The organism is Ornithinimicrobium cerasi (genome assembly GCF_003702705.1).
Lineage (GTDB): Bacteria > Actinomycetota > Actinomycetes > Actinomycetales > Dermatophilaceae > Ornithinicoccus > Ornithinicoccus cerasi.
Window position 1 is genome coordinate 1 of sequence record NZ_QZMN01000003.1, and the last position, 112727, is coordinate 112727.

Sequence of the window (112727 nt, forward strand, 5' to 3'; positions counted from 1 at the left end):
ACGTGGGTCGGGAGTGTGACAGCGGGGAGCCCGGTGACCTGTCCAAGGCACACTTGTGGGAATCCCCCCCAAAGGCCGACCTCGCGTTGATTCCAACCCACGCCGAACGGCCCGCCCTCGAAACGAGAGCGAGCTGGTCGCAACCCACCGCGAGCCGTGCACTGCTGCGCGGGAGGCGGCCCGTGCCGGTTCACAGGCCTGGAGATCAATCACCGGGGCGTCGTCGTTTTGTTCACGCGGCTGAGGCCGTGTCCAGCGCCGCGTCCTGCGGTTAGTAGCTACCTCATGGCCGGCCTCCTTGCGCGCGTGCCGAGGGGCGGGGCAGGACGGGAGGTCGGTGGCACCGAAGGGAGGGGCTCTACGCCCTTCACGGGCGGAGCGATGGCGGCTAGGATAGGAGCCACGTCAGCACCCACTTTGCTGTCGTCCGACCCCCGGAGGTTGCCGCCTCGCGGGGGTCATTCATGGCCGCAGCCGACCCAGTTATGCCCCAGTTATGCCCACTCGGGACAACGAAAACCGGCCCTGACTGCGTTTCCGCAGGTCAGGGCCGGTATCCTAGTGGTCGGGGTGACAGGATTTGAACCTGCGACCTCTTCGTCCCGAACGAAGCGCGCTACCAAGCTGCGCCACACCCCGTGGCTCGCGCGCGCGACGAGACGCCGTGCGCAGCGTCCGCAAGGATAGCCCACCGCACGCCGGGATCTAAATCCGTCGGCGGTCCGCAGGGGGGCAGCCCCCACGTCCTGGGTCAGGGCCGGGGCACGAGGGTCAGCAGCGTCGCGCCCGGCCGGCACCAGAACCGGAACGGCGTGTAGGGGTTGCCGCCGAGCCCGGCCGAGACGTGCAGCCAGGCGGCACCCGGGGGAGCCTGCGACGACGGGGCGGAACCCGCGCCGGGCCACCAGCGGGAGAGCCCCGCCACCCGGCCGGTGTCGAGGTCGCAGTTGGTGACGAGCGCACCATACCCCGGGACCTGCAGCTGGCCCCCGTGCGTGTGCCCCGCCACGACCAGGCCCGCCCGGTCCTCGGTCATCGCGTCGAGGATCCGCCGGTATGGCGCGTGCGTCACCCCGATCGTCAGCGCGACGTCGTCAGCCGCGGGGCCCGCCACCGACGCGTAGTCGTCGTAGTCCAGGTGCGGGTCGTCGACCCCGACGAGCTCCAGCGCCACCCCCTGCACGTCCAGCCGCGCCCGCCGGTTGGTCAGGTCCACCCACCCCCGGGCGGTCAGCCCGCCGACGAGGTCCCCGGTCGGCAGCCTCTCCGGGTCCGTGTCGTCGTGCGGACGCTCGCCCCGACCGACCCTGACGTGGCTGTCGTCGAAGTAGCGCAGCGGGTTCTTGGCCCTCGGCGCGAAGTAGTCGTTGGACCCCAGCACGAAGGCGCCAGGCACGTCGAGGAGCCGGTCGACGGTCTCCAGCAGCGCCGGCACGGCAGCGTGGTCGGCCAGGTTGTCACCGGTGTCGACGACGAGGTCGGGCTGCAGGTCGGAGAGCGCCGCGACCCAGGTGCGCTTGACCCGCTGCCGGGGCACGAGGTGCAGGTCGGAGATGTGCAGCACCCGGAGGGGGCGGGTGCCGGGAGGCAGGCACGGCACCTCCACCCGGCGCAGGGCGAACCACCGCGGCTCGACCCAGGTCGCGTAGGCCACCCCGCCCACGGCCAGCGCCGCCCCCGCGCTCAGCACACGCCATACCCGGTCCATCCCCTGATCCTCGCAGGCCGCAGGACCGAGGGGCGTCAGCGGCTGGTGAGAGACTGGCGTCATGAGCGACCAGACCGGACTGAAGGCGACCCTCCAGCGTCATCTCACCGACGCGATGCGTGCCCAGGACAAGGTGCGCGCCGGCACGCTCCGCATGGCGCTCACCTCCATCACCAACGAGGAGGTCGCCGGCAAGGAGGCCCGGGTGCTGGGCGAGGACGAGGTCCTCAAGGTGCTCGCCAAGGAGGCGAAGAAGCGCCGCGAGGCCGCGGAGGCCTACACCGGAGCAGGGCGTCCCGAGCTTGCGGAGGCCGAGGAGGCGGAGCTTGCCGTGCTGGAGGGCTACCTGCCCGCCCAGCTCGACGACGCCGAGCTCGAGCAGATGGCCCGCGAGGCGGTGGCCGAGCTGGGGGTGAGCGGCATGGGCGGCATGGGCCAGGTGATGAAGGTCTTGACGCCCCGTGTGGCAGGTCGGGCCGAGGGCGGCCGGGTGGCGGCTGCGGTCCGGGGAGCCCTGCAGGCCTGACCCACCCCAGGTCAGGTATGCCGCCGCACGCGCCTCAGTCGTCCTGACCGGGCGGGTCGGTCCCGGGCGGCCCGTTGCCTGGACCGCCGTTGCCCGGGTCCTCGTCGCCCGGCGGGGGCGGCGGGACCGGCGCGGGGGCGCTCGGCGGCGGCTCGGGAGCGGGGGCCGGAACCGGGGCCGGCTGCGGTGCGGGAGCGGGCTGCGGTGCGGGAGCAGCCTGCTGCGGCTGGGGCTGCGGGACCGGTTGCGGTCGAGCCTGCTGCTGCACCGGGGCGAAACCGGTGGAGACGTGCAGCACGACGGGTGTGTCGGTGCGGATCGAGGAGCCGACACCCGGCGTGGTGTAGACCACGCTGCCCTCGGCCTGGCTCGAGCCCACCCGCTGGATGCTGGCTGTCAGACCCGCCTCGCGCAGCTCCTCCTGGGCGTCCTCCTCGCTCATCCCGATGACGCTGGGGATGGTGACGCGCTTGCCGTTGAGGATCTCGGTCGACGGCTTCTCCCAGTCCTCGTTCGGGAGGTCCCGGTGCGCCCAGTCCATGAAGCGCTTCCAGGTCGGGGCCGCGAGGGAGGAGCCGAACAACGGTCCGTCCACGAAGGTGTCGCCGATGGTCAGGTCGACCATGTCGCCGTCGTAGGGCTGGGAGTTGCCGATGCGCCCGCCGACGAAGATGGCGGTCGACAGCTGCGGCGTGAAGCCCGCGAACCAGGTGTGCGTGGAGTTGTCGTTGGTGCCGGTCTTGCCGCCGGCCGGCCGGCCGCCGTCGAGGATCGCCTTCCAGCCCGAGCCCTCCATGCTGACGACGCCCTTGAGCAGCTCCACCGTGCCGAGCGCCACCTCCTCGTCGACCACGCGCTCACAGGCCTGCTGCTCCAGCGGGATCTCGTTGCCGTCGGAGTCGAGCACTTTGGTCACCGGGGTCGGCGGGCAGTAGATGCCGCCGGAGGCGAACGCCGCGTAGGAGGCGGCGACGGTCAGCGGCGAGCCGTAGTCCGAGCCGAGGACGATCGAGGGCGGGAAGGGGTCCGGCTCGGCGCCGTTGCCCTGGTGCATGCCCATGGCGGTCATCGTGTCGCGGATGTCGCAGGTGCCGACCTGCGAGGCCAGGGTGGCGAAGGCGGTGTTGACCGAGAGGCTGGCCGCCTGGCGCAGCTCCATCTCCGGGTCGTGGTTCTGGTCCTGGGCGTTGCGGACGGTCCAGTAGTCCTCACCGATCGTGCAACCCTCCTGGAAGTCCTCCTTCTGGAAGACGCCCACGGGGTGGGTCTCGCCGTCGGAGGGCATCGGCTGCGGGTCCTCCGGGTTGTCCAGCCAGACGCCGGAGGAGCTGGCCAGACCGGGCTCCTCGATCTTCAGCGTCGCCTCGACGGGGATGCCCTTCTTGAGGGCCTCCACCAGGGTGTACGCCTTCGCGATCGAGCCGATCTGCATACCGCCGGGCCCGCCGTGGACGGTGTCGACGTTCCAGTTGACCGAGGTGGACTCGATCTTGTCCGAGGACTCCTCGAAGGAGTACTCGCTGGACTGGGCGAGCGCGACCACGTGGCCGGTGCCCGGCTGGACCACCGACGCGGCGGAACCGACGTGGTACTCGTTCGGCGGGGTCGCCTCGCGCAGCATCTCCCCGAGGGTGTCCGACATCTCGACGTCCAGGGTGGTCTCGACCGTCAGACCCTCGGTCGTCAGCCGCTCCAGCCGCTCGTCGGGCGTCTTGCCCAGCGCCGGCTGCTGCAGGAGCCAGGCGGTGACGTAGTCGCAGAAGTAGGGGTTGCGCGAGTTGATGCACGACCGCTGGCTGTCCCGCAGGTTCCCCTCGATCAGCTGCTGCACCGACAGGCCCTTCGCGGCCTCCATCTGGCCCTCGGTGATGAGGTCCTGCTGGTACATCTTGTCGAGCACCGTGTTGCGGCGGGCCTCAGCGAGCTCGGGGTTGGCCACCGGGTTGGTCGCCGTGGGGGAGCGGACCACACCGGCCAGGGTCGCGGCCTGGGCGATGGTCAGCTCGGAGGCCGTGGTGTTGAAGTAGTGGCGGGCCGCCGCCTCGACGCCGTAGACGTTGTCGCCGTAGAAGGCCAGGTTGAGGTAGCCGACGAGGATCTCGTCCTTGGTCAGGCGCTCCTCGAGGGTGACGGCGTACTTCAGCTCCCGCAGCTTGCGGATGTAGCCGTCCATGCCGGCGCGGGCGTCGAGCTGGCGGATGGCGTCGGCGTCGCCGTCCTTGAGCGCCTCCTCCTTGAGGGCCATCTTGATGTACTGCTGGGTCAGCGTCGACCCGCCCTGCGTGTTGTCGCTGGTGGCGTTGGAGACCACGGCGCGCGCCAGCGCCTCCACGTCCATCCCCCCGTGCTGGTAGAAGCGCTCGTCCTCGATCGCGACCTGCGCCTTCTTCATCCACTCCGAGATGTCCCCGCTCTCGACGATGATGCGGTTCTGCTTGGCGGGTGTCGCGAGCACCGAGCCGTCGGCGGCGAGGATGCGCGACTGCTGCGCCAGCGGGTTCTGGTCGAGGTCGCCGGGGAGGCGCTCGAACATGCCCACCCCCTCGCGCGCGGCGAAGCCAGCGGCGCCCACGACGGGCGCGACGAGTCCCGCGCCGATGATCCCCATCAGCACCGAGACGGCCAGGAAGACCCCCAGCAGCGAGGTCAGCTTGGCCGCGGTGAAGGCAGAACGCATCCCTCCACGGTACGGGAGGTTCCTGAGGATTCCGTGTCAGTGCGGGGCGAGCAGGCGCGCCACGTGCGCCAGCAGCACGGGATGGGCCGCGGACGCGGGGTCCACCAGGGCGAAGTGGCCGACCCCGTCGAGCACGTCCAGCCGGTCGCGGCCGGGGGTCGCGCACCGCTCCCACCACGAGCGCGACACCTCCGGCGGCACCGCCTCGTCGGCGCTCCCGTGCACCACGACCACCGGGTATGGCGACCGGCCCAGCCGGGCGGGGTCGGCGCGGTCGTAGCGGGCCGGGTGGGTGCGGGGCGTGCCACCCACGAGGTCCTGCGCGGCCCCGTCGTCCAGCCCCAGCTCGGCCACCATCGTCAGGTCGAGGCAGCCGGCCAGGCAGACCGCACCGCGCAGGCCCCGGACCGCCCGGGTCTCCGGCTGGTGCAGCAGCCACGCGGCCAGGTGGCCACCGGCGGAGTGCCCCACCAGCACGACCGGGGACTCGCCCGTCTCGAGCCCCGTCGCCGCCAGCGCTGCGGCGACGTCGCGGAACGTCCCGTCCCACCCGCCGTGCTCCATCCCGGTGCGTGCGTACTCGAGGAGCGCGACGGCATACCCCTCCGCGGCCAGCGCGGTGGCGAGCGGACGGAGGTGCGCGCGGTCCCACGCAGCGCGCCAGAACCCGCCGTGCACGAGGACCACCCAGCCGGACGCGCCCACGGGCTCCCCGACCACCTCGTAGACCTGGTGCGGCAGCGGGCCGTAGGGGACGATCCGGCCGGGCGGCACCGGCGGGTGGTGCAGGATCGCTCGGTCGGTCACGTCCTGCCTTTCTGGGTGACGTCGGGGCGGGCGAGGGACGACGAGTAGGGTCGGCGTCATGACGACGCAGCAGTGGGAGTACGCCACCGTCCCCCTCATCATCCACGCCACCAAGCAGATCCTCGACCAGTGGGGCGAGGACGGCTGGGAGCTCGTCCAGGTCGTGGCCGGTCCGGACGGGACGAACCTGGTGGCCTACCTCAAGCGTCCCAAGGCCTGACCCTCCGACGACAGGAGCACCCCGATGACCGAGCAGACCCGCAGCGCCGTCGAGCAGCGGCTGGCCGAGCTGGGGCACGACGTGCCGGACGTGGCCGCCCCCGTGGCCGCCTACGTCCCCGCGATGCAGCACGGCGACCTGGTCTTCACCTCCGGCCAGCTCCCGTTCGTCGGGGGCGTCCTGCCCGCGACCGGCAAGGTCGGGGAGGGTGAGGGCCTCGTCGACCCGGAGGAGGCCAGGCGCCTCGCCGCCCTCTGCGCCCTCAACGCCATCGCGGCCGTGCGCTCGGTCGTCGGTGACCTCGACAAGGTGGTCAGGGTCGTCAAGGTCGTGGGCTTCGTCGCGAGCGACCCGGCCTTCACCGGCCAGCCCGGGGTGATCAACGGTGCCTCCGAGCTGCTCGGGCACGCGTTCGGGGACGCCGGCGTGCACGCGCGATCGGCGGTGGGCGTGGCGGTCCTGCCGCTCGACACGCCGGTCGAGGTCGAGATCACCGTCGCCGTCTCCTCCTGAGGTCGTGGGAACCCCGCCTGCGCGCGGCTTCCGCGACTTCCGGATGCCGGAGGTCATCGCGGCGCCGTCGCGCGCGTGGCTGGCCAGGGCCGAGGCGGAGCGCCCCGTCGCCCCGCCCCGCGCCTCGTCCACCGTCATGCTGCTGCGCGAGGCCGGTGAGGGCGGGGTGGAGGTCTTCGTGCTGCGGCGGGCCTCGAGCATGGCGTTCGCCGCCGGCATGGTCGCCTTCCCCGGCGGGGGGGTGGACCCCCGTGACGCCGACCCGGGCGTGCCCTGGAGCGGACCGACGCCCCAGGAGTGGGCCGGCCGGCTGGGCGTCGAGGAGGCCGTGGCTCGCGAGCTGGTCATCGCCGCAGCCCGGGAGGTCTTCGAGGAGTGCGGCGTGCTGCTGGCGGGACCGGGCCCGCACGAGGTCGTCGCCGACCTCACCGACCCGGCCTGGGACCGGCACCGGGAGAGGCTGCTGGACCGGAGCCAGAGCTTCGGCGAGATGCTCACCGATCTCCGGCTGGTGCTGCGCACCGACCTGCTGGCCCTGCGAGCGCACTGGATCACGCCCACCTGCGAGCCGCGGCGCTACGACACCTGGTTCTTCGCCGCCAGGATGCCGCAGGGCCAGGTCGCCGACGCGCGGACCTCGGAGGCCGAGCGCGTGGCGTGGACGTCCCCCGCGGACCTCCTCGCCGAGCAGGCCGCCGGGCGCGAGGTGATGCTGCCGCCGACGCAGGTGATGGCCGAGCAGCTGTGTGACGTGGACGATCTCGACGACTGGCTCGCCCGGCCGGTGCCCGTCCACGCGGTCATGCCGTGGCCGGTGGAGCGGGACACGGTGATGTGGATGCGGGTGCCCGTCGACCCCGACGGGCACGGACTCCCGTCGCCGTCGCCGTCGCCGTTGCCGTCGCCGTCGTTCGTGTCCTCGGGAGACGACGACGCCGGTCCGTGCCCCCAGGAGCCCTGACCGGTGCGCGGCGCCCCACCGGCCGACCCCGCCTGGCAGGGCGGGGGCTGGGGCGAGCGCGCCGTCTGCGTGCTCTGCCCGAACCCCTCCCCGATGACGCTCGAGGGCACGAACACGTGGGTCCTCGCCGAGCCGGGCAGCCGCGACGTCGTCGTGGTGGACCCCGGTCCGCTCGACGAGCAGCACCTGCGCACCGTCCTTGACCACGTCGCCGGCCGGGACGCCCGGGTGGCGCTGACCCTCCTGACGCACGGGCACGCCGACCACGCCGAGTCGGCGCCCCGGTGGGCCGGGCTGACCGGAGCACCGGTCCGTGCCGTCGGTCGCGGCCACGACGACCTCGCGGCCGGCGAGACGCTGCGGGTCGGCGGGCTCGAGCTGCTCGTCGTGCCCACGCCGGGGCACACCGCGGACTCCGTGTCGTTCCTCCTTCCCGCCGAGCAGGTGCTGCTGACCGGTGACACGGTGCTCGGCCGGGGGACGACGGTGGTGGCCTACCCCGACGGTGACCTCACGTCATACCTGGACTCCTTGGCGCGCCTGGAGCGGCTCACCCGGTCCGGGGCCGCGACGAGCATCGCCCCCGGCCACGGGCCGGTGGTCCCCGACGCCGTCGGCACCGTCGAGTACTACCTCGCGCACCGGCACGAGCGGCTCGAGCAGGTCCGCGCCGCGGTCGCCGAGCTGCGCAGGGGTCCGCGCGAGCTCGCGGACGCGGTGGTGGAGCGGGTGTATGCCGACGTGCCCCGCTCGGTCTGGCCGGCGGCCCGGCTCAGCGTCCTGGCCCAGCTCGACTACCTGGGCGAGCTCTGACGCCTCCCCGCCGACCCCCATCCGCAACTCACAGGCGTCGAACGTGAGAACGGCCGGATGCATCCGGCGCCCAGAAGGGGTTCGCGCCTGTGAGTAGAGGGTGTGACCTCAGCGGGCGCGGCGGCGCAGGCGGGGCACGTCGAGCAGCGTGACCGCCTTGGCCCCGAGCATGATCCATCCGCGGTGGGCGAAGTCGGCGAGCGCCTTGTTGACCGTCTCCCGGCTCGCGCCGACCAGCTGCGCGAGCTCCTCCTGGGTGAGGTCGTGCGCGACGAGCAGGCCCACGTCGGTGCGCCGCCCGAAGCGGTCAGACAGGTCGAGCAGGGCCTTGGCCACGCGCCCCGGCACGTCGGTGAACACGAGGTCCGAGATCCCCTCGTTGGTGCGCCGCAGCCGGTGGGCGAGGCCGGCGAGCATCTGCATGGCCACCTCGGGATGGTCGGCGAGGAAGGTGCGGAGGGCGTCGTTGCCGAGGGAGATGAGCTCGCTGTTGGAGACGACGTAGGCGGTGCTCAGCCGGGGGCCGGGGTCGAAGAGGCTGAGCTCGCCGAACATCTCCCCGGGGCCCAGCACCGACAGCAGGTTCTCGCGGCCGTCGGCGGAGGTGCGGGCGAGCTTGATCTTGCCGGAGACGGTGACGTAGAGCGAGTCGCCGGGATCCCCCTCCCGGAAGACGACCTCCCCCCGGCTGAGCCGGCGGGGGGTCATGGTGCCGATGAGCCGCTCCGCCGTGGGTTCGTCCAGGGCGGAGAACAGTGGTGCCTTCATCACGACATGCTGGTCCACAGCCACATCGTCGCACGTCGCGGGCATGGAGGTGCGGATGGGTGTGTCGCGCGTCACGTCTAGGCTGGGACGGTGAGCAGCGCACCTCCCGAACCCGAACTCGACCGAGCCGCGCCTACGCCGACGGGCGAGAGCGGGCTGGCCCTGACCCGTCGGGCACGGCGGACGTACCGGCTGCTCGCCGAGCGCTATCCCGACGCCCGCTGCGAGCTCGACTTCGCCGATCCCTACCAGCTCCTCGTGGCCACGGTGCTGTCCGCCCAGACCACGGACGTGCGGGTCAACGGGGTGACGCCCACGCTGTTCGCCCGCTACCCCGACGCCCGGTCCCTGGCTGCCGCCGATCGGGCCGAGGTCGAGGCCATCGTCCAGCCCACCGGGTTCTTCCGGGCCAAGACGGACAGCCTGCTCAAGCTCGCCGCCGACCTGGTCGAGCGTTTCGACGGGACCGTCCCCGGGCGGCTGCGCGACCTCGTCACCCTGCCAGGGGTGGGGCGCAAGACCGCCAACGTCGTGCTCGGTGACGCGTTCGACGTGCCCGGGATCACCGTGGACACGCACGTGGGTCGCCTGGTCCGACGGTTCGGGTGGACCGCCGAGGAGGACCCCGTCAAGGTCGAGCACGCGGTCGGGGCGCTGTTCCCCCGGCGGGAGTGGACCCGCCTCTCGCACGTCCTGATCTTCCACGGTCGACGCACCTGCCACGCCCGCAACCCGGCCTGCGGCGCCTGCCCGGTCGCCCGGCTGTGCCCCTCCTACGGGACGGGTGAGACCGACCCGACCCGGGCCGCCGCCCTCGTGCGCACGGCGCCCCGGGGCTGAGGGGCGCCGGCGCGTGACGGCATACCTGCCCCCGGCGTGGCTCGCCGACTTCGCCCGCAGGGTCCCCGACCTGCCCGGCGAACGGTTCGCGCGTTTCCTGCCGCCGCCGCAGGGCGGCCGGCGGCACTCGGCCGTGCTCGTGCTCTTCGCCCCAGGGGTGACCGACCCTGACGACACCACGGTCGTGATCACCGAGCGCGCCCACACCATGCGCTCGCACCCCGGCCAGCCGGCCTTCCCGGGAGGGGGGACCGAGCCGGGGGACGCGGACCCCGCCGCGACCGCGCTGCGCGAGGCGGCCGAGGAGATCGACCTCGACCCCACCGGGGTGGACGTGCTGGGGGAGCTGCCGACGCTGCACATCCCGGTCAGCGGTTACGACGTGACGCCCGTCCTCGCCTGGTGGCGCGAGCCGAGGCCGTCGACGCTGTGGGCCAGGGACCCGCGTGAGGTGGCGCGCGTGCTGCAGCCCAGCGTGGCCACGCTGGTGGACCCGGCGGGGCGGTTCCAGGTCTCCCACCCCAGCGGCTTCGTCGGTCCCGCGTGGGACGTGGAGGGGCTGCTCGTGTGGGGCTTCACCGGAGGCATCCTCGACCGGGTGCTGGACCTTGCCGGGATCGCCCCGCCGTGGGACCGGGGGGTCACGCGGCCGCTTCCCCTGTGACAGGGACAGCGTCGCTGCGCCCGCGCGTCCCGCGGACCGCGGGGGTCAGGCCCGGGGGGCGGTGGTGAGCGCGGCCTGCGGAGGGGTGCCCTCCTTGAAGTGTGCCGGCGCGTTCTTCAGGGACGCCACGGTCTGCTTGCCGTTCTCGATGGCGCGCTCCGGCTTGCCCTTGACCTGGGTCACCTGCTTCTTGCCCACCAGGGCCAGCACGCCCGCCACGACGAAGAGCACCGCGGCGACGATGAGCAGTGAGGCCCACCAGGGCAGCCAGATGTTGAGCACGGCTGCCAGCCCGAGGAGGAGCAGCCCGAAGCCGTAGAGCCCGAGCACGGCCGCGCCCGCGAACATCCCGGCGCCCTTGCCCGCGTGCTGCACGTCCTGCTTGATCTCCGCCTTGGCGAGCTCGAGCTCGCCGCGCATGATCTGCGAGACGTCGGTCGAGACGTCGCTGACGAGCTGTCCGATGGTGCGCTCGCCGGCGGTGCCGGTGAGCGGCTGGGGGCCGGGGTCGACGGGTGTGCTCATGGTGCGGAGCCTAACCGGGTGAGGGGGCCGATGCAGGTCGGCCGAACCCGCGCGCCCGTCGTGACCGGGCAGACAAGTGGGTCCGCCCGGCACCCCCTGTGCGTGCCGGGCGGACCCATTCGACACCCGGTCCCGTGACAGCCGGTGGGGCTCTCCCCGAGGGGGGCCGCCTTGTCGACGCCTTCATCCTCCCACGCGTCACACCCCGTTCCTAGCCGGATTTGGTAAGGGTTTGTTAAAGAATGCCGGGTAACCCAGCGGCGGTCCGCGAGGCCGCCACGACCTACAGTGACCCGGTGAGAACCGACCTCCAGGACGCGCTCGGCCAGCTTCTGGACCTGGACGGGGTCGCCCCGGCCGTGGACGCCGCGCGGGAGTCGTGCACCGCGCTGCGCTGGCACGAGGGTTTGCGTCGGCGGGTCCCGGAGGCGGCGGCCGAGTCCAGGGTGCGGGGCGCGACGGCGAGCGCCCTGCTCGAGGGGGCCGAGCCGGCGGGCTCCGCGGGCACGGTGGGGCTCGTCCGCGACCTGGTCCGCGGGGCGGTCCCCTGGGACGCGCGCGACCTCGACCCGGTATGGCGTGTGCTCGTCGGGGTGGTCCGCGCGACCTCCGCGACCGAGCAGGTGGGCGCCGCCCAGCTCAGGTCACCGGCCCAGGTGCTCGCGTCCCTGCACGCGGCCGCCACGGGCGGGCTGCTGCCGATGGAGCAGGTCGGTCGTCCCCGGCTGGCGGGAGAGGGGTGCGCCGAGTGGTCGGAGCTCGGGGAGCCGTGCGACGTCGCCGAGGCGGAGGCGCGCCTCGGCGTGGTGCACGACCTGCTCGCCGCGGTACCCGTCGGGCGCCTGCCGGTGCTGCCGCTGGCGGCCGTCGTCCATGCCGAGATCATGGTCGTGCGTCCCTTCGTCGCCGGGAACGGTGTCGTGGCCAGGGCGGTGGAGCGGGCGGTGCTGCGCGTCGGAGGGCTGGACCCGACCGGGGTCGCCGTGCCGGAGATCGGGCACGCGGACCGGGCGGGCACCGACTACCGCGGGGCCCTGACGGCCTACGCGTCGGGAGGTCGCGAGGGGGTGCGGCTCTGGCTGCTGCACTGTGCCGACGCCGTCCGACGGGCGGCGGCCGAGGGTGTCCGGGTGGCCGACGCGGTGCGTGCGGGCCGGCTGGCCTGAGAGGCACGGACGAGTCCGGGCCGCGCCCCTGCGCGCCCGCCCGTGATGAGGGGTTCGGCACGACACGCGCACCACCGGGCGTACTTGCTTCGGGCCCCGCCCGGGTGCCATACTTGGCGAACAGCGCTCCTCGCAAGAGTCGTAGCGCGGGTACTGAGGGTCAACCCCCCCTGACCCTTGGTACCGACGGCCCCGGCATCCCCCCCGCCGGGGCCGTCCCCATGTCCCCTGGCGGTCGGTGAACCCGCCGGCGCAGCTGCCTCCTGCTCCTGCCTCAGGTCCCGGTCGGTGCCCCGTCCACACGCCCCCCTGCCGCGCTGGTGCCGTCCACAGATCCCGTCGTGCGGCTTCCGGTCCGCGGGGGCGGCGCCGACGCTGGGGGCATGACCCAGGACGAGCGCACCGACCCAGCAGGCTCGAGGCCCGAGACGTGGCCTCGAGCCTCCCTCGTGGCTGCCCTCGGTCCGCTCGCCGCGCTCGTGGACGACCCCTGCGTCACCGACGTGCTGGTCAACGGGGACACCGGCGTGTGGTCCGACCGCGGCGGTGGCCTGGAGGAGTCCGGCGTCGTCCTCAGCGACGAGCGCACCGTCCGGCGTCTGGCGGTGCGCCTCGCCGGTCTGGCGGGGCGCCGGCTCGACGACGCCAGTCCCTGGGTGGACGGGTTGCTCCCCGGCGGGGTGCGCCTGCACGCCGTGCTCCCGCCGCTCGTGGAGGGCGGGCCGCACGTCAGCCTTCGGGTGCCTCGTTCGGTCGCGCCCACCCTGCGGGCCCTGCAGGGCTGGGGGGCGCTCGACGACGAGGCTCGGCAGGTGCTCGAGGCCGTCGTGCGGGCCCGGCTCTCCTTCGTGGTCACCGGCGGGACCGGGTCGGGCAAGACCACCCTGCTGGCGGCCATGCTGGCACGGGTGGACGCCCGCGAGCGCGTCGTCGTGGTGGAGGACGTACGGGAGCTCCGCGTCGACCACCCCCACGTGGTCCACCTCCAGGGCCGGAGCAACAACGTGGAGGGACGGGGCGAGGTCACGCTCACCACGCTGGTGCGGCAGAGCCTGCGGATGCGCCCGGACCGGGTCGTCGTGGGCGAGGTGCGAGGGGCCGAGGTGCGCGAGCTCCTCGCCGCGCTGAACACCGGCCACGAAGGCGGCTGCGGCACCCTGCACGCCAACAACGCCGCCGACCTCGTGAGCCGGGTGGAGGCCCTGGGCGCCCTCGCCGCGATGACACCGTCGGCGGTGCACGCCCAGCTGGCCAGCGCCATCGAGGTGGTCCTGCACGTCACGCGCTCCGGCGCGGGCCGGCGCGAGCTGGTGGAGGTGGCCGTGCTGGAGAGGGCGGCCGACGGCAGGGTGAGCACGGTGCCCGCCCTCGTGGGTGGGCCCGGCCGGTGGCGCACCGGTGCGGGCTGGGACAGGTTCGTCTCTCGTGCCGGCCTGCCGGCCGACCTGGTGGCACCGGGGAGCGGCACCGGCCCGGAAGGGGACCCGCCCGGGCACGCACCCCACGGGTGGACGCGATGATGCGCTCCCAGCTCCTGCCGGACGTCGACGTCCTGCTCGGGGCGTGCGCGCTGCTGGTCGTCCTGGCCGTCCTCCTCTGGCCCCGGGGAGACGGGGCAGAGCCGCCGTCGCCCTCGTCGCCGTCCCCCTCGTCGCCACCCTCGTCGACCTCGGGGGAACCGGGTGGGCGCGGGCGCCGGAGGTCACCGGCGACGCGACGGGACGTCACCGGTCAGGGCAGGTTCGAGTCCCTCGTGACCCCGACCGGCCCGCCATCTCCGGTTGCGCGCGGGTCCGTCGTGGGCCGGATGCTGACGCGCCCGGCACGCCGCGACCTCGCCGAGGTCCATCTTCTCGACGCTCTGGCGGCTGCCCTGGAGGCGGGTCTGCCCACGGACCGGGCGCTGCACCTGGCGCTGGACAGCGTCGAGGACGAGGGGAGGGCGGCCGCCTGGGCGGACCTGAGGCGCTCGGCGGACCTCGGGCTGCCCCTCGCGCCGTCCTGGGACCGCGCCGCCCGGCGGACTGGCAGTCCCGCGATCGCCGCGGCGGGTCGGGCGTGGGCGGTGGCCGCGCTGTCCGGCGCCCCCCTGGCGGCCGCGGTCAGGTCCAGCGCCCACGCCGCCCGTGAGCGGCACCGTCTCCTCAGGGCGGTCGAGGTGGCGACGGCCGGGGCGCGGGCCACGGTGACCGTGCTGGGCCTGTTGCCCGTGGCCGGTGCAGGGCTGGCCGCGGTGCTGGGCATCGCGCCGACGACGCTCTACGGCAGTCCCCCCGCAGTCATCTCCGCGGCGGCGGGCCTGGCCCTCCTGCTCCTGGGCCACCTCGTCGTCCGGGCGCTGGTCGCCCGCGTCGTGGCGGGGGTGTGAGTGTGGACGGGGTGCTGGCACACCTGATCGCGACGGGTCTCGCCGGGGCAGCCGCGGTCCTGACGTGGCCGCCCCCGGCGCGGCGGTCATGGGCACCGCGCGGACGAGGACCTGCTGGTGGACGGTCCGCGTGGCGGGGCAACGCCGGGTCTGGGGTCGGCGCGGGGTGGCGGGTCAGGACCGGAGGGTACCCCGGGAGCCGTTCCCGGCGCGAGGGGCCGGACGCCCGGGCAGGCAAGCGCCTGGTCCCTGACGCCATGGAGCTGATGGCCGTCGCGCTCACCGGAGGCGCCTCCGTGGGCGCCGCGGCACGGACGGTGTCGTCCACCCTGCCGGAACCCCTGGCGGGTCAGCTCCGCGACGTCGCGGAGGACCTGCGCGGCGGGGAGGACACGGACGATGCGTGGCGGGCGGCCGGCGCCCACTGGGCACCAGCGCGGCGCTGCCTGGACCTCGCGCAGTCCTCGGGCGTCCCCCCGGCGGAGGCGCTCGTCCGTGCGGCGCAGGACGTGCGGTGCGACGCGGTGGCCGACGTCGAGGTCGCGGCGGCGCGGCTGGGGGTGCGGCTGGTCCTGCCTCTGGGTCTGGCCTACCTGCCCGCGTTCGTGCTCACCACGATCGTCCCGGTCGTGCTCGCGCTGACCGGAGAGCTGTCCTGGTGACGAGGGTCGTCACCAGGGCGCACGTGCGTCCCAACCGGGACGTACACACCCACAAGGAGGGGAACGATGAGGAAGAGCACCATCCGACACCAGGTCCGCCGCACGTTCAGGCAGCTGCGATCCGGCAGGGACGCGGGTATGTCGACCGCGGAGTACGCGGTCGGGACGATCGCCGCCTGCGCCTTCGCGGCGCTGCTGCTGATGGTCATCCGGTCCGGGGCGGTCGAGGGACTGGTCACGACGGTCATCACGACCGCGCTGTCGGTGTCCCTGTGACCGGGCGCGGGCGCCGGGATCGCGAGGGTGGCATGGCTACTGCCGAGCTGGCGCTGGCGCTGCCCGCCGTGATCCTGGTGCTCGCGCTCTGTCTCACCGGCCTGACCCTGGCTGTCGACCAGATCCGTTGCGAGGACGCCGCGCGCGTTGCTGCGCGTGCGGCGTCCCGCGGCGAACCCGGGCCCCTCGTGCGGGAGCTGGCGCTGTCCCGTGCGCCGCAGCGGTCCGCGGTGACGGTGAGCACGGGTGAGGGGACGGTCCTCGTGGTCGTCGAGGCCCCGGCCAGGAACCGGCACCTCCGGGCACTCCCGGCCGCCGTCGCGAGGGCGGAGGCCGTCCTGGAGCCCGGTGTGACGCCGTGAGCCGAGACGCCGTGAGCCGAGACGCCATGAGCCGAGACGGTGGCCCCGAGCGGGGGAGCGGGACGGTGCTGGCGGTCGGGCTGGTGGCGGTGGTCTCGACGCTCCTGCTGGCCGGGCTGCTCGTGGCCGCGGTCGCGGTCGCCGGGCAGCAGGCCCGCACCGCCGCCGACCTCGCCGCGCTCGCGGCCGCGGGACAGGTGGTGCACGGTGGTGACGAGCCCACGACCTGCGCGGTCGCCCGTCAGGTGGCCGAGCGCAACGGGGGCGGGCTGACCGGGTGCAGCGTCGTCGGCCCGGCCAAGGCGGAGCCAGGTCCGCTCGGAACGGTCGAGGTCGTGGTGACCCGACCGGTCGCGGGGACCGCCTGGGAGGTCACCGCGAGGGCGAGGGCTGGCGGGGTCCTCCCCCCGTGAGCGGACGACCCGTTCAGCGGTCCAGGTCGAGGCGGCTGCGGTCGCCGGCCGTCCCCGTGGTCCCGCTCCCGGGTCGCGGTGCGGTGGACGGCGGCGCGCCGGCCCCGGTGGACCCTGACGGCCGTGAGAGTGACGTCCGACCCGTCGTCGCGTCGTCGGCCCGCTCGGTACGACGGTCCTGCACCTTGGCCTGCTTGCGCAGCTCCCGCACCTCGCGGGCCCGACGTGCCTTGCTGCGGGCGCCCGCCCCGACCATCCAGAAGCCGAGGGCCGCGACGAGGAGGGTGAGCAGCCCGGCGAGGTAGAGCCACAGCGGCGGCAGGTCGAGGTTGAGGATGCCGTAGTCGAGCCGGACGCTCGCCATGTCCACGGTCGCGAGCACCATGTAGGCGACGACGGCCGCGGCGAGGAGGAGGAGGAGGAAGCCGAAGATCAGCATGTCAGCGCCTTTCCAGGCAGCGGGCTCGGGCTGCGGACGACGTCGTCGTCCGCGTGGTCACGCGGGGTCGAGACTAACCGAGCGGAGGGGACCGCACCACGTGGGCGGGGCCGGGTCCGGCGGCGCTCACCCGGTGGGCACGCTCACCGAGCGTTCGGAGAGCAGGTGGGAGAGCACGGCGACGGCACCCGCCTTGGCGAGAGGGTCGTTGCCGCTGCCGCACTTGGGCGACTGCACGCAGCGCGGGCAGCCTGCCTCGCAGTCGCACGCCTCGACCAGGTCGCGGGTCGCCGCGAGCCAGGTCACCGCCTCGCGGAACCCGCGCCGGGAGAACCCGGCACCGCCCGCGTGACCGTCGTAGACCATCACCGTCGGCAGGCCGGTGTCTGGGTGGAGGGGGGTCGAGACCCCGCCGACGTCCCACCTGTCGCACGTGGCGAGCAGCGGCAGCATGCCGATGGAGGCGTGCTCGGCGGCGTGCAGGGCACCCGGAACCGCGTCCTCCCCGACGCCGGCCAGGGCGAGCTCCTCCTCGGGCAGCGTCCACCACACCGCCTGGGTCACCAGGCAGCGCTCCGGCAGGTCGAGCGGGTGCTGGCCCAGCACCTCCCCAGACGGCAGCAGCCGCTGGAAGCCGGTGACCCGCGTCGTCACCTCGACCCGCCCGGTGCACAGGTGCGCGGCTCCCCACGCCGTCGCGGACTCGGTCTCGGTGATCGTGAAGGTGCTCTCGGTGCGCGCCCGGGTCGACCACCCGGGGTCGCCCACCACGACCATCGCCACACCCGCCTCGAGGTCCAGGTGGGTCACGACGTGCGCCTGCCCCTGGTGGACGTAGACCGCCCCGACGTGGACGGTCGTCAGGGCCCGCTCCTCGTCCACGGTCCCCAGCACGCGCCCGCTGCGGACGTCGACGATCTGCACGGCCTGCCCGGCGTCCCGCAGCTGCACGTGGTCGCTCGGCCGGTCCTCCCGGGCCCAGAACCAGCCGGTCGGGCGACGCCGCAGCACCCCACCGGCCACCAGCTGCTCGGCGAGGGCGGGCACGCCGGCACCGAACCAGCGCACGTCGTCCCTGGTCAGCGGGAGCTCGGCGGCGGCGGCGGCGAGGTGCGGGCCGAGGACGTAGGGGTTCTCCGGGTCGAGCACGCATGCCTCCACCGGGGCGTCGAAGATCAGCTCCGGGTGCGCCAGCAGGTAGGCGTCGAGCGGGTCGTCCGCGGCCACGAGGACCGCCAGCGACGGCGAGCCCCGACGCCCCGCCCGCCCGGCCTGCTGCCAGAACGAGGCCCGGGTGCCGGGCCAGCCGGCCATGACGACCGCGTCGAGCCCGGCGATGTCGATGCCCAGCTCCAGGGCCGTCGTCGCCGCCAGCCCCATGAGGCGGCGCTCCCGCAGGGCGCGCTCCAGCTCGCGCCGTTCCTCGGGCAGGTAGCCGCCGCGGTAGGCCGCGACGAGCGACCCCTGCGGGCAGCCGCGCGACCCGAGGTCCTCGCGGGCACGGCTCGCCACGGTCTCGACCCCGGGTCGGGAGCGTGCGAACGCGACCGTCTGGACACCTACCTCGACGAGGTCCGCGAGGAGCGACGCCGTCTCCGCGACGGTGCCCCGCCGGGTGCCGTCCTCCGCCTCCGGGGGCTCCCACAGGGCCACCACCGTCTCTCGGCGCGGCGAGGCGTCCTGGGTGACGGCCTCGACGGGCTGCCCGACGAGGGTGCTCGCCAGCACCTCCGGCTCGGCCACCGTGGCCGAGGCCAGGATCACGGTGGGGGAGGCGCCATACCTCGCCGCGACCCGCAGCAGGCGGCGCAGCACGGCCGAGACGTGGGCGCCGAAGACGCCGCGGTAGACGTGGCACTCGTCGACGACGACGTAGCGCAGCGCGCGCAGGAACCCGCGCCAGCGCTCGTGCCCCGGCAGCAGCGTGTGGTGCAGCAGGTCCGGGTTGGTCAGGACGTAGTGCGCGTGCTGGCGCACCCAGCGACGCTCCTCCGGCGGGGTGTCCCCGTCCAGCGCCGCCGTCCGCACCCCGGGAACGGCCAGGGTATGCAGCCGCGCGGCCTGGTCCGCCCCGAGCGCCTTCGTCGGGGCGAGGTAGAGCGCCGTCGCCCCCCGCCCGGTGACCGACCCGACGCCCTCGCAGAGCGCCGTGAGCACCGGCAGGAGGTAGCCGAGCGACTTGCCCGAGGCCGTCCCGGTGGCGACGACGACGTGCCGGCCGGACCGGGCCAGCTCGGCCACCCGCGACTGGTGCTCCCACAGCGAGGTGATGCCCTCCCCGTGCAGGGCGGCGGTCACCTCGGGCGCGACCCACGACGGCCACTCGACGGTCCGCCCCTCGCGCGCGGGGAGGGTGCGGGCGTGCACCAGCCGACCGGCCCGTGGCCCGCGGGTCAGGTGGGCCAGGGTCGTCAGCGGGTCGAACGGGAGCACCTCGGACATCGTGCCCACCACGGTACGTCGCGGCACCGACAACCAGCCCCGGCCCGCCGGGCGGTTCCCGGGGGAGGCACAGGGGGAGGCGGCGCGGCGGGGGCGGCGGGCACGACATACCATGACCGCGGCTGGCGTCCGGTCAGCCGGTCAGTACAGTGGCCGCATCCACAGGCGGGGAGGATCCCCGCCACGCTGCCCGCAGAGCCGCGGGCCACCCCAGGAGGTCTCCGCATGACACCAGTCCGCGCCGTGAGCGAGGTGACGCTCTCCGGCGGCGACACCTCGATCGTGATCGTGGTGCTCTGCATCGCCGTCGTCGCCCTCGTGTTCGGCTTCATGTTCCGCCGTGAAGTGCTCGCCGCCTCGCCGGGGACCGAGTCGATGCGCGAGATCGGCGCCGCCGTCCAGGAGGGGGCCTCCGCCTACCTCCGCCGCCAGTTCAAGACCCTGGGCATCTTTGCGGTCGTCGCGTTCTTCCTGCTCATGGCCCTGCCGGCCGAGGACACGAGCATCCTCGTCGGCCGGTCGGTCGCCTTCATCTTCGGCGCCGGGTTCTCCGCGTCCATCGGTTACCTCGGGATGAACCTCGCCACCGCCGCCAACATGCGCGTGGCCGAGGCCGCCCGCCACGGCAGCCGCGACGAGGGCATGCGCATCGCCTTCCGCACCGGTGGCACGGTCGGTATGGCGACGGTCGGGCTCGGTCTCTTCGGCGCGGCCCTCGTGGTGCTCGTCTACGGCGGCGACGCACCCGTGGTCCTGGAGGGGTTCGGCTTCGGCGCGGCCCTGCTGGCGATGTTCATGCGGGTCGGCGGCGGCATCTTCACCAAGGCCGCCGACGTCGGCGCCGACCTCGTCGGCAAGGTCGAGGCCGGCATCCCCGAGGACGACCCGCGCAACGCCGCCACGATCGCCGACAACGTCGGTGACAACGTGGGCGACTGCGCCGGCATGGCGGCCGACCTGTTCGAGTCCTACGCCGTCACGCTCGTCGCCGCGCTCATCCTCGGCACCGCGGCGCTCGGCAACGAGGGCGGCCTCACGTTCCCGCTCATCATCCCCGCGATCGGCGTCATCACCGCGATCCTGGGCGTCTACATCACCAAGGCCCAGCCGGGGGTCAACGCGCTGCGCTCGATCAACCGCAGCTTCTACATCTCCGCCGGCATCGCCGCGGTCGCCTCCGTCGTCGCGGCGTTTGTCTTCCTCCCGGGTGACTCCGCGGGTCTGGACGGTCTCTCCCAGGCGCAGCCCTTCGGCGGCACCGCCGACCTGACCGACGTGAACCCCGCGCTCGGGGCGGCCGTCGCCGTCGTCATCGGCATCGTGCTCGCCGCGTTCATCCTGTGGCTCACCGGTCACTTCACCGGCACCGAGTCCAAGCCGACCAACGACGTCGCCCGCACCTCGCTCACCGGCCCGGCGACCGTCGTGCTCTCCGGCATCGGCGTCGGCCTCGAGTCCGCCGTCTACACCGCGGTGACCATCGCCATCGCCATCTTCGGCCTGTTCACCCTCGGCGGTGGCTCGCTCATCCTGTCGCTGTTCTTCGTGGCGCTCGCCGGCTGCGGCCTGCTGACCACGGTCGGCGTCATCGTCGCCATGGACACCTTCGGCCCGGTCTCCGACAACGCGCAGGGCATCGCCGAGATGTCCGGCGACGTGGACGGCGACGGCGCCAAGATCCTCACCGAGCTCGACGCTGTCGGCAACACCACCAAGGCGATCACCAAGGGCATCGCCATCACGACCGCCGTCCTCGCGGCCACCGCCCTCTTCGGGTCCTACCTCAACGCCATCATCAGTGCGGTCGACGAGGCCGCGGACGGCGAGAGCGCGGCCATCTGGGACCAGTTCCTCGTCTTCGACCCGCGCGCCCTCGTCGGCATGATCCTCGGTGGCGCCGTGGTCTTCCTCTTCTCGGGCCTGGCCATCAACGCGGTCACCCGCGCGGCCGGCGCGATCGTCTTCGAGGTGCGCCGCCAGTTCCGCGAGCACCCCGGGATCATGAACTACACCGAGAAGCCCGACTACGCCCGCGTCGTGGACATCTGCACCCGCGACTCCCTGCGCGAGCTGGCCACCCCCGGTCTGCTGGCCGTCTTCGCCCCCATCGCCGTCGGCTTCGGCCTGGGCGTGGGCGCACTGGCCGGCTACCTCGCGGGCGCCATCGTCACCGGCGTGCTCATGGCGGTCTTCCTGGCCAACTCCGGCGGTGCCTGGGACAACGCCAAGAAGATCGTCGAGGACGGCCAGTACGGCGGCAAGGGCAGCCCGGCGCACGAGGCCACCGTCATCGGTGACACCGTCGGCGACCCGTTCAAGGACACCGCCGGCCCGGCCATCAACCCGCTCATCAAGGTGATGAACCTCGTGGCCCTCCTCATCGCGCCGGCGATCATCGGGCTGACCTACGGCGACGGGTCCAACGACCTCGTGCGCTGGGGCATCGCCCTCGTGTCCGTCGTCGTCATCGTCAGCGCCGTGGTCGTCTCCAAGCGGCGCGACATCGCGATCGGCGACACGCCGGACAAGGCCGGGGTGCTCACCGAGCGCTGACCCGGCGTGACTGACCCGACCGACCCCGGGCGCGCGGCCCCTGCCGTCGTGCCCGGGGTCGTCGACGCCCTGCGCGCCGACCTGACGGCCGCGGGCTACACCGTGGACCGCGTCGAGGAGGTGCTCGGCCCCCGGGCTGCCGCGGCGCTCCGCCGGGAGCAGCCCCTCCTGGCCGAGCGCGTCACCCGCGAGGTCGCGGACCCCGTCGCCACCCTCCTGCGGTGCTTCGTGCTCGGCCGGTCGGCCACCCGGGCGGCGCTCGACGCCGCGCTGCCCCGCACCACGGCCGACGGGCTGCTCGCGCTGCGGCTCGTCGCTGCGGCCGACGACGGGACGCCCGACAGCTTCGTCCCGACCAGCGACCTGCGGCCCTACGGCGACGAGGACCACACCTGGTGGGTGGTCTCGGACCTGTCCGAGCACGCCCTGGGCGGGGTGCTGCCCACCCACCACGTCCTCGGCGTCGGCGGCGCCTCGACCACGCTGGCCTCCTGGACGCCCCGCCCGCACGTCGACCGGGCACTCGACCTCGGGACGGGTTGCGGCGTGCAGGCGCTGCACCTCGCCCTGCACGCCGGCCACCCGGCACATCCCGTCGTGGCGACGGACCTCTCCGCCCGCGCGCTGGACCTCGCCCGGCTCACGGCCGCCCTCAACGGGGTCGAGCTTGACCTGCGCCGCGGCAACCTCCTCGAGCCGGTGGCGGGCGAGCGGTTCGACCTCGTCGTGAGCAACCCGCCCTTCGTCATCACGCCGCGCGTGGCCGGGGTGCCCCTCTACGAGTACCGCGACGGGGGCGCCGCCGGGGACACCCTGGTCGCCCGGCTCGTCGGCCAGGTGGGCGAGCATCTCGCACCGGGCGGGATCGCCCAGCTGCTCGCCAACTGGGAGCTGCCGGCGGGCGAGGACTGGCGCGAGCGGGTGTCCGGGTGGCTGGCGGGGACCGGTCTGGACGCGTGGGTCGTCCAGCGCGAGGAGCAGGACGTGGCCGAGTATGCCGAGACGTGGGTCCGCGACGGCGGCCACCGCCCGGGGTCGGCCGGCTTCGAGGAGCTGTATGCCGCGTGGCTGGCGGACTTCGCCGCCCGGGACGTGGAGTCGGTGGGGTTCGGGGTGGTCACGCTCCAGCGACCCGCGACGGAGCGGGATCCCTGGCGGGACCTCGACGACGTGCGCTCGCCGGTGGCCTCACCCATGGGCCCGACCGTGCTCGCCGGGCTGAGGGCCCGCACCTGGCTCGCCGAGCACGACGACGACGCGCTGCTGGACGTGTCGTGGCAGGTCGCCGACGACGTGACGGAGGAGCGCGTGGGTCGGCCCGGCGCCCCCGACCCGCAGGTGATCCAGGTCCGCCAGGGCGGGGGGCTGCGCCGGGTGGTCCGGCTGGGCACCCTGGCGGCGGGCGTGGTCGGCGCGTGCGACGGGGAGCTGACCGCCCGGCAGCTGTGTGCCGGGCTCGCCGTGCTGACCGAGGTCCCGGCCGCCGACGTGGAGGTGGAGGTCGTGCCGGTGCTGCGCGAGCTCGTCAAGGACGGGCTGCTGCGCTGAGCCGGCGCCTCAGCCGTACTGGTAGCTGCTGCGGGAGACGAAGAAGCTGCGCCCCGTCTCGCCGCTGCTGCAGCTGACCCCGGCCTCGGCGGCCGAGCACGTCACCTGGCCGATGCTGATCGACGAGCCGTAGGGCAGCACGGCCACCGTCGCGCCGCCGAGGTCCAGGGTCTCCGACCCGTTCTGCTCGGCCCACCAGCCACCGGAGGAGACCACCGTCTGGGGGCGGATGGGGTCCTCGACGCAGGTCCAGGCGCCCGGGCCGTCGTTGATCATGATCGCCGTCGCAGCCTCGGCCGTGCAGTCGCCGAGGCTGTCGTCGACGAGGTGGTCGGCGCGGGGGGTGAACGAGCGGTCGTCGACCTCGCAGACCGCGGTGACGTCGTTGAGGGTGCACGCGACGTTGCCGCTGGGCAGCACGAACGCGGCCCGGTCGCCCTCCACGACGATCGCGGTGCCTCCGCCGGCCGACCTGGAGCCGGGCTCCACGGCGATGTCGGCCGGAGCCGTCGGGGGACCGGTGGGGGCGGGGGCCGTCTGCGCTGCCCCGTCGGTGGCGGCGTCCGTGTCCGGGGCCGGCCCGGCGGTCCCGGAGGCCCCGTCCGTCACGCCGCCGTCCTCGTCGTCCCCGCCGCAGCCGCTCAGCGTCAGCGCCGCCGCGAGCGCCACGGCGGCGAGGGCGCGCGCCCTCGCGCGCCTCGTCATACCTGCTCCTGGGCGGACCGTCATAGGGGACCACCCTAGACGCTGCCGCCCCATGGGCTACGGTGACGCCCGAAGGTCCCGTGTCCGAGCCGTGACGAATCCGCGGCACGCGGAGCCTGCGAAGGAGTTTTCCCGTGGCAGCAGGACACAAGCTGGTGATCGTCGAGTCGCCGGCCAAGGCGAAGAAGATCGGCGAGTTCCTCGGCAAGGACTTCGTGGTCGACGCGAGCGTGGGGCACATCCGCGACCTGCCCAACCCCTCGGAGCTGCCTCCGGAGATGAAGAAGGGGCCCTTCGGCAAGTTCGCCATCGACGTGGACGGCGGCTTCGAGCCCTACTACGTCGTCGACGCCGACAAGAAGAAGAAGGTCAGCGAGCTGCGCCGCGCGCTCAAGGACGCCGACGAGCTCTTCCTGGCCACCGACGAGGACCGCGAGGGCGAGGCGATCGCCTGGCACCTGCTCGAGGTGCTCCAGCCCAAGGTCCCGGTCCGGCGGATGGTCTTCCACGAGATCACCAAGGAGGCGATCCAGCGCGCCGTGCACGACACCCGGGAGCTGGACACCGACCTGGTCGACGCCCAGGAGACGCGCCGCGTGCTCGACCGGCTCTACGGCTACGAGGTCTCGCCGGTGCTGTGGCGCAAGGTCAAGCAGGGCCTCTCCGCGGGGCGGGTGCAGTCGGTCGCCACCCGGATGGTCGTCGAGCGGGAGCGGGAGCGGATGGCGTTCCGCTCCGCGTCCTACTGGGACGTGGAGGGGGACTTCGCGCAGGCGGGTGCGGGTGCGTCCGCGAGCGAGTCGTTCACCGCCCGGCTCAGCGCGCTCGACGGGAGCCGGGTCGCGACCGGTCGCGACTTCGCCGACGACGGGACGCTGCGCACCGCGCAGACCGTGCACCTCGACGCATCTGGCGCCCAGGCGGTCGCCGACGGGACGCGCCAGGCGGACGTCGTCGTCAGCGAGGTCAACGAGAAGCCCTACACCCGACGCCCGTCCGCGCCGTTCACCACCTCCACGCTGCAGCAGGAGGCCTCGCGCAAGCTGCGGATGAACAGCCAGACCACGATGCGCACGGCGCAGCGGCTCTACGAGAACGGCTACATCACCTACATGCGGACCGACTCGACGACGCTGTCGAGCTCGGCGGTGAGCGCGGCGCGCTCGCAGGCCCGGGACATGTACGGCGCGGAGTACGTGCCGGACAGCCCGCGCACCTACGGCAAGAAGAGCAAGAACGCGCAGGAGGCGCACGAGGCGGTGCGCCCGGCGGGTGACCGCTTCCGGACCCCGGCCCAGGTGGCCGGGGAGCTGCGGGGCCAGGAGTATGCCCTCTACGAGCTGGTCTGGAAGCGCACCGTCGCCTCGCAGATGGCCGACGCCAAGGGCTCGACGGCCACGGTGAAGGTGAGCGCCTCGCTGCCCGAGGGGGTGCGCGGGGGGAACGGGACGTCATACCGGACCGCGGAGTTCTCCGCCTCGGGCACGGTGATCACCTTCCGCGGGTTCCTCGCGGCCTACGAGGAGGGGCGCGACGAGAGCCGGTTCGGCTCCGACGACGACGCCGAGGGCGTGGGTCGGCGGCTGCCGCGGCTGAGCACGGGCGTGGCCCTGGAGACCTTGCGGGCCGAGGCCCGGGGGCACCAGACCAGCCCGCCGGCGCGCTACACCGAGGCCACGCTGGTCAAGGCGTTGGAGGAGAAGGGGATCGGGCGGCCGTCGACGTATGCCGCGACCGTCGGCACGATCCAGGACCGCGGCTACGTGCGTACGAAGGGCTCGGCGCTGGTCCCGACGTGGCTGGCGTTCGCGGTGACGCAGCTGCTGGAGCGGCACTTCCCGACGCTGGTCGACTACGACTTCACGGCGTCGATGGAGGAGGACCTGGACCGGATCGCGAGCGGGGACCTGCAACGGGTCGCCTGGCTGCGCCGGTTCTACTTCGGCGACAGCGCGCAGTCGGTCGAGGGGCTGCGCGACCTCGTCCAGGACCTGGGCGACATCGACGCCCGGGCCGTCTCGACCATCCCGATCGGGGACGGCGTCGTGGTGCGCGTGGGTCGGTACGGTCCCTACGTCGAGGTCGAGGGCGGCGAGGACGGAGAGCCCCGGCGTGCGACGGTGAACGACGACGTGGCCCCGGACGAGATGACCCCGGAGAAGGCGCGCGAGCTGCTGGAGGCCGCGGCCGACGACGGGCGGGTCCTGGGGACCGACCCGGGCACGGGGCACGAGGTGGTCGCGCGGGCCGGTCGGTACGGGCCCTACGTGACCGAGGTGCTGCCCGAGACGGACGAGCCGCCCAAGCGGGGTGCGAAGAAGGTCAAGCCGCGAACCGGGTCGCTGTTCCAGGGCATGGACCTGGCGACGATCGACCTCGAGACGGCGCTGCGGCTGATGTCGCTGCCGCGCGTCGTCGGCGTGGACCCGGCGTCGGGCGAGGAGATCACCGCGCAGAACGGCCGCTACGGGCCGTACCTGAAGAAGGGGACCGACTCACGCTCGCTGGAGACCGAGACGCAGATCTTCGAGGTGACGCTGGAGCAGGCGCTGGCGATCTACGCGCAGCCCAAGCAGCGCGGGCGGGCGGCGGCCAAGCCCCCGCTGAAGGAGTTCGGCGACGACCCGGTGTCGGGCCGGAAGGTCGTGGTCAAGGAGGGCCGGTTCGGCCCCTACGTGACCGACGGCGAGACCAACGCCACCCTCCGCAAGGGTGACGAGCCGGAGGAGCTGAACGAGGAGCGTGCCTTCGAGCTGCTCGCCGAGAAGCGCGCGAAGGGCCCGACGACCCGCAAGCGCGCCGCGAAGAAGACGACGGCCAAGAAGACGACGGCCAAGAAGACGACGGCCAAGAAGGCCCCCGCGAGGAAGACGACGGCGAAGCAGGCCTGAGGCACGCGCGGCTGCCCGGCCCCCAGCGGACCGTCTCGCCGATCGAGAGCCCCGTGGTGCAGCCGGCACCCGACCCTGGCGGTGGTGTGTGAGTCAGGCATATCCGAACTCACACCACAGATCGCGGTCGCGAGTCACGGCTGGCCGCCATCTCGCGACCGGGTTCTGTCGTGTGAGTTCGATTGATCCGACTCACCTGACAGAATGCGGTCGCGAGAGCGCGGACAGGTGATGGGGGAGGTTCGCGAGAGGCTGGCGAACCGCGCGAGTCAGCGGGTGAGGGCCTGTCGCAGGTCGCTGATGACGTCCTCGGGCGACTCGAGGCCGACCGAGAGGCGCAGGAGGCCGGCGCCGGGCCTGGCGTCGCCGACCACCGGTCGGTGGGTCAGCGCGGCGGGGTGCTGGATGAGCGAGTCGACACCGCCCAGCGAGACCGCGTGCGTGATGAGCCCGCACGCGCCCGCCACGTGCGCGGCCCGCTCGTAGGAGCCCAGGTCGAAGGCCAGCACCGCCCCCGGGCCGCTCATCTGGGAGCCGACCAGCCCCTCCGGGTCGCGACCCTCGAGCCCCGGGTAGTAGACCTGCTCGACGTCGGCGTGGTCGGCCAGCCAGTGCGCGACGACCTGGGCCGAGTCCTGCTGCGCGCCCACGCGGACCGGCAGGGTCTGCAGGCCCCGGTGGGCGAGGTAGGCCGAGAGCGGGTGCAGGTTGCCCCCGGTGATGGCCCGCACCGGCCGGATCCGCGAGGCCAGCTCCTCGGACGTCGCCACCACCCCGCCCAGGACGTCGCCGTGCCCGGCCAGGAACTTCGTCACCGAGTGCAGGACCATGCTGGCCCCCAGCTCGAGAGGGCGCTGGAGCACCGGGGTGGCGAAGGTGTTGTCGACGAGCACCGGCACGTCCCCGGCCCGCGCGACGAGCGCCCGCAGGTCGACGAGGTCGAGGGTGGGGTTGGCCGGGGTCTCCACGAGGACCAGCCCGGTGTCCGCGGCGACCGCGTCGGCGACCCCCTCCGCGTCCGTCCAGGTGACCCTCGTGCCGAGCAACCCGGTGGCGAGGAGGTGGTCGCTGCCGCCGTAGAGCGGGCGGACCGCGACCACGTGCGGCCGTCCCGCCGCGACGCAGCTGAGCAGGGTCGCGGACAGGGCCGCCATCCCGGAGGCGAACGCGACCGCGGCCTGGGCCCCCTCGAGGCTGGCCAGCGCCTCCTCGAAGCGGGCCACCGTCGGGTTCCACAGCCGCTGGTAGACCGCGGACTGGCCCTCCTGGCGGGCCCCGCCGCCCGCCATCCACTCGTAGGCCGCCCCGCCCGCCTCGACGTCGGGCAACGGGTAGGTGCTCGACAGGTCGATCGGCGGCACGTGCACGCCCAGCGCGGTCAGATCGGCACGTCCTGCGTGCACAGCCCGGGTTTCCACGGTGAATCGCTCGACGTCCATGGTCATATCGTGCAGATATTGCGTCAGAAGATCAAGATGGCCGAAGCATTTCCAGGAACCCCCCGGGGAGTCCGGGCGGGGCACGTCATACCCTGTCCCCGTGCCGAAGAATCCTCGTGACGACAAGCCCCTCGACCCCACGGACCTGACCCTGGTCCGCCTCCTCGAGCAGGACGGGCGCATGTCCAACGCCATGCTCGCCCGCGAGGTCGGCATCGCCGAGTCGACCTGCCTGGTGCGCGTCCGGTCCCTCCGGGAGCGAGGGGTGGTCCGCGGCATCCACGCCGACATCGACCCCGTGGCGGTCGGCCGCCCTGTCGAGGCGATGATCGCGGTCCGCTTCGGAGGGCACCGGCGCAGCCACTTCGAGCAGTTCACCCAGGAGGTCCCCGAGCTGCCCGGCGTCATCGGCGCCTACCACGTCTCGGGGGCCATCGACTACTTCGTCCACGTGGCGACCGAGTCGGCCGACGCGCTGCGTGACTTCGTCCTCGACCACCTCACCAACCGTCCGGGTGTCCTGCACGCCGAGACCGCGCTGATCTTCGAGTCGCTGCGCGGCCGGGGCACCCTGACCCGCGACGCCATAGACCCCTCCCGGCCCTCGGCTTGACCCTCACGGGACGTGAGGCACCAGAGTCGGGGATGTGACCACGAGCCAGCTGATGACTGACGACCTGCTGACGGTGGGCCAGGTGGCCGACCACCTCGGCGTGACGGTGCGCACCCTGCACCACTACGACGAGATCGGCCTGGTCGTGCCCTCCGCTCGCAGCCGGGCGGGGTACCGCCTCTACACCGAGGCCGACCTGCTCCGGCTGCAGCACGTCGTCGTCTACCGCCGGCTCGGACTCCCGCTCGAGGAGATCGGGACGATCCTGGCGGACGGCGCCGACAGCGACACGGTGGTGGAGCACCTGCGCCGGCAGCGGGAGGCGGTCACGCACCGGGTCGCCGAGCTCACCGAGCTCGTGACGGCCATCGACCGAGCCCTGGAGGCAGAGATGAACGACTACGCGATCAGCCGCGAGGAGCAGCGGGAGCTGTTCGGCGACGGCTTCGACGACGGCTACGCGGCCGAGGCGGAGGAGCGCTGGGGCGACACCGACGCCTGGGCCCAGTCGCAGCAGCGCGCGAAGAGCTACCGCAAGGAACAGTGGCAGCAGATCAAGGAGGAGGGTGACGCGGTCAACGCCCGGTTCGTCGAGCTGATGGACGCCGGCGTCGACGCCGGGTCCGAGCAGGCGATGGACGCCGCCGAGGCGGCACGGCAGCAGATCTGCACGTGGTTCTACGACTGCCCCCGCCCGATGCACGCCGCCATCGCCGAGATGTACGTGACCGACCCGCGGTTCACCAAGACCTACGAGGACGTCGCCCCGGGTCTGGCGCAGTACGTCCGGGACGCGGTCGTCGCCAACGCCGGCCGCGGCTGAGCCTGGCGCGTCCACAGGAGGCACGGGAGCGTCATACCGGTCACGTAGTCTTCCTGTCGTGACTGAGCCGACCCCGCCCCAGGCCGCCGCGCGCGGCGTGGGGCGGGGTCTGTTCGTCGCCTTCGAGGGTGGTGACGGGGCCGGCAAGTCCACGCAGTCCGGGCTGCTGGGGGCCTGGTTGGAGGCGCGGGGGTATGCCGTGCGCCGCACCCGGGAGCCGGGCGGCACCGGGCTCGGCCGCCAGATCCGCGACCTGCTGCTCCACGGGGAGGACGGCTCGGTGAGCCCGCGGGCCGAGGCGCTGCTGTTCGCCGCGGACCGCGCCCACCACGTCGCCTCCCTGGTCAGGCCCGCGCTGGAGCGGGGAGAGGTCGTGCTGACCGACCGCTATCTCGACTCCTCGGTGGCCTACCAGGGGGCGGCCCGCCAGCTCGGGCACGACGAGGTCCGGCAGCTGTCCCTGTGGGCGGTCGAGGCGCTGGTGCCCGACCTGACCGTGCTGCTCGACGTGCCCGCGGGGGTGGGCCGCGAGCGCCGTGGTGACGTCCACGACCGGCTCGAGCGGGAGGCCGACGCGTTTCACGACCGGGTCCGGGCCGGGTTCCTGCACCTCGCGGACCGCGACCCGGGCCGGTACCTCGTGCTCGACGCCACCCTTCCGGCCGACCAGCTGGCCGGGGCGGTGCGCGAGCGGCTGCTGCCGCTGCTGGAGCGGCTCCTCGCGACTGCGCCGGGGGGCACCACTGGGCGGGGCGCGTCATGAGCGTCTTCGACCAGCTCGTCGGCCAGGACCGTGTCGTCCGCACGCTGCTTCAGACGCTCACCACCCCCGGGGCCATGACGCACGCCTGGCTGGTCACCGGGCCGCCCGGGTCGGGGCGCTCCGTCGCGGCCCGGGCCTTCGCCGCGGCGCTCCAGTGCGACCGCGCGGACGACCCCGGCTGCGGCAGGTGCGAGGCGTGCCGGCTCGTCCTGGCGGGCAGCCATCCCGACGTGCGCATCGTCGACACCGAGCAGACGTTCATCAAGGTGGAGGAGGCCCGCCAGCTCGTCGTGGAGGCCCAGGCCCGGCCGAGCCTCGGTCGGTGGCGCGTCGTCGTCGTCGAGGACGCGGACCGCCTCAACGACCACTCGGCCAACACCCTGCTGAAGTCGCTGGAGGAACCGACCCCGCGCACCGTCTGGATGCTGTGCGCGCCGTCCCTGGAGGACGTCCTGGTCACCATCCGCTCGCGGTGCCGGCACCTTCGTCTGGGCACCCCCTCGGTGACCGCCGTGGCTGACCTGCTCATCGAGCGGGACGGCGTCGACCCGGCGATGGCGCACTACGCCGCCCGCGCCGCGCAGAGCCACATCGGGATCGCCCGGCGGCTGGCGACCCAGGAGCACGCGCGCAACCGGCGGCGCGAGATCACCTCCATCCCGCTCCAGCTCAGCGGCGTCGGAGCGGCGCTGGGGGCCGCGCAGGACCTCGTCACCGAGGCCGGCGAGGGGGCCAGGGCGGCCTCCGACGACTACGCCGAGCAGGAGCGCCGCACCCTGCTGGGTCAGCTGGGTGCCGACCCGGCCGCCCGCGTCCAGCCCCCGTCGGTGCGGACCCACCTCAAGCGTCTCGACGACCGGTTGCGGGCCGAGTCCCGCCGCCAGCAGCACGACAGCATCGACGCCGCCCTCACCGACCTCGCGTCGGTCTACCGGGACGCCCTGCTCGTGGCCACCGGCTCCCAGGTGGAGCTGGTCAACTCCAGCGAGCCGGAGCAGATCGGCCGGCTCGCGCGTTCGTTCTCGCAGGAGGGGCTGCTCCAGGCGCTGGAGACGATCGGTCTGGCCCGCCAGCGACTCATCGCCAACGGTGCACCGTTGCTCGTCCTGGAGGCCATGATGATCGGTCTCGTCCTGCCCGGTCCGTCCCCCTCGGGGGTCGGACGCGGGCCGTCCGGGGGCGTGGGAGGCTCCCGCGGCGGCCCCTACTCCTGATCCACCAGAAGGGACCCACCCACCGTGGCCACACTGCATACCCGCCGCCGGGGAGACCGCCCCGGTGCCGACCGCCCGTCGCGGCTGGTCCCGGGCCTCGTCGCGCTCAGTCTGCTCGCGGGGTGCTCGGGCGGTCAGGGAGCCCCCGACGCGACCTCCGTGGAGCCGTCGGCCGGGGGCGGGAGCAGCCCCGACGCGACCTCAGGGTCGGCGGACGGGGCGGCCGGCGAGACGTCGGACGGGACCTCCGCGCCGGCCCCGGTGGACGCCCCCGAGGGGCTCGAGGACTTCTACGGCCAGGAGCTGGGGTGGACCTCCTGCGAGAGCCTCTTCGAGTGCGCGACCGTCACGGTCCCGATCGACTACGCCGATCCCGGGGGCGGGACGATCGAGATCGCCGTCCTCCGCGCCCCCGCCAGGGGGGAGGGCCAGGGGTCCCTCCTGGTCAACCCGGGTGGCCCGGGCGCCAGCGGGGTCGACTACGCGATGTCCGCCGGCGCGGTGTTCTCCGAGGAGGTGCGGCGGGCCTACGACGTCGTGGGTTTCGACCCGCGGGGGGTCGGGCGGTCGGCTCCGGTCAACTGCGTCAGCGACGCGGAGCTGGACGTCTACCTGGGGCACGACACGACACCTGACGACGAGGCCGAGCGGGACCGACAGGAGGAGGTCCTGCGCGGCTTCGCGGAGGGCTGCCTCGAGAACGCGCCGGACCTGGCGCCGCACCTGTCGACGGTCGAGGCGGCGCGTGACATGGACGTCCTGCGCAGCGCGCTCGGGGAGGAGACCGTGACCTACGTCGGCGCCTCCTACGGCACCTACCTCGGCACCATCTACGCCAACCTCTTCCCCGACCGCGTCGGACGGTTCGTGCTCGACGGCGCGATGGACCCGACCCTGGAGGGCGAGGAGGTCGGGAGGGGACAGGCGGCCGGCTTCGAGCGGGCGACCCGGGCGTATGTCGAGGACTGCGTCGCCCAGGGGGGCTGCCCCCTCGGCGCCGACGTCGAGTCGGCGATGGCGCGGATCCCCGCCTTCCTCGACGAGCTCGACGCGCAGCCGCTGCCGGTGCAGGGGGACACGGTCACCGAGCTGACCGAGGGGTGGGCGTTCTACGGGATCGCCGTGGCGATGTACGACCAGACGGCCTGGCCCATCCTCAGCCAGGCCTTCGAGGCGGCCTTCGCCGGCAACGGGACCCTGCTGATGTTCCTCGCCAACGCCTACGCCCGGCGCGGCAGTGACGGCAGCTACTCCTCGAACATGATGGAGGCGTTCCAGGCCATCGGCTGCCTGGTGCCGGAGAGCGCCGAGACGGAGGAGAAGCCCGTGGCGGAGCGCGTCGCGGAGTTCTCCGAGGTGGCACCGACCTGGGGCCGCTACTTCGGGGCGGTCAGCGTGTGCGAGTACTGGGAGGTCAGCGGTTCGGAGGAGCCCGAGGACTACTCCGCGCCGGGCGCGGCGCCCATCGTCGTGATCGGCACCACCCGCGACCCCGCCACGCCGTACGAGTGGGCCGAGGGGCTCGCCGAGGTCCTCGAGTCAGGGGTCCTCATCAGCTACGACGGCGACGGGCACACGGCCTACGGTCGCTCCAACGACTGCGTCGACGACGCGGTCGACGCCTACCTGCTGGAGGGGACCGTCCCGCAGGACGGGCTGCGCTGCTGACCGGCGCCCGCGTTTGGGAGCCCCCGCGGGCATCGGGTATCCTCGCGGGGGTTGTCTGCCGGGCAGGCAGCACGCCGCCTTAGCTCAGTCGGCTAGAGCGATTCACTCGTAATGAATAGGTCACCGGTTCGATTCCGGTAGGCGGCTCCGAGCGCACGAACGCCCCAGGTCCTCGCGGACCTGGGGCGTTCATCGTGCGGGCGCCGGTCGCTCAGTTGCTCACTCGTCGGCGATGAGACGCAGCGTGAACCGGCTCTCGTCGGCGCCGGTGACGACCGTCGACCACCCCACCGCGGCCAGCCGCTCCAGGGCGGTCCGGGCGTCCTCGTCCTCGATCTCGGCCAGGTAGTCCTCCTCGAAGGCGTTGGCGTCGACGAAGAGGACCTGGTCGGCCTCGTCGGCGTCGGCGACCGCACCGGTGAACCTGGCGTCGTCGCCGAGGCGACCCTCGGGGGAGGCGACGGAGTCGACATACCCCTGCGAGACACCGAGGGTCAGCACGCCCTCGTCGGTGCGCTGGCGCACGAGCAGGGACGGCACCCCGGCGTCCGTGAGCAGCGACTGGACCGCGGCGGTGTCGGTCTCGGCACGGTAGGCGACCGGGAGCTGGGGCAGGGCGAGCGTCTCGCCGCTCATCTCCTGGATCGCGTCGACGAGACCGGGACCCACGGCGATCGTCATGGAGTCGCCGAGCACGGCCTGGAGGTCGTCCGGCAGGGTGAAGCCCCGCTCCGCCGCGTCGTCCGTCACCCCCTGGACGAGGTCTGCGTCGATGCCGGAGGTGAGGTCCCAGACCGACTGCACCCAGTCCGCGCCGTTCTCCAGGGAGAGGGCCGCGGCGGTGTCCGCCGGGAGGTCCAGGACCAGCTGCGAGCTGTCCCCGGTCGGCATCGCGAACGCCTCGTTCCCGTGGGCGATGCCGTGGATCTCGATCGCGTCCGGGCTGAGGCGCAGGGCACCGGCGGTGCGGCCGGAGACGATCGCCCGATGCTCGTCGGTGAGTCCCTCGGTCATCGCCGTGCCCGGGGCGCCGAGGGCGGCGGCCCCGCGGAGCGCTGCGTCCTCGAGGCCGGCGGCCCGCTCCATGTCGACCCAGAAGGACGCGACACCGGCGTCCCCGAGGTCGGCCATGTCCTGGGCGTAGGCGTCGTGATCGTCGAGCGTGCCCTGCTCCGCCGCCGCCCGGACGAGGTCGAGCTGCTCGGTGCGGGCCAGGACGACGTAGTTCCCGTCGAGGTAGTAGTCGAACTGGTCCTCGCCCGCGCTGTCGGCCCGGACGCGGTCCAGGGTCGCCAGCGCGGCCTCACCGTCACTGACCTGCAGCGCGACGGCGACGAGGGGCTCCTCCTCGCCGTTCGGGACGATCGCGACCCCGGCCCGGTCACCCAGCCAGGGCTCGATGTCGCTCTCGTAGTCGAGGTCGCCGGGGACGTCACCGTCCTGCGCCAGCTTCTCCCAGACGTACTCGCGCCACTCGCCGGACTCCAGACGGGCCTGTGCCTCCGGGTCCAGGCCCTGGAAGAAGCGCACGGCCGCGACCTTGGTGCCGAGGGAGGGGTCGACGTCGACGCGGACGTAGGCCGCGGCGCTGGCGGGTAGCACGGAGTCCGGCTGCGCACCGTCGGTCCCGAGGAACTGGACCGCGGCGTACGCCCCGCCGCCGATGAGGACCGCGGCGCCCACACCCAGACCCACCATCAGCAGGCCCCGCCCGCCACGCCCGGGCTCCGTCACGTCTCCGCCCGGCTGCTCCACGACTGTGCTCATCGTCGCTTCCCCTGTTCTGGCGGGCACGGATCCCGCCCTCGCGGGCCGCTCGTCGCCGGCGACCCTGCTCCCGAGACTAGACGCGCAACCTGAGAATCAGGTGTGCCTGCCCGGAGCATGGACGACGCCCCGGACCGATCGGTTCCGGGGCGTCGCACCTGTCCTGTGTCCGCGGCCGGCGAGATGTTGCTGCCGGCCGACGGTCAGTGGTGACCCTGGTGCGGCATCGGCCACCGGGCGGTGGTGACGCCCGCGTCCTTGGCGCGCTGGACGGCCTCGAGATAGCACCGCTCCGACTCCTCGCGTCCGGCCCAGTGCGCCCCCTCGACCGACTTGCCGGGCTCCAGGTCCTTGTAGACCTCGAAGAAGTGCTGGATCTCGAGCCGGGTGTGCTCGCCGATGTGCTCGAGGTCGCGGATGCCGCCCTTGCGGGGGTCGTCGGCGGGGACGCAGATGATCTTGTCGTCGCCACCGGCCTCGTCCCGCATGTGGAACATGCCGATCGGGCGGACCGCGACCAGGCAGCCCGGCCAGGTCGGCTCGTCCAGGAGCACCAGCGCGTCCAGCGGGTCCCCGTCCTCGCCGAGCGTCTCCTCGATGTAGCCGTAGTCGGCCGGGTAGCGGGTGGCGGTGAACAGCATGCGGTCGAGACGGATGCGTCCGGTCGCGTGGTCGACCTCGTACTTGTTGCGGCTGCCCTGCGGGATCTCGATCGTCACGTCGAACTGCATGTGGGGGCTCTTTCTCGTCGGGGAGCGGCGTTAGGCTCTGGGGCCAGTGTCCCCCATCCCCGTCGATCCCCGGAAGGGAGGTCAGCGCAGCGTGGTGCCCGAGCCGGCCCGCCGGAGACGTCCGGGGCCCTCCAGGTATGCCGTCGCACCGGTCTGCCTGCTCATCCTCCTGCTCGCGGGGTCGCCCGGCGCCGCCGGTGCGGCCCCGGCAGGGCCGCACGACGCGGGCGCGACGTCGACGGGCGCGACCGTCCCCACCCCCGACGACGCGGCGGTGACGACGGACGCCCCCGCCGCCCCGACCACCCAGGCGGAGGCCCGGCCCAGGATCCGGGGGCTCGCGACCCCGCTGGGGCAGGTCGCCGACGGGGTGCTGCCCACCCGCGACTCGCTCAGCGCGGCGGTCTCGGACGAGCTGGCCAGCGACTGGCTCGGTCCCGAGGACCGCAGGGCGGTGACCATACGGGACGCGATGACGGGTGAGCACCTCGCCGACCGCAACGCCGACCTGCTCGTGACGCCGGCGTCGACGACGAAGATCCTGGCGGCCGCCGCGGTCGTGCAGGGCCTGCCGCCCGGTCGGACGTTCACCACGCGGGTGGTCGCCGGAACGACGCCCCAGGACGTGGTGCTGGTCGCCGGCGGCGACATGCTGCTGGCGCGCGGCGAGGGGGACCCGGAGCAGGTTGCCGGGAGGCTCGGCGCTGCCGACCTCGCGGCACGGACGGCGCGGTCCCTGCAGGACCAGGGCGTCACCGGGCCCGTCACGGTGCACCTCGACCTCGACCACGTCGCCGGTCCGGACGTCCTCGACTCGTGGACCGACTTCTGGGTCAGCGAGGGCTACACGGGCAGGGTGGTCCAGCTCGGGCTGGCCGAGGACATCGCCCTCCCGCAGGCCCCGTCCCCCGCCGACCCGCCGCAGGAGGTGGCCCGGGCCTTCCGGGACGCCCTCGTGAGAGCCGGCGTGGAGGTGAGCGGCGAGGAGGAGGCCGACGTCGAGGTGGTCAGCGCCGTCGAGGGTGCGGCGGAGCTGGCCTCCGGCGAGTCCGCACCCGTCCGCGACGTGCTGGCGCTGGCCCTGGCCACCAGCGACAACGCCATGGTGGAGCAGCTGGCCCGCCAGGCCGCCGCCGAGGAGGGGGTGGCGACGGACCGCGCCAGCGTCACCGGCTGGATCCGCGACACCGTCCAGGAGGCCTACGGGGTCGACCTCACCGGGGCCGAGATCGCCGACGCGAGCGGCCTCTCGGACGGGACGCGCATCCCGGTGAGCGCCGTCGCCGACGTGCTCGTCGCGGGGGCCGACGGTCAGCACCCCGCACTCCAGGAGGTCCTCGCGGCCGGCGGCCTGCCGATCGCCGGCTACACCGGCACCCTCGCCACCCGCTTCCACCTGCCCGTGCACGCCGCCGGCGTCGGCAACGCCCGCGCCAAGACCGGGTCGCTGCCCAACGTCACCTCGCTCGCGGGCACGGTGGTCACCGCGGAGGGGCGTCTCCTCGTGTTCGCGATGACGGCCGACCGGATCGGCGAGGACGGGGCCGTCCTCGAGGCGCGCTCGGCGCTCGACGAGGTCGTCGCCCAGCTGGCCCGCTGCGGCTGCTGACCGCCCTCGGCCGGAGGCCCCCTCCGGTCGGTCCCGTCCCGCCCCGAACCGCCGGCCGCCGGGCTCCGGGCGCCGGGCGTGCATTGCGCGCGGGGGAGGGGGACGGCATACCGTCGGGGTATGACGCAGACGCCCGCCCCGGAGGACACCGCCCCGCCCGCCCCGACCGCTGACGGTCTGCGCGGCAGCGACCTGGTCGACTGGGACTTCGCCGCCGCCGCCGCGAGCCGTCTCGTGCCGCCGGGTCCCCGGACCGTGCGAGGGGAGGTGGAGGAGCTGGTCGCCGAGCTGCGGCAGGCCGCCGGTACCGCGGTCGAGCCGGTCGCCTCCACCGCCCGGATGAGCACCCCGCCGGGCACCCCGGCAGCCCTGGTCGTCGACCGGGCGGGGTGGATCCGCGCCAACGCCGTCTCCATGGGCGCGATGCTCGGACCGGTCCTCGACGAGGTCGTCGGACGCAAGCGCGCCGCCGACGAGGCGCGCGCCCGGTCCCGGGGGAAGGAGGCGGCCCAGGTCGGCCCGACCGCCCAGCGGGTCGGGTCCACCATCACCGGCACCGAGGTCGCCGGGTTGCTCTCCTGGATGTCCACGAAGGTGCTCGGCCAGTACGACCTCGCCCCGCAGGGGACCCCCCGCCTGATGTTCGTCGCCCCCAACATCCTCACCGCGGAGCGCGAGCTGGACGTCGTGCCCCGCGACTTCCGGCTCTGGGTCGCGATGCACGAGGAGACCCACCGGGTGCAGTTCACCGCCGTCCCCTGGCTGCGCGACCACCTCATCGCCAGGGCGCGCGCCGTCGGCACCGAGGTGATGCCCGAGCCGGACCAGATGCAGCAGCGCCTCAAGGAGATCGTCACCCAGCTGCCCGGCGTGCTGCGCGGCGACACCGACATCACCCAGGTCCTGGCCACGCCGGAGCAGCGCGAGCACCTTGCCGAGATCACCGCGGTGATGTCGCTGCTCGAGGGCCACGCCGACGTGGTCATGGACGAGGTCGGCCCCAGGGTGATCCCCACGGTCCAGGAGATCCGGGCGCGGTTCACCGAGCGCCGCAAGGGTGCCGGGAACGTCGACAAGATCCTGCGCCGCCTGCTGGGCATGGAGGCCAAGATGCGGCAGTACCGCGACGGCGCCGTCTTCGTCCGGGCCGTCACCGACCAGGTCGGGGTCGACGGGTTCAACCAGGTCTGGACCTCGCCCGAGACCCTGCCCCGACCCGCCGAGATCGCCGACCCGCAGGCCTGGGTCGCCCGCGTCCACGGCTGACCCGGTGCCCGGGCCGCCGGCCGCCGTGGCCCACGTCCGCCACGCCGTGCGTCGGGCGCTGGTCGCCGCGGACCTCGCCGGTGCCCGGACCTGGCTGCCGGGCACGCCGCCCGACGCCCAGGCCCCCCTCGTGCTCGTCGCCTGCTCCGGCGGCGCCGACTCCCTCGCGCTCGCCGCGGGGACCGCCTTCGTCGCCCCCCGGCTCGGCCTCAGGGCGGGCGCCGTGGTCGTCGACCACGGGCTCCAGCGGGGCTCCGCCCAGGTCGCCGTGGACGCCGCGGTCCGGTGCCGCGACCTCGGGCTGGACCCCGTCGAGGTGGTCCCGGTGACCGTGGCTCCCTCGGACGGGGGGGTCGAGGGCGCGGCCAGGGACGCGAGGTATGCCGCGCTCACGGCCCGGGCGGCCGCGCTCGGCGCGGTCGCGGTGCTGGTCGGGCACACGCTCGACGACCAGGCCGAGCAGGTGCTGCTCGGCCTCGCCCGGGGCTCCGGCGCCCGCTCGCTGGCGGGGATGCCGGCACGGCGTCGCCTCGGTGACGAGGGTCGCGCGATGCTGCTGCGGCCCCTCCTCGGCACCCCCCGCGCCCGGACCCGGCAGGCCTGCGCCGACCTGGGGCTGCCCGCCTGGGAGGACCCGCACAACGACGACCCCCGCTTCACCCGGGTCCGCGTGCGACGCGCGCTGGCCGACCTCGAGGCCGACCTCGGGCCCGGCCTCGCGGCCGCCCTGGTCCGCAGCGCCGACCTGCTCCGCGACGACGCCGACGCGCTCGAGGCGGTGAGCGCGACGGCATACCTGGAGCTGGGGGACACGCCCTGGCAGGTGTCGGAGCTGGGCCGTCTGCCCCGCGCCGTCCGCACCCGCCTGTGGCGGCGACTGGCGCTGGCGGCCGGCAGCCCGGGCACGGACCTGACGGCCCAGCACCTGCTCGCCGTCGACGACCTCGTGATGGGGTGGCGGGGGCAGGGAGAGGTGCACCTGCCCGGCGGGCTGCGCGCCGGACGCCGGGAGGGCCGGGTGTGGCTCGGCCGGGCCGACCCGAGCACAATGGCGGGTGACCCCGCCGCGGGGCCCGACCCGACCAGCTGACACTAGGAGCGCGCGTGGACGCCGAGCACATGGGTGCCGACCTCGAGGACGTCCTCTACACGGAGGAGCAGATCCAGGAGCGGCTCGCCGAGCTGGCCGCCCAGGTCTGGGCGGACTACCGCGACAAGGACGTCCTGCTCGTCGGGGTGCTCAGGGGGGCGGTGATGGTGATGGCCGACTTCGCGCGCGCGCTGCCCGGGTCGGCGGAGATGGACTGGATGGCGGTGAGCAGCTACGGCTCGGGCACCAAGTCCAGCGGGGTGGTGCGGATCCTCAAGGACCTCGACACCGACATCTCCGACCGTCACGTGCTCATCGTCGAGGACATCATCGACTCGGGACTGACGCTGAGCTGGATCCGGACCAACCTCCAGTCCCGCGGGCCAGCGTCGGTCGAGATCTGCACCCTGCTGCGCAAGCCCGAGGCGGCCAAGGTCGAGATCGACGTGCGCTACGTGGGGTTCGAGATCCCGAACGCCTTCGTCGTGGGCTACGGCCTCGACTACGCGGAGAGGTACCGCAACCTGCGGGTCATCGGCACGCTGGCCCGGCACGTCTACAGTTGACGGACCCCGGTTCACCGCCGACCTGGGTGGAACACGACATCTTCGCCGAGCGTTGTCGGCAGGAGACCTAGCCAGACACACCGATCAGGAGGAGCGGGGCGCCACGGCGACGTGACGCCCCCGACGCGCCAGACATGAGCAATGCCAAGACGGGCCGGCCCCGCCCCAAGCCCAGTCCGTGGATGTGGATCTTCCTCTTCCTCGGCCTGGGCATCCTGTGGTTCTCGCTGCTGAACCCCAGCCCCTACAGCCGCATCGACACCGCCGACGCGCTGCGCCTGATCACCGAGGACAAGGTCGCCGAGGCGACGATCACCGACGACCGGATGGACCTCACCCTCAAGGAGGGTGAGACGTTCAGCTCCGACGACGTGCGCGAGACCAGCGAGGTCCAGGCCTACTACGTCAGCGCGCGCGGCCCGGCCGTCATCGAGACGCTCGAGGAGCACCCGCCGAGCGAGGGGTGGACCGACGACACGTCCGGCCCCAACTTCTTCGTCTCGATCCTCGCGAACTTCCTGCCGCTGCTGCTCATCCTGGCCCTGTTCCTGTGGCTGATGACCCGCATGCAGGGCGGGGGCCGCGGCGTCATGCAGTTCGGCAAGTCGAAGGCCAAGCTGGCGACCAAGGACATGCCGAAGGTGACCTTCGCCGACGTGGCCGGCGCCGACGAGGCCGTCGAGGAGCTGGAGGAGATCAAGGAGTTCCTCGCCGAGCCGCGCAAGTTCCTCGAGGTCGGCGCCAAGATCCCCAAGGGCGTGCTGCTCTACGGCCCCCCCGGCACCGGCAAGACCCTCCTCGCGCGGGCTGTCGCCGGCGAGGCGGGCGTCCCGTTCTACTCGATCTCCGGGTCCGACTTCGTGGAGATGTTCGTCGGCGTGGGCGCCTCGCGCGTCCGCGACCTGTTCGAGCAGGCCAAGGAGAACGCCCCGGCCATCATCTTCGTCGACGAGATCGACGCCGTCGGACGGCACCGCGGCGCGGGTCTGGGAGGCGGCCACGACGAGCGCGAGCAGACCCTCAACCAGCTGCTCGTCGAGATGGACGGCTTCGACGTCAAGACCAACGTCATCCTCATCGCGGCGACCAACCGCCCCGACATCCTGGACCCGGCGCTGCTGCGCCCGGGCCGCTTCGACCGGCAGATCGCCGTCGAGGCGCCGGACATGCTCGGCCGCCTGCACATCCTGCAGGTGCACGGCAAGGGCAAGCCGCTCGCGGACGTCGACCTCATGGCCATCGCCCGCCGCACCCCCGGGTTCTCCGGGGCGGACCTGGCCAACGTCCTCAACGAGGCTGCGCTGCTGGCCGCCCGCAAGAACGAGCGGGTCATCAACGACAGCGACCTCGACGAGGCGATCGACCGCGTGATGGCCGGCCCGCAGAAGCGGACCCGCGTGATGAGCGCCAAGGAGAAGAAGATCACCGCCTACCACGAGGGCGGTCACGCCCTCGTGGCGGCGGCGATGAACCACACCGACCCGGTCAGCAAGGTGACGATCCTGCCCCGCGGGCGGGCGCTGGGCTACACGATGGTGCTGCCCGCCGACGACAAGTACTCCACCACCCGCAACGAGCTGCTGGACCAGCTGGCCTACGCGCTCGGCGGCCGGGTCGCCGAGGAGCTCGTCTTCCACGACCCCACCACCGGTGCGGCCAACGACATCGAGAAGGCCACCGGCCTGGCCCGCAAGATGGTGACCCAGTTCGGGATGAGCGAGCGGGTGGGCGCGGTGAAGCTCGGCGCGGGCAGCGGCGAGGTCTTCCTCGGCCGCGACATGGGCCACGAGCGGGACTACTCCGAGAACCTCGCCGGCGTCGTCGACCAGGAGGTGCGCCGTCTCATCGAGGCCGCGCACGACGAGGCCTGGCACGCGCTGAACGACAACCGCGACGTCCTCGACGCCCTCGTCCTGGAGCTGCTCGACAAGGAGACGCTCAACGCTGACGCGATCGCCGCGATCTTCACCGACCTTCGCAAGCGTCCGGTCCGTCCGGTCTGGCTGTCCTCGGACGCCCGCACCATCCACGACTCCGGACCGGTCCTCACCGAGGCCGAGCGGCGCGCGCTGGCCAACGGGCACAACCCGCTGGCGGACGACGACGTGGAGCGGCCGGCCGCGAAGGTCATCGAGGTCCCGGATGGCGGACGTGTCGATCCCGGCCCCCTCTGACGAGGCTGCCCCGGACGAGGGTGAGGCCCCCGCCCCCGACGAGGGCGACGCCCCCGGAGGTCCGGCGCGGGTGGCGGTGGACCATGCCCGCATCGAGGCCGCCGTCCGCGAGCTGCTGCTCGCGGTCGGGGAGGACCCCGACCGGGACGGGCTGCTCGACACCCCGGCGCGGGTGGCCCGGTCCTACGCCGAGATCTTCTCCGGCCTGGGCCAGGACCCGGGCACCGTCCTCGGCACGACCTTCGACGTCGACCACGACGAGATGATCCTGGTCAAGGACATCGAGATGTTCAGCGTCTGCGAGCACCACCTCGTCCCCTTCCACGGCGTCGCCCACGTCGGATACATCCCCGGTCGGGACGGGCGGGTCGTCGGGCTGTCCAAGCTCGCCCGGCTCGTCGACGTCTTCGCCCGCCGACCCCAGGTGCAGGAGCGGCTGACCACCCAGATCGCCGACGCGCTCGAGGCGCACCTCGACCCGCGCGGCGTCATCGTCGTCGTCGAGGCGGAGCACCTGTGCATGTCGATGCGTGGCATCCGCCGGCCCGGCGCGCGCACCATCACCTCGACCGTGCGCGGCCAGCTGCGCAACCCCGCCACCCGCGCCGAGGCCATCACCCTCATGACCCGACCGAACCCCTGACCGTTGAGGCCGACGGCACCGATGCACCCGCTCACCCACGACCTGCTGGCCCCGGGCCCGACCCGCATCATGGGTGTCCTCAACGTCACCCCGGACAGCTTCAGCGACGGTGGTCGGTGGCTCGACCGCGATGCCGCCGTCGAGCACGGCCGACGCCTGGCCGGGCAGGGCGCTGACCTGGTCGACGTGGGTGGCGAGTCCACCCGCCCCGGCAGCGCCCGCACCTCGGAGCAGGAGGAGCTCGACCGGGTGGTCCCGGTCGTCGCGGAGCTCGCCGCCGACGGCATCGCCGTCTCCGTGGACACCATGCGCGCCTCCGTCGCCCGGGCGTGCCTCGAGGCGGGAGCCGCGATGGTCAACGACGTCTCGGGCGGCCTCGCGGACGACGCGATGCCGGGGGTGATGGTCGGCAGCGGCGCGCCGTTCGTCGCGATGCACTGGCGGGGCCTCCTCACCGACCCCCAGGAGCGGCCCGCCTACGACGACGTCGTCGAGGAGGTATGCCGCGAGCTCACCGAGCGCGCCGAGGCGCTGCTCCGCGCGGGGCTGGCGCGGGAGCAGGTGGTGGTGGACCCCGGCCTCGGCTTCTCCAAGGACGCGGCCCACAACTGGACCCTCCTGGCCTTCCTGGACCGGGTCGTGGCCCTCGGCCACCCCGTGCTCCTGGGTACCTCGCGCAAGCGCTTCCTCGGCCGGCTGGCCCGCCGCGGCGGGGAGCTCCCCGACGACCCCTCGACACCGACCGACCGGGACGCCGCCACCGCCGCCACCAGCCTCCTCGGGGCGCAGGCCGGGTGCTGGGCCGTACGCGTGCACGACGTCCCCTCGACCCGTGACGCCCTTGCGGTGTGGGAGATGGTGCGCCGTGCGCAGGACCGCTGAGACCGACGAGATCCGCCTGCTGGGGGTTGCCGCCCGCGGTCACCACGGCGTCCTCGAGCACGAGCGCCGGGACGGCCAGGACTTCGTCGTCGACGTCGTCCTGCAGGTCGACCTGGCGCCCGCCGGCCGCACCGACGAGCTGCGGCGGACGGTCAACTACGCCGAGGTCGCGGCCGAGGTGGTGGAGGTCGTCACCGGGCCCGCGCACGACCTCATCGAGACCGTCGCCGCGGACATCGCGGACCGGGTGCTGGCCCGCCCCCTGGTCGAGCAGGTCGAGGTGACCGTGCACAAGCCCCAGGCCCCCGTCGGCGTCCCGTTCGGCGACGTGCAGGTGGTCGTCCGCCGGACCAAGGACGTCCCCGTCGTCATCGCGCTCGGCGCCAACCTGGCCGGGACCGGGGGCACCGACCCGGACCGGACCGTCCGCGACGCGGCCCGCCGCCTGCACCGGGTGAGCGGTCTGCGCGCTGTCCGCGTGTCGCGGCTCTTCGTCACGGCACCGGTCGGCGGGGAGGCGGTCGTCGGCCAGCCCGACTACGTCAACGCCGTCGCGCTGGCCCGCACCCGGCTCGCCCCGGGCACCCTGCTCGCCCGGCTGCACCGGGTGGAGGCGGAGCACGGGCGCACCCGCGAGGTGCGCTGGGGGGCGCGCACGCTGGACCTCGACCTCGTGCAGTACGGCGACCCGCTCGCGGGTGCCGACGTCACCTCGACGGACCCCGAGCTGCTTCTCCCGCACCCCCGCGCCCACGAGCGCGCCTTCGTCCTCCGGCCGTGGCTCGACGTGGACCCCGAGGCCGCGCTGCGCGTGGGGGAGGGGGTCGCGAGGGTGCGCGACCTCATACCCTCCACGGCGGATCAACCGGTGCGCCTGCTCGACGAGGAGGTGGGCGGATGAGCTCGCTCGAGGGCGTCACCCCCGCGCGGGGGCTGCTCGTGGCCGTGCTCTCCGCGATGGCGAGCTGGCTGCTGCTGCAGCTGGTGCGCGTGCTCGGCGGGGGCTACCCCGTCATCTCCTGGCTCGGGCTCGTCCCGCTCCTCGCGGTGACCGTGCTGGTCCTGGCGATGAGCTGGCAGATCCGCCGCTACGTGCAGGGCAGCTCGCGGGTGCGCCCCAGCCCGCAGCGCGGGCGCGGCACGCTCGTCGGTGCCCAGGCCGCGGCGCTCGGCGGGGCGGCCCTGCTGGGGTGGTACCTCGCGAACGCCCTCGTCCACCTGCCGACCGTCGACGTGCCCAGCCACCGGGTCCAGCTGGTGTGGGGTCTCGTCCACGCCGGCGCGGCGGTGGCCCTGTCGGTCGCCGGCTTCGTCGGGCAGCACTGGTGCCGGATCCCGCCGGGTGACGACGAGGACGACGGCGTCCCGGACGGGGACCTCGCCTACGGCTGAGACCCCGGTCAGACCAGCGCCTGCGCCACGAAGTCGGCGACCCTCGGCGGCGTCGGGATGTCCAGGCGCGCGGGGTCGACGGGGTCGAGCAGCCGTACCCAGGACGCGGCCCGCTGCGCCGCGCCGAGCCGGTCGGCCGCCTCCACCAGGGCCAGGCGGTCGCGCCGCGCGACCTCCGGCCAGCGCTCCGCGTAGGCGTCCACCAGGCGGCGGGTCAGCGTGGTGTCGGGAAGCGGTGCCTCGAGCGGGACCGCGGCGGCGCCCCGCAGGGCACGGTGGAGCACGGACCACGGGTGGGACCAGAAGGCGTCGCCGAGGTCGAAGGCACGGCACGGGCGGTCCGGGTCCTGCGGGGCGCAGGCGTTGCCGGGGTGGACGTCGTTGGGCTGCAGGGTGCTGGGCACGCCCGAGGCGTCGAGCCGATCCATGGCCCGGCGGAAGCGGGGGAGGGCCGAGCGGGCGCCGGCCGCGGCCGCGGGGTCGAGGTGCTGGGCGTCGGTGCGCGGGCGGGCGGTCAGGCCCTCCACCGTGCCCGCCAGCCAGTCGGTCGCCCCTGCGGCCTCGAGCGCGGGCAGCATGGCCAGGCGGTCGCGGGAGCCCTCGCAGCGACGCTGGAGGTCGGCGGCGTCGCCCACGAGCCGCAGCCACCCGGCCCCGGAGCGCTCGACGGGCGGCCCACCGTCCGGCAGGAGCCACCACCCCTCCGACGGCAGCACCGCCCAGGGGACGACGACGTGCTCGGGGGCGAGCCGGCCGAGCGCCAGCAGCAGCTCGCCCTCGAAGGCCTGACCGGGGTTGCCCGCCTTGAGGTATGCCGTGCCGTCCCGGAGGGGGACCGCGTGCACCGCGGCCCAGAAGCGCACCTTGACCTCGGTCAGCGGCCCGGTGCGTCGCTCGCCCCGCGCCGCGAGCACCTCGTCGACCCAGGCCGTGGCCCGGGCACGGAAGGGAGCCGACCGCCACGTCGCCACCACGTCCTGCACCCGGGCAGGGTAGCGCCGGTGCGGCAGGGGCAGCCGGTGGGCGCACCCGGCGGGGGCACCTGCGGAACCCGGCACCGCGCCGCTGTCCGACCCCCGGCCTACAGTGACGGGATGAGCACCGAGCGCCACGAGGACGGCTCCGGCCTGGTCGACCCGAACCCCTCCTCACCGCGGCGGCCGACGACCCTGTGGCCGGGGCTGGACGACGTCGAGCACTCGCGGTGGTACGTCGAGCGGTTCCGGGGGCTGGCCGCGGACGGAGGCGACGTGCAGGGGGAGTCGCGGCTCGTCGACGTCCTCGCACCCAGGGGTGCCCGGCTGCTCGACGCCGGCTGCGGACCCGGACGCCACGGCGGTCACCTGTCCCGGCTCGGCCACCGGGTGGTCGGTGTCGACATCGACCCCGTCCTCGTCGCGGCCGCGCGGGAGGACCACCCCGGCGCGACGTGGCTGGTGGCCGACCTCGTCAGCCTCGACCTCGCGGCGCAGGGGGAGCCGGACGCGTTCGACGGCGCGCTCCTGGCCGGCAACGTCATGGACTTCATCCCCGGGCTGCACCGGGCCGAGGCCCTGCTCCGGGTGGCTGCGCACGTGCGACCGGGCGGCTTCGTCCTCCTCGGGTGCCGCACCGTCCGCGGCTTCACGCCGGAGGAGCTGGACGCGGTGCTCCCGGGCACCGGGTTGCGCCTCGAGCACCGCTTCGCCACCTGGGACCTGCAGCCCTGGGAGCCCGGGGCCAGCTTCTGCGTCAGCGTCCTGCGCCGCGTCTGACGCCCAGGCGGGGCAGGAGGACCCGGTGCACGACCAGCACGACCCCGCTGGCCACCAGGGCCGTGCCGAACACCGCGAGCGAGGACCCGACACCGCTCATCAGGTCCGGGTCGACGAGCACGACGACCGCGAGCGCGAGCATCAGCATGCCGCCGACGAGCTTGAGGATGCGGCCGTGCCGCTCCTGCAGGCGCGAGGCGCGCATCGTCACCACCGCGGTGGTGAAGATCGCGATCTCGTCGAGCTGGTAGATGAGCATGTAGAGGAGGAGCAGCACCACGAACGTGCCCGCCGACGCCTCCTGCGCGGTGAGCAGGTTGGTCCACAGCAGCGGGAAGCCCGCGGTGCAGCCGAACTCCACCAGCGACACTCCCGCGGCCAGCACCGCGGTCGCGCCCACGACCGCCGGCAGGTTGTCCCCCTGCGCCAGGACCCGGCGCATCGCCCGGTAGATGCCAGGCTTGCGCTCGTCCGCGATCGTGAACGAGAGACCCTGCCTGAACCAGAAGTAGTCCTTGATGCTCACCACCGCGAAGAGCAGCGCCACGAGGGCGACCAGCACCCGGATCCACGGGGCGAAGGCCACCACGGTGAAGACCGTGAAGAGCCCGGCGATGAACAGCGCGTAGATCGCGGCGGTGACGGCGATGAACGTCAGCCCGATGATCATCGTGCGGCGGCGCGACCCCGAGTTGAGCGACAGCGCGATGAGCACCGTGAGCACCCACAGGGAGCAGGGGTTGAAGCCGTCGACGAACGCGATCAGGGCGGTCGAGACCAGGAGCGAGCGCTCCCCCAGGTGGACGTCCCCGACGAGCGGGAGGCGCAGCACGTCGGCGGTGTCGTCCTCGGGCGCGCACTGGAAGGGGTTGTCGGCGGTCCCCTCGCAGACCTCCCCGGTGGCCACCGTCCCGGACGTCCCCTCGGGCAGCCGGACGTCGGCGGGGTCTGGGCACCCCTGGTCCGTGCAGCGCTGCACCTCGGCCTCGATCTGCACGTCGTGCACGCCCTCGCGGAAGCCGACCCAGGCGCGCTCGCCGACGAGGATCACCGGCACGCCCAGCGCGCGCACGCGGTAGCGCTCCAGAGCGTCGACCAGGCGCGCCCGTCCGGCCGCGTCCTCCCAGACCTCGACCGCGACCAGCCGCATGCCGGGGGTGCGCGCCTCCAGGTCCTCCAGCCACGGCCCGGTCACCGCGCACACGGGGCAGCCCTCGCCGTAGTAGTACTCGACGACGACCTCGGTCGTCACCTCCTCCTGCGCCCTCGCGCCCGGCGGGAGCGCGAGGTCGACCGTCAGGAGGGCGAGCACCAGCGCCAGCGCGCCGAGGAGCACGCGCCGGACGAGGTCGGTCCGGCCCCTCACCCCTCCATCCTCCCCGGCCCACGCGTCGGCGCGCAGCGTCCGCGGGTATGCCGTTGCTCACCCCCGGAGCACCGCGCCGCTCGGCCGGCGGCGGGGCCTACCGGTCGACGTCGCCCACGACGAAGAACATCGACCCCAGGATCGCCACCATGTCGGCCACGATCGTCCCCGGGAGCATCTCGCGCAGCACCTGCACGTTGCTGAACGAGGCCGACCGCAGCTTGAGGCGGTGCGGGGCCTTCTCTCCCCGGCTCACGAGGTAGTAGCCGTTGAACCCCAGCGGGTTCTCGCCCGCGAAGTAGTGCGCTCCCTCGGGCACCTTGAGGACCTTGGGCAGCTTGGTGCTGACCGGGCCGGGGCCCAGCTCCCGCAGGCGCTCCGTGCACGCCCGCGCCAGGTCGAGGGAGACGTGCACCTGCTCGGCGAGCACCTCCAGGCGGGCCAGGCAGTCACCGGCCTCGCGGGTGACCACCCGTCCCGGGCCCCCCTTGACGAAGAGCTCCCCGTAGGCGAGGTACGGCTCGTCGCGACGCAGGTCGACGTCCAGCCCCGACCCGCGCGCGATCGGGCCGGACACGCCATACCCCAGCACCTGTCCGAGCTCGAGGACGCCGACGCCCCGGGTCCGGGCGGTGACGATCTCGTTGCCGATGATCATCCCCTCCAGCTCGGGCATCCGGCTGCGCACCTTCTCCACGGCCGCGTCGACCCGGTCCAGCCAACCCTCGGGCAGGTCGTGCAGCAGCCCCCCGACGCGGGTCGCCATGTAGTGCATCCGCCCGCCGCTGTACTCCTCCATCACCGCCTGCAGCTCCTCACGCTCGCGGAAGCTGTAGAACATCGGCGTGATGGCGCCCAGCTCCAACGGGTAGGACCCCAGGAACATGAGGTGGTTGAGGACCCGGCTCAGCTCGGACAGCAGCGTCCTGGCCCAGGTCGCCCGCTCCGGTACCTCCATCCCGAGCAGGTGCTCGACGGTCAGCGCCACCCCCACCTCGTTGTTGAACGCCGACAGCCAGTCGTGGCGGTTGGCGAGCACGAGGATCTGGCGGTAGTCCCGCACCTCGAAGAGCTTCTCCGCGCCGCGGTGCATGTAGCCGATGACCGGCTCCGCCGCGACGATCCGTTCGCCGTCGACCGTGATGCGCAGGCGGAGCACCCCGTGCGTCGCCGGGTGCTGGGGGCCGATGTTGAGCACCATCTCCGTGGTGCTCAGCCCGCTCACCCCGGTCGCGCCGAGGGAGACGTCGAGGTCGCGCGTGCTCACCCGGCCCACCCTAGCCACGCACCGCCACCACCCACCGGAAGGAGCCCAGACCGCCCGGTGCGGTGAGGGCAGCCAGCGCACCCCTGCGGGCCAGGGCCGCCAGGTATGCCGGCGGGTCGGTCCGTGCGAGCTCGCGCGGCGGCTGGTCGGTCGGGGCGGGGGCGGTCGGGGCGGGGAGGAGGTCACGCAGGACTTCCGACTGGCGGGACACGTGACACCGGGTGAGACGGTGATCCACCGTCACGTCCTGGAGCGAGTCCACGGCCACGTGCGCGGTGAGGTCGCAGCTGCCGTCCGGGACCGGCTCGACCTCGCGACCGGAGCGGAAGCCGGTGAGCGTCCCGTGGTGCGGCCGGTCGGCGCGCGTGTGGCCGTAGTCGACGGCCACCACCACCCCGCGGTCCACCCGTCGCACCAGCTCGGCCCAGGCGAGGTCGCGCGGGCGCCCGACCTCGGCCCGCAGCACCTCCGGGCCGAGCCAGCGGTCCGCCCAGGCGAGGTCGGGCCCGGCCAGAGGCGCGCCCCGCCCCTCGGTGCCGTCGGGTGCGACGGTGACCGCACGCCATACCCCGCCGGCGTCCCGCTCCGCGACGGGGCAGGGGACGACGTCGAGCCACTCGTGCGCGAGAACGAGGGTGTCCCGCAACCCGGTGAGCGTCGGGGGGAGCGCGGCCCCGCCCGGCGAGACCAGCCAGTCGTCCACCTCGAGCCCGTCCGGACGGGCGACGACGTCGACGCCGGTGAGGCGCAGGGCGGGTTCGAGCCGCCGGAGGTGACCCAGCAGCTCACCGCGCCCGGTCCCGACGTCCACCACAGCCGGGCACCCGTGCCGCCGGGCCAGCGCGAGGACCGCCTCGGCCAGCACCTCCCCGGCGCCGGGGACCCCCTGGACCGACGTCGCGAAGTGCTCGCCGGGAGCGGCCCCGCGGTAGAACCCCCGCTCGCCGTAGAGCGCCTCCTGCCAGGCGACCACCCACGGCACCCGCCGGGCGCGGGGGGCTGGCTCGACGACCATGGGCGGTCAGTCTGGCACGCGGGGGCCCGTGACGCCGATGTCGTTTTCCTGCTAGACCAACCCGGGGCGGCGGGGCAGGATGGACGTCGTGAGCGTCTCCACCTTCCACCTCGACCACGACCGCTGCTCGGCGGTCGTGCGGAGCCGGGACCCCCGCTTCGACGGGTGGTTCGTGACCGCCGTGCGCAGCACCCGCATCTACTGCCGGCCCAGCTGCCCGGCGGTCACCCCCAAGGTGGTCAACATGCGGTTCTACCGCTCGGCGGCCGCGGCCCAGGCCGACGGCTACCGCGCCTGCCGTCGCTGCCGCCCCGACGCGACGCCCGGCTCCCCAGAGTGGCACGTCCGCGGCGACGTGGTGGCCCGAGCCGTGCGGCTCGTCGCCGACGGGGTGGTCGAGCGCGAGGGGGTCGGGGGCCTGGCCGCGCGACTGGGCTACTCCACCCGCCAGGTCGAGCGGCTGGTGAGCGCCGAGCTCGGCGCCGGGCCGCTCGCGCTGGCCCGTGCGCAGCGGGCGCGGACGGCCCGGGTGCTCCTGGAGAGCAGCGGGCTGCCGATGGCCGAGGTCGCCTTCGCGGCCGGCTTCTCCAGCATCCGCTCGTTCAACGACACGGTGCGCGCCGTCTACGCCGCCACGCCCACCGAGCTGCGCGCCGCTGCCCGTCGGGGGGAGCGGCCCGTCCCGTCGGGGGTGCGCGGGGCGCCCGGGGTGACCGGGCAGGGCGCGGTCGAGCGACCCGTCGTCGTGCTGCAGCTCCGGCTGCCCTTCCGCCCGCCGCTGCACGCGGTGAGCCTCTTCGGCCACCTGGCCGCCACCGCCGTCCCGGGCCTGGAGGTCTGGCGGTCGGGTCGCCTCGCGCGCAGCCTGGCGCTGCCCCACGGCAGCGGCGTCGTGCGGCTGACGCCGCCCGAGGAGGGCGAGCGGCACGTCGGGACCGAGCTGTGGCTGGAGGACGTGCGAGACCTGCCCGCGGCGATCCAGCGGGTGCGCCGGCTGCTGGACCTCGACGCCGACCCCGAGGCGGTCGACGCGCACCTGGCCGGCGACCCCCGGCTGGAGCCCCTGGTCCGGGCCCGCCCCGGGGTCCGGCTGCCCGGCACCGTGGAGGCGTCCGAGCTCCTCGTCCGGGCGGTCCTGGGGCAGCAGGTCTCGACGGCTGCCGCCGCCACGCACACGGCCCGGCTGGTGGGCAGGTTCGGCCGTCCCCTCCCTTCCCCGCTGCTGATGGACGGTGGACCGACGCACCTCTTCCCGACCGCGGAGGCGATCGCCGGAGCCGACGAGGACCAGCTCCCGGGCCTGCCCTCCAGCCGACGACGGACGCTCCTCACCGTCGCCGGCGCGCTCGCCGGGGCCGGTCTGGACCTCGGGCCGGGGTCGTCGTGGGAGCAGGCGCGCGCGGACCTGCTCGCGCTGCCCGGCGTCGGTCCGTGGACGACCGAGATGGTGGCGCTCCGCGGGCTCGGCGACCCCGACGCCTTTCCCGCGACCGACCTCGGGGTCCGCGTCGTGGCCGGTGCGCTGGGGCTGCCGACCGCCCCCCGGGCGCTCCTGTCCCGGGCGGAGCGGTGGCGCCCCTGGCGCTCCTACGCCGTCCAGCTGCTGTGGGCCTCCGGCGACCACGCCGTGACGAGGCTTCCCGACCGCCCCACCCAGGAGATGCCATGAAGCACACCCGCGTGACCGTCGACTCGCCGGTCGGGCCGCTCGCCCTCGTCAGCGACGGGACGAACCTGACCGGGGTCTTCTTCGAGGAGCACCGGCACGCGCCGGGGGACCTCGGCCCCGACACCCCTCTGACCCAGGCGCCCCCGGTGCTCCGAAACGCGGCGGTCCAGCTCGAGGAGTACTTCCGGGGGGAGCGCCAGGACTTCGACCTGCCGGTGACGGCGGTGGGCACGGACTTCCAGCGGCGGGTGTGGGCCCTGCTGCGCACCATCCCCTACGGACGCACCTGGTCCTACGGCCAGCTCGCCGTGGCGCTCGGTCAGCCCGGCGCCTCCCGGGCCGTCGGCCTCGCCAACGGCCGCAACCCCGTGTCCATCGTCGTCCCGTGCCACCGGGTCGTCGGCTCCGACGGCGCCATCACCGGGTACGGCGGAGGGGTGGCGCGCAAGCAGCAGCTGCTCGACCTCGAACGCGGTGCCGCACTCTTCTGACCGTGCGGACCGGTCGGGCGGTCGGGGGGCACGGGCGCGGCGGATACCCTGTTGGGGTGAGTGACGCGTCCCCCCACCCCACCCCCGAGGCCGACCTTCCCGAGCAGATGAAGGTCCGCCGTGCCAAGCGCGAGGCGCTGCTGGCCGACGGGGAGGCGTACGTCGTCGGGGTGCCCACCACCCACACGATCGGGCAGGTGCGCGAGGGCTGGGCAACCCTGGCGACGGGGGAGGAGACCCAGGACGAGGTCGGGGTCGCGGGGCGCGTGGTCTTCGTCCGCAACACCGGCAAGCTCTGCTTCGCCACCCTCCAGTCGGGGGACGGCACCCGGCTCCAGGCGATGCTCTCGCTGGCCGAGGTCGGCCAGGAGGCCCTGGACCGGTGGAAGGCGCTCGTCGACCTCGGCGACCACGTGTTCGTCCACGGCAGGGTCATCTGCTCGCGTCGGGGCGAGCTGTCGGTGATGGCGTCGTCCTGGCAGATGGTCTCCAAGGCCCTGCGCCCGCTCCCGGTCCTGCACAAGGACCTCTCGGAGGAGCAGCGGGTGCGGCAGCGCTACGTGGACCTGATCGTCCGCGACGAGGCCAGGCGGATGGTGCGCACCAAGGCCACCGTCCTGCGCTCGGTCCGCGCCACCCTGGACGAGCTCGGGTTCGTCGAGGTCGAGACCCCCATCCTGTCCACGATCCACGGTGGCGCGGCCCACCCGTTCTCGACCCATCTCAACGCCTTCGACATCGACATGTACCTGCGGGCGTACACGGAGATCGCCCTGAAGAAGGCCGTGGTCGGAGGGATCGAGAAGGTCTACGAGATCGGTCGCGTCTTCCGCAACGAGGGGATCGACTCCACCCACTCGGCGGAATTCACCGAGCTGGAGTTCTACGAGGCCTACGGGGACCAGTTCACCGCCGCCGATCGCACGCGGTCGATCATTCTCAATGCCGCCGAGGCGACCGGCGTCGGCACGACGGTCACCGATTACCGGGGCCGCGAGATCGACCTCGCCGGTGAATGGCGCTGGCTGCCCATCCTCGACGCCGTCTCGGAAGCGGTCGGCGAGCAGGTCGTGGCCCAGGAGGACGCCGAGAACATCGCCCGACTTCGGCGGTCGGCGGAAAGTCACGACGTCGCCCTGCAGCCGGGATGGGACGCCGGGGAGATCATTCTCGAGATCTTCGAGCAGCTGGTCGAGGAGACCCTGATCCAGCCCACCTTCGTCTGCGACTATCCCGAGTCGGTCCGTCCCCTCGCCCGTCGCCACCGGGACCACCCCGGCCTCGTCGAGGCGTGGGACCTCATCATCGGCGGCGTCGAGCTGGCGCCCAGCTACACCGAGCTCGTCGACCCGGTGATCCAGCGCGAGCGGCTCACCGCGCAGGCCGCCCTCGCGGCCGGTGGCGACCCCGCGGCCATGCAGCTCGACGAGGACTTCCTGCGGGCCCTGGAGTACGGCGCCCCGCCCATGGGAGGCACGGGCATGGGCATCGACCGGCTCGTCATGCTGCTCACCGGCGCCGGCATCCGCGAGACGATCCTCTTCCCCCTGCTCAAGCCGGAGGCCTGAGACCGTGGAGATCCTCACCGAGGGCTGGATGATCCTGGCCGCGCTGCTCCCCTCCATCGGGCTGCTCTTCCTCTTCTGGGTCATCCTCAAGCACATCGTCGAGGGGGACCGTCGTGAGCGCGCCGCGTTGCGCAGGTGGGAGGCGGAACGGGACGCGGAGATGGCCGACAAGTCCGGCGAGTCCGGCGAGCGGGACAAGCCGATGAATTCGGCCGGGTAATCCCCTTCGGCGAAACTCCCCCCCCCGATTCTTCTCGCCGGGCCGAACGTCGGCTACGCTTTAGATCACCACTATCCCTGTAGTGGTATCGGGACAGACAAAGAAGTGGAGAGACTATGGTGCAGCGTGTCCAGGTTGTTCTCGAGGACGACGTGACCGGTGGCGAGGCCACGGAGACGGTGGAGTTCTCCCTCGACGGCGTGAGCTACGAGATCGACGTCAACGACGAGAACGCCTCTCGCCTCCGCAACGACCTCGCGGTGTGGATCGCCGACGCCCGACGGGCAGGTGGGCGGCGCCAGACCCGTCGCCGCCAGTCCTCAGGCTCAGGCTCTGGCTCCGGCACGGGCTCGGCATCGGCCAAGTCCGAGGAGCTGGCCCGCGTCCGTGAGTGGGGCCGGGAGAACGGTTACAAGGTGAGCTCGCGCGGCCGCGTGCCGCAGGAGCTCCAGGACGCGTACGCCGCGGCGCACTGACGCCCGCGCGACCACGCGCCGACGGCGGGCCGGATCCCTTCGGGGAGCCGGCCCGCCGTCGTCTGTCGGGCCGTGTCAGGTAACGATTTGTTCCCAGACCGATAAGGGTGCATGATGGGCGCATGGATTCCCGGGGCCGCCGCCTCACGCGGTGCTACGAGCTGGACCTCTCGCGCGTCAGCAGCATGCTGATGCGCTCCTGCCGCTGAACCCCGCACCCTCGTCCCGCAACCCGCTCGTCGCGGTGTGACGCACCGCCGCGCGACCGGCGCCACGGCATACCCCGTGGCCGTCCCCCAGGAGAGGTCCATGACCGTCCATGCCCCCACGCCGCCGCGCGTCCGCCCGTCCCGCTCGACCAGGTCCCAGGGCCAGTGGGCCGTCGACGGCCCGGAGGCGCTGAACGACAACGAGCGCTTCAAGGCGCAGGACAACGGTCTCAACGTCCGCGAGCGGATCGAGACCGTCTACGCCCGGGACGGGTTCGACTCCATCCCGACCGACGACCTCCACGGCCGGTTCCGCTGGTGGGGTCTCTACACCCAGCGCCGGCCGGGGATCGACGGCGGCCGGACCGCCCAGCTCGAGCCCCACGAGCTCGAGGACCGCTACTTCATGCTCCGGGTGCGCACGGACGGTGCCCTGCTCGGGCCGCGGGAGCTGCGGGTGCTGGGCGACATCTCCACCGACCTCGCACGCGGGACCGCCGACATCAGCGACCGCCAGAACATCCAGTACCACTGGGTCCGCATCGAGGACGTGCCCGAGATCTGGCGGCGGCTCGAGGCGGTGGGGCTGCAGACGACCGAGGCCTGCGGCGACACCCCGCGCGGCTTCCTCGGCAGCCCGGTGGCCGGCGTCGCGGCCGACGAGATCATCGACCCCACCCCGGTCATCGAGGAGATCACACGCCGCTTCGTCGGTGACCCCGAGCTGGCCAACCTGCCCCGCAAGTTCAAGAGCGCCATCACCGGCCACCCGAGCCTCGACGTCGTCCACGAGATCAACGACGTGTCCCTCGTCGGGGTCGTGCACCCCGAGCTGGGCCCCGGGTACGACCTGTGGGTCGGCGGCGCGCTCTCGACCGCGCCGCGGCTGGCCGAGCGGCTCGGGGCGTTCGTGCCGCCGGAGCAGGCCGCCGACGTCTGGCACGGCGTCATCCAGGTCTTCCGGGACTACGGCTTCCGGCGCCTGCGCAACAAGGCGCGCCTGAAGTTCCTGCTGGCCGAGTGGGGCGCGGAGCGGTTCCGCGAGGTGCTCGAGACGGAGTACCTCGGCTACCGCCTGCCCGACGGACCGGCCCCCGCGGTCCCCACCACCTCCGGCGACCACGTGGGTGTGCACGCCCAGAAGGACGGCCGCTTCTACGTCGGGGCGGCCCCCACGGTCGGGCGGGTCGGCGGGAGCACCCTGCGCGGCCTGGCGGACCTGGTCGAGCGCGTGGGCGCCGACGGCGTGCGGCTCACCGCCTTCCAGAAGCTCGTCGTGCTCGGGGTGCCCGCCGAGCGGGTCGAGGAGCTCCTCGCCGGCCTGGCGCCCCTCGGCCTGACGGCGCGACCCAGCCTCTTCCGCCGCTCCACGATGGCGTGCACCGGGATCGAGTTCTGCAAGCTCGCGATCGTGGAGACGAAGGAGACCGCCGCGCGCGCCATCGCCACCCTGGAGGACCGGCTGGCCGAGGTCGAGCCGCTGCTCGACGGGCCGATCTCCCTGCACGTCAACGGCTGCCCGAACTCGTGCGCCCGCATCCAGACCGCCGACATCGGCCTCAAGGGCCAGATCGTCACCGTGGACGGGGAGCAGGTGCCCGGCTTCCAGGTGCACCTCGGGGGCGGGCTCGCCTCCGCCGACCGCGACGAGGAGGCCGGTCTGGGTCGCACGGTCCGCGGGCTCAAGGTCACCGCCGAGGAGCTGCCCGACTACGTGGAACGGGTGGTGCGCAGCTACGCCGCGCAGCGCGTGCCGGGCGAGGCGTTCGCCACCTGGGCGCACCGTGCCGACGAGGAGGACCTGACGTGAGCGTCGCCACCACGGACGAGGTGCGGGCCGGTCGGCTGCGCGACGTCGCGCTCGAGGCGCAGGACCGGTTCGCCGACGCCGACGCCGACGCCGTCCTCGCCTGGGCGGCCGGGCGGTTCGGCCGCCGCCTCGCCGTCGCGTGCAGCATGGCCGACGCCGTGCTGCCCCACCTGGTCGCCGAGCACGTCCCGGGCGTCGACGTCCTCTTCCTCGACACGGGCTACCACTTCCCGGAGACCGTGGCCACGCGCGACCGGGTCGCCGACCTGCTGGACGTCACCGTGGTCGACGTGCGGCCGCAGCTGTCGGTCGCCGAGCAGGACACGGCCCACGGCCCCGACCTCTTCGCCCGGGACCCCGGCGCCTGCTGCCGACTGCGCAAGGTGGAGCCACTGCGGGACGCCCTCTCCGGGTACGACGCCTGGGTCACCGGGGTGCGGCGCGAGGAGGGGCCGACGCGAGCCGGCACGCCTCTGGTCACCTGGGACGAGACGTTCGGCCTGGTGAAGATCAACCCCCTGGCCGCCTGGACCTTCGAGGAGCTCCTCGCCTACTCCGAGCGGCACCTCCTGCCGTCCAACCCTCTTCTGGCGCAGGGCTACCCGTCGATCGGGTGCCGACCGTGCACCCGGGCGGTGGCGCCGGGGGAGGACCCGCGCGCGGGCCGGTGGGCCGGGTCCGCCAAGACCGAGTGCGGCCTCCACCCCGGCTCGCCCGCCACCCCCACCCTCCTCCCCACCCCGACCACCGAGGAGACGCGATGACCACGCTGACCCGCGACCGGAGCACGGCCCACCACCAGGCGCCCGCGCCGGCGCCCGACCTGCTCGACGCGCTGGAGAGCGAGGCCGTCCACATCATCCGGGAGGTGGTCGCCGAGCTCGAGCGGCCGGTGCTGCTCTTCTCCGGCGGCAAGGACTCGGTGGTGATGCTCCACCTGGCCGCGAAGGCGCTGTGGCCGGCTCGGGTGCCGTTCCCGGTGCTGCACGTCGACACCGGCCACAACTTCCCGGAGGTCCTGGCCTTCCGCGACACGACGGTGGAGCGGCTCGGGGTCGAGCTGGTCGTCGCCAGCGTGCAGGACTACCTGGACGACGGGAGGCTGCGCGAGCGCGCCGACGGCACGCGCAACCCGCTGCAGACCCTGCCCCTGCTGGACGCGATCGAGACCCACCGCTTCGACGGCGTCTTCGGCGGCGGCCGGCGCGACGAGGACAAGGCGCGGGCCAAGGAGCGGGTCATCAGCCTGCGCGACGCGTTCGGCCAGTGGGACCCCAAGAACCAGCGCCCGGAGCTGTGGCGCCTCTACAACACCCGTCACCGCCCCGGCGAGCACGTGCGGGTCTTCCCGCTGAGCAACTGGACCGAGCTCGACGTGTGGCGCTACGTCGCCCGCGAGGGCATCGGGCTGCCCGACCTCTACTACGCCCACGAGCGGGAGGTCTTCGAGCGCGACGGGATGCTCCTCACCCCCGGTCCGTGGACCGCGCCCCGGCCGGGCGAGACGGTGACCACGCGCACCGTCCGCTACCGCACCGTCGGCGACATGTCGTGCACCGGTGCGGTGCTCTCGGACGCCGCCGACGTGTCCGCGGTCATCGCCGAGGTCGCCGCGACGACCGTCACCGAGCGTGGCGCGACCCGTGCCGACGACCGCCTCTCCGAGGCCGCCATGGAGGACCGCAAGAAGGAGGGGTACTTCTGATGAGCACCGTGACCGAGCACCCGACCGGGGACCTGGCCGAGCACCTGGCCGGGGCGGCGCGCACCCCCGGCCTGCTGCGGCTGGCGACCGCGGGCTCCGTCGACGACGGCAAGTCCACGCTCGTCGGGCGGCTGCTGCACGACACCAGGTCGGTCCTCGCCGACCAGATGGCAGCCGTCGAGCAGGCCTCCCGCCGCCGCGGCTGGACCGGCGAGCTGGCCGACCTGGCGCTGCTGACCGACGGCCTGCGCGCCGAGCGCGAGCAGGGCATCACGATCGACGTCGCCTACCGCTACTTCGCCACCGCCCGCAGGTCGTTCATCCTGGCCGACTGCCCCGGCCACGTGCAGTACACCCGGAACACGGTGACCGGCGCCTCGACCGCTGACGTCGTCGTCGTCCTCGTCGACGCCCGCCACGGGGTCGTCGAGCAGACCCGCCGCCACCTCGCCGTGGTCGGGCTGCTCCGCGCCCCGCACGTCATCGTCGCGCTCAACAAGATCGACCTCGTCGGGGACGCGGAGTCCGTGCACGCAGCGGTCTCCGCCGACGTGGACGCGCTGGCGCCCGTCCTCGGGCTGGACGACGTGCGGGTGGTCCCCGTCTCCGCCCTGCTCGGCGACAACGTCGTGGAACGCTCGGTGCGCACGCCCTGGTACGCCGGGCCGACGCTCCTGGAGCTCCTGGAGAACCTGCCGACCGCCACCCAGGAGCCCTCGGCCGTCCTGCGCTTCCCGGTCCAGCTGGTCATCCGCCCGCAGCACGGCGCGGTCGACCCCGCCCACGTCGACTACCGGGGGTATGCCGGTCACGTCGCCTCCGGCGCGGTCGCCGTCGGCGACGAGGTGGTCGTGGCCTCGTCGGGGCGGCGCACGACGGTGGTCGGGATCGACCACGGGGGGCGCAGCGTCCGGCAGGCCGAGGCACCGCTGTCGGTCACCCTGCGGCTGGCCGACCAGCTCGACATCTCCCGCGGCGACCTCATCGCCGCGGCGCAGGACGCACCGCTGTCCGTGCAGGCGACGGAGGCGGTGCTCTGCTGGCTCGCCGAGCAGCCCCTCCTCCCCGGCGCGCGGGTGCTTCTCAAGCACGGCACGCGCACGGTCCGGGCCAGGGTCGCGGCGCTGCACGACCGGCTCGACGTCGCGGCGATGCTCGTCACCCCCGTGGGCGCAGGAGGGGCGGGGCTGAACGACCTCGTCAGCGTCTCCCTCGCGCTCGCGGAGCCGCTGCCGCTGGAGGACTACGCCCGCTCCCGCGACGGCGGCAGTCTGCTGGTCATCGATCCGCACGACGGCACCACCCTGGCCGCAGGCCTGGTCGGCGCCGGGCTGAGGGTCTGACCGTGGCCGTCACGCTGCTCGGGCTGGTGCTCGAGGGCCGCGCGGTCGTCCTGGTGGGCGGCGGTGCGGTGACCGCCCGCCGAGCCCGCGACCTGCTCGACGACGGCGGCGTGGTCACCGTCGTCGCGCCCGACCTCGTGCCCGAGCTGGCCGAGCTCGTGGCGGCCGGGCGGGTCGGCTGGGTGGACCGTGGCTACCTCGGTGCCCCGGACCTGGCCGGGGCCTGGCTCGTGCACACGGCGACCGGTGACCCCGTCGTCGACGCGCAGGTCGCCGCCGACGCGGAGGCGCAGCGCACCTTCTGCGTCAACGCCGGCGCGGCCGGCGCGGGCAGCGCCCAGGTGCCCGCCCGCGGCGAGGTGCGCACCCCCGACGGACCGGTCCGCGTGGCCGTCCACGCCGGCGGTGACCCGCGGCGGGCGGCGGCGGTGCGCACCTCCGTCGTCGAGCACGTGGGCTCGGGGGTGGCGGACCTGCGTGCGCGGCGCGCCCGCGGCCTGCCCCGGGGTGCGCGGAGGGGGAGCGCGACCGGCTGGGTCGCCCTGGTGGGCGCCGGGCCCGGTGACGACGGTCTGCTCACCCGCCGGGCGTCCACACTGCTCGCCGCCGCCGACGTGGTCGTCACCGACCGGCTGGTGCCGACCGGGGTGCTGGCCGGGCTACCCGAGGGCGTGCGGGTCGTCGACGTCGGCAAGACGTCCGGGCACCACCCGGTGCCGCAGGAGGAGATCAACCGGCTCCTCGTCGAGGAGGCGCTGGCCGGCCGCGGCGTGGTGCGGTTCAAGGGCGGCGACCCCTACGTCCTCGGCCGGGGCGGCGAGGAGCGTCTGGCCTGCGAGCGGGCCGGGGTCCGGGTGGAGGTGGTGCCCGGCATCACCAGCGCCGTGTCGGTCCCCGCAGCGGCCGGCATCCCGGTGACGCACCGCGGGGTGGCCAGGGGGTTCACCGTGGTGACCGGCCACGAGGACGTCCCGACGCTGCCCCCCGGCACCGACCACACCCTGGTGCTCCTCATGGGCGTCGCGACCCTGCGCCGGACCGCCGAGCTGCTCGTGGCGGGCGGGCGCCCGGCCGGCTGCCCCGTCGGCATCGTCGAGCGTGGCTGGACGCCGGACCAGCGGGTGACGCTCGGCACGCTCGCCGACATCGCGGAGCGGGCCGAGCTGGTGGGGGTCGCCTCGCCCGCCGTGGTCGTCGTCGGTGACGTCGTGCGCCTCGCGCACGACTGGGTCACCGAGGCGCATGGCGGGGCCGGTGCGCCCGACCCGGTGACCGTGCGGGGAGCGGTCGCGTGACGCACCTCCTGCTCATCGCGCTCGCCGGGTTCGGGGCCCAGCTCGTCGACGGCTCCCTGGGGATGGGCTACGGCGTGACGTCCGCGTCCCTGCTGCTCGCCACCGGGCTGGCCCCGGCCCTGGCCAGCGCCTCGGTCAACCTGGCCCAGCTGGGGACCACGCTGTCCTCGGGCGCGAGCCACTGGCGCGCCGGCAACGTCGACTGGGCGATCGTGCGGCGCCTCGCGCTGCCGGGCGGGATCGGGGGACTGCTCGGCGCCACCCTGCTGTCCTCGCTGTCCACCGACGCCGCCCGCCCGGTGATGGCCGTCCTGCTCCTGCTGCTCGGCGTCGCGGTCGTGCTGCGCTTCCTCACCCGCCCGCCGCTCGCGGGGGTGCGGGAGCGCCCGTGGACGCGCAGCCGCCGGTTCCTCGGGCCGCTCGGGCTGGTCGGCGGCTTCGTCAACGCGACCGGGGGCGGCGGGTGGGGGCCCGTCGTCACCTCCACCCTGCTCAGCACCGGTCCGACCACGCCGCGCCGCGTCATCGGGTCGGTGTCCGCGTCGGAGTTCGTCGTCACCGTGTGCGCCAGCGTCGGGTTCCTCCTCGGGCTCGGCCTGTCCGGGCTGCACCTGGGGACGATCGTGGCGCTGATGGCCGGGGGGGTCCTCGCGGCCCCGGTGGCGGCGACCCTGGCCGGCCGCCTGCCGGCCCAGGTCCTGGGCGTGGCCGTCGGGTCGATGATCCTCAACCTCAACCTCGGCCCGGTCCTCGACGTCCTGGGCGTCCCGGGTACGCCGTCCACCGTCGCCCGGGCCGTCGTGCTGACGGCCACCGTGCTCCTGGTCGTCGGCGTCGCGGCGAGGCGCGTGCTGCGGAGGGGTCGCGAGGCTGAGGCCTCCCGTCCGGGCGACCCCGTCGGCGTGGCTGCCCCGTGAGCCGCCGTCCGCTCGTCGTCGCGGCCCACGGCACCGCGAGCGGGGAGGGCAGGAAGGTCGTGGAGGGGTGCGCCGCGGCGGCCGCGGCCGAGCTGGGGGTCGCCCACGCCGTCGGCTACGTCGACGTCTGCGGGCCGACGCTGGAGGAGGTCCTCGCGTCCGAGGGGTCGGCCGGGGCTGGTCCGGTCGTCGTCCCCTACTTCCTCGCCTCGGGCTACCACGTGCGCCAGGACGTCCCGGGCGCCGTCGCCGAGGTCGCCGGCGCCCTCGTGACGCCCGCCCTGGGCGTCGAGCCGGAGGTGGTGGACGCGCTCGCGGACCGGGTGCTCGAGGTCCTGCCCGACGCCGACGGCGTGGTCGTCACCGCGGCGGGGTCGAGCGTGGACAGCGCCCGCGCCGAGGTGGCCCTGGTCGCGGACCTGCTGGGGGAGCGCCTCGGGGTGCCGACGCGGACGGCATACCTCTCGGGTCCCGGTCCACGGCCGGCGTCGGAGGTGAGCAGCCTGCGCGAGGTGGGCTGCCACCGGGTCGCGCTCGCCGCGCACCTGCTCGCGCCCGGTCACTTCCTCGACCGCGCCCACGCCGCCGCCCTCGACCTGGGGCGCGTCGCCACCGGCCCCCTCGGGACCCACCCCGCCCTCGCCGCCCTCGTCGTGCGGCGCTACCGGGAGGCGCTGGACCGACCGTCGCCGCTGTCGTGACACCACGAACGCCCTGGCGACGCCTGCGGCACGACAGCCGGGCACACCCGTGCCGGCGGGGTCACACCTCCCCGATCGTCACCTGCACCAGCTCCGCCTCCCCCGCGGCCGCGGCCCCGACCTCCTCCCACGTCCGGGGCAGCGCCACCTGGGGCCGGGTGCGGCCGCGCAGCGACCAGGGGCAGATCGTCGTCTTCGCGCCGTTGTTCTGGCTCCAGTCCAGGAACACCTTGCCGGGCCGCAGCGCCTTCGTCATCCGCGCGGTCACCAGCCCGGGGTGCTCCGTCTCGAGCTGCTCGGCCAGCGCCCTGGCGACCGTGCTCACCTCGTCCGAGGTCCGCGTCCCCTCGAGCTCGCCGTAGAGCTGCATCCCCTTCGAGCCGCTGGTCACCGGACGGGTGGGCAGGCCGACGGCCTCGAGCCGCTCGCGCACCATCAGCGCGACGACGGCGCACTCGTGCAGCCCCGCGCCGGGTCCCGGGTCGAGGTCGACGACCATCCGGTCGGGAGGGAGCGGGGTGCCGTCCCCGCCGACGCGCCACTGCGGCACGTGCAGCTCCAGGCTGCCCAGGTTGACGAGGTAGACCAGCGCCGCGAGGTCCGTCACCAGGGGGAAGGTGAGCGTGTCGCGGCCGCGCGAGGAGCCGGGCGTCGGCACCGTCACCCGCGGCAGCCAGTCCGGTGCGCCCGGGGGCAGGTTCTTCTCGAAGAAGTGGTCCTTCTCGACGCCCTCCGGCCACCGGATCCTCGTCACCGGTCGGTCCGCCAGCTCGGGCAGGATCTGGTCCGCGTGGGTGACGTAGTAGGTCAGGACCTCGCCCTTGGTCGTCCCCGTCGCCGGGTAGAGGACCTTGTCCAGGTTGCTCACGTGCAGCGTGCGGCCCGCGACGCTCACGGCGGTGCGGCTGCTGGTCACGACAGCTCCAGGAGGTCCAGCGGCGTGAGGTCGCCCCGCACTCCCTGGTAGCTCGGCTGCCGCAGGCGCCCCTCGCCGGGCGTGATGCCGAGGGAGGCGACGTCGATGACGACGCGCGGCTCGAGCCAGGTGGACCCGGCCGCCTCGGGCCGCGGGATGTCCGCGGTGAACGGGTATGCCGCGCGCGGCACCTCGGCCAGCACCGCCGCCAGGGCCTCGCCCGCCCGTCCGGCCAGGCCGCTGCCCACCCGGCCCACGTAGGTCAGCCGGAACCGGCCCGCGTCGTCGCGCAACGGCATACCCTCCTCGTCGGTGCCGGGGAGGCCGACGTGCACGGCCCCGAGCCGGCTCGCGGTGCCCGTCTGCGGGCGCCACCCCCCGACCACGACGCTCATCGTGTCGCGGTGGGGGAACTTGAGCCAGTCGGAGGAGCGCACCCCCTCGGCGTAGGCGGAGCTCCTCCGCTTGCTGACCACGCCCTCGAGGCCCTGCTCGGCGGTCGCGGCCAGCAGCTGGGCGCCGTCGTCGAAGACCGGCGAGACCTGGGTACGAGGCACCTCCCGCAGCAGGTCCTCCAGGGCGGCGCGGCGCGCGGACCAGGGCAGGGTGGTGAGCGGCATACCGTCGAGGCGGAGCAGGTCGAAAGCGACGTAGGTGGCTGGCGCGGTGCGCGCGAGGTGGGCGGCCGCGGCCGCGGAGGCGGTGTGCACCCGCTCGACCACCCGGCCGAAGGAGGGCCGCCCACCGACCATGGTGACGGCCTCCCCGTCGAGCAGGAGATCGTCGGCGACCGCGCCGAGCCCGGCGAGCTCGGGGAAGGCCGCGGCGATGTCGCGTCCGCCGCGGGTGAGCAGCCGGAGCCTCCCGTCGCCGACGTCCGCCAGCAGCCGGATCCCGTCCCACTTGATCTCGTGCGCCCACGCCGGACCGCGCGGCGGACCGGTCCGAGGATCGCCGGGGGTGGCGAGCATGGGGCGCATGGGTCCATCCTGATAGGCGTGAGAGCGATCTGGAAGGGCGCCGTCAGCTTCGGCCTCGTCAACGTGCCCGTGCGGCTGTACTCCGCGACCGAGAACCACGACCTGAGCTTCCACCAGGTCAGACGCAGCGACGGGAGCCGCATCAAGTACAAGCGCGTCGCCCAGGCGGACGGGGAGGAGGTTCCCTACAAGGAGATCGCCAAGGCCTACGAGACCGAGGACGGCAAGACGGTCATCCTCACCGACGAGGACATGGCCTCGCTCCCGAGCCGGTCCAGCAAGGAGATCGCCGTCGAGAGCTTCGTGCCGATCGACCAGATCGACCCGATCCTCTACGACAAGGCCTACTACATCGAGCCGGACGCGATGGGCGCGAAGGCGTACGGGCTGCTCCGCGAGGCGCTGCGCGAGTCGGAGCGGGTGGCGGTGGTCACCGTGTCGCTGCGCAGCCGGATGACGATGGCGGTGCTGCGCGTCGTGGAGGGCGTCATCGTCCTGCAGACCCTGCTGTGGCCCGACGAGGTCCGCGACTCCGCGCGCCTGGACCACCTGGACGACGTCAGCGAGCCGAAGAAGGCCGAGATCGCGATGGCCCGGATGCTCGTCGAGTCGATGGCCGGGGACTTCGAACCCGCCGGGCACGTCGACGACTTCAAGGAGGCCGTCGAGGCGCTGGTGCGGCAGAAGATCGAGGGCGGTGACGTCACCGAGAGCCCGGACCGCGAGGAGGAGGCCGACTCCGGCGAGGTCGTGGACCTGCTCGCGGCGCTGCAGCGCTCGGTCGACCGCGCGAAGAAGGGACGGGGCGAGGCGGCGGCGCCGTCCCAGGACGACGCGGACGAGCCGGAGGAGCCGGAGGAGAAGCCGGCCCCGAAGCGGACGGCGGCGAGGAAGACCGCGGCCAAGACGGCGCCGGCACGCAAGACCGCGACCAAGCGCACGTCCGCGACGAAGAAGGCGGCCGAGAAGAAGGCCGGCTGAGCGGGGCGCGGCCGGGGCGGGTGCCCCGCTCGCCGGGCCGGCCTCAGGGAGCCGTGGTGGCCGACCCGCCGTCCATGTCCGCGATCGCCTGGGACGGGGTGCAGCCCACGGCCTGGTCAAGGTTGCGGGCCGCCGTGGTCAGCGCCGAGCGCAGGTCCTCGGTCGTCTCGTCGTCGACCACCCCGAGGGCCTCGCCGACCAGCGAGTAGGGCACCTGCTGGCTGCGGTTCTCCGCGCCGGGTTCGGTGCAGCTGGTGAGGCCGGTGACCAGGCCGGGGGAGATGAAGGACAGGCCGAGGTAGTCGGGTCCGGGCTCGACGCCGTCGGCCGCCTCGGCGCGCTGCCGCGCCTGCTCCCGCGCCTCCTCGCCGAGGAGGATCGAGAGCCGGATCACAGGCTCCTGCTCGCCGGCCCCGCCGGTCAGCACCTCGCAGACCCAGCTGTCCTCGTCGTCCTGGACGATCCGCTCGCGCGGGGTCACCGCGGTGCCGCCGGCCGCCGCCGCGGTCGCCGAGGGGCTGACGTACTGGCACAGCCACCCGTTGACCCCGGCACCACCCTCCAGCCCGTCGTCGCTCGTCACGGCCGCGTCCTGCGTCGCCGACGGGGTCCCGGTCGCCGGGTCCTCGGAGGTGCAGGAGGCGAGGGTGAGGGCCAGGGCGGCCGTGAGCGGGAGGAGGAGGGGCGCGCGCATGGGCGCACATGCTAGGCGGTGCCGCTGGGCGCCGGCCCCGGGGAGAGGCGCACGATTTCGCCTGGGGCGAACACGGCATACCTGCGGAACACGATCGGCGGACGGACGCGTTGAGGCAGGCAGACGCAACGTAGAGTGGAAGCACGCCCGCGACGGGTGGTTGGCCCACCGACCGCGTGCCACGACCGGCTGCACCGTCAGCTGCGACAGTAGGGAGTGTGAGGCATGTTCGAACGGTTCACCGACCGCGCCAGGCGGGTGGTGGTGCTCGCGCAGGAGGAGGCGCGACTGCTCAACCACAACTACATCGGGACCGAGCACCTGCTGCTGGGTCTGATCCACGAGGGTGAGGGCGTCGCCGCCAAGGCGCTCGAGTCCCTCGGCATCTCCCTCGACGCCGTGCGCCAGCAGGTGCAGGAGATCATCGGCCAGGGTCAGCAGAGCCCGACCGGGCACATCCCCTTCACGCCCCGGGCCAAGAAGGTGCTCGAGCTCTCGCTCCGCGAGGGCCTTCAGCTGGGGCACAACTACATCGGGACCGAGCACCTGCTGCTCGGCCTGATCCGCGAGGGCGAGGGCGTCGCCGCCCAGGTGCTCGTCAAGCTCGGCGCCGACCTCAACCGCGTCCGCCAGCAGGTCATCCAGCTCCTCTCCGGCTACCAGGGCAAGGAGACCGCCGCCGCCGGCGTCGGCCCCTCCGGGGGCGCCGAGGGCCAGCAGGCCGGCTCGCTCGTGCTCGACCAGTTCGGCCGCAACCTGACGCAGGCCGCGCGCGAGGGCAAGCTCGACCCGGTCATCGGGCGCACCGCCGAGATCGAGCGGGTCATGCAGATCCTGTCCCGCCGCACCAAGAACAACCCGGTGCTGATCGGCGAGCCCGGCGTCGGCAAGACCGCCGTCGTCGAGGGCCTGGCCCAGGACATCGTCCGCGGCGAGGTTCCCGAGACGCTCAAGGACAAGCAGCTGTACACCCTCGACCTCGGCGCGCTCGTGGCCGGCAGCCGCTACCGCGGCGACTTCGAGGAGCGGCTGAAGAAGGTCCTCAAGGAGATCCGCACCCGCGGCGACATCATCCTGTTCATCGACGAGATCCACACCCTCGTCGGGGCCGGTGCCGCGGAGGGGGCCATCGACGCGGCGAGCATCCTCAAGCCGATGCTGGCCCGTGGCGAGCTGCAGACGATCGGCGCGACGACGCTCGACGAGTACCGCAAGCACATCGAGAAGGACGCCGCGCTGGAGCGCCGCTTCCAGCCGATCCAGGTGGCCGAGCCCACGCTCAAGCACGCCATCGAGATCCTCAAGGGTCTGCGCGACCGCTACGAGGCGCACCACCGGGTCTCGATCACCGACGGGGCGCTCGTCGCCGCGGCGAGCATGGCCGACCGCTACATCAACGACCGCTTCCTCCCGGACAAGGCGATCGACCTCATCGACGAGGCGGGCGCGCGGCTGCGCATCCGCCGGATGACGGCCCCGCCGGACCTGCGCGAGTTCGACGACAAGATCGCCCACGCCAAGAGGGAGAAGGAGTCCGCGATCGACGCGCAGGACTTCGAGAAGGCGGCCCGGCTGCGCGACGAGGAGCACAAGCTCACCCAGGCGCGCGCCGAGCGGGAGAAGGAGTGGAAGAACGGTGACCTCGACGTCGTCTCCGAGGTCGACGAGGAGCTGATCGCCGAGGTCCTCGCCGCAGCCACCGGCATCCCGGTCTTCAAGCTCACCGAGGAGGAGTCGAGCCGGCTGCTCCACATGGAGGACGAGCTGCACAAGCGGATCATCGGCATGAACGACGCCATCAAGGCGTTGTCGCAGGCCATCCGCCGCACCCGTGCCGGCCTGAAGGACCCGCGCCGCCCCGGTGGCTCGTTCATCTTCGCCGGGCCCACCGGTGTCGGCAAGACCGAGCTCGCCAAGGCGCTCGCGGAGTTCCTCTTCGGCGACGAGGACGCTCTCATCACGCTGGACATGTCCGAGTACTCCGAGAAGCACACCGTCTCGCGGATGTTCGGCTCGCCCCCCGGGTACGTCGGCTACGAGGAGGGCGGCCAGCTCACCGAGAAGGTGCGCCGCAAGCCGTTCTCCGTCGTGCTCTTCGACGAGGTGGAGAAGGCGCACCCGGACATCTTCAACAGCCTGCTGCAGATCCTGGAGGACGGTCGGCTGACCGACAGCCAGGGCCGGGTGGTCGACTTCAAGAACACCGTCATCATCATGACGACCAACCTCGGCACCCGCGACATCGCCAAGGGCGTCTCGCTCGGCTTCTCGGCCGGACCGGACACCCAGAGCAGCTACGACCGGATGAAGAACAAGGTCATCGACGAGCTCAAGCAGCACTTCCGGCCCGAGTTCCTCAACCGCGTCGACGACACGATCGTCTTCCCGCAGCTGACGCAGGCCGAGATCGTCCAGATCGTGGACCTCATGGTCGCCCGCCTCGACGAGCGTCTCAAGGACAAGGACATGGCGATCGAGCTGACCTCGGCCGCCAAGGACCTCCTGGCCAAGCGCGGCTACGACCCCGTCCTGGGCGCCCGGCCGCTGCGCCGTGCGATCCAGCGCGAGATCGAGGACCAGCTGTCCGAGAAGATCCTCTTCGGCGAGATCGGCCCCGGCCAGATCGTCGTCGTGGACGTCGAGGACACCAAGGGCGACGGCCGCACCGGCGACCTGGTCTTCACCTTCGCCGGGTCGGACAAGCCGATCGAGGTGCCGGACACCCTGCCGGTCGAGGCAGCCGCCGCGGCGTCCGGCGAGGAGCCCGGCTCGCAGGCCGGCTGAGCGCCGACGGCGGAGACAACGAGCACGGCCCGGACGGGGCGCACCGCGAACGCGGGGCGCCCCGTCCGCGCGTGCGGACGGGGCCGGACCGTCCCGGGCGCGACCCGCCTGGTCCGCGGCCACCCGGGTCGCGGCTAGGGTGGCCGCCATGACGCTGCGCGACGCCGACCCCGACGAGCTGGCCCGCTGGGACGACCTGGTGTGGGCCGCCCCCGGCGGGGTCGACCTCATGCAGCTCGCGCCCTACGCCGAGGTCAAGTCGGCCTCCTGGGGCCACCGTCAGATGGTGCACGAGCTCGCCGGGTTCCCCGACCTGCCGGTCCTCTACCTCGTCAAGAAGGTGCCCCCCTTCGGGCAGCTCTGGTACGCGCCGATGGGTCCGCGCGTCACCGACCCCGACCACCTGCGGGCGGTCTGCGAGGACCTGCGGTCCTCCGGCGCGTTCGCGGTGATCATGGAGCCCGCCATCCCCGCGGAGGGCCCGCAGACGCGCCAGGAGCTGCTGGCCACCACGCCGGGGCTCGAGGACTTCATCTACCTCCAGCAGGGCAACCACACCGTCTTCATCGACCTCACCCCCGGCGAGGAGGAGCTGCTCGCCTCCTTCCGGCAGCGAGCGCGCCGCTCCATCCGCAAGGCCGGGGACGCCGTCGTCGAGCACCGCACCGACGACGACGCCATCGAGGCGTTCTGGACGCTCTACGCGCCGACCGTCGAGCGGGCCGGCCTCCCGCTGCGGCCCAAGGACTACTACCTCAAGGCATGGCGGCTCTACCGCGACCTGGGGCAGGGGCACGTCATCCTGGCGTCCTCCTCGGAGGAGGTCGCCGACCCGGAGGCGGGCGCCTACATCTGGCAGCACCGCGACCACGGCTACTACCGCGACGGGGGGTCGGTGCGGACGCCGGCGGCCAACGGGCTGCAGTACCGCGTCCAGTGGGAGGCGATGCGCTGGTGCAAGGAGCGCGGCGCCACCACCTACGACCTCTTCGGTATGCCGCCGAGCTGGCTCCTGGAGGACACCACGCACCAGCTGCACGGGCTCGTGCAGTTCAAGACCGCGTTCGGGGCCGAGGTCAGCGACACCGTGGGGACCGTGCGCCTGGTGCTGGACCCGCGGCGCACGGCGGCCTGGGACCAGCTGGGCCTGCGCGTCTACAGCCGGCTCACGCGGGGGAGGAACCCGCTCTTCTACTGACCGACGCCACGTGCTCAGAAGTCCTCAGAAGAAGGCGTCGCCCGGCTCCCGACGCTGAACGCGGGTGACGACGCGCTGCCCGATCCGCCGCCACACGGCATACCTGCGGGGACGCAGCACGATGTCCCAGGCCCCGACCCAGTCGGTGACCTCCTTGCTGAACCCGCGCTTGAAGATCCCCAGCCCGTGGCGCAGGTCGTCCTTGTCGTCGAGCCGGGTCGAGTGCGGGGTGCCGACGAGGTCGTAGGTGCGGGCGCCGCGCTCGATCGCCCACCGCATCCCCTCGTACTGGAGGAGCTGGCTGGCGCCCGGCACCGGGCGCTCGCGCAGGCTGGCGCCCTCCTTGTAGGCCGCGACCTCGCCGATCACGGTGACCAGCGCCCACGCGACCATCTCTCCGTCGACGCGCGCCACGACCGGCTGCGCGACCCCGCCACGCACCATCGTGCGCCACGACTCCACGAAGTAGTCCCTGCCCCGGACCCCGAGGCCCTGGTCGCGCACCACGGCCTGCCAGATCGTCCACATCTGCTCGTAGGTCTCCTCGCTGTCGGGTGCGCGCTCGACCACGACACCGTCGCGCAGCGCCCGGCGCACCATGTTGCGGGTCTTGGAGGGGTATGCCGCGAGCAACTCCTCCTCCGACCCCGGCAGGGCGAAGATCACCGTGGAGGAGTGCGGCTGGACGGGGTCGGTGCGGACCAGACCCATCGTCTCCAGCGCGGCCAGCGCCTCGGGCGTCTCGCGGATCTCGGGCTCGATGCGCACGAACAGGACGCCCTCCTCGCGGGCCGCCTCACGCAGCTGGTCGACGAGCGGGCGCAGGGCCTCGACGTCGTCCACGCACGGACCCTTGGGCAGGTACCAGACCGTCCCGAAGCCCGGCGCCCGCTTGCTGTGGATCGTCATCGCGACACCCTCGGCGCCCTCGGCGCCCTCGGCGCCGTCGGCGCCCCCGCCCACCCGGCCCGCGGACACGGCATACCTGGGTGTCCACCGCGCCATCCGCTTGACCTGGCCCAGCGCGTGACTCTGGTAGACGTTCCCCCCGTTCGGGGTCGCCGCGATGCGGGCGTCCCACTCGGCCGCGGACGGGGAGCTGAGGAACGTCAGGGGCATGGGCGCCACCTTAGTGCCGGGTAGCGTAGGGGCCGTGCCTGTCCTCGACCTGACCGACGCCGCCGCCGTCGACCGCTACTCCACGTTCGTGCAGTCCCACCCGCACCGGGCGCTGACCCAGGACCTCCGCTGGGGGATCGTCAAGGACGACTGGGGCCAGGAGGCGGTCTACGTCGAGGAGGACGGCGAGATCGTCGCCGCGATGACCGTGCTGGTGCGACGCCTCCCGGGCGGCTTCTCGGTGCTCTACGCGCCCCGCGGGCCGCTGGTCGACTGGGACGACAGGGCGATGGTGCTGCGGGTGCTGGCCGAGGCGGACCCGCTCGTGCGCAGGTACCGCGCGATCATGCTGCGGATCGACCCGGAGGTGCGCTTCGACGCCGGGCTGGACTCCTGGCTGCGCGCCCAGCAGGGGTGGGTGGTCAAGAACGTCGGGGCGGGCAAGGACGATCTCGTCCAGCCGCGCTACACCATGGTCGTCCACCTCCGGGGCGAGGACGGGCAGCCGCTCGACGAGGAGGCGCTGCTGAAGAAGTACGACGGCGGCGCCCGCAACCGGGTGCGCAGCGGGAAGAAGAAGGGGCTCTACAGCGTCTCGGGGGAGAGCGACGAGGACCTGCGCACCTTCCACGAGATCTACAGCTACATGGCGCGGCGCAACGAGATCACCGCCCGTGAGCTGCCCTACTTCCACCGCCTGCGCGAGGCGTTCGGCCCGCGGATGCGCGTCCAGCACGTGCGGCACGAGGAGGACACCCTCGCCTCGTCGGTCACCGTCGACTACTACGGCAAGCTCTACTACCTCTACGCCGGCTCCAACGACGTGAAGCGCAACCTCGGCCCCAACCAGGTGATGAACCACGACCTCATGGTGTGGGGCCTGGAGAACGGCGCCGAGTCCTACGACATGGGCGGCGTCTTCGCCCTGGACAGCTCCGACGGCCTGTACGTCTTCAAGCGGGCCTTCTGCAAGGCGGACGGCGTCACCGAGCTCATCGGCGAGGTCGACATCGTCCACAACCGGGCGATGTATGCCGTGCTGGCCCGGCTCCTCCCGCGCGTCCAGCGCGGTCGCCGGGCCGTCGCGGCCGGCGTCTCGCAGGCGCGCAAGCGACTCCGGGACCGGCGCGGCTGAGGCAGGACGGGCGGGGTGGTCTCAGGCCGGCAGCCGGTAGCGGTCGCCCGCGAGCGGTTCCACCAGCCCGTCGGCGACGAGCGCGTCGAGGCACCGGTCGCGCTGGCCCTCGTCCGGCCACACCGCCCGCAGGCGGGCGCCGTCGACCGGCCCGTCCGCGTCGCGGAGCAGCTGGACCATGCGACCGCGGCACTGCCGGTCCGTGCCCTCCCACGCCTGTCCCCGGCGTGGGGGTCCCTGGTGGGCGGGCGACCCGGCCAGCCGCCAGGCGCACCGGTCGGCGACCGGGCAGGCCGGGCAGCGGGGCGCGCGCGCGGTGCACACCAGCGCGCCGAGCTCCATGACCGCGACGTTCCAGGTCGCGGCCTCGGCGTCGTCCTCGGGGAGCAACGAGGTGGCGAGGTCCACCTCGGCACGGGTGAGCGAGGGTGCGGGCAGGGCGGTCCCGGTGACGGCGCGGGCGTGCACCCGTCGCACGTTGGTGTCGACGACCGTCGCGCGTGCGCCGAAGGCGAAGGCCGCCACCGCCGCCGCCGTGTACTCACCGATGCCGGGCAGGGTGCGCAGCGTCGCCTCGTCCTCGGGCACCCGGCCGCCGTGGAGGTCGCGGATCGCGACGGCGGCCGCGTGCAGCCGCAGCGCCCGTCGGGGGTAGCCGAGGCGTCCCCACTCCCGCACGGCCTCCCCGGGTGACGCGTCGGCCAGGCGGGAAGGGGTGGGCCACAACGTCATCCACCGCTCCCAGACCGGGAGCACCCGGACGACCGGGGTCTGCTGGAGCATGACCTCGGAGACCAGCACCTCCCACGGCGAGCGCTGCGGGCGGCGCCAGGGGAGGTCGCGCCGGCTGGCGGCATACCACTCCAGGACGGGGGTGTGCAGCAGCTCGGGTGCGGGCACTAGGAGTAGCGCTCCAGGATCGAGGCCTCGGCGAGGCGGGAGAGCCCCTCGCGCACGGCCCGCGCCCGGGCCTCGCCGACCCCGTCGACCTCCATCAGGTCGTCCAGCCCCGCGGAGAGGAGGGCCTGGAAGCTGCCGAAGTGGTCGACGAGACGGTCGACGATCGCTCCCGGGAGGCGGGGGATGCGGTGCAGGAGCCGGTAGCCGGAGGGGCTGAGGCTGTGGTGGTCCATGCCGTCGCCGATGATCGTGATGCCCATGCACCGCGCCACCGCCGGGAGGTCGAGGAGCTCGGCGCTGTCCAGGTCCGCGAGGGCCTCCAGCACCGCGGCGGGGTCGTAGGAGCTGTCGCCGTCCGAGGCGTAGTCACGGATGACCAGCTCGCGGTCGCGACCGATGCCGCCGGTCAGCTCCTCCAGCTGGAGACCGACGAGGCGGCCGTCGACGCCGAGCTCGACGACGTACTGCTCGATCTCGGCGCTGATGCGTCGCACCATCTCCAGGCGCTGGAGCACCGAGGCGACCTCGCGGATGGTGACGAGGTCCTCGATCTCGAGGGCCGACAGGTTGTTGGTGACCTCGTCGAGGCGGGCGCGGTAGCGCTCGAGCGTCTGCAACGCCTGGTTGGCCTGGGCCAGGATCTGGGCCCGGGCCTCGAGGACGTGCCGCAGGCCCCCGACGTAGAGCGCGACGATGGACATCGACTGGCTCACCGAGATGACCGGCATGCGCGTCTGCTTGGCGACCCGCTCGGCGGTCCGGTGCCGGGTGCCGCTCTCGCGCGTCTCGATGGAGGGGTCGGGGACCAGCTGGGTGGCGGCGCGCAGGATGTGGGTCCCCTCGCGGTTCAGGATGATGGCGCCGTCCATCTTGGCCAGCTCGCGCAGCCGGGTGGCCGAGAAGTCGACGTCGAGCTGGAAGCCGCCGCTGCTGATCGACTCGACCGTCCGGTCGCTGCCGAGCACGATGAGCGCGCCGGTGCCCCCGCGCAGGATGCGCTCGAGCCCGTCCCGCAGGTCGGTCCCGGGCGCGACCGCGGCGAGCGTGGCACGCAGGATGTCCTCGTCGGTGCGCTCTGCCACGGTGTCCTCGCCCTCCTGGTCCGTGGACGCCGGGCGCAGGGGTCCCATCCACTCCTGCGCGCCGCGTCCCTGCACGGATAGTAGGTGCACAGGACGTTCACCACGTCATGGGCGCTCGACTCTTTACAGCATCGTGACCTGCGGAGCCGCTCAGTCGGCGAGCAGGGCCTCCGGCCGCGCGCCCGCCCGGGCGGCGGTGAGGACCAGCGCCACCGCGTCCGCGAGGGTCGCGACCTCGTGGACGCGCATGCCGGCCGGGGGGGCACCCTCGGTGAGCGACCCGGCCGGGACCACCGCCTCGGTGAAACCGATCCGCGCCGCCTCGGTGAGCCGCCGCGGCAGCCCGGTGACCGGTCGGAGGTCGCCGGCGAGACCGACCTCGCCGAGGGCGACGGTGCCCGTCGGGAGGGGGAGGTCGAGCAGCGCCGAGGTCAGCGCGAGGGCCAGGCCGAGGTCGGCGGCGGGCTCGCCGAGCCGGACGCCGCCCACCGTCGCGGCGTAGCAGTCGTGCCTGCTCAGGGGGACGCCGGCCCGCTGTCCGAGGACCGCGAGCACCATGGCCAGCCGGGACGGGTCGAGACCGCTCGTCGTGCGCCGGGGCGAGCCCGCGGCGGCCTCGCTGACCAGCGCCTGCAGCTCCGCGACGAGCGGGCGCCGCCCCTCCAGCGTGACGGTGACGCAGGTGCCCGGCACCGGACGGTCGCGGCTGGTGAGGAACAGGCCGCTGGGGTCGGGCAGGCCGACGATCCCCGCGTCGCCGAGGTCGAAGCAGCCGACCTCGTCGGTCGGACCGAACCGGTTCTTGACCGCGCGCACGAGACGCAGCCGTGAGTGGCGCTCGCCCTCGAACTGGACGACGACGTCGACCAGGTGCTCCAGGACGCGAGGCCCGGCGATCGAGCCGTCCTTGGTGACGTGCCCGATGAGCACGGCGGCGGTGCCCCGGCGCTTCGCGGACTGGATGAGGGCGGAGGCCACCTCTCGGACCTGGCCGACGTTGCCCGGAGCGCCGTCCACGTCCGCCGAGGCGATCGTCTGGACGCTGTCGACGATCACCAGCGCCGGGTCGACCAGCTCGATCTGCCCGAGCACGGTGGCGAGGTCGGTCTCCGCCGCGAGGAAGAGGGTGTCGGCGACGGCGCCGATCCGCTCGGCCCGCAGCTTGACCTGCGCCGCCGACTCCTCGCCGGAGACGTAGAGGACCGAGGACCCCGCCCGCGCCGCCCGCGCCGCCACGTCGAGCGCCAGGGTCGACTTGCCGATCCCCGGCTCCCCCGCCATCAGCACGACGGCACCGGGCACGATCCCGCCGCCGAGCACCCGGTCGAACTCCCCGACGCCCGTCGGTCGTGCCCGCGCCGTCTGGGCGTCGACGTCGGCGATCGGCACCGCGGGACGCGCCGGCTGCACGGCGGTCGTCCGCGCGGCCGCGGGGGCACCCGCCTCCGCGACGGTGCCCCACGCCTGGCACTCCCCGCACCGGCCGACCCACTTCACCGCGGTCCAGCCGCACTCGCCGCACCGGTAGGTCGGCCTGTTCGCTGCTCTGCTCGCCACGTGCCCGAGAGTATGCCGCGCCACCGACACTCCCGCGGTCGGCGCGGTGGGCAACCCCACCCGCCCGTGAGGGGCCGTCGCACGTGCGGCGGTGGCGCGCGGCGGCCGCGCTCAGCCGGCGGTCGTGCGGCGACCGGCCGTGGCCGGGTGGACCAGGAGCGGCAGCAGCTCCCGCCCAGCGGGTCCGACCGGCACCGCGCCGCCCGCGGCACCAGCCGGGCCGGCCCGGGCGGCGGCGAGCGCGTCCGCGGCGGCGAGGTGGTCGGCGCAGAGGCGGGCGAGCACGGCATACGCCTGTGCCCCGACCAGCGCGACGAGCTCGGCGCGCAGGGAGACGTAGACGGGGTCCGCCCCGGTGTGAGCGGCGGGCTCGTTGGTGCAGTACCAGTCGAGGTCGTGCCCGCCGGGGCCCCAGGCGCGGCGGTCGTACTCGGTGAGCGTGACCTCCAGGTAGGACGTGCCGTCGGGCTGGTCGACCTCGCGGTAGGCGCGGCGCACGGGCAGCTGCCAGCAGACGTCGGGCTTCGTCGTCAGCGGCGCCACCCCGTCGGCGACGGCCCGCTGGTGCAGCGCGCAGCCCGGCCCGGCCGGGAATCCCGGACGGTTGAGCAGGATGCACGCCCCGTCGAGGACCCGGGTGGCCACCCCGCCGTCCTCGTCGTCCACCGTCCACCCCTCCGCGAGCCCGGGGTCTCGCAGCTCCCACTCGTCAGGACCCAGCGTCGCGACCACGGCCGAGACCCGGGCGAGGTCGTCGGCGTCGGTGAGGTGCGCGCCCAGGGTGCAGCACCCGGCGTCCGGCTCGTCCGCGTCGATCCCGGGGCAGCCGTCGAGGAAGAGGCAGCGCCACCGCGAGGTCAGCCAGGTGAGGTCGACCCGCAGCCGCTGACCGGGCTCGGCGGGGTCCGTGAACTCCGCCCAGGCGCGGGCGGCGTCGAGCGGGGTCGCAGCCACGGCGCCAGCGTAGGTGGGATACTGGCGGATATGCGCCTGGGTGTCATCGACGTCGGTTCCAACACGGTGCACCTCCTCGTCGTCGACGCCTACCACCCGGGTGCGCACCCCATGCCCGACTACTCCCACAGCACCGTCCTGCGCCTCGCCGAGCAGCTCACCCCGGCCGGCGACATCTCGCCCCGGGGCGCCGACCGGCTCTCCCGCGTCATCACCTCCTGCGTGGAGGTGGCCGAGGAGAGGGGGGTCAGTCAGCTCATGGGCTTCGCCACCAGCGCCATCCGCGAGGCCGGCAACACCGAGGCGGTCCTCAGCCAGGTGAAGGAGGCCTCCGGCGTCGACCTGGAGGTCCTCGACGGGGACGACGAGGCCCGCGTGACCTTCCTCGCCGCCCGCCGCTGGTTCGGGTGGTCGGCCGGGCGGCTGCTGCTCATGGACGTCGGGGGCGGCTCGCTGGAGCTGGCCGCCGGCCTCGACGAGCTGCCGGACGTGGCCGTCTCGCTGCCGCTGGGGGCCGGCCGGCTGACCCGTGAGCTGGACGGCGACCCGCCGGGCAGCCGGGGGGTCAAGGAGCTGCGCAAGCGGGTACGGGCGGAGATCGCGACCGTGCAGCCGCGCCTGGCCCGGGGTGGCGAGCGCGACCTCGCCGTCGGCACGAGCAAGACGATCCGCTCCCTGGCCCGGGCCTGCGGGGCCGCCCCGCGCGCCGAGGGCCCCTACGTGCGCCGCACGCTCACCCACGCCGACCTCAGCGCCCTCGTCCAGCGGCTCGCGACGATGCCCGCGGCCGAGCGGGCCGCGCTCCCCGGTGTCTCGGCGGGCCGCGCACCCCAGCTCCTCGCCGGCGCGGTCGTCGTCGAGGCCGCCATGGACCTCTTCGGGGTCGGGTCGCTCGCGGTCTGCCCGTGGGCGCTCCGCGAGGGCCTCATCCTCCGCTTCCTCGACGCCATGACAGGGCGGGACCAGCCATGACCTCCGCGCACATCCCCGTCCACCTCTCCTCCTCCTCCGTCTACCCCGAGAACGCCGCGTACGCCTTCGACCTGGCGCAGCGGCTCGGTTACGACGGCGTGGAGATCATGGTGTGGACGGACCCGGTCACCCAGGAGGCCGGGGCGCTGCGCGCGCTCGCGGACCTGCACGAGATCACGATCGGCGCCATCCACGCGCCCACCCTGCTCCTCGCGCAGCGGCTCTGGGGCTGGGAGCCCTGGGGCAAGATCGAGCGGGCGCTCGACCTCGCGGGCGAGGTGGGGGCGCAGTGCGTGGTCGTGCACCCGCCGTTCCGGTGGCAGCGGGGGTATGCCGAGGGTTTCGTCGAGGGGGTGGCGGACCGGCAGGCGCGCTGGGGCATCGACATCGCCGTCGAGAACATGTTCCCCTGGCGCTCCGGCGTGAACGCCATGCAGGCCTACCTCCCGGGCCCGGACCCCCGCGACTTCCCCTACGGGGCTGTCACGCTCGACATCTCGCACGCCGCGACCGCGGGGATGGACCCGGTGCAGATGGCCCAGGATCTCGGCGAGCGCGTGCGTCACCTCCACCTCGGTGACTCCTTCGGCTCCTTCAAGGACGAGCACCTGGTGCCCGGGCGCGGGTCGCAGCGGTGCGACGAGGTGCTGCGGCACTACGCCGACCACGCCTTCAGCGGGATCGTCAGCGTCGAGGTGGGCACCCGGCGGATGAGGACCCCCGCCCGGGAGCTGGCGCTCGCCGAGTCGCTCGCCTTCGCGCGCACGCACCTGGGCCAGCACGATCTTCCGGGCGCGACGCTCGAGCCCACCCGCTGACCGCCGCCGCCCGGGCGCGCGCACCCCAGGACGTAGCCTGTTCCCCATGGACCTCGCCGACCTCACCCCCGCCCTGCTCCTGCGGCAGACGATCCTGGGCCTGAGCCGCAACGACCAGCTGCGCGACGCCATCGAGCGGGCCCCGATCAGCCGCGACGTGGTCCACCGTTTCGTCGGCGGGGTCAGCGCCCAGGACGTCCTGCGGGTCGCCTCGGAGCTCGTCGACACCCACCGCTCGGCGACCATCGACTACCTCGGGGAGGACACGGTGGACCCGGCGATGGCGACCTCCACCCGGGACGCCTACGTCGAGCTGCTCCGGGTCCTCTCCGAGGCCGGCCTCACCCACGACGGCACGGTCGAGGTCAGCCTCAAGCTCAGCGCCCTCGGGCAGGCCCTGGGCCGCGACGGCAACACCATCGCGCTCGAGAACGCCCGGGTCATCTGCCAGGCCGCCGCCAACGCCGGCACCACGGTGACCCTGGACATGGAGGACCACACCACCACCGACAAGACGCTGTGGGTGCTCCACGAGCTGCGCCAGGACTGGCCCTGGGTGGGCGCGGTCCTGCAGAGCTACCTCTACCGGACCGAGCAGGACTGCCGGGACCTCGCGGGTGCGGGGTCGCGGGTGCGCCTGTGCAAGGGCACCTACAAGGAGCCCGAGAGCGTGGCGTTCCAGAGCAAGGCGGACGTCGACCTCTCCTACGTGCGCTGTCTGAAGATCCTGCTGGAGGGGGAGGGCTACCCGATGGTCGCCACCCACGACCCGCGCCTGGTGGAGATCACGAGCGTGCTGGCCGAGAAGGCGCGGCGCGACCCCGACACCTTCGAGTTCCAGATGCTCCTCGGCATCCGTCCCGAGGAGCAGCTGCGGCTGGCTGCCACCGGCGCCCGGATGCGCGTCTACGTCCCCTACGGCGACGAGTGGTACGGCTACCTCATGCGCCGCATGGCCGAGCGCCCGGCCAACCTCGGGTTCTTCCTCCGCGGCCTCGCGACCAAGGGCTGAGGTGGAGGAGGGTATGTCGATCGCCGTCCTGGGTGCAGGGGTGATGGGCAGCACGCTGCTGGCCGCCCTGGTCCGCTCCGGTCACGACCCGGGGGACCTCGTCGTGAGCGACAGGTCCTCCGGCCGGGCGGAGCAGGTCGCCGCCGAGCACGGGACGCGGGCCGCCGCGTCGACGGCGGCGGTCGAGACGGCCGACGTGGTGGTGCTCGCGGTCAAGCCGCAGGACATGGCGGCGCTGATCGAGGAGATCCACGACCACGTCCGCCCGCACGCGCTGGTCGTCTCCATCGCCGCCGCGATCAGCACCGACTACCTCGAGCGCAGGCTGCCCGAGGGCACCTCGGTGGTGCGGGCGATGCCCAACACCCCGGCCCTGGTGGACCAGGGCATGTCCGGCATGAGCGCCGGCCGGCACTGCACCCCCGAGCAGCTGGACCAGGCCCGCGCGCTGCTGGAGAGCGTGGGCCGGGTCATCGTGCTCGACGAGTCGCACCAGGACGCGGTCACCGCGATCAGCGGCAGCGGGCCCGCCTACATCTTCTACGTCGTCGAGGCGATGATCGAGGCCGGCGTGCTCCTGGGCCTGCCCCGGGACACCGCCACCGAGCTCGTCGTGCAGACCCTCTACGGCGCCGCGACGATGATCCGCGAGACCGGCACGCACCCCACGGTCCTGCGCGAGCAGGTGTCCAGTCCGGGTGGCACGAGCGTCGCGGCGCTGCGAGCCTTGGAGGACCACAAGGTGCGCGCGGCGTTCCTCACCGCGATGGAGGCGGCCGCGCGCAGGTCCCGGGAACTGTCGCCGCCGGCGGGCTGAGCCCGGTCCTCCCAGCGCGCCCGAGGGCTACGCAACACCTCTGAGGCGTGTGACAGAGTATGGCCATGAGCGAGATTCGTGTGCGCGTCCTCGACGAGGACGAGTGGCCCACCTACCGGGACGTCCGGCTCCGTGCGCTGCGCGAGTCTCCCGAAGCGTTCGTGGCGTCCGCCGAGGAGGAGGCATCCTTCGACGACGAGGTGTGGCGCTCCCGCATGGAACGCTCCCGCCGGCTCCTCGCCGAGGACGACGGGGAGGTCGTGGGCGTGGTCAGCGTGGGAACCGGGCACCGCACCAGCATCCCGGGGGCCGGTGAGCTCTTCGGGCTCTGGGTCGACCCGCCGCGCCGGGGCACGGGGGTGGCCCGCAAGCTCATGGAGGAGGCGGCCGCCGTCGGACGGGACGTCGGCCTGCGTCAGCTCGTCTACTGGGTGGGCACCGACAACGGTCGTGCGGTGGCGTTCGCCTCGAGCTTCGGCTTCCGGCCGACCGACGACCGCCGGCCGATGCGGATCCACGGGGTGGACGAGGACGGCGCGGAGTCCGAGGAGCTGATGATGGTCTACCCGCTCGGCGACCACGGGGGCGTCCCGACCTCCCTCTGAGCGACGTCGGAGGGCCGGGCGGCCGCTCCGCGGCGGTGGACTACCGTGAGGCCATGACCGGTTCCTGGGTGATGTGGGACGACCGCTGCACCACGTACGACTTCGGGCCCGGCCACCCGATGCACCCGAGCCGGCTCGACCTGACCTACCGGCTCTCCCGGTCCCTGGGCCTCCTCGACCACGACGACGTCACGGTGGCCTCCTTCCCGGTGGCGACCGACGAGCAGCTCCTCACCGTCCACACCCCCGAGCTGGTCGCCGCGGTTCGGGCCGCCTCGCTCGACCCGCGCGGAGCCACCGGCCGCCACGGTGTCGGGACGGACGACACCCCCGCCTTCGCCGGGATGCACGAGGCCTCCGCCCTGGCGGTGGGCGCGACGGTCACCGCCTGCGAGGCGGTGTGGGACGGGCGGGCGCGGCACGCCGTCAACATCGCCGGCGGCCTGCACCACGCGATGCCCGACGCCGCCAGCGGGTTCTGCGTCTACAACGACATCAGCGTCGGCATCCGACGGCTGCTCGAGCTGGGGGCCCGGCGGGTGGCCTACATCGACCTCGACGTCCACCACGGCGACGGGGTGGAGCGTTCGTTCTGGGACGACGAGCGCGTCCTGACGGTCTCCGTCCACGAGACCGGGCGGGCGCTCTTCCCCGGCACCGGCTTCCCGGCCGACACCGGCGGCCCGCGGGCCCGGGACAGCGCGGTCAACGTCGCCCTGCCTCCCGGCACCGGTGACGAGGGCTGGCTGCGGGCCTTCGCCGCCGTCGTGCCCGCCGTCGTGCGAGCCTTCCGCCCCGACGTCATCGTCAGCCAGCACGGCTGCGACTCCCACTTCTCCGACCCCCTCGCCCACCTGGCGGTGTCGACCGACGCGATCGCGGTCTCGCAGGGCTGGGTGCGCGACCTGGCCCTGTCCAGCACCGCCCAGGGTCGCTGGGTCGCTCTCGGGGGTGGCGGGTACGAGCTGGTCGGCGTCGTGCCGCGCGCCTGGACCCACCTCGTCGGCGTCGTGACGGGGCGGCCGGTCGACGTGACCACGGTCGTGCCCGAGGAGTGGCGCCGTCACGTGGAGCAGACCTACGGGCGCACGCCCCCCACGGCCATGGGCGACCGCGACGGCCGGCCGATCCGCTACGGCGAGTGGTCCGAGGGTTACCACCCCGAGGACCCGGTCGACTCGGCGATCATGGCGACCCGTCGGGCGGTCTTCCCCGGCTGGGGGCTCGACCCCTACTTCGACTGAGCCCGCCCCTCCGCGGCCCTGACCGGCCCGCCCGGGCGCGCCACATGGCATACCCCTCTGTCGCCCCCGCACCACGCTCCCCTCGCGTCGCGTCTGTCCCAGTCGGCGTGTCGCGCTGGACAAATCTCCCGTCACGACTTTCGCAACGACCACTTCTGCCCCTAGTGTTGGCCCGACACCCAGATACGTGGCGGCGGTCCGGAGGGGAAGCCGAGCCCGCAGCCACCCAGAAGAGACGAGACGTCCTATGGCAGAAGAGCGCCAGCTCGGCGAGATGACGTTCATGACGGTGGCCGAGGTGGCCGCGGTGATGCGCGTATCGAAGATGACCGTGTACCGGCTGGTGCACTCGGGCGAGCTCCCTGCAGTCCGGGTCGGACGTTCCTTCCGGGTCCCGGAGAAGGCCGTCCACGCCTACCTCCAGGAGTCCTACCACGGGACCGCCTGAGGCGGACGCTGCGAGGCCGCACCGCAGCGCGTGGGTTTGGGGCCGCCGCCGCGGGCACGGTAGTCTGGCGCGATCCGTCGTGCGTGGAAGACGTGGCAGCGAAGGCCGCGCCCTGCGCGACACGCTGGCATGACCCTGACCGACGAGAAGAAGGACAGCCGATGGGCTCTGTGATCAAGAAGCGCCGCAAGCGGATGGCGAAGAAGAAGCACCGCAAGCTGCTGCGCAAGACGCGTCACCAGCGTCGCAACAAGAAGTGACCGGCTGACGCCGCACCGAACGTCCGGAGGGCGCCACCCCACAGGGGTGGTGCCCTCTCTCGTCCCGTGCCCCCCTCCGGTCCCGGGGTGCGGTGGCAGGATCGGGCGTATGACGTGGTGGCGCCGCACCCCTGTGCGCGTGGTGATCTGGTCGCGCGCCGGGTGCCACCTGTGCGCGGAGATGGAGGCCACCGTGCGCGCCGTGGCCGGGTCGCGCCGGACGCCGCCGGTCGAGGTGGTGGTGCGCGACCTGGACGAGGCCGGCCGGGACGACCCCGGGCTCCTGGCGCGACTGTCGACCCTCGTCCCCGTGCTGGAGGTGGACGGGGTGCAGGTCGCCCGATGGAGCGTCGAGGAGGCCACCGTGCGCGCGGCCCTGCGCGGCCGCCCGCCCCCTGGGTAGCTGTGACCGGACGGTAGAGCGCCCGACCGGTCGGCGTTTTGGTTCCGGGGCGGGTTCGCCCCTAGAGTGAAGGGGTCCGTGCCGACCATGTGCGTAGGTCTGATATAAGGCCCCACGGTCGGCACTTCCACCCGAGAGGAGCCGGTGCGCCGTGATGGCCGAGTCCCCCCGACGCGGAGTGCCCGAGGCCACCGTCGGACGGCTCCCCGGCTACCTGCGAGCCCTCACCGGGCTCGCGGAACGCGGACGGTCGTCGGTCTCCAGCGACGAGCTCGCCGAGCTCACCGGGGTGCGCGGCGCACAGGTCCGCAAGGACCTCTCCAGCCTCGGCTCGCACGGCGTCCGCGGGGTCGGCTACGACGTGACGCGCCTCTCCGACCAGATCGCCGCCGAGCTGGGGCTGCTCGAGGAGCGACCGGTCGTCATCGTCGGCATCGGCAACCTGGGCCGCGCGCTGGCGTCCTACTCGGGCCTGGCCACCCGCGGCTTCCGGGTCGCGGCGCTGCTGGACGTCGACCCCGAGGTCGTCGGCACCGAGGTGGACGGCCTGGTGGTTGGCCCTCTCGGTGACCTCGGCGCGCTCGCCGAGCTCCTCTCGCCCGTCGCCGTCGGCGTGATCGCCACCCCGGGCGCGGCCGCCCAGGACGTCGCCGACCTGCTCGTGGAGCACGGGGTCCGCTCGATCCTCACCTTCGCGCCCGTCGTGCTGCGGCTCCCGGACGCGGTGCACGTCCGCGCCGTCGACCTCGCCTCCGAGCTGCAGATCCTCGCCTTCCACGAGCACCAGCGCGAGCTCGCCGGTGCGGGGGAGGACGTGGGATGAGCGTCCTCGTCGTCGGCCTGAGCCACCGCTCCGCCCCCATGGAGCTGCTCGAGCGGGCCGCGCTGGGGGACGAGGGCGCCCGCGACCTCGCCGGTCGCGTGCAGGAGGCGGGCCACGTCGACGAGTCGCTGGTCCTCTCGACCTGCAACCGGCTCGAGGTCGTCGTCGACGCGAGCACCTTCCACGGTGCGCTCAGCGAGATCGGCGAGGTGATGTGCGCGGTCACCGGGCTCACCCGCGACGAGCTGACCCCCCACCTCTACGTCCACTACGACGAGCGCGCGGTCTCCCACCTCTTCTCCGTGGCCTGCGGGCTGGAGTCGATGGCGGTGGGGGAGAGCCAGATCCTGGGTCAGCTGCGCGCGGCGCTCTCCGAGGGCCAGCGCGACGGACGGGTCGGCCCCGCCCTCAACCCCCTGCTCCAGCAGGCCCTGCGCGTCGGCAAGCGCGCGCACGCCGAGACCTCGATCGACCACGTCTCGCGCTCCCTCGTCGGGACCGGCCTGGACCGCGCGGCCACGGTGCTGCCCGACCTGCGGCAGGCCCGCGTCGTCGTGGTCGGCGCCGGCGCGATGTCCGGCCTCGCCGTCGCGACCCTCGTCCGGGAGGGCGTCGTCGACGTCACCGTCGTCAACCGCACCCGCGGGCGCGCCGACCGTCTCGCCGCACGGCACGACGTGCGCGCGGCGGACTGGGTCGAGCTCGACCGGCTGGTCGGCTCCGCGGACCTCGTCCTCACCTGCACGGGGGCCGTGGGGCACGTCGTCGACGCCGGCTGGCTGGCCCGGGCCCGTTCCGAGCAGGGCCGCTCCGGCGCCCCCCTCGTGCTGCTCGACCTCGCCCTGCCCCGCGACGTCGCCCCGGACGTGACCTCGCTGCGCGGCGTGCACCTGTGGGGGCTGGCCGACCTGCAGGAGGTGCTCGGCGCGTCCCCGACCGCCGACCTCGACGCCCCCGTGGCCGCGGTGCGCGACCTGGTCACCGGCGAGGTCGCGGTCTACCTCACCGAGCAGCGCTCGGCCCAGCTCGGACCCACCCTGGCCGCCCTGCGCGTCCAGGCCGGTCGCGTCGTGGACGCCGAGATGGCCCGGCTCGACCAGCGACTTCCGCACCTGCCCGAGGACGAGCGCGCCCAGGTCCGTCAGACGCTGCAGCGGGTCGTCGACAAGCTGATCCACACGCCGACGGTGCGCGCCAAGCAGCTGCAGGCCGACCGGGACAACCTGCCCGGTGACTACGGCCAGGCGCTGCGGGAGCTGTTCGACCTCGACCCCCACGAGGTCGCCGTCGTCTCCACGCCGCCCCCCTCCGGCCCGGGAGGTATGCCGTGACCGGCACCGCCGCACCCCGCCCCCTGCGGCTCGGCACCCGGGCCAGCGCGCTGGCCACCAGCCAGTCCGGCTGGGTCGCCGACCGGCTGCGGGCCGCGGGCCACGAGGTCGAGCTCGTGCACGTGCGGACCGAGGGCGACGTCTCGCGGGCCAGCCTCACCGAGATCGGCGGCACCGGGGTGTTCGCCTCCGCGTTGCGGGACGCCTTGCGCCGCAACGAGATCGACCTGGCGGTGCACTCGCTCAAGGACCTGCCCACCGCCCCCGAACCGGGGCTGGTCGTGGCGGCGGTGCCCGAGCGCGAGGATCCTCGCGACGTCGTCGTGGCCCGGGACGGCCTCACCCTCGCCGACCTGCCGGCCGGTGCCGTGGTCGGCACCGGGTCGCCTCGCCGGGCCGCCCAGCTCGCCGAGCTCCGTCCCGACCTCACCGTCCGGGACATCCGCGGCAACGTGGACACCCGCATCGGTTACGTCCGCGCCGGCCAGCTCGACGCGGTCGTCCTGGCCCGGGCCGGCCTGGCCCGCCTCGACCGCCTCGACGACGCCACCGACGTCCTGCCGCTCGACGCCATGCTCCCCGCCCCGGGGCAGGGCGCGCTGGCCGTGGAGTGCCGGGACGACGACGCGGCGCTGCGGACCGCACTGGCCGACGCGCTCGAGCACCCCCCCACCCGGGCCGCCGTCGACGCCGAGCGCGCCGTCCTCGCGGCTCTCGGGGCCGGCTGCACGGCACCGGTCGCGGCCCTCGCCGAGCCGGTGGACCCGCCGGCGCTCTCCCTCACCGTCTTCGTGGCGCTCGGGCCCGTGCCCCTGCGCCACGTCACGACCGGGTTCGACCCGGTCGGGCTCGGGCACAGCGCAGCCGAGCACCTGCTGTCACGTCTCGACCCCGTCGACACGGGGTCTCACACCACCGGAGCATGACCATGAGCACCGACGCCGCCGCACTCCCCACCGCCTCCCTGCCCGAGCAGGCCGATGCCGCGAGGGTGGCGTTCGTCGGTGCCGGCCCGGGTGACCCCGGACTCCTCACGGTCCGGGCCCGCGACTATCTCGCCGCGGCCGACGTCGTGGTGCTGGACACCCTCCACCGGTCCGAGCAGCTCGCGCCCTGGGTGCGCGAGGACGCCGAGTTCGTGCTGGCCGCGCCCCAGGTCGCGGGGGGGAAGGCGCTGAGCGAGACGGCCCGGGCCAAGCTGCTCGTCCGCACGGCCAGCCGCTTCCCGGCCCCGTCCCACCTCGTGGTCCGGCTGATGGACGGCGACCCGAGCGCGTTCAGCGGGCTCGCCGCGGAAGCGCTCGCCTGCCGGCACGCGGGCGTGCCGTTCGAGATCGTCCCGGGTGTGAGCACGGCCTGGTCCGTGCCCGTCTACGCCGGGGTGCCGCTGAGCGCTCACGAGGGGAGCGGGGAGCTGCACATGGTCACCGCCGGCGACCCGAGCGTGGACTGGGGCCTGTCGGTGCGCGAGGACATCACGGTCGTGGTGCTGGGATGCGGGGCGGACCTGGAACGGGCGCTGCGCGGCCTCGCGGAGGCGGGCCGGCCGGGTACCAGCCCCGTGGCGCTGACCGAGCACGGCACCACCGTCACCCAGCACACCAGCGTGCAGACCCTCGACGAGGCGATCATCGCCCTGGCCGCGGGCACCTCCGACTGCCCCGAGGCCTCCGTCGCGGTCGTCGGGCCGCAGGTCGAGCTGCGTGCCGAGCTCAGCTGGTACGAGACCAAGCCGCTGTTCGGCTGGTCCGTCCTCGTGCCGCGCACCAAGGACCAGGCCGGCCCGATGACCGAGCGCATCGCCGCCTACGGCGCCACCTCCTCGGTGGTGCCGACGATCAGCGTCGAGCCGCCGCGCACCCCGCAGCAGATGGACCGCGCCATCAAGGGCATGGTGACCGGCCGCTACGAGTGGATCGGGTTCACCTCGGTCAACGCGGTCAGGGCCGTCCGGGAGAAGTTCGAGGCCCTCGGCCTCGACGCCCGCGCCTTCGCCGGCCTGAAGATCGCCGCCGTGGGCGGCGTCACCGCGCAGGCGCTGCGCGACTGGGGCCTGACACCCGACCTCGTGCCCGGCGGCGAGCAGTCCGCGGTGGGCCTGCTGCAGGACTGGCCGCCCTACGACGACCTGCTCGACCCGATCAACCGGGTCTTCCTGCCGCGCGCCGACATCGCGACCGACACGCTGATCGCCGGCCTGCAGGAGATGGGCTGGGAGGTCGACGACGTGACCGCCTACCGCACCGTCCGGGCCGCCCCGCCAGCCGCTCCGGTGCGCGAGGCGATCAAGAGCGGCGCTTTCGACGCCGTCTGCTTCACCAGCTCCTCGACGGTGCGCAACCTCGTCGGCATCGCCGGCAAGCCGAGCCCGAGCACCGTCGTGGCCTGCATCGGACCGGCCACCGCCCGGACCGCCGAGGAGCACGGCCTGCGCGTGGACGTCGTCGCGCCCGAGCCGAGCGGCGAGGCGCTCGTCGACGCCCTCGCCTCTCACGCCCGCGTGCTCGCCGCGCGGGCCCAGGCGGAGGACGAGCCTGTCCTGCGACCCAGCCAGCGCCGCACCCCGGTGCGTCGCAACCGCACCAAGCGGTGAGCGCCCCGGACGACCCCGGCCGCCGCGCCGGCCGGGTCGGCACCGCATACCCGTTCCCGCACGAGCGGCCCCGGCGACTGCGGGGCACGGCCGCGCTGCGCCGGCTCGTGGCGCAGACCCGCCTCGACCCCGCCGACCTCGTGCTCCCCGTGTTCGTGCGGGACGGCATCGACGCACCGCAGCCGGTGAGCTCGATGCCGGGCGTGCTGCAGCACACGCCCGACAGCCTGGTGGCCGCGGCCCGGGAGGCCGTCGACCTCGGCGTCGGCGGGCTGATGGTCTTCGGGGTGCCGCGCGAGCAGGACAAGGACGCCGCCGGGTCGTGCGGTCTGCGTCCGGACGGCGTGCTCAACGCGGCACTGCGTCGGTTGCGGGACGAGCTCGGCGACGACACCGTCCTGATGAGCGACCTGTGCCTCGACGAGTTCACCGACCACGGCCACTGCGGCGTGCTCGACGGGCGGGGGCGGGTCGACAACGACGCCACCCTCGAGGTGTATGCGGAGATGGCCGTCGCCCAGGCCCGCGCCGGTGCGCACGTGGTCGGGCCCAGCGGGATGATGGACGGCCAGGTCCGCGTGGTGCGGGAGGCGCTGGACGGCGCCGGTCACCAGGACGTGGCCGTGCTCGCCTACACCGCGAAGTACGCGTCGGCGGCCTACGGCCCGTTCCGTGAGGCGGTGGCCTCCACGCTGCGCGGCGACCGCAAGGCCTACCAGCAGGACCCGGCCAACCGCACCGAGAGCCTGCGCGAGCTGCGGCTGGACCTGGAGGAGGGGGCCGACCTGGTGATGGTCAAGCCCGCGCTGCCCTACCTCGACGTGCTCTCCGACGTGGCGGCCGCGGCGGACGTGCCGGTCGCGGCCTACCAGGTGAGCGGGGAGTACGCCATGATCGAGGCTGCGGCCGCGCAGGGCTGGGTGGACCGGGACCGGATGGTGCTGGAGACCCTCACCTCGATCCGGCGGGCCGGAGCACAGGTGGTGCTGACCTACTACGCGACCCACGTCGCCCGGCTGCTGGGAGGCCCCTGTTGAGCGATGCACCGCACGGGCCCGGCACGCGCTGGCTCGAGGAGGAGGAGCAGCACGCCTGGCGGGCGATCCTGCGCGCCGGACACCTGGTGCGGGTCGGCATGGAGGAGGCCCTGGGCGCGCACGACGTGAGCTTCGGGGAGTACGAGCTGCTCTCGATGCTGTCCGAGGCGCCGGGCCGGAGGATGCGGATGGCTGCCCTGGCCGATCTCATCGTCCAGTCGCGCAGCCGGGTGAGCCACACCGCCAGCCGGCTGGAGCGCCGGGGCTGGGTGCGTCGGGCGCCGGCGCCGCAGGACGGGCGCGGCGTCATGCTCCTGCTCACCGACGAGGGCCGTGGTGTGCTCGAGAAGCTGGCCCCGGTGCACGTCGAGAGCGTCCGCCGCGGTCTGCTCGACCACCTCAGCCGTGAGGAGCTGGTGGCCTACGGCGAGGTGATGAGCCGGGTGGTGCGCGCCACCCGGGCCAGCAGCGAGCAGGCCAGCGACGCCGTCTGACCTCGCCCGACGGCGCCCGACGGCTCCCGACGGTGCCCGACGGCGCCGGTGGCCGTGGCAGGGTTGGGGCATGACCAGCCCCCTCACCGACCCTCCCGTGCCGTCCGCCGCCGACGCGCCGCACTCGGCCGCCCTGCTCGAGCGGGCCAGGAGGGTGATCCCCGGCGGGGTGAACTCCCCGGTGCGGGCGTTCCGGTCCGTGGGCGGGACGCCGCGGTTCATGGTGCGCGGCCTGGGCCCGTGGCTGTGGGACGCCGACGGCGAGAGGTACGTCGACCTCGTCTGCTCGTGGGGGCCGATGATCCTGGGCCACGGCGACGCGGACGTGCTGCGCGCGGTCGCCGAGGCGGCCGCCTCCGGCTTCTCCTTCGGGATGCCGACCGAGCGTGAGGTGCTGCTCGCGGAGGAGCTCGTGTCCCGCGTGGGGCCGGTCGAGCAGGTGCGGCTCGTCAGCTCGGGGACGGAGGCGACGATGAGCGCCATCCGCCTGGCGCGCGGGTTCACCGGGCGCTCGGTGGTCGTCAAGTTCGCCGGCTGCTACCACGGCCACGTGGACGCGCTGCTCGCGTCCGCCGGGTCGGGGGTGGCGACCTTCGGCCTGCCCGACTCGCCGGGTGTCCCGGCGAGCGCGGCGGGGGAGACGATCGTGCTGCCCTACAACGACCTCGCGGCGCTGGAGGCGGTGTTCGCCGAGCGCGGTGACCAGATCGCGGCCGTGATCACCGAGGCGGCGGCGGGCAACATGGGGGTGGTGCCGCCCGCACCCGGTTTCACCGACGGCCTGCGGCGCGTCACCGCACGCCACGGGGCGCTGCTGGTCAGCGACGAGGTGATGACGGGGTTCCGGTGCTCGCCGTCGGGGTGGCTGGGGCTCGAGGGGGTGCCCGGGAGCGGGGCCCCGGACCTGTTCACCTTCGGCAAGGTGATGGGCGGGGGGTTCCCGGCGGCGGCCTTCGGCGGCCGCGCCGACGTCATGGCGATGCTCGCGCCGGAGGGGCCGGTCTACCAGGCGGGCACCCTGTCCGGGAACCCGGTCGCCGCAGCCGCGGGGCTGACGACGCTGCAGAAGTGCACCGACGAGGTGTACGCCCGCCTCGGGACCGTGGCGGCCACGCTGGCCGGTGCCGTCGAGGAGTCCTTCACGCGCCACGGCATACCGCACCGGGTGCAGTGGGCCGGCTCGATGTTCAGCGTGTTCTTCCGCGAGGGGGAGGTGGTGGACTACGACGACGCGAGGGACCAGGACGTCGAGCGCTTCGGGCGGTTCTTCCACGCGATGCTGCGCCGTGGTGTCCACCTGCCGCCGAGCTGCTTCGAGTCGTGGTTCGTCTCGGTCGCCCACGACGACGAGGCCCTCGAGCACGCCGTGCGTGCGATCGCCGGGAGCGCCGCCGAGATCGCCTGAGCCCGGTGGCGCGTCGTGCCGGACCGCGACTGGTCAGGAGGCGCTCAGCCTCGCGTGGGAGAATCACGCGCATGTCCCAGCACGCCGGTGAGGCCGACGTCGCGCGCGCGTCCGAGAGCCCGCGCGCGGACGCCGACGCCCCGGCGCCGCGCACCCTGCACGACGGCAACCCCGTCACCCTGGTCCACGTCGTGCGGCACGGCGAGGTCCACAACCCGCAGCGGATCCTGTACGGCCGCCTCCCCGGCTACTCCCTCTCCGAGCTCGGGGGACGGATGGCGCAGGCCGCTGCCGAGGCCCTGGCCGACCGGGACGTCGTCCACGTCGTCTCCTCCCCCCTCGACCGTGCTCGGCAGACGGCCGCGCCGATCGCCGCCGCCCACGGTCTGCCCGTCGGGACCGACGAGCGGCTGACCGAGTCCACCAACCGGTTCGAGGGGCTCACCCCGGGCCGTGGAGCCGGTGCCTTCTGGCGGCCCGAGCACTGGCCCTCCTACGTCAACCCCCTCACCCCGTCATGGGGTGAGCCCTACTCGCAGATCGCCGCCCGCATGCAGGCCGCCCTCGCGAGCGCCCGGGAGGCGGCCAGCGGTCACGAGGCCGTCCTGGTCAGCCACCAGCTGCCGATCTGGACGCTGCGCCGCTCGCTCGAGGGTCGCCGGCTCTGGCACCACCCCCGTCGGCGCCGGTGCACCCTCGCCTCGGTCACCAGCGTGCTCTTCCACGGCAGCCACCCCGTCCGGGTCACCTACACCGAGCCGGCCGCGCACCTGCTGGCCGGTGCCCTCGACGTCACCGGCGTCTCGACCGAGCGGATCGAGGGGTGAGCGTGCCCGTCCGGGTCCTCGCCGCCGCCGCCCTGGCCACCCTCCTCCTCGCCGGGTGCTCCGACGGCGGCACGAGCATCAACGACCAGATGCGCCAGGGTGACCAGAAGGGCTACGTCGCCGGTGACGGCACGATCGAGGCCCTGGCCCCGGAGCAGCGCGACACCACCATCAGCCTCGCGGGCACCACCCTGGAGGAGGACCCCTGGAGCTCCGCCGACCACGCCGGCGAGGTGGTCGTGGTCAACGTCTGGGGCTCCTGGTGCGGTCCTTGCGTCGCCGAGGCGCCCGACCTCGAGCAGGTCGCCACCGACCTGCAGGAGGCCGGCGAGCCCGTGCAGTTCGTCGGGGTCAACGTCCGGGACACGGTCGCCAACGCGCTCGCCTTCCAGAAGGTGCACGAGGTGCCCTACCCCTCCCTCCAGGACGACGGCGGCCGCACCCTGTCCCAGCTGCAGGGCCTGGCCACCGCTCGGCCCACGACGATGGTCCTCGACGGCCAGGGCCGGCTGGCCGCCCGCGTCAACGGGCAGGTCGACGCCAGCACCCTGCGCGGCCTCGTCGACGACGTCCTCGCCGACGAGCCCGGGGCCGCCGGGTGAACCAGCTCGTCCTCGACGGCCCGCTCCTGCTCGCCGCCGCCGTCGCCGCGCTCGCCGGGCTGGTCAGCTTCGCCTCGCCCTGCGTGCTCCCGCTCGTGCCGGGCTTCCTCGGCTACGTCGGCGGTATGACGTCAGCCGGGTCCTCCTCCCGCGCCCGCCTCGTCCTGGGGTCGGGGCTGTTCGTCGCCGGGTTCACCGCCGTGTTCCTGGCCATGAGCGTCGTCATCTCCGGCCTCGGCCTGGCGCTCACCGAGCACCAGGGCACCCTGCTGCGGGTCGCCGGGCTCGTGGTCCTCGCGCTGGGGGTCTTCATGCTCGTGCAGCCGACCGCGTCGTGGCAGGTGCGCTGGCGGCCCGCCGCCGGGCTGGCCGGCGCCCCGCTGCTGGGCGTCGCCTTCGGCCTCGGCTTCAGCGCCTGCACCGGCCCCGCGCTCGTGGCCATCCAGACCCTGGGCACCTCGATCCTGCCGGGGCAGGACCAGGTGGGGCGGGCGCTCGTGCTCGGCACCGCCTACTCCCTCGGGCTGGGCGTCCCCTTCCTGCTCATCGCCGCCGGGCTCGGCTGGGTCAGCCGCGCCTCCCGCCTGGTCCGCGACCACTACGTCACCGTGCAGCGGGTCGGCGGTGCGCTGCTGGTGGCCCTCGGCCTGCTCATGGTCAGCGGGGTGTGGGCCGGTCTGACCGCCTGGGTCCAGGCCAGCCTCGTCAGCGGCTTCGAGACGGTGCTGTGATGTCCGCCCGCCTGCCCACCGACGAGCAGCGGATCGAGCCCGCCTACCCCAAGGACCGCACGACGATCGGCGGCCCCCGCCTCGGCCTCGTCGGCTGGGTGCGCTGGACGTGGCGCCAGCTCACGAGCATGCGCACCGCGCTGTTCCTGCTCCTGCTCCTGGCCCTCGCGGCGATCCCCGGGTCGATCTTCCCGCAGCGCGGCGTGGACGCGGCCCGCGTGCGCAGCTACGCCGAGGACAACCCTGACCTCGCGCCGTGGCTGGACCGGCTGGGGATGTTCGACGTCTACGCCTCGCCGTGGTTCGCCTCCATCTACCTCCTGCTCATGGTCAGCCTGGTGGGCTGCATCATCCCCCGCACGCGGCAGCACGTGGAGGCGATCCGCGCCCAGCCTCCCCGCACCCCCCGGCGGCTCGAGCGCCTGCCGGTGCATCGCCATACCCGCCTCGACGCGACGCCGCAGGACACCCTCGCGGCCGCCCGCGCCACCCTCGCCGGGCGCCGCTTCCGGCTGCGCCCCGAGGAGGACGGCGCCCTGGTCGTGGCCGCGGAGAAGGGTTACCTCAAGGAGAGCGGCAACATCCTCTTCCACGTGGCGATCCTCGGTGTCATCGTCTCGGTGGGCGCCGGGCACCTGCTCGGGTGGCGCGGGGAGATCATCGTCAAGGAGGGGGAGACCTTCACCAGCGGCGCGGGCAGCTTCGACACGCTGCGCCTCGGCCCCCTCGTCGACGAGCGTGACATCCCGGTGTTCTCCCTGCGCCTGGACGACCTCGACGTGCAGTTCGAGAGCGAGGCGCAGGGCGCGCAGTTCGGGCAGCCGCGCGTCTTCCGCGGGATCGCCACGATCCAGCGCGGCGACGGGCCGGCGCTCGGTGACGAGTTCGCGGTCAACCAGCCGCTGCAGGTCGACTCCACCTCGATCTACCTCCTCGGCAACGGCTACGCCCCCGTGGTCACCGTGCGCGACGGGGCCGGCGAGATCGTCTTCCAGGACGCGGTGACCTTCCTGCCGCAGGACAACACCTACTCCTCCTCCGGGGCGGTCAAGGTCACCGGGACCGAGCCCAACCTGGGCTTCGTCGGCGGTTTCTTCCCGACCTTCGCCGCCGACCCGGTGCTGGGCATGACCTCCTCCTTCCCCGACCTCGTCGACCCGGCGCTCGTCCTGACCGCGTTCGAGGGCGACCTGTTCCCGGAGGGGCGCCCGCAGTCGGTCTTCTCGATCGAGACCGAGGGCCTGGAGCAGCTCATGCAGGACGAGGACCCCGACACCCCCTTCAGCGTCGCCCTGCGCCCCGGGCAGTCGGTCGAGCTGCCGGGCGGTCGCGGCTCCATCGAGATGGAGTCGGTCATCCGCTGGGGCGGGCTGCTCGTGCGTCACGACCCCGGCCGCCTGCCCGCGCTCGTCTTCTCCGGGCTCGCCCTGGCGGGGCTGGTCCTCATGCTGGGGGTGCGGCGGCGCCGCGTCTTCGTGCGCGTCGATCCCGGGTATTCCGTGCCGCCGGCGGGAGCGGGCGGCACCCCCGCAGGTGGGGACGGGGCACCCGGGGAGGCGCGGCATACTGGGATCACCGTCGCCGGGCTGGCGAAGGGGACCGACCCCGGGATGGACGAGCTGGTCGAGGAGATCCTCGCGCAGGTCGCCGTCGCCGTCGGGGACCCGCACGCCACCGGAGCCGACACGACAGAGAAGGACAGGCTATGACCGACCCCACCCTGGCGCTCGCCTCGGACTACGCGGTGTGGACCGCGATCGTCGTGCTGGCGCTCGCCCTGCTGGCCTTCTGCGTGCACCTGGCCGTCACCGGCTCGGCGCGGGAGCGGCGCGCCGACAGGCTGGTCCGCGAGCGGGAGCGGGTGGGGGCCGCCGTCGGCGGTGCCGACCCCGCAGACCGCGCCGGGGCCGACGACGTGCTCGGGGACCACGGGCGCGCCCACCCCACCCGGGAGGCGGACGCCCGGACCGGCACCCCCTCGCGCCGGTGGGGGGTGGTCGGTCTGCAGCTGACCTGGCTGGCGACGTTCGCGGTGCTAGGCGGCACGGTGCTGCGGGCCCTCTCGGTCTCGCGCGCACCGCTGGGCAACATGTACGAGTTCGCGCTCGGCACCGTCAGCTTCGCCCTCGTCATCTACTCCGTCTGGGCGCTGCGCAAGGACCGCCTGTGGCTGGGGGCGTTCGTCGTCGGGCCGGCCCTGGTCATCCTGGGCGCAGCGAAGCTGTCGTGGTACACCGAGGCCTCGCAGCTGATGCCGGCGCTCGACAACATCTGGCTCGTCATCCACGTGACGATCGCCGTGCTGGCGACGGCGCTGTTCGTCATCGGTGCGGCGCTGGCGGTCGCCTACCTGCTGCGGGACCGGGCCGAGCGCCGCGGTGAGGTGAGCGGCTGGCTGTCCGCGCTGCCCCGCGCCACCGCCCTGGAGCGGATGACCTACGGGATGCACATCGTGGCGTTCCCGCTGTGGACGTTCACGGTCATCGCCGGCGCGATCTGGGCGGAGCAGGCGTGGGGGCGCTACTGGGGCTGGGACCCGAAGGAGACGTGGAGCTTCGTCATCTGGGTGGTCTACGCCGCCTACCTGCACGCGCGGGCGACCACCGGGTGGTCCACCCGGCAGGCGACCTGGGTGGCGCTCGTCGGCTTCGTCTGCCTGATCCTCAACTACACGGCGGTCAACCTGCTGATGACCGGCCTGCACAGCTACTCGGGGGTGAGCACGTGATCGCGTTCCGCTACACCGTCATGCGGCTGATGATCTTCGGCGGCTTCCTCGCGCTGCTCTCCCTGCTGCGGGTGCCGATGATCTGGGCGGCCGTGGGCGCCGCCCTGCTGTCGATGGTGGTGTCCTACTTCCTGCTGGCCCGCGACCGCGAGGCCATCGCCGCCGGGATCGAGCGCCGGGTGGAGGACCGCATCGCCCGCCGCCGCGCCCAGGTCGACGCCGGGCGGACCGCCGAGGAGGACGAGGACGCCGAGATCGACGGCCGCGCCTGACCGGCGCACGTGCAGCGATCCCTCACGCCCGCGCCCGCAGGCCTCGGCTCAGAGGATCCCGGGCACCCCGAGGACGGGGGAGAGCGCGAGCCCGAGGCTCAGCGCCACGGCAAACCCCAGCTGCAGGACCCCCGTGCGGGCGAGCGCGGGGAGCAGCTCGCGGCCGTAGGTCTCACCGCGGACGATCCGCAGCGGCCGGAGCGCGAGGGGTGCCGCGAGCAGGGCGAGCAGCGCGCTCGGGTGGGCGAGGGCGGCGACGAGCACCATGACGAAGGCGCCCACGACCAGCCCGGTGTAGAGCTGACGGGTCCGCCCGAACCCCAGCCGCACCGCCAGCGTCCGCTTGTCCACGGCCCGGTCGCTCTCGAGGTCGCGCAGGTTGTTGGTGACGAGGATCGCGCACGGGAGGAGGCCGCAGGCGACGGCGCCCGCGACCGTCGCCAGGTCGATCCGGTGCGCCTGGGTCCACGTCGTCCCGAGGACGGCGACGAGCCCGAAGAAGACGAAGACCATCACCTCGCCGAGGCCCCGGTAGCCGTAGGGGTTCTTCCCCCCCGTGTAGTGCCACGCGGCCCAGAGGGCGGCGAGACCGACGATGAGCAGCAGCCAGGTCTCGGCCAGCGCCACGAGCGCCAGGCCGGCGACCGAGGCACCGAAGAAGCAGGTGAACGCCGCCGTCCGCACGTTGGCGGGGTCGGCCAGCCGCTGCCCGACGAGGCGTACCGGCCCGACGCGGTCCTCGTCGGTGCCGCGGATCCCGTCGGAGTAGTCGTTGGCGTAGTTGACGCCCACCTGGAAGCCGAGGGCGACGATCAGGGCGAGGAGGGCGAGGGCGAGGTCGGCGCCGCCCAGGGCGTGGGCGGAGGCGGTGCCGACCAGGACGGGGGCGACGGCGGCCGGGAGCGTGCGGGGTCGCGCTCCCTCGATCCACTGGGCGAGGGTTGCCAATCGGTGTCCTTCACAGACCCTTGAGGAAGTCCGGGTCGTCGTCGGGCCCGAGCGGTCCGCGGGGCGGTCCGCCCCGTCGCCGCCCGTTGAGGATCAGGTCGAGGATGCCGTTCGGCCGCCCGGCGATCAGCCACACCGCCCCGCCCACGAGGGGGAAGAGCAGGATCATGACGATCCACAGCGGCTTGGGCAGCCCGCGGACCTCGTGCTCGTCGGTCTGGACCGCGTCCACGACGCAGTAGATCGTGAAGGCGAGCACCGCGACGGCGGCGATCACACGGGGCACGGGACGCACCTCCTGCGGCGGGGACTGAACGTCCTATTCTGCCACCGCTTCCGGGGCGCCATCGACAGCGGCGCCCGCCAGGAGGGACCGGGCGCCCGACCGGTCCGGTTTTCCCGAGGGCAGGAGGGGTATGCCGTCGCGCCAGAGGACCTGCCGAGGCAGGGCGTGCGGGGGCAGGGTGCCGGCGAGGGCGGCGCGCAGGCCGTCCGGGGAGGGTGCCGACGTCCCGGCCCGGACGAGGAGCGCGGCGACGCGCTGACCCCACTCGGGGTCCGGCAGTCCGACGACCAGCGCGTCGTGCACCTCCGGGAGGCGGCGCAGCGCGGTCTCGACGTCCCGCGGCTCGACCTTGTGGCCGCCGGTGACGATGACGTCGTCGAGGCGCCCGAGGACGGTGAGGCGACCGTCGCGCCATACCCCCCGGTCGTCGGTGCGGAACCACCGCGTCCCGTCGGCGTCGGTGACGAAGCGCTCCGGCGTGAGGTCGGGGCGACCGGCGTACCCGGCCGCCACCACGGGCCCGCCGAGGGAGATCCGGCCGTCGGTGGTGCCCACGTGGACCCGGACGCCGGGCAGCGGCACCCCGTCGTAGACGCAGCCGCCGCAGGTCTCGCTCATGCCGTAGGTGGTGACCACCCGCACGCCGGCCTCGCGGGCACGGGCGAGCAGGGCGGGGTCGGCGGCCGCGCCGCCGAGGAGGACCGTGACCCGGCGCAGGGCCTGCGTCCCCTCGGGGTCGTCGAGGAGACGGACGAGCTGGGTGGGCACCAGGGAGGTCAGGCGCGGACCGTCGCCCGGCCCGAGCTCCGCCACGGCGGCGGCGAAGAGGGCGGGGCGGAACGGCATACCCGGGTCGAGCGCGACGGGCTCGGTGCCGGCGAGGACGGAGCGGGCGAGCACCTGCAGGCCTGCGACGTGGTGGGTCGGCAGGGCGAGCACCCAGCGACCGTGGCCGCCCACCACCCGGGCGGTCGCCTCGCCCGAGGCGCGGAGGGCGGGGCCGGGCAGACGCACGCGCTTGGGCGTGCCGGAGGACCCGGAGGTCTCGACGACGACGGCGTCCGGGCCGTCCCCGTCGAGGACGGAGCGCAGGAGCGGCGCGAGGTCGGCCCAGGTGGCACCGGCGGGGACGGGGTGGTCGGTCACCGCTCCGCGGGCTGGAAGGACCTGTCGAGGTCGACGTACCACGTGCCGTCGATCCGCGTCAGGGTGATGACCTCCTCGCCGAGCGCGTCCTGGAACAGCTCGGAGAGGTTGTCCTTGTCGACGGTGGCGGTGTCGCCGTCGACCTCGGCGCCGCTGATCTGCATGGCCTCGAGGATCGCGATCTGCTCCTCGGAGTCCAGCCCCTGCGCCTCCACGTCGGCCGACATGGCCGCGGGCAGGATCTGCCGGCACTGCTCGAGGTCGGTCTCGACCTCCACCATGGGGGTCTCGGGGTCGGTGAAGGAGATGAGGAGGTCGCACGCCTCCGGCTCGGCCAGGACGGAGGCGACGAAGAACTCCTTGGCGACGTCCGCCGCGGCCTGCCCGTCCGCGCCGCCCTCGACGTCCCCGGGGGCGGTGCTGGTGACGGCGGCGTCGTCGGCGGGCGGGGCGGCCGTCTCGGTGGTCGAGGCGCTGTCGCTCGTCGCGGCGGTGTCGGCGGGCGGGGCGGCCGGCTCGGTTGTCCCGGTCGCGGCGTCGGCGTCGGAGGTGGCCGTGGCGGTCGGGGCCTCGACGACCTCGCCCCCGTCGTCGCAGGCGGTCAGCAGCAGCACCGGCACAGCCAGCGTGGCGGCGAGGGCGCGTCGCATGAGATGAGGTCCTTCCCCGGGCGGATCAGTCGTGGACGAACAGTCAGTGTCGCACGCGGGGCAGCGGGGCCCCCACCGGAGCGCGTCGTGCCCGGCCGCTGGCGACGCGTCCACCGGCGCCGGCGCGTCGAGCCGGCACGAGCAGCGCGTCGTCCCGCCGACGGGTCAGAAGTACCAGGGGAAGGGGCTCCAGTCGGGGTCGCGCTTCTCCAGGAACGCCTCCTTGCCCTCGACGGCCTCGTCGGTCATGTAGGCCAGCCGGGTCGCCTCCCCGGCGAACACCTGCTGCCCCATCAGCCCGTCGTCGGTGAGGTTGAACGCGAACTTCAGCATCCGCTGGGCCGTCGGGCTCTTGCCGAGGATCTCGCGGGCGACCTGCACCGACTCGGTCTCCAGCTCGGCGTGCTCGGCGACGATGTTGACCGCGCCCATCCGCTGCATGGTCTCCGCGTCGTAGGCGCGGCCGAGGAAGAAGATCTCCCGCGCGACCTTCTGCCCCACCTGCTTGGCGAGGTAGGCCGAGCCGTAGCCCGCGTCGAAGGACCCCACGTCGGCGTCGGTCTGCTTGAACCGCGCGTGCTCCCGCGAGGCGATCGTCAGGTCGCACACCACGTGGAGGCTGTGCCCGCCCCCGGCCGCCCAGCCGCTCACGACCGCGACGACGACCTTCGGCATGGTGCGGATCAGCCGCTGGACCTCGAGGATGTGCAGCCGTCCGCCCTCGGCCCTGACCCGAGCAGGGTCGACGGTGTCCACCGTCTCGCCCGCGGCGTACTGGTAGCCGCTCCGCCCCCGGATGCGCTGGTCGCCGCCGGAGCAGAACGCCCAGCCGCCGTCCTTGGGCGAGGGGCCGTTGCCGGTGAGCAGCACGACGCCGACGTCCGGGGTCTGGCGCGCGTGGTCGAGCGTGCGGTAGAGCTCGTCGACGGTGTGCGGCCGGAAGGCGTTGCGCACCTCGGGCCGGTCGAACGCGATCCGCACGCACCCCAGCTCGACGTGCCGGTGGTAGGTGATGTCGACGAGGTCCGCGAACCCCTCGACCTCCCGCCACTGCGTCGGGTCGAAAGGGTCGTTCGCCGCGGACGCGGTCTGCTCGCTCACCCGGTCAGACTAGGGGAGCGGGTATGCCGTCAGCTGTCGCGGCTGGACAGCACGCAGAACTCGTTGCCCTCGGGGTCGGCGAGCACCGTCCAGGTCACCTGCTCGGGGTCCTGGCCGACGTCGACCCTGGTCGCGCCGAGGTCGAGCAGGCGCTGGATCTCGGCGTCGCGGTCCTGCGAGGAGTGCGGGGCGAGGTCGATGTGCAGGCGGTTCTTGAGGGTCTTGCCCTCCGGGACGGGGACGAAGACGAGGCCCTGTCCACGCCTCATCCACGTCTCGAGGTCCCTCACCGGTCCCTCCTCGTGCTCCTCCAGCGCGTGCCGCGGTACCGCGACCGCCTCCTCCGCGGTGTCGTGGACGACGACCCAGTCCAGGGCCTCCGCCCACCAGCGGGCCTGCGCCTGGGCGTCCCGGCAGTCGACGACGATCGTGTACCACTTCAGTGCCATGACGCCCACCATGCCGCAGCCGCGCCCGCGCCGCACCCGGCCGGGACGTCGTCGCGGACAGCAGCGGTCCGCGACCCCCACGACCACCCCCCCAGCCCCGGGCCCGCGGCCGCCCCCGCGACCGGTGCACGGGGCGGCATACCCTCGGGCCATGCCGGCGATCCCCACCCCCGACGAGCTGCTCGACGCCGCGCACGTCGTCACGCTGCCGATGCGCGTGCGCTTCCGCGGTGTCACCGAGCGGGAGGTGGTCCTCCTCCGCGGCCCTGCGGGGTGGGCCGAGTGGGCGCCGTTCCCCGAGTACGCCGACGCCGACGCCGCCCGCTGGCTGGCCGCCGCCGTGGAGCTCGGGTGGGGGGACGTCCCTCCGCCCGTCCGCCCGGACGTCGGCGTCAACGCCACCGTGCCTGCCGTGGCGGCCGCTCAGGTGGAGGGGGTGCTGGCGCGCTTCGACGGGTGCCGCACCGCCAAGGTCAAGGTCGCCGAACCCGGGCAGTCGCTCGCCGACGACGTCGCCCGCGTCGTCGAGGTCCGGCGGCTCATGGGGCCCGGCGCGCGGGTCCGCGTCGACGCCAACGGCGCCTGGACGGTGACCGAGGCGGTCACCGCCTTGACCGCCCTGGACCGCTCGGACCTGGAGTACGCCGAGCAGCCCTGCGCCTCGGTCGAGGAGCTCGGGGCCCTGCGCGTCGCCCTCGCCCGCGCCGGGGTCGACGTCCCCGTGGCCGCCGACGAGTCGATCCGCCGGGCCGAGGACCCGCTGCGGGTGGCCCGGGAGAACGCGGCGGACCTCGTCGTGGTCAAGGTCGCACCGCTGGGCGGCGTGGCCCGGGCCCTGGAGGTCGTCGAGGCCTGCGGCCTGCCGGCCGTCGTCTCCTCCGCGCTCGACACCTCCGTGTGCCTCGCCGCCGGGGTCCGCCTCGCGGCGGCCCTCCCGACCCTTGAGCACGACTGCGGTCTGGGCACCGCCGCCCTCCTCGCCGCCGACGTCGTGGCGGACCCCCTGCTGCCGCGGGCCGGGCGGCTGACGGTGGACCGGGCCGACGCGGCCCGGGACGCGGTCGACCCCGCCCGCCTCGCGGCATACCGGACCGGCGCGGAGCGCGAGACCTGGTGGCGCGACCGTCTGTCCCGGGCCGCGGCCCGCCTCCGCGACTGAGGTTTTACCTCCCCGAAACACGGGCAACCAAGACGTAACACGAGCACGCGCGCTCCCGAAACATGCCTGCCCTTGACTGGGCGGACAGCGGCCCCCCGCCCCCGACGACGTGACGCGGGGAGGCCGTCCCACTCACAACAAGGAGGCAGACAGATGGAACTCACGTCTGGTCACGTCTGGGTCATGGTCTCGGCGGCGCTCGTGCTGCTGATGACACCCGGCCTGGCGTTCTTCTACGGCGGCATGGCCCGTGCCAAGGCCGCTCTCAACATGATCATGATGAGCTTCGTCGCGGTCGGCATCGTCGGTGTCGTCTGGGTCCTCTGGGGCTACGGGATGACCTCGGCGCCCGGGATCCTCGGCGGGCTCGTCGGCAACCCCCTCGCGGACCTGGGCCTGGCCTCGCACGTCGGCACCGAGGACCTCATCGGCATCGGGTACGGCGCCACGTTCGCCATCATCACCGTCGCCCTCATCTCGGGCGCGGTCGCGGACCGCACGCGCTTCGGCTCGTGGTCGCTCTTCGTCACCATCTGGGTGACGCTCGTCTACTGCCCGCTGGCCTTCATGGTCTGGGGCGGCGGGCTGCTCTCGGCCGACGGCGCCATCGGGCGGACCTTCGGCGAGGCCATCGACTTCGCCGGCGGCACGGTCGTCCACATCAACGCCGGCCTCGCGGCCCTCGTCCTCGTCTACATCATCGGCTCCCGCACCGACTTCGGGAAGACCAAGGGCTACCACAAGCCGCACAACGTCCCGCTCGTGATGATCGGCGCCGCGATGCTGTGGTTCGGCTGGTTCGGGTTCAACGGCGGGGCCGCGGGCACGGCCGAGGAGGCCGGCCTGATCTGGGTCAACACCCTCGCCGCCCCGGCCGCCGCGATGCTGGCCTGGCTGGCCGTGGAGCGGCTGCGCGACGGCCGTCCCACCTCGATCGGTGCCGCGTCCGGTGTCGTCGCGGGTCTCGTCGCCATCACCCCGGCCTGCGCCAGCGTGTCCCCGCTGGGTGCCCTGGTCATCGGTGTCCTCGCCGGTGTCGGCTCGGCCCTCGCGGTCGGCCTGAAGTACCGGTTCGGCTACGACGACGCGCTCGACGTGGTCGGCGTGCACCTGGTCGCCGGCGTCGTCGGCACCGTCGCGATCGGCTTCCTGGCCCTGCCGGTGGACGGCGAGGGCGGCGGCCTCCTCTACGGCGGCGGACTCGGCCAGCTCGTGGCGCAGGTCGTGGCCACGCTGTTCACCCTGGTCTTCACCGGCGTGATGACGTTCGTCATCGGGATGGCCATCCACAAGACCATCGGCTTCCGGGTCAGCCCGGAGGACGAGGCCCGCGGCGTGGACCTGTCCGAGCACAGCGAGTCCGCCTACAGCTTCGGCGAGGAGTCTGCCTCCTACGAACCACTCGCCGAGGACGCTCGGGCCTGAGCCCAGACCGTCCCGTCGGCCGGCCGCTCCGGGACGGCGGCCGGCACCGGGACCCGGCTCGAGCACGGCGGGGCACCCTCCAGGACGGGAGGGTGCCCCGCTCTCGTGCGCCCGCCCGGTCGCGACCGGCGGGTCGGCGTGGATGGTCCGACCAGTCCGCACGGACGGTCCGGCGGCTCGGGACGGACAGGTCGGTGCTGTCAGGCCTCGAGCAGCTCCTGCAGCAGGCGGCGCAGCTCGGCGCGGTCGGCGGGGGAGAGCGCGGAGACGGCTGCGTCCGCCGCGGCGCGCCTGCGGTCGCGGACGCGCCCGACGGTATGCCGTCCCTCCGGCGTGAGCGCGAGCAGCACCGCCCGGCGGTCGGTCGGGTCGGGGGAGCGGGACAGCAGCCCCGCTGCCTCGAGGGCGTCGGCGACCTCGGTGGCCGAGCGGGGGGCGATGCCGAGGTGGTCGGCGAGGTGGGAGACGCGGACCCCGCCGCCGTCGTCGTCGGCATCCTCGGCCATCCGACGGGACAGCCGGGCGAGCGCCAGCAGCGCCCGCTCCTGGTGCGGCGAGAGCGCGTGCCCGGCCGCCTCCTGCAGGCCCAGCGACCGCCAGCGGCGGGCGAGGCGCAGGAGCAGGTCCACCTCGGTGGCGTCGGGGGGAGGTGACGAGGACGTCATACCCCGAGCATAGCGAGGCGAGGAAATAAAGAGGTAGCCTCCGTAGTTGACCAGGGTGCACCGACTTCCCTCGCCGGCCACGACGACCGGCTCCACCGACGAAAGGAGAAGCGCATGAACGACTTCTCTTCCCTCGCCTCCGGGCACGGGCTGGGCGACCGCGGCGGACGCGGCGACCGCGGTCCCGGCTCCGGTTCCCGCCGCGACCCCCGCGACCAGGCCCAGCTCCGGGCCCACCCGGTCAGCGGCCGACGCGTCCTGGCCCTCTTCGCCCCGCACCGCTGGCCGGTCGCCGTGGTGCTCACCCTCATCGTCACCAGCTCGGCGCTCGGGCTGGCCAGCCCCTTCCTCGTCAAGGAGATCGTGGACGTCGCGATCCCCGAGCAGGACGTGCGGCTGCTCCTGATCCTCGTCGGCGTGATGGTCGGGGTGGCCGTCGTCACCGCCGTGCTCGGCGTCGTCCAGACCTGGATCAGCACGACGGTCGGGCAGCGGATCATGCACCGGCTGCGGACCGACCTGTTCACCCACGTGCAGCGCCAGCCGCTGAGCTTCTTCACCCGCACGCGCTCGGGCGAGGTGCAGTCACGGCTCACGCACGACGTCTCGGGGCTCCAGGGGGTCGTCACCTCGACCGCCACCTCGCTGGCGGGCAACGTCGCCACCGTGGTCGGCACCCTCGTCGCGATGCTCGCGCTGAGCCCGACCCTGGCGGTGCTCTCGCTCGTGGTCATCCCGCCCGCCGTTCTCGTCACGCGCTCGGTCGCCCGGCTGCGGCGCGACGCGACCGACAAGCGGCAGAAGGCGCTCGCCTCGCTGCACGGCCAGGTGGAGGAGTCGCTGTCCGTCAGCGGCGCCCGGCTGAGCAAGACGCTCGGGGCGGGGGAGCAGCTCGCCCAGCGCTTCGCCGGGTCGAGCTCCGGGCTGCTGGACCTCGAGGTCGCCGCCCAGATCGCCGGGCGGTGGCGCACCGCCACGATGGGCATCGTCTTCGCCGTGGTCCCGGCCGCGCTCTACCTCGTCGCCGGCCTGCCCGTGACCGGCGCCGGGATCTCGATCGGGACGCTCGTCGCCTTCACCGCGCTGCAGGCCGGGATCTTCCGGCCGGTGATGGGGCTGCTGTCGCTCGGCGTGCAGGTGACGGCCTCGATGGCGCTGTTCAGCCGCATCTTCGAGTACCTCGACCTCCCGCTCGACGTCGCCGAGCCGACCCCCGACCGGGCCCGCCACCTCGACCCGGCCACCGCCCGCGGCGAGCTGCGGCTCGAGGGCGTCAGCTACACCTACGACGCGGACGCCGACGACGCGCACGCGGCGCTCACCGACGTCGACCTCGTCATCCCCGCCGGCGCCACCGTCGCGCTGGTCGGCCGGACCGGGTCGGGCAAGAGCACCCTCGCGTCCCTGCTCACCCGCCTCGACGACCCGACGAGCGGTCGCGTGACCCTCGACGGCGTCGACCTGCGCGACCTGCCCTCCGCCGAGCGCGCCGCCGTGATGGGCGTGGTCTCCCAGGAGACCTACCTCCTGCACGCGACCGTCCGCGAGAACCTGCGGTTCGCCAACCCCGACGCCACCGACGAGCAGCTCGAGCAGGCCGCGCGCGACGCGCAGGTCCACGAGCTCATCGCCTCGCTGCCGCAGGGCTACGACACCGTGGTCGGCGCCCGCGGCCACCGGTTCTCCGGCGGGGAGCAGCAGCGCCTGGCGCTGGCCCGCACGCTGCTGCGCGACCCGCAGGTGCTCGTCCTGGACGAGGCGACGAGCGCGCTCGACACCCGCACCGAGGCCGCCGTCCAGACCGCCCTGGCCCGGGTGGGCCGGGGTCGGACGGTCGTGATGATCGCCCACCGGCTCTCCACGGTGCGAGACGCCGACCTGGTCGTCGTGCTCGACGGGGGCAGGGTCGTCGAGCAGGGGACCCACGAGGATCTCCTCGAGCTCGGGGGCAGGTATGCCGCGCTCGTCGCCGCGGGGGTCCGCGACGGGTCCTCCGGGGCCCGCGCGGACGACGGGCCGATGACGCTCGCCGCCTGAGCGGCATACCCGTCAGGAACGCGTTAGGCGCGCCCGCCGCCGGGCGATATCCTCGGGAGACCCCGATCCACCCCCGACCATCTCAAGAGGTGCCCCGTGCCCACCGGCAAGGTCAGGTTCTACGACGAGGACAAGGGCTTCGGCTTCCTGTCCAGCGACGAGGGACAGGATGTCTTCGTCCCCCGCTCCGCGCTGCCCGAGGGTGTCGAGGTGCTCAAGCGCGGCGCCCGTGTGGAGTTCGACATCGTGGCCGGCAAGCGGGGCGACCAGGCGCTGCACGTGCGGCTGCTCGAGCCGGCGCCGACGGTGACCCGCGGGCTGACGCTGCGTGACCGCAAGCCGGCCGAGGAGATGGTGCCCGTCATCGAGGACCTCATCACCCTGCTCGACCAGACGTCCAACTCCCTCCGCCGGGGTCACTACCCCGACCGCACCCACGGCTCCGCGATGGCCAAGGCGCTGCGTGCGGTCGCCGACCAGTTCGAGGCGGGCACCTGACCGTGGCTGCGACCAGGCCCGACGTCGTCCTCACCTCCGCCGTGGAGGTGGCGAGGGCCGCCGCGGAGGAGATCGCCGAGCCGGGCACGGTGGGCGAGCACCTCGGCGTCGTCATGGAGGGCGACCGGGTGGCGACGCACTCGTTCGGCTGCACCGCGACGGCATACCCCGGGTGGCACTGGGCGGTGACCCTCTCGCGCGTCCCCCGCGCGCGCAAGGCGACGATCAGCGAGGTGCACCTGCTCCCGTCCGAGGGCGCGCTCCTGTCCCCCGAGTGGGTCCCGTATGCCGAGCGGCTCGCCCCGGGCGACATCGGCGCCGGTGACCTGACGCCCTACGTCGAGGAGGACCCTCGGCTCGAGGCCGGCTGGGAGGCGACCGGTGAGGAGGACGTCGACCAGGTCGCGATCTGGGAGCTGGGTCTGGGACGCGAGCGCGTGCTGTCGGCGGAGGGCCGCGAGGCGGCGGCGACCCGTTGGCAGGAGGGTGAGCACGGTCCGGAGAGCGAGGTGGCCCGCAAGGCCCCGAGACCCTGCGGGACCTGCGGCTTCTTCCTGCCGATGGCGGGCGCGCTGCGCTCGGTCTTCGGGGTCTGCGCCAACGAGTGGTCGCCCGCCGACGGGTCGGTGGTGTCCCTGCGGTTCGGCTGCGGCGCGCACAGCGAGGTCGACGTGGAGCGGCGCGAGCCCGAGCGCATCGACCCGCCGGTGCTCGACGACGAGAGCGAGATCGAGTTCGTCGACCGCTGACGGGCTCCGGGACGGACGGGGCTCAGGCGGTGGAAGTGCCGAGCGGGTGCGGCCTCGGGGGCGACGTCAGGCCGTGGCGGCGTTGCCGCGCCCCCGACGGAGGTAGACGTAGCCGACCACCCCGAGGGCGATGCCGGCGACCGGCACCCAGAACCACCAGTCCCGCTCACCGCTGCGCCACGCGGGGACCAGGGCCAGGACGAGCAGGACGAGCGCCCACGCCAGGGTGCCCCACCGCACCAGGGTGATCGTGCGCAGCGGAACGGCGGGAGGGACGATCTGCGCGGCGTCGGAGGCGGGGTCTGCGGGGGTCCTGCCGTCGTCGGGGCTCGAGGCGTGGCTCACGAGGCTCACGGTAGCGCCGTCCATGACTGTGCGCGGCTGTCGTGCCACAGTCGTCGCCCTGGTGTTGCCGGTGACACGACAGCCGCGCACAGTCATCAGGGCCGGGCCCCAGGTCCGCGCCCCCGGTCCGCCGCTTCGACAGGTCGTTGCGTTGGCTAATGAGATAAACTCACCATCCGTGCCCGCCTCCGACCCCGACGACATCGCCTCCCTCGCCCACGCCGTCCGCATCTCCTGCATGCGGGTGGCGCGGCGGGTGCGTTTCGACGCCGACAACACCGTGGCGCCGCACCTGTTCAGCGTGCTCGCGCGCCTCGCCGAGGAGCCGCGCACGGTCGGGGAGCTCGCCTGCATCGAGAAGGTCAGCGCCCCGAGCATGAGCCGCGCCGTCGCCCAGCTCGTCGAGCCAGGCCTCGTCGAGCGGCACTCCGACGAGCACGACGGCCGCCTGGTCCGCCTCTCCCTCACCGACGCCGGCCGCGAGGTCGTCCGGACCGAGCGGGCCCGGCGCGACGCGTGGATGACCGAGCGGCTCGAGGGGCTCAGCGCCGAGGAGCGCGACGTGCTCCGCCGGGCGACCGCGATCCTGGAGTCGGTGGTCGACCTGTGAGCGCGATGTTCAGCGCTCTCTCGGTGCGCAACTACCGCATCTACGCCACCGGGGCCATCGTCTCCAACACCGGCACCTGGATGGGCCGGGTCGCCCAGGACTGGGTGGTCCTGACCGAGCTCACGGACAACTCCGCCTCGGCCCTGGGCATCGTCACCGGGCTGCAGTTCCTCCCGATCCTCCTGCTCACGCCGGTCGCCGGCGCGCTCAGCGACGCGCTCCCCAAGCGCAAGGTGATGCTCGTCAGCCAGGCGACGATGGCGATCCTCGCCCTCGTCATGGGCATCTGGGTGCTGACCGGCTCGATGGAGCTGTGGCACATGTACCTCCTCGCCTTCCTCTCCGGCGCCGCCTCCGCCTTCGACGCCCCCGCGCGCCAGTCCTTCGTCTCCGAGATGGTCCCGCCCGAGAAGCTCACCAACGCGGTCGGCCTCAACAGCGCGTCCTTCCACTCCGGCCGCCTCATCGGCCCCGCCACCGCCGGTCTCCTCATCGCCGCGTTCGGCACGGGGCCCACGCTGGTCATCAACGCCCTCACGTTCGTGGCGGTCATCGTCGCCCTGCTCCTCCTCGACGTGAGCGCGCTCGCTCCCGGTCCCGACCGCACCGGCAAGGGCCGCGCCCGGGTGCGCGAGGGCATCGCCTACGTCCGTCGCAGACCGGACCTGATCCTCATCATGGTCATCGCCTTCATGCACGGCACCTTCGGCATGAACTTCCAGATCACCAACGCCCTCATGGCCACCGAGGTCTACGGCAAGGGCGTCACGGAGTATGGCGTCACCGGCTCGGTCATGGCGATCGGCTCCCTGGCCGGCGCGCTGCTCGCCGCCCGTCGCGACCGGCCGCGGTGGCGCCTGCTGCTCGGCTCGCTCGCGCTGTTCTCCTTCTTCACCCTGTTCCTGGCGCTGGCCCCCACGTTCACCCTCTACACGGTGCTCCTCGTGCCCACCGGCCTCACCGCCCTGACGGTCATGGTCAGCGCCAACGCCATGGTCCAGCTCTCCGTCGACCAGGCGGTCCGGGGCCGGGTGATGGCCCTCTACATGGCCGTCTTCTTCGGCGGCACCCCGTTGGGGTCGCCGTTCATCGGCTGGGTCGGGGAGACCTTCGGCGCCCGCTGGACCATCCTCATCGCCACCCTCGCGTGCGGGCTGACCGCGGTGGTCGCGACCGTCTACGTCATGCGCTCCGACAACATCCGGCTGCGCCTGCGCGCCAGCTGGGCGCGCCCGCTCGCCCTCGAGCGCGGTCTCGCACTCACCGAACCCCTGCCCGAGAAGGTGACCTGACCTGAACGCCCACACCCGCCGCGTCGTCGTGCTCCTCGCGCTCGCCGCGCTGATCCTCGTCCCCCTCCTCGCCGCCGTCGGCGGCGCCCTCCGCTGAAGAGAGCCCGTATGTCGTTCACGACCCGTCCCACCCTGACCGGAACCGTCGGCATGGTGTCCACCACGCACTGGCTGGCCTCCCAGTCGGCCATGCGGATGCTCGAGCTGGGCGGGAACGCCGCCGACGGCGCCGTCGCCGCCGGCCTCGTGCTGCAGGTCGTCGAGCCGCACCTCAACGGACCGGGTGGTGACCTGCCGCTGATCGTCGCCTCCGCCGACGACCCGACGCCCCGGGTGCTCTGCGGCCAGGGCCCCGCCCCGGCCGGCGCCACGCCCGAGCACTTCGCCTCCGTCGGCCTGGACCGCGTGCCCGGCTCCGGACCGCTCGCGACGGCCGTCCCCGGCGCCTTCGACGCGTGGATGGTGCTGCTGCGCGACCGCGGCACGATGAGCGCACGCACCGTCGCCGAGCCGGCCCTGCACTACGCCCGCCACGGCCACCCCGTCCTCGAGCGCGTCTGCCGGACGATCGAGACGGTCCGTGACCTCTTCACCGAGTCGTGGCCCACCTCGGCCGACCAGTGGCTGCCCGGAGGGGTGGTCCCGACCCCCGGGAGCCTGGTCACCAACATCGCGTGGGCGGACACCCTCGAGCGGCTCCTGGCCGAGGAGGACGCGGCCGGGGGGAGTCGGGAGCAGGGCCTCGAGGCCGTGCGCCGCGCCTGGTCGCAGGGGTTCGTCGCCGAGGCCGTGGACGCGTTCGTGCGGCAGCCGTCCCGGCACTCCGGCGGGCAGGTGCTCCCTGGCGTCCTCACCGCCCAGGACATGGCCGGCTTCGAGGCGACGTGGGAGGACGCGGTCACCCTCGACTGGCACGGGCACACGATCGCCAAGACCGGGCCCTGGGGGCAGGGCCCGGCGCTGCTGCAGGTCCTGCAGATGGTCGACGCCGCGGGCGCCACCGACCTCGACACCGCGGACGGGGTGCACACCCTCGTCGAGGCGTGGAAGCTGGCGATGGCGGACCGCGAGGCCTGGCTCGGCGACAGTGCCGACGTCCCCCTCGGGGACCTTCTCGACCCCGGGTATGCCGCGCAGCGCGCCTCGCTCATCGGCCCGGACGCCAGCCTGGAGCTGCGCCCCGGGTCCCCGGGCGGCCGCCCGCCCCGGATCGCCGCCCAGGCCCGGCTCGTCGAGGGCGCCCCGGACGTCGACGCGAGCGTCGGAGAGCCGACCGTGCAGCGCGAGTCGGCGTCCCCCGGCGCACGGCCCGCCCCGCCCGCCGACCCCCAGGTGGCTGCCGACGGGGAGACCCGCGGCGACACCTGCCACGTCGACGTCGTCGACCGCTGGGGCATGCTCGTGTCCGCCACGCCGAGCGGCGGCTGGCTGCAGTCCTCGCCGTTCATCCCCGAGGTGGGCCTGGCGCTCGGGAGCCGTCTGCAGATGGCGTGGCTCGAGCAGGGCCTGCCCAGCTCGCTCGTCCCCGGACGGCGACCGCGGACCACCCTCACGCCCACGCTCGTGCTGCGCGACGGCATACCCGTCCTCGCCTGCGGCAGCCCCGGCGGTGACCAGCAGGACCAGTGGCAGAGCGTCTTCCTCCTGCGCCACCTCGTCGGCGGGCTGTCCCTGCAGGAGGCCATCGACGCGCCGCAGCTGCACACCACGAGCTTCCCCGGCAGCTTCCACCCCCGCGCGACCGAGCCCGGCGTCGTCGTCGTCGAGTCGCGCCTCGACCCGGCGGTCACCGAGAAGCTGCGCCGTCGTGGCCACCGGGTCGTCGAGGAAGGCCCCTGGTCCCTCGGCCGGATGTGCGCGGTCGCCCGCGACCCGCGCACCGGCATCGTGTCCGCCGGCGCCAACCCCCGGGGGATGCAGGGCTACGCCGTCGGACGTTGACCCCTCGCATCGCCTAGCGTGGTGCAGCAGACCCCCCGACCAGGAGAACCCGTGGCATCCCCCAACCTCGCCAAGCTGGCGCTGAAGTACGGCCCGATCGTCTACACCCTCGCCCAGAAGTACGGGCCGCAGGTGGTCGAGCAGGTCCTGCGGCAGCGCGACCCCGCCCAGAAGTTCGTGTCCACCCAGCGCGAGCGGGGCACCGCACGCAAGCAGGCGCTCGCGCACGCCGAGTCCGTCGTCGACGGCGCCGTCCAGCAGGTGTTCCACGGCGGCCAGGCCTACTGGGTCGTGTTCTCGCGCAACGAGCCCGTGGGGACCCATCCGCACACCACGGTCCCCTACGACTCGCTGCTGCTCAACGCCGACCCGGCGCGGCGGGTGAGCCCGGGGGAGCTGCGGCGCACCGTC

The 112727-nt window shown here is 74.0% G+C and carries 110 protein-coding genes and 2 tRNA genes (1 of these 112 running past the window's edge); 80 read left to right on the plus strand and 32 right to left on the minus strand.

Annotated elements, in window-relative coordinates; genetic code table 11:
- Positions 1-562: 562 nt before the first annotated feature.
- A tRNA-Pro gene (locus D4B81_RS03620) sits at positions 563-639 on the minus strand.
- A gap of 112 nt (positions 640-751) precedes the next feature.
- Positions 752-1708 (minus strand): metallophosphoesterase, encoded by a 957-nt coding sequence (locus tag D4B81_RS03625; RefSeq protein ID WP_122261148.1) that lies wholly within the window; start codon positions 1706-1708, stop codon positions 752-754.
- 61 nt (positions 1709-1769) lie between these two features.
- Here D4B81_RS03625 and D4B81_RS03630 point away from each other — a divergent pair, with 61 nt between their 5' ends.
- Positions 1770-2234 carry a GatB/YqeY domain-containing protein gene (locus D4B81_RS03630; RefSeq protein ID WP_097188416.1) on the plus strand — a complete coding sequence of 155 codons (465 nt, stop codon included), beginning with the start codon at positions 1770-1772 and terminating at the stop codon, positions 2232-2234.
- Between the two features lie 34 nt (positions 2235-2268).
- Here D4B81_RS03630 and D4B81_RS03635 read toward each other — a convergent pair whose 3' ends face one another.
- Entirely contained in the window at positions 2269-4911 is a 2643-nt protein-coding gene (locus D4B81_RS03635; RefSeq protein ID WP_122261149.1) for a transglycosylase domain-containing protein, read from the minus strand.
- Positions 4912-4947: 36 nt separating this feature from the next.
- Entirely contained in the window at positions 4948-5718 is a 771-nt protein-coding gene (locus tag D4B81_RS03640; protein ID WP_161964976.1) for an alpha/beta hydrolase family protein, read from the minus strand.
- 58 nt (positions 5719-5776) lie between these two features.
- Here D4B81_RS03640 and D4B81_RS03645 point away from each other — a divergent pair, with 58 nt between their 5' ends.
- The 4 genes from D4B81_RS03645 to D4B81_RS03660 are packed head-to-tail and all read left to right on the plus strand — an operon-like array spanning position 5777 to position 8225.
- Entirely contained in the window at positions 5777-5938 is a 162-nt protein-coding gene (locus tag D4B81_RS03645) for a Sp36 family protein (protein WP_097188419.1), read from the plus strand.
- A gap of 24 nt (positions 5939-5962) precedes the next feature.
- On the plus strand, positions 5963-6451 hold the full coding sequence (locus tag D4B81_RS03650) for a RidA family protein (RefSeq protein ID WP_122261151.1): 489 nt from the start codon (positions 5963-5965) through the stop codon (positions 6449-6451).
- A gap of 4 nt (positions 6452-6455) precedes the next feature.
- A complete protein-coding gene (locus D4B81_RS03655) occupies positions 6456-7412 on the plus strand; it encodes an NUDIX hydrolase (protein ID WP_202613560.1) in 957 nt (318 codons plus the stop codon).
- Positions 7413-7415: 3 nt separating this feature from the next.
- A complete protein-coding gene (locus tag D4B81_RS03660; RefSeq protein ID WP_122261153.1) occupies positions 7416-8225 on the plus strand; it encodes an MBL fold metallo-hydrolase in 810 nt (269 codons plus the stop codon).
- A gap of 108 nt (positions 8226-8333) precedes the next feature.
- On the opposite strand, the gene D4B81_RS03665 is transcribed toward D4B81_RS03660, so the two are convergent.
- A complete protein-coding gene (locus tag D4B81_RS03665; RefSeq protein WP_237565798.1) occupies positions 8334-9011 on the minus strand; it encodes a Crp/Fnr family transcriptional regulator in 678 nt (225 codons plus the stop codon).
- 72 nt (positions 9012-9083) lie between these two features.
- On the opposite strand from D4B81_RS03665, the gene nth reads away from it, so the two are divergent.
- A complete protein-coding gene (gene nth, locus D4B81_RS03670; RefSeq protein WP_122261154.1) occupies positions 9084-9833 on the plus strand; it encodes an endonuclease III in 750 nt (249 codons plus the stop codon).
- A 13-nt stretch (positions 9834-9846) separates the two neighbouring features.
- A complete protein-coding gene (locus D4B81_RS03675; RefSeq protein WP_122261155.1) occupies positions 9847-10497 on the plus strand; it encodes an NUDIX hydrolase in 651 nt (216 codons plus the stop codon).
- 45 nt (positions 10498-10542) lie between these two features.
- On the opposite strand, the gene D4B81_RS03680 is transcribed toward D4B81_RS03675, so the two are convergent.
- The gene (locus tag D4B81_RS03680) at positions 10543-11022 is read right to left on the minus strand and encodes a phage holin family protein (RefSeq protein ID WP_122261156.1); all 480 of its coding nucleotides are present in this window, start codon (positions 11020-11022) and stop codon (positions 10543-10545) included.
- 296 nt (positions 11023-11318) lie between these two features.
- On the opposite strand from D4B81_RS03680, the gene D4B81_RS03685 reads away from it, so the two are divergent.
- From D4B81_RS03685 to D4B81_RS03715, 7 genes are all read left to right on the plus strand, one after another.
- A complete protein-coding gene (locus tag D4B81_RS03685; protein ID WP_237565799.1) occupies positions 11319-12188 on the plus strand; it encodes a Fic family protein in 870 nt (289 codons plus the stop codon).
- 383 nt (positions 12189-12571) lie between these two features.
- Complete coding sequence (locus tag D4B81_RS03690; RefSeq protein WP_122261157.1) at positions 12572-13708, plus strand: TadA family conjugal transfer-associated ATPase; 1137 nt, start codon at positions 12572-12574, stop codon at positions 13706-13708.
- The gene (locus D4B81_RS03695; protein WP_161964977.1) at positions 13705-14556 is read left to right on the plus strand and encodes a type II secretion system F family protein; all 852 of its coding nucleotides are present in this window, start codon (positions 13705-13707) and stop codon (positions 14554-14556) included. The genes D4B81_RS03690 and D4B81_RS03695 overlap by 4 nt, the downstream gene beginning before the upstream one ends.
- Before the next feature lie 257 nt (positions 14557-14813).
- The gene (locus D4B81_RS03700; RefSeq protein ID WP_122261159.1) at positions 14814-15218 is read left to right on the plus strand and encodes a type II secretion system F family protein; all 405 of its coding nucleotides are present in this window, start codon (positions 14814-14816) and stop codon (positions 15216-15218) included.
- Between the two features lie 66 nt (positions 15219-15284).
- Complete coding sequence (locus D4B81_RS03705; protein WP_122261160.1) at positions 15285-15494, plus strand: DUF4244 domain-containing protein; 210 nt, start codon at positions 15285-15287, stop codon at positions 15492-15494.
- 32 nt (positions 15495-15526) lie between these two features.
- The gene (locus D4B81_RS03710; RefSeq protein ID WP_122261409.1) at positions 15527-15856 is read left to right on the plus strand and encodes a TadE family type IV pilus minor pilin; all 330 of its coding nucleotides are present in this window, start codon (positions 15527-15529) and stop codon (positions 15854-15856) included.
- Positions 15857-15882: 26 nt separating this feature from the next.
- A complete protein-coding gene (locus D4B81_RS03715; RefSeq protein WP_122261161.1) occupies positions 15883-16269 on the plus strand; it encodes an Rv3654c family TadE-like protein in 387 nt (128 codons plus the stop codon).
- 13 nt (positions 16270-16282) lie between these two features.
- Here D4B81_RS03715 and D4B81_RS03720 read toward each other — a convergent pair whose 3' ends face one another.
- Together D4B81_RS03720 and D4B81_RS03725 are read right to left on the minus strand one after the other, a co-directional pair.
- Positions 16283-16708, minus strand: coding sequence for a leucine-rich repeat flightless-interacting protein (locus tag D4B81_RS03720; protein ID WP_122261162.1), 426 nt, complete (start codon positions 16706-16708; stop codon positions 16283-16285).
- 126 nt (positions 16709-16834) lie between these two features.
- On the minus strand, positions 16835-19150 hold the full coding sequence (locus tag D4B81_RS03725; RefSeq protein WP_122261163.1) for a DEAD/DEAH box helicase: 2316 nt from the start codon (positions 19148-19150) through the stop codon (positions 16835-16837).
- 225 nt (positions 19151-19375) lie between these two features.
- On the opposite strand from D4B81_RS03725, the gene D4B81_RS03730 reads away from it, so the two are divergent.
- Positions 19376-21703 carry a sodium-translocating pyrophosphatase gene (locus tag D4B81_RS03730; protein ID WP_122261164.1) on the plus strand — a complete coding sequence of 776 codons (2328 nt, stop codon included), beginning with the start codon at positions 19376-19378 and terminating at the stop codon, positions 21701-21703.
- A 6-nt stretch (positions 21704-21709) separates the two neighbouring features.
- Positions 21710-23251 carry a DUF7059 domain-containing protein gene (locus D4B81_RS03735; protein WP_122261165.1) on the plus strand — a complete coding sequence of 514 codons (1542 nt, stop codon included), beginning with the start codon at positions 21710-21712 and terminating at the stop codon, positions 23249-23251.
- Between the two features lie 9 nt (positions 23252-23260).
- Here D4B81_RS03735 and D4B81_RS03740 read toward each other — a convergent pair whose 3' ends face one another.
- Positions 23261-23956, minus strand: coding sequence for a hypothetical protein (locus D4B81_RS03740; protein WP_122261166.1), 696 nt, complete (start codon positions 23954-23956; stop codon positions 23261-23263).
- Between the two features lie 134 nt (positions 23957-24090).
- Here D4B81_RS03740 and topA point away from each other — a divergent pair, with 134 nt between their 5' ends.
- The gene (gene topA / locus D4B81_RS03745) at positions 24091-26847 is read left to right on the plus strand and encodes a type I DNA topoisomerase (protein WP_122261167.1); all 2757 of its coding nucleotides are present in this window, start codon (positions 24091-24093) and stop codon (positions 26845-26847) included.
- A gap of 269 nt (positions 26848-27116) precedes the next feature.
- On the opposite strand, the gene D4B81_RS03750 is transcribed toward topA, so the two are convergent.
- Positions 27117-28286 carry a trans-sulfuration enzyme family protein gene (locus D4B81_RS03750; protein WP_122261168.1) on the minus strand — a complete coding sequence of 390 codons (1170 nt, stop codon included), beginning with the start codon at positions 28284-28286 and terminating at the stop codon, positions 27117-27119.
- 100 nt (positions 28287-28386) lie between these two features.
- Here D4B81_RS03750 and D4B81_RS03755 point away from each other — a divergent pair, with 100 nt between their 5' ends.
- From D4B81_RS03755 to D4B81_RS03780, 6 genes are all read left to right on the plus strand, one after another.
- Positions 28387-28899, plus strand: a complete 513-nt coding sequence (locus D4B81_RS03755; protein WP_122261169.1) for an Lrp/AsnC family transcriptional regulator — start codon at positions 28387-28389, stop codon at positions 28897-28899.
- A gap of 52 nt (positions 28900-28951) precedes the next feature.
- Entirely contained in the window at positions 28952-29722 is a 771-nt protein-coding gene (locus tag D4B81_RS03760) for a MerR family transcriptional regulator (RefSeq protein WP_097188538.1), read from the plus strand.
- 58 nt (positions 29723-29780) lie between these two features.
- A complete protein-coding gene (gene tmk, locus D4B81_RS03765) occupies positions 29781-30485 on the plus strand; it encodes a dTMP kinase (protein ID WP_122261170.1) in 705 nt (234 codons plus the stop codon).
- Positions 30482-31699, plus strand: a complete 1218-nt coding sequence (locus D4B81_RS03770; protein WP_122261171.1) for a DNA polymerase III subunit delta' — start codon at positions 30482-30484, stop codon at positions 31697-31699. Before tmk ends, D4B81_RS03770 begins: the two co-directional genes overlap by 4 nt.
- A gap of 24 nt (positions 31700-31723) precedes the next feature.
- Positions 31724-33367 carry an alpha/beta hydrolase gene (locus tag D4B81_RS03775; RefSeq protein ID WP_237565800.1) on the plus strand — a complete coding sequence of 548 codons (1644 nt, stop codon included), beginning with the start codon at positions 31724-31726 and terminating at the stop codon, positions 33365-33367.
- Positions 33368-33440: 73 nt separating this feature from the next.
- Positions 33441-33514: transfer RNA gene (locus tag D4B81_RS03780), tRNA-Thr, on the plus strand.
- A gap of 72 nt (positions 33515-33586) precedes the next feature.
- Here the strand turns inward: D4B81_RS03780 and D4B81_RS03785 are convergent.
- Entirely contained in the window at positions 33587-35134 is a 1548-nt protein-coding gene (locus tag D4B81_RS03785; protein WP_122261172.1) for a DUF3352 domain-containing protein, read from the minus strand.
- 203 nt (positions 35135-35337) lie between these two features.
- A complete protein-coding gene (locus D4B81_RS03790; RefSeq protein WP_097188443.1) occupies positions 35338-35865 on the minus strand; it encodes an inorganic diphosphatase in 528 nt (175 codons plus the stop codon).
- A 46-nt stretch (positions 35866-35911) separates the two neighbouring features.
- Here D4B81_RS03790 and D4B81_RS03795 point away from each other — a divergent pair, with 46 nt between their 5' ends.
- The 9 genes from D4B81_RS03795 to D4B81_RS03835 all read left to right on the plus strand — a co-directional run bounded on the left by D4B81_RS03795 (position 35912) and on the right by D4B81_RS03835 (position 45487).
- Positions 35912-37474 carry a D-alanyl-D-alanine carboxypeptidase/D-alanyl-D-alanine-endopeptidase gene (locus D4B81_RS03795; RefSeq protein WP_161964978.1) on the plus strand — a complete coding sequence of 521 codons (1563 nt, stop codon included), beginning with the start codon at positions 35912-35914 and terminating at the stop codon, positions 37472-37474.
- Positions 37475-37594: 120 nt separating this feature from the next.
- On the plus strand, positions 37595-38740 hold the full coding sequence (locus tag D4B81_RS03800; protein WP_122261174.1) for a zinc-dependent metalloprotease: 1146 nt from the start codon (positions 37595-37597) through the stop codon (positions 38738-38740).
- A gap of 4 nt (positions 38741-38744) precedes the next feature.
- Entirely contained in the window at positions 38745-39830 is a 1086-nt protein-coding gene (gene tilS / locus D4B81_RS03805; protein ID WP_122261175.1) for a tRNA lysidine(34) synthetase TilS, read from the plus strand.
- 14 nt (positions 39831-39844) lie between these two features.
- A complete protein-coding gene (gene hpt, locus D4B81_RS03810) occupies positions 39845-40396 on the plus strand; it encodes a hypoxanthine phosphoribosyltransferase (protein ID WP_122261176.1) in 552 nt (183 codons plus the stop codon).
- 134 nt (positions 40397-40530) lie between these two features.
- The gene (gene ftsH / locus D4B81_RS03815) at positions 40531-42570 is read left to right on the plus strand and encodes an ATP-dependent zinc metalloprotease FtsH (protein WP_419866232.1); all 2040 of its coding nucleotides are present in this window, start codon (positions 40531-40533) and stop codon (positions 42568-42570) included.
- Between the two features lie 70 nt (positions 42571-42640).
- Positions 42641-43213, plus strand: coding sequence for a GTP cyclohydrolase I FolE (gene folE / locus D4B81_RS03820; protein ID WP_237565827.1), 573 nt, complete (start codon positions 42641-42643; stop codon positions 43211-43213).
- A gap of 21 nt (positions 43214-43234) precedes the next feature.
- Positions 43235-44095, plus strand: coding sequence for a dihydropteroate synthase (folP, locus tag D4B81_RS03825; protein WP_237565801.1), 861 nt, complete (start codon positions 43235-43237; stop codon positions 44093-44095).
- A complete protein-coding gene (folB, locus tag D4B81_RS03830) occupies positions 44079-44996 on the plus strand; it encodes a dihydroneopterin aldolase (RefSeq protein ID WP_122261179.1) in 918 nt (305 codons plus the stop codon). Before folP ends, folB begins: the two co-directional genes overlap by 17 nt.
- Complete coding sequence (locus D4B81_RS03835; RefSeq protein WP_097188452.1) at positions 44993-45487, plus strand: DUF3180 domain-containing protein; 495 nt, start codon at positions 44993-44995, stop codon at positions 45485-45487. The genes folB and D4B81_RS03835 overlap by 4 nt, the downstream gene beginning before the upstream one ends.
- Before the next feature lie 8 nt (positions 45488-45495).
- Here the strand turns inward: D4B81_RS03835 and D4B81_RS03840 are convergent, their stop codons facing one another.
- Complete coding sequence (locus tag D4B81_RS03840) at positions 45496-46470, minus strand: hypothetical protein (RefSeq protein WP_161964979.1); 975 nt, start codon at positions 46468-46470, stop codon at positions 45496-45498.
- 111 nt (positions 46471-46581) lie between these two features.
- On the opposite strand from D4B81_RS03840, the gene D4B81_RS03845 reads away from it, so the two are divergent.
- The gene (locus D4B81_RS03845) at positions 46582-47241 is read left to right on the plus strand and encodes a class I SAM-dependent methyltransferase (protein ID WP_122261181.1); all 660 of its coding nucleotides are present in this window, start codon (positions 46582-46584) and stop codon (positions 47239-47241) included.
- On the opposite strand, the gene D4B81_RS03850 is transcribed toward D4B81_RS03845, so the two are convergent.
- From D4B81_RS03850 to D4B81_RS03860, 3 genes are all read right to left on the minus strand, one after another.
- Positions 47219-48607, minus strand: coding sequence for a hypothetical protein (locus D4B81_RS03850; RefSeq protein WP_122261182.1), 1389 nt, complete (start codon positions 48605-48607; stop codon positions 47219-47221). The two genes, D4B81_RS03845 and D4B81_RS03850, sit on opposite strands and share 23 nt — an antisense overlap.
- Positions 48608-48704: 97 nt before the next feature.
- Positions 48705-49874, minus strand: a complete 1170-nt coding sequence (locus tag D4B81_RS03855) for an NADH-quinone oxidoreductase subunit D (protein WP_237565802.1) — start codon at positions 49872-49874, stop codon at positions 48705-48707.
- Between the two features lie 10 nt (positions 49875-49884).
- Positions 49885-50889, minus strand: coding sequence for an SAM-dependent methyltransferase (locus D4B81_RS03860; protein ID WP_122261183.1), 1005 nt, complete (start codon positions 50887-50889; stop codon positions 49885-49887).
- A gap of 88 nt (positions 50890-50977) precedes the next feature.
- Here D4B81_RS03860 and D4B81_RS03865 point away from each other — a divergent pair, with 88 nt between their 5' ends.
- From D4B81_RS03865 to D4B81_RS03920, 12 genes are all read left to right on the plus strand, one after another.
- The gene (locus D4B81_RS03865) at positions 50978-52558 is read left to right on the plus strand and encodes a DNA-3-methyladenine glycosylase 2 family protein (protein WP_237565803.1); all 1581 of its coding nucleotides are present in this window, start codon (positions 50978-50980) and stop codon (positions 52556-52558) included.
- Positions 52555-53049, plus strand: coding sequence for a methylated-DNA--[protein]-cysteine S-methyltransferase (locus D4B81_RS03870; protein WP_122261185.1), 495 nt, complete (start codon positions 52555-52557; stop codon positions 53047-53049). The genes D4B81_RS03865 and D4B81_RS03870 overlap by 4 nt, the downstream gene beginning before the upstream one ends.
- 107 nt (positions 53050-53156) lie before the next feature.
- Positions 53157-54617: a lysine--tRNA ligase gene (gene lysS, locus D4B81_RS03875; protein ID WP_122261413.1), complete on the plus strand. Its 1461-nt coding sequence runs from the start codon at positions 53157-53159 to the stop codon at positions 54615-54617.
- A 4-nt stretch (positions 54618-54621) separates the two neighbouring features.
- Positions 54622-54837, plus strand: coding sequence for a hypothetical protein (locus tag D4B81_RS03880; RefSeq protein WP_337189858.1), 216 nt, complete (start codon positions 54622-54624; stop codon positions 54835-54837).
- Positions 54838-54953: 116 nt separating this feature from the next.
- Positions 54954-55313, plus strand: a complete 360-nt coding sequence (locus D4B81_RS03885; RefSeq protein ID WP_122261186.1) for a histone-like nucleoid-structuring protein Lsr2 — start codon at positions 54954-54956, stop codon at positions 55311-55313.
- A 309-nt stretch (positions 55314-55622) separates the two neighbouring features.
- Entirely contained in the window at positions 55623-57332 is a 1710-nt protein-coding gene (locus D4B81_RS03890) for a nitrite/sulfite reductase (protein WP_122261187.1), read from the plus strand.
- A gap of 35 nt (positions 57333-57367) precedes the next feature.
- Positions 57368-58096, plus strand: a complete 729-nt coding sequence (locus tag D4B81_RS03895; protein WP_237565828.1) for a phosphoadenylyl-sulfate reductase — start codon at positions 57368-57370, stop codon at positions 58094-58096.
- Positions 58093-59037, plus strand: a complete 945-nt coding sequence (cysD, locus tag D4B81_RS03900) for a sulfate adenylyltransferase subunit CysD (protein ID WP_122261189.1) — start codon at positions 58093-58095, stop codon at positions 59035-59037. Before D4B81_RS03895 ends, cysD begins: the two co-directional genes overlap by 4 nt.
- Positions 59037-60380, plus strand: coding sequence for a sulfate adenylyltransferase subunit 1 (locus D4B81_RS03905; protein ID WP_122261190.1), 1344 nt, complete (start codon positions 59037-59039; stop codon positions 60378-60380). Before cysD ends, D4B81_RS03905 begins: the two co-directional genes overlap by 1 nt.
- Positions 60377-61675, plus strand: coding sequence for a uroporphyrinogen-III C-methyltransferase (gene cobA / locus D4B81_RS03910; RefSeq protein ID WP_122261191.1), 1299 nt, complete (start codon positions 60377-60379; stop codon positions 61673-61675). The genes D4B81_RS03905 and cobA overlap by 4 nt, the downstream gene beginning before the upstream one ends.
- Complete coding sequence (locus D4B81_RS03915) at positions 61672-62592, plus strand: sulfite exporter TauE/SafE family protein (protein WP_122261192.1); 921 nt, start codon at positions 61672-61674, stop codon at positions 62590-62592. Before cobA ends, D4B81_RS03915 begins: the two co-directional genes overlap by 4 nt.
- Positions 62589-63293 (plus strand): sirohydrochlorin chelatase, encoded by a 705-nt coding sequence (locus D4B81_RS03920; protein WP_122261193.1) that lies wholly within the window; start codon positions 62589-62591, stop codon positions 63291-63293. The genes D4B81_RS03915 and D4B81_RS03920 overlap by 4 nt, the downstream gene beginning before the upstream one ends.
- Before the next feature lie 61 nt (positions 63294-63354).
- Here the strand turns inward: D4B81_RS03920 and ligD are convergent, their stop codons facing one another.
- Both ligD and D4B81_RS03930 read right to left on the minus strand, forming a co-directional pair.
- Entirely contained in the window at positions 63355-64209 is an 855-nt protein-coding gene (gene ligD / locus D4B81_RS03925) for a non-homologous end-joining DNA ligase (protein WP_122261194.1), read from the minus strand.
- Positions 64206-65189 carry an ATP-dependent DNA ligase gene (locus tag D4B81_RS03930; RefSeq protein WP_122261195.1) on the minus strand — a complete coding sequence of 328 codons (984 nt, stop codon included), beginning with the start codon at positions 65187-65189 and terminating at the stop codon, positions 64206-64208. Before D4B81_RS03930 ends, ligD begins: the two co-directional genes overlap by 4 nt.
- Before the next feature lie 18 nt (positions 65190-65207).
- On the opposite strand from D4B81_RS03930, the gene ku reads away from it, so the two are divergent.
- On the plus strand, positions 65208-66170 hold the full coding sequence (gene ku / locus D4B81_RS03935) for a non-homologous end joining protein Ku (RefSeq protein ID WP_122261196.1): 963 nt from the start codon (positions 65208-65210) through the stop codon (positions 66168-66170).
- Positions 66171-66213: 43 nt separating this feature from the next.
- Here ku and D4B81_RS03940 read toward each other — a convergent pair whose 3' ends face one another.
- Positions 66214-66864, minus strand: coding sequence for a hypothetical protein (locus D4B81_RS03940; protein WP_122261197.1), 651 nt, complete (start codon positions 66862-66864; stop codon positions 66214-66216).
- A 225-nt stretch (positions 66865-67089) separates the two neighbouring features.
- Between D4B81_RS03940 and D4B81_RS03945 the strand changes: the two genes are divergently transcribed.
- Positions 67090-69648 carry an ATP-dependent Clp protease ATP-binding subunit gene (locus tag D4B81_RS03945; RefSeq protein ID WP_122261198.1) on the plus strand — a complete coding sequence of 853 codons (2559 nt, stop codon included), beginning with the start codon at positions 67090-67092 and terminating at the stop codon, positions 69646-69648.
- Between the two features lie 148 nt (positions 69649-69796).
- On the plus strand, positions 69797-70846 hold the full coding sequence (locus D4B81_RS03950) for a lipid II:glycine glycyltransferase FemX (RefSeq protein WP_122261199.1): 1050 nt from the start codon (positions 69797-69799) through the stop codon (positions 70844-70846).
- Positions 70847-70870: 24 nt separating this feature from the next.
- Here the strand turns inward: D4B81_RS03950 and D4B81_RS03955 are convergent, their stop codons facing one another.
- A complete protein-coding gene (locus D4B81_RS03955) occupies positions 70871-71965 on the minus strand; it encodes a lipid II:glycine glycyltransferase FemX (RefSeq protein WP_122261415.1) in 1095 nt (364 codons plus the stop codon).
- 34 nt (positions 71966-71999) lie between these two features.
- Here D4B81_RS03955 and D4B81_RS03960 point away from each other — a divergent pair, with 34 nt between their 5' ends.
- Positions 72000-73100, plus strand: a complete 1101-nt coding sequence (locus D4B81_RS03960; protein ID WP_161964980.1) for a lipid II:glycine glycyltransferase FemX — start codon at positions 72000-72002, stop codon at positions 73098-73100.
- Between the two features lie 21 nt (positions 73101-73121).
- On the opposite strand, the gene D4B81_RS03965 is transcribed toward D4B81_RS03960, so the two are convergent.
- From D4B81_RS03965 to D4B81_RS03980, 4 genes are all read right to left on the minus strand, one after another.
- Positions 73122-74000: an HhH-GPD family protein gene (locus D4B81_RS03965; RefSeq protein WP_122261201.1), complete on the minus strand. Its 879-nt coding sequence runs from the start codon at positions 73998-74000 to the stop codon at positions 73122-73124.
- Entirely contained in the window at positions 74000-75130 is a 1131-nt protein-coding gene (disA, locus tag D4B81_RS03970; protein ID WP_122261416.1) for a DNA integrity scanning diadenylate cyclase DisA, read from the minus strand. Before disA ends, D4B81_RS03965 begins: the two co-directional genes overlap by 1 nt.
- Before the next feature lie 102 nt (positions 75131-75232).
- Positions 75233-76639 (minus strand): DNA repair protein RadA, encoded by a 1407-nt coding sequence (radA, locus tag D4B81_RS03975; protein ID WP_122261202.1) that lies wholly within the window; start codon positions 76637-76639, stop codon positions 75233-75235.
- 111 nt (positions 76640-76750) lie between these two features.
- A complete protein-coding gene (locus D4B81_RS03980; RefSeq protein WP_122261203.1) occupies positions 76751-77593 on the minus strand; it encodes a DUF3109 family protein in 843 nt (280 codons plus the stop codon).
- A 30-nt stretch (positions 77594-77623) separates the two neighbouring features.
- Between D4B81_RS03980 and D4B81_RS03985 the strand changes: the two genes are divergently transcribed.
- The 22 genes from D4B81_RS03985 (at position 77624) to D4B81_RS04090 (ending at position 97015) form a co-directional block, all read left to right on the plus strand.
- Positions 77624-78565 carry a Ppx/GppA family phosphatase gene (locus D4B81_RS03985; protein ID WP_122261204.1) on the plus strand — a complete coding sequence of 314 codons (942 nt, stop codon included), beginning with the start codon at positions 77624-77626 and terminating at the stop codon, positions 78563-78565.
- Positions 78562-79383 carry a sugar phosphate isomerase/epimerase family protein gene (locus tag D4B81_RS03990; protein ID WP_122261205.1) on the plus strand — a complete coding sequence of 274 codons (822 nt, stop codon included), beginning with the start codon at positions 78562-78564 and terminating at the stop codon, positions 79381-79383. The genes D4B81_RS03985 and D4B81_RS03990 overlap by 4 nt, the downstream gene beginning before the upstream one ends.
- A gap of 46 nt (positions 79384-79429) precedes the next feature.
- Positions 79430-80395, plus strand: a complete 966-nt coding sequence (locus D4B81_RS03995; RefSeq protein ID WP_122261206.1) for a proline dehydrogenase family protein — start codon at positions 79430-79432, stop codon at positions 80393-80395.
- Positions 80396-80408: 13 nt separating this feature from the next.
- Positions 80409-81212 (plus strand): pyrroline-5-carboxylate reductase, encoded by an 804-nt coding sequence (proC, locus tag D4B81_RS04000; protein ID WP_122261207.1) that lies wholly within the window; start codon positions 80409-80411, stop codon positions 81210-81212.
- 65 nt (positions 81213-81277) lie between these two features.
- Positions 81278-81817 carry a GNAT family N-acetyltransferase gene (locus D4B81_RS04005; protein ID WP_097188547.1) on the plus strand — a complete coding sequence of 180 codons (540 nt, stop codon included), beginning with the start codon at positions 81278-81280 and terminating at the stop codon, positions 81815-81817.
- Positions 81818-81870: 53 nt separating this feature from the next.
- Positions 81871-83061 (plus strand): acetoin utilization protein AcuC, encoded by a 1191-nt coding sequence (locus D4B81_RS04010; RefSeq protein ID WP_122261417.1) that lies wholly within the window; start codon positions 81871-81873, stop codon positions 83059-83061.
- Between the two features lie 247 nt (positions 83062-83308).
- Complete coding sequence (locus tag D4B81_RS04015) at positions 83309-83509, plus strand: helix-turn-helix domain-containing protein (protein ID WP_122261208.1); 201 nt, start codon at positions 83309-83311, stop codon at positions 83507-83509.
- Positions 83510-83670: 161 nt separating this feature from the next.
- Positions 83671-83769 (plus strand): 30S ribosomal protein bS22, encoded by a 99-nt coding sequence (locus D4B81_RS04020; RefSeq protein ID WP_003792170.1) that lies wholly within the window; start codon positions 83671-83673, stop codon positions 83767-83769.
- Between the two features lie 109 nt (positions 83770-83878).
- The gene (locus tag D4B81_RS04025) at positions 83879-84172 is read left to right on the plus strand and encodes a glutaredoxin family protein (protein ID WP_122261209.1); all 294 of its coding nucleotides are present in this window, start codon (positions 83879-83881) and stop codon (positions 84170-84172) included.
- A gap of 154 nt (positions 84173-84326) precedes the next feature.
- Complete coding sequence (locus D4B81_RS04030) at positions 84327-84995, plus strand: redox-sensing transcriptional repressor Rex (RefSeq protein ID WP_122261210.1); 669 nt, start codon at positions 84327-84329, stop codon at positions 84993-84995.
- The gene (locus D4B81_RS04035; protein ID WP_122261211.1) at positions 84992-86326 is read left to right on the plus strand and encodes a glutamyl-tRNA reductase; all 1335 of its coding nucleotides are present in this window, start codon (positions 84992-84994) and stop codon (positions 86324-86326) included. Before D4B81_RS04030 ends, D4B81_RS04035 begins: the two co-directional genes overlap by 4 nt.
- Positions 86323-87252: a hydroxymethylbilane synthase gene (gene hemC, locus D4B81_RS04040; RefSeq protein WP_122261212.1), complete on the plus strand. Its 930-nt coding sequence runs from the start codon at positions 86323-86325 to the stop codon at positions 87250-87252. The genes D4B81_RS04035 and hemC overlap by 4 nt, the downstream gene beginning before the upstream one ends.
- Positions 87253-87254: 2 nt before the next feature.
- The gene (locus tag D4B81_RS04045; protein WP_097188487.1) at positions 87255-88919 is read left to right on the plus strand and encodes a bifunctional uroporphyrinogen-III C-methyltransferase/uroporphyrinogen-III synthase; all 1665 of its coding nucleotides are present in this window, start codon (positions 87255-87257) and stop codon (positions 88917-88919) included.
- Entirely contained in the window at positions 88916-89956 is a 1041-nt protein-coding gene (gene hemB / locus D4B81_RS04050; RefSeq protein ID WP_122261213.1) for a porphobilinogen synthase, read from the plus strand. Before D4B81_RS04045 ends, hemB begins: the two co-directional genes overlap by 4 nt.
- Positions 89953-90450 (plus strand): MarR family winged helix-turn-helix transcriptional regulator, encoded by a 498-nt coding sequence (locus tag D4B81_RS04055; protein ID WP_237565804.1) that lies wholly within the window; start codon positions 89953-89955, stop codon positions 90448-90450. Before hemB ends, D4B81_RS04055 begins: the two co-directional genes overlap by 4 nt.
- 70 nt (positions 90451-90520) lie before the next feature.
- The gene (gene hemL / locus D4B81_RS04060) at positions 90521-91855 is read left to right on the plus strand and encodes a glutamate-1-semialdehyde 2,1-aminomutase (protein ID WP_122261214.1); all 1335 of its coding nucleotides are present in this window, start codon (positions 90521-90523) and stop codon (positions 91853-91855) included.
- Positions 91856-91926: 71 nt separating this feature from the next.
- Positions 91927-92682, plus strand: a complete 756-nt coding sequence (locus D4B81_RS04065) for a histidine phosphatase family protein (protein WP_122261215.1) — start codon at positions 91927-91929, stop codon at positions 92680-92682.
- Positions 92679-93284 carry a TlpA family protein disulfide reductase gene (locus D4B81_RS04070; RefSeq protein WP_237565805.1) on the plus strand — a complete coding sequence of 202 codons (606 nt, stop codon included), beginning with the start codon at positions 92679-92681 and terminating at the stop codon, positions 93282-93284. The genes D4B81_RS04065 and D4B81_RS04070 overlap by 4 nt, the downstream gene beginning before the upstream one ends.
- Positions 93281-94015, plus strand: a complete 735-nt coding sequence (locus D4B81_RS04075) for a cytochrome c biogenesis CcdA family protein (RefSeq protein ID WP_122261216.1) — start codon at positions 93281-93283, stop codon at positions 94013-94015. Before D4B81_RS04070 ends, D4B81_RS04075 begins: the two co-directional genes overlap by 4 nt.
- Positions 94015-95724, plus strand: a complete 1710-nt coding sequence (gene resB, locus D4B81_RS04080; RefSeq protein WP_122261217.1) for a cytochrome c biogenesis protein ResB — start codon at positions 94015-94017, stop codon at positions 95722-95724. The genes D4B81_RS04075 and resB overlap by 1 nt, the downstream gene beginning before the upstream one ends.
- Positions 95721-96743, plus strand: coding sequence for a c-type cytochrome biogenesis protein CcsB (gene ccsB, locus D4B81_RS04085; RefSeq protein ID WP_122261218.1), 1023 nt, complete (start codon positions 95721-95723; stop codon positions 96741-96743). Before resB ends, ccsB begins: the two co-directional genes overlap by 4 nt.
- On the plus strand, positions 96740-97015 hold the full coding sequence (locus D4B81_RS04090) for a DUF4229 domain-containing protein (RefSeq protein ID WP_097188494.1): 276 nt from the start codon (positions 96740-96742) through the stop codon (positions 97013-97015). Before ccsB ends, D4B81_RS04090 begins: the two co-directional genes overlap by 4 nt.
- A 48-nt stretch (positions 97016-97063) precedes the next feature.
- Here the strand turns inward: D4B81_RS04090 and D4B81_RS04095 are convergent, their stop codons facing one another.
- The 6 genes from D4B81_RS04095 to D4B81_RS04120 all read right to left on the minus strand — a co-directional run bounded on the left by D4B81_RS04095 (position 97064) and on the right by D4B81_RS04120 (position 101595).
- Positions 97064-97963, minus strand: coding sequence for a 1,4-dihydroxy-2-naphthoate polyprenyltransferase (locus tag D4B81_RS04095; RefSeq protein ID WP_122261219.1), 900 nt, complete (start codon positions 97961-97963; stop codon positions 97064-97066).
- A gap of 10 nt (positions 97964-97973) precedes the next feature.
- Positions 97974-98249 carry a PLDc N-terminal domain-containing protein gene (locus D4B81_RS04100; RefSeq protein WP_122261220.1) on the minus strand — a complete coding sequence of 92 codons (276 nt, stop codon included), beginning with the start codon at positions 98247-98249 and terminating at the stop codon, positions 97974-97976.
- Between the two features lie 33 nt (positions 98250-98282).
- The gene (gene menE / locus D4B81_RS04105; RefSeq protein ID WP_122261221.1) at positions 98283-99395 is read right to left on the minus strand and encodes an o-succinylbenzoate--CoA ligase; all 1113 of its coding nucleotides are present in this window, start codon (positions 99393-99395) and stop codon (positions 98283-98285) included.
- Positions 99392-100045 carry a hypothetical protein gene (locus D4B81_RS04110; RefSeq protein WP_122261222.1) on the minus strand — a complete coding sequence of 218 codons (654 nt, stop codon included), beginning with the start codon at positions 100043-100045 and terminating at the stop codon, positions 99392-99394. The genes menE and D4B81_RS04110 overlap by 4 nt, the downstream gene beginning before the upstream one ends.
- A 165-nt stretch (positions 100046-100210) precedes the next feature.
- The gene (locus tag D4B81_RS04115) at positions 100211-101146 is read right to left on the minus strand and encodes a 1,4-dihydroxy-2-naphthoyl-CoA synthase (protein WP_122261223.1); all 936 of its coding nucleotides are present in this window, start codon (positions 101144-101146) and stop codon (positions 100211-100213) included.
- 29 nt (positions 101147-101175) lie between these two features.
- Positions 101176-101595 carry a VOC family protein gene (locus D4B81_RS04120; RefSeq protein WP_122261420.1) on the minus strand — a complete coding sequence of 140 codons (420 nt, stop codon included), beginning with the start codon at positions 101593-101595 and terminating at the stop codon, positions 101176-101178.
- A gap of 151 nt (positions 101596-101746) precedes the next feature.
- Between D4B81_RS04120 and D4B81_RS04125 the strand changes: the two genes are divergently transcribed.
- Positions 101747-102754 carry an o-succinylbenzoate synthase gene (locus tag D4B81_RS04125; RefSeq protein ID WP_122261224.1) on the plus strand — a complete coding sequence of 336 codons (1008 nt, stop codon included), beginning with the start codon at positions 101747-101749 and terminating at the stop codon, positions 102752-102754.
- A gap of 153 nt (positions 102755-102907) precedes the next feature.
- A complete protein-coding gene (locus tag D4B81_RS04130) occupies positions 102908-104179 on the plus strand; it encodes an ammonium transporter (RefSeq protein ID WP_122261225.1) in 1272 nt (423 codons plus the stop codon).
- A 200-nt stretch (positions 104180-104379) separates the two neighbouring features.
- On the opposite strand, the gene D4B81_RS04135 is transcribed toward D4B81_RS04130, so the two are convergent.
- On the minus strand, positions 104380-104844 hold the full coding sequence (locus tag D4B81_RS04135) for a MarR family winged helix-turn-helix transcriptional regulator (protein WP_122261226.1): 465 nt from the start codon (positions 104842-104844) through the stop codon (positions 104380-104382).
- A gap of 114 nt (positions 104845-104958) precedes the next feature.
- Between D4B81_RS04135 and D4B81_RS04140 the strand changes: the two genes are divergently transcribed.
- From D4B81_RS04140 to D4B81_RS04150, 3 genes are all read left to right on the plus strand, one after another.
- Positions 104959-106881, plus strand: a complete 1923-nt coding sequence (locus D4B81_RS04140; protein WP_122261227.1) for an ABC transporter ATP-binding protein — start codon at positions 104959-104961, stop codon at positions 106879-106881.
- A gap of 96 nt (positions 106882-106977) precedes the next feature.
- Entirely contained in the window at positions 106978-107379 is a 402-nt protein-coding gene (locus D4B81_RS04145; protein WP_097188505.1) for a cold-shock protein, read from the plus strand.
- Between the two features lie 2 nt (positions 107380-107381).
- The gene (locus tag D4B81_RS04150; RefSeq protein WP_122261228.1) at positions 107382-108128 is read left to right on the plus strand and encodes a DUF3027 domain-containing protein; all 747 of its coding nucleotides are present in this window, start codon (positions 107382-107384) and stop codon (positions 108126-108128) included.
- Between the two features lie 66 nt (positions 108129-108194).
- Here the strand turns inward: D4B81_RS04150 and D4B81_RS04155 are convergent, their stop codons facing one another.
- Complete coding sequence (locus tag D4B81_RS04155) at positions 108195-108473, minus strand: DUF2530 domain-containing protein (protein WP_237565806.1); 279 nt, start codon at positions 108471-108473, stop codon at positions 108195-108197.
- 178 nt (positions 108474-108651) lie between these two features.
- Here D4B81_RS04155 and D4B81_RS04160 point away from each other — a divergent pair, with 178 nt between their 5' ends.
- The 4 genes from D4B81_RS04160 to D4B81_RS04175 all read left to right on the plus strand — a co-directional run.
- A complete protein-coding gene (locus D4B81_RS04160) occupies positions 108652-109083 on the plus strand; it encodes a MarR family winged helix-turn-helix transcriptional regulator (protein WP_097188508.1) in 432 nt (143 codons plus the stop codon).
- Positions 109084-109088: 5 nt separating this feature from the next.
- The gene (locus tag D4B81_RS04165) at positions 109089-110375 is read left to right on the plus strand and encodes an MFS transporter (protein WP_122261422.1); all 1287 of its coding nucleotides are present in this window, start codon (positions 109089-109091) and stop codon (positions 110373-110375) included.
- 108 nt (positions 110376-110483) lie between these two features.
- Positions 110484-112316, plus strand: coding sequence for a gamma-glutamyltransferase family protein (locus D4B81_RS04170; RefSeq protein WP_122261229.1), 1833 nt, complete (start codon positions 110484-110486; stop codon positions 112314-112316).
- A 51-nt stretch (positions 112317-112367) separates the two neighbouring features.
- Positions 112368-112727, plus strand: the 5' portion of a protein-coding gene (locus D4B81_RS04175) for a hypothetical protein (protein WP_122261230.1). 27 nt of this gene lie beyond the right edge of the window; 360 of the gene's 387 nt are visible here — the first part of the coding sequence; it begins with the start codon at positions 112368-112370; its stop codon lies beyond the right edge, outside the window.

What these genes read in the sequence shown, in the direction of transcription:
- D4B81_RS03625 (WP_122261148.1), bottom strand. Translation starts at nt 1,708, where the DNA reads ATGGACCGGGTATGGCGTGTGCTGAGCGCGGGGGCGGCGCTGGCCGTG.
- D4B81_RS03630 (WP_097188416.1), top strand. Translation starts at nt 1,770, where the DNA reads ATGAGCGACCAGACCGGACTGAAGGCGACCCTCCAGCGTCATCTCACC.
- D4B81_RS03635 (WP_122261149.1), bottom strand. Translation starts at nt 4,911, where the DNA reads ATGCGTTCTGCCTTCACCGCGGCCAAGCTGACCTCGCTGCTGGGGGTC.
- D4B81_RS03645 (WP_097188419.1), top strand. Translation starts at nt 5,777, where the DNA reads ATGACGACGCAGCAGTGGGAGTACGCCACCGTCCCCCTCATCATCCAC.
- D4B81_RS03650 (WP_122261151.1), top strand. Translation starts at nt 5,963, where the DNA reads ATGACCGAGCAGACCCGCAGCGCCGTCGAGCAGCGGCTGGCCGAGCTG.
- D4B81_RS03680 (WP_122261156.1), bottom strand. Translation starts at nt 11,022, where the DNA reads ATGAGCACACCCGTCGACCCCGGCCCCCAGCCGCTCACCGGCACCGCC.
- D4B81_RS03690 (WP_122261157.1), top strand. Translation starts at nt 12,572, where the DNA reads ATGACCCAGGACGAGCGCACCGACCCAGCAGGCTCGAGGCCCGAGACG.
- D4B81_RS03695 (WP_161964977.1), top strand. Translation starts at nt 13,705, where the DNA reads ATGATGCGCTCCCAGCTCCTGCCGGACGTCGACGTCCTGCTCGGGGCG.
- D4B81_RS03700 (WP_122261159.1), top strand. Translation starts at nt 14,814, where the DNA reads ATGGAGCTGATGGCCGTCGCGCTCACCGGAGGCGCCTCCGTGGGCGCC.
- D4B81_RS03705 (WP_122261160.1), top strand. Translation starts at nt 15,285, where the DNA reads ATGAGGAAGAGCACCATCCGACACCAGGTCCGCCGCACGTTCAGGCAG.
- D4B81_RS03710 (WP_122261409.1), top strand. Translation starts at nt 15,527, where the DNA reads ATGGCTACTGCCGAGCTGGCGCTGGCGCTGCCCGCCGTGATCCTGGTG.
- D4B81_RS03715 (WP_122261161.1), top strand. Translation starts at nt 15,883, where the DNA reads ATGAGCCGAGACGGTGGCCCCGAGCGGGGGAGCGGGACGGTGCTGGCG.
- D4B81_RS03720 (WP_122261162.1), bottom strand. Translation starts at nt 16,708, where the DNA reads ATGCTGATCTTCGGCTTCCTCCTCCTCCTCCTCGCCGCGGCCGTCGTC.
- D4B81_RS03725 (WP_122261163.1), bottom strand. Translation starts at nt 19,150, where the DNA reads ATGTCCGAGGTGCTCCCGTTCGACCCGCTGACGACCCTGGCCCACCTG.
- D4B81_RS03730 (WP_122261164.1), top strand. Translation starts at nt 19,376, where the DNA reads ATGACACCAGTCCGCGCCGTGAGCGAGGTGACGCTCTCCGGCGGCGAC.
- D4B81_RS03740 (WP_122261166.1), bottom strand. Translation starts at nt 23,956, where the DNA reads ATGACGAGGCGCGCGAGGGCGCGCGCCCTCGCCGCCGTGGCGCTCGCG.
- D4B81_RS03750 (WP_122261168.1), bottom strand. Translation starts at nt 28,286, where the DNA reads ATGGACGTCGAGCGATTCACCGTGGAAACCCGGGCTGTGCACGCAGGA.
- D4B81_RS03760 (WP_097188538.1), top strand. Translation starts at nt 28,952, where the DNA reads ATGACTGACGACCTGCTGACGGTGGGCCAGGTGGCCGACCACCTCGGC.
- D4B81_RS03770 (WP_122261171.1), top strand. Translation starts at nt 30,482, where the DNA reads ATGAGCGTCTTCGACCAGCTCGTCGGCCAGGACCGTGTCGTCCGCACG.
- D4B81_RS03785 (WP_122261172.1), bottom strand. Translation starts at nt 35,134, where the DNA reads ATGAGCACAGTCGTGGAGCAGCCGGGCGGAGACGTGACGGAGCCCGGG.
- D4B81_RS03790 (WP_097188443.1), bottom strand. Translation starts at nt 35,865, where the DNA reads ATGCAGTTCGACGTGACGATCGAGATCCCGCAGGGCAGCCGCAACAAG.
- D4B81_RS03800 (WP_122261174.1), top strand. Translation starts at nt 37,595, where the DNA reads ATGACGCAGACGCCCGCCCCGGAGGACACCGCCCCGCCCGCCCCGACC.
- ftsH (WP_419866232.1), top strand. Translation starts at nt 40,531, where the DNA reads ATGAGCAATGCCAAGACGGGCCGGCCCCGCCCCAAGCCCAGTCCGTGG.
- folP (WP_237565801.1), top strand. Translation starts at nt 43,235, where the DNA reads ATGCACCCGCTCACCCACGACCTGCTGGCCCCGGGCCCGACCCGCATC.
- D4B81_RS03835 (WP_097188452.1), top strand. Translation starts at nt 44,993, where the DNA reads ATGAGCTCGCTCGAGGGCGTCACCCCCGCGCGGGGGCTGCTCGTGGCC.
- D4B81_RS03845 (WP_122261181.1), top strand. Translation starts at nt 46,582, where the DNA reads ATGAGCACCGAGCGCCACGAGGACGGCTCCGGCCTGGTCGACCCGAAC.
- D4B81_RS03860 (WP_122261183.1), bottom strand. Translation starts at nt 50,889, where the DNA reads ATGGTCGTCGAGCCAGCCCCCCGCGCCCGGCGGGTGCCGTGGGTGGTC.
- D4B81_RS03870 (WP_122261185.1), top strand. Translation starts at nt 52,555, where the DNA reads ATGAAGCACACCCGCGTGACCGTCGACTCGCCGGTCGGGCCGCTCGCC.
- lysS (WP_122261413.1), top strand. Translation starts at nt 53,157, where the DNA reads ATGAAGGTCCGCCGTGCCAAGCGCGAGGCGCTGCTGGCCGACGGGGAG.
- D4B81_RS03885 (WP_122261186.1), top strand. Translation starts at nt 54,954, where the DNA reads ATGGTGCAGCGTGTCCAGGTTGTTCTCGAGGACGACGTGACCGGTGGC.
- D4B81_RS03890 (WP_122261187.1), top strand. Translation starts at nt 55,623, where the DNA reads ATGACCGTCCATGCCCCCACGCCGCCGCGCGTCCGCCCGTCCCGCTCG.
- cysD (WP_122261189.1), top strand. Translation starts at nt 58,093, where the DNA reads ATGACCACGCTGACCCGCGACCGGAGCACGGCCCACCACCAGGCGCCC.
- D4B81_RS03905 (WP_122261190.1), top strand. Translation starts at nt 59,037, where the DNA reads ATGAGCACCGTGACCGAGCACCCGACCGGGGACCTGGCCGAGCACCTG.
- D4B81_RS03930 (WP_122261195.1), bottom strand. Translation starts at nt 65,189, where the DNA reads ATGCGCCCCATGCTCGCCACCCCCGGCGATCCTCGGACCGGTCCGCCG.
- D4B81_RS03940 (WP_122261197.1), bottom strand. Translation starts at nt 66,864, where the DNA reads ATGCGCGCGCCCCTCCTCCTCCCGCTCACGGCCGCCCTGGCCCTCACC.
- D4B81_RS03945 (WP_122261198.1), top strand. Translation starts at nt 67,090, where the DNA reads ATGTTCGAACGGTTCACCGACCGCGCCAGGCGGGTGGTGGTGCTCGCG.
- D4B81_RS03950 (WP_122261199.1), top strand. Translation starts at nt 69,797, where the DNA reads ATGACGCTGCGCGACGCCGACCCCGACGAGCTGGCCCGCTGGGACGAC.
- D4B81_RS03955 (WP_122261415.1), bottom strand. Translation starts at nt 71,965, where the DNA reads ATGCCCCTGACGTTCCTCAGCTCCCCGTCCGCGGCCGAGTGGGACGCC.
- disA (WP_122261416.1), bottom strand. Translation starts at nt 75,130, where the DNA reads ATGGGACCCCTGCGCCCGGCGTCCACGGACCAGGAGGGCGAGGACACC.
- D4B81_RS03985 (WP_122261204.1), top strand. Translation starts at nt 77,624, where the DNA reads ATGCGCCTGGGTGTCATCGACGTCGGTTCCAACACGGTGCACCTCCTC.
- D4B81_RS03990 (WP_122261205.1), top strand. Translation starts at nt 78,562, where the DNA reads ATGACCTCCGCGCACATCCCCGTCCACCTCTCCTCCTCCTCCGTCTAC.
- D4B81_RS03995 (WP_122261206.1), top strand. Translation starts at nt 79,430, where the DNA reads ATGGACCTCGCCGACCTCACCCCCGCCCTGCTCCTGCGGCAGACGATC.
- proC (WP_122261207.1), top strand. Translation starts at nt 80,409, where the DNA reads ATGTCGATCGCCGTCCTGGGTGCAGGGGTGATGGGCAGCACGCTGCTG.
- D4B81_RS04005 (WP_097188547.1), top strand. Translation starts at nt 81,278, where the DNA reads ATGAGCGAGATTCGTGTGCGCGTCCTCGACGAGGACGAGTGGCCCACC.
- D4B81_RS04010 (WP_122261417.1), top strand. Translation starts at nt 81,871, where the DNA reads ATGACCGGTTCCTGGGTGATGTGGGACGACCGCTGCACCACGTACGAC.
- D4B81_RS04015 (WP_122261208.1), top strand. Translation starts at nt 83,309, where the DNA reads ATGGCAGAAGAGCGCCAGCTCGGCGAGATGACGTTCATGACGGTGGCC.
- D4B81_RS04020 (WP_003792170.1), top strand. Translation starts at nt 83,671, where the DNA reads ATGGGCTCTGTGATCAAGAAGCGCCGCAAGCGGATGGCGAAGAAGAAG.
- D4B81_RS04025 (WP_122261209.1), top strand. Translation starts at nt 83,879, where the DNA reads ATGACGTGGTGGCGCCGCACCCCTGTGCGCGTGGTGATCTGGTCGCGC.
- D4B81_RS04030 (WP_122261210.1), top strand. Translation starts at nt 84,327, where the DNA reads ATGGCCGAGTCCCCCCGACGCGGAGTGCCCGAGGCCACCGTCGGACGG.
- D4B81_RS04035 (WP_122261211.1), top strand. Translation starts at nt 84,992, where the DNA reads ATGAGCGTCCTCGTCGTCGGCCTGAGCCACCGCTCCGCCCCCATGGAG.
- D4B81_RS04045 (WP_097188487.1), top strand. Translation starts at nt 87,255, where the DNA reads ATGAGCACCGACGCCGCCGCACTCCCCACCGCCTCCCTGCCCGAGCAG.
- hemL (WP_122261214.1), top strand. Translation starts at nt 90,521, where the DNA reads ATGACCAGCCCCCTCACCGACCCTCCCGTGCCGTCCGCCGCCGACGCG.
- D4B81_RS04065 (WP_122261215.1), top strand. Translation starts at nt 91,927, where the DNA reads ATGTCCCAGCACGCCGGTGAGGCCGACGTCGCGCGCGCGTCCGAGAGC.
- resB (WP_122261217.1), top strand. Translation starts at nt 94,015, where the DNA reads ATGTCCGCCCGCCTGCCCACCGACGAGCAGCGGATCGAGCCCGCCTAC.
- ccsB (WP_122261218.1), top strand. Translation starts at nt 95,721, where the DNA reads ATGACCGACCCCACCCTGGCGCTCGCCTCGGACTACGCGGTGTGGACC.
- D4B81_RS04110 (WP_122261222.1), bottom strand. Translation starts at nt 100,045, where the DNA reads ATGCGACGCGCCCTCGCCGCCACGCTGGCTGTGCCGGTGCTGCTGCTG.
- D4B81_RS04120 (WP_122261420.1), bottom strand. Translation starts at nt 101,595, where the DNA reads ATGGCACTGAAGTGGTACACGATCGTCGTCGACTGCCGGGACGCCCAG.
- D4B81_RS04125 (WP_122261224.1), top strand. Translation starts at nt 101,747, where the DNA reads ATGCCGGCGATCCCCACCCCCGACGAGCTGCTCGACGCCGCGCACGTC.
- D4B81_RS04130 (WP_122261225.1), top strand. Translation starts at nt 102,908, where the DNA reads ATGGAACTCACGTCTGGTCACGTCTGGGTCATGGTCTCGGCGGCGCTC.
- D4B81_RS04135 (WP_122261226.1), bottom strand. Translation starts at nt 104,844, where the DNA reads ATGACGTCCTCGTCACCTCCCCCCGACGCCACCGAGGTGGACCTGCTC.
- D4B81_RS04140 (WP_122261227.1), top strand. Translation starts at nt 104,959, where the DNA reads ATGAACGACTTCTCTTCCCTCGCCTCCGGGCACGGGCTGGGCGACCGC.
- D4B81_RS04165 (WP_122261422.1), top strand. Translation starts at nt 109,089, where the DNA reads ATGTTCAGCGCTCTCTCGGTGCGCAACTACCGCATCTACGCCACCGGG.
- D4B81_RS04170 (WP_122261229.1), top strand. Translation starts at nt 110,484, where the DNA reads ATGTCGTTCACGACCCGTCCCACCCTGACCGGAACCGTCGGCATGGTG.